This is a genomic window from Flavobacterium melibiosi, from assembly GCF_048158545.1.
GTDB classification, from domain to species: Bacteria; Bacteroidota; Bacteroidia; order Flavobacteriales; family Flavobacteriaceae; genus Flavobacterium; species Flavobacterium melibiosi.
In genome coordinates this window covers 1-115,343 of the sequence record NZ_JBLNKU010000001.1, presented here as the reverse complement: position 1 = coordinate 115,343, position 115,343 = coordinate 1, and the positions used below count along the sequence as shown (strand labels likewise).

The window sequence follows — 115,343 nt, the reverse complement described above, 5'->3', positions numbered from 1 at the left end:
TCAAATCTTTGATGACAAAGAAATCACTATGGAAGTTCCTGTAAAAATCATTGGTAACTCAAAAGGAGTTATGGCTGGTGGAGATTTACGTTTGAACACTCGTAAATTAAAAGTAAGAGCTTTACCTAAAAATCTTCCTGATTTTGTTGAAGCTGACATTACGCCACTAGACATGGGTAACAAATTATATGTTACTAAAGTGCCATCTGAAAACTTCAAAATCATGCACCCAGACAATACAGTAATTTGTCAAGTGAAGATTTCTCGTGCTGCTATGAAAGCGGCTCAAGAAGCAGCAAAAGCAGCGAAAGCTCCTGCAAAAGGAAAGAAAAAATAATATTTTTTCAATCATTCAAGAAAGCATCAGTTGTAAAACTGGTGCTTTTTTTTTGAATAGTAGCGAAAGATTAGGCTTTTTAGGAAATAGGTTTCCCGCTGTCATTCCAATCTTTTTTGAGTCGAAAAAAAATCGCCTCAAAAAAGGATTTTCCCTTCCATCGGGGCTAATTGGGTTTTATGGTTTTGTTCTTGGGATTATTACAAGATTGGCAAAAAAACCACCCCGCCTTGCAGGCACCCCTCCAGAGAAGGGGAAGTCGTGCGCATTCCACTCCTCTGGAGGGGTGCCCAACGGGCGGGGTGGCCTCTTCTTGCTACTCACAAAACATTTTCCAATACACAAGTTTCCTTAATTAACAGATTAAGTCTATTTTTGCAGCATGATAAAATGGATTTCAAATTTATTCTCATCAACAAAAACAGAAGACAATACGGATTGTATGAAACCGGAGGTTCACGAACACACAAAAAACAATATAAAAAGCGTGAGTAATAAATTTTTAATAGTTGGACTCGGCAACATTGGTGCCGAATATGTAAACACCCGACACAACATTGGTTTTAAAGCAGTTGATTTTTTAGCTCGAAAAGAAGGAATCAACTTCGAAACCGTAAAATTGGGTTCCCTAGCCGAATATAAATTCAAAGGAAGGACTTTTTTGCTTTTGAAACCCAACACCTACATGAATTTGAGCGGAAAAGCGGTACAATACTGGATGGAAAAAGAAAAAATTCCTTTGGAAAACATTTTGGTAATCACCGATGATTTGAATCTTTCCTTTGGAACCATTCGCATCAGACAAAAAGGAAGCGATGGCGGGCACAACGGATTAAAAAACATCAATCTTGTCCTGAATACGCAAAACTATGCCCGATTCCGTTTTGGGATTAGTGATGAATTCAAAAAAGGAAAACAAGTTGATTACGTCCTTGGTGATTGGGATGACACTGAAAAAGTAGCACTTCCGGAGCGATTAGAATTAGCTTCAGAGATTATAAAATCATTTGGAACTGCAGGATTAGAAAATACCATGACTGCATTTAATGGGAAATAAAAAAAGGGAAACGTCATAAGCCGTTTCCCTTTTTTAGTAATTCTATTTTGATTATTCAATCACAATTTTTCTTACCTCTTCTCTATCTCCATCAATTACCGTCAATAAATAAAGTCCAGGTTGAACATTTTTCAATTGGACGTTCTCATTGAAATTAGAGTTGCTTTCAAATTTATTTTCAAAAAGTTTTCTACCCAACAAATCGTGTACTAATACCTTCACCCCATTTGATGACACACTAGTAAATTGGATATTAAAATTCCCATTGTTTGGATTTGGATACAAGACAAAATCATTAATTTCAAAATCATTTGCCGCTAAAGTAAATGTTTGTGTACAAATAGTTATGGATGCCGAATTTAATGTTCCTGTATCATCAGGAAAAGCATCCCGAACCCTAAACGTCCAAACTCCCTGTGAATTTTGCCCATTAAAAGCCCCTAATGGCTCAAATGGCGATACAGTTTGGGTTGTAGTTACTCCACAAATAAGCGAGCCTCCCAAATCATCATAATTTAACAATAGAGTACTATTAGTAGTATTGCAACTTTTTTCAAATAATTTTACAATTGTACCTTGCGGGCTTATCACATCCATTTGAACATCTGACAAATACGAATGAGTTAAACCAACGGATAATTTCACATCTGCTACAGTTGCTCCCACTGGGACAGTAATCGTTTTGGAAGTATAAGCAACTTGTTCCGGTATAGGAAAAGGAGCTGCGAAAGTATACGTATTACAAGATGAAACAACCGAATATCCAATCGCAAATGACTTACTGTTTACTGCATAATAAATATTTGCCGTAGGCTCAATTAAAATCCTGCAATTTTTTGCTGTAATATTTGGAACTGTAATTGACTGAGAACCATCATTTGGAGTATTTAATGCCAATGTTGTCGGAAAAGTCAAACCGCCGTCAATAGAAAGCTTGATGTTTATATTGGCTGAACCTACTAAAGCATTTGAACCATTTACACTCCAAGTTATCGTTTGTGTTGTTCCTTGAGCCCAGCTTAAATCATCAGTATTTTGTGATGTAACCGCAAATGGACCAACTGTTCCGCTTACATTTACAATCATTTCATCGGTATTAGTTTGTGCTGTTCCAAGGGCTGCATTATCCCTACCTGTTAAGGTAAAATGGAGTGCTCTTTCAATAGTAGAAACAGACTCCCAAGTTGTAGTCAATTTATTAGACAATACCATACCGTAAGCAGGCATATAGCGCACTGGAGAACTGCTTGGATACATCGATCTAAAAAGCGGGCCATCTAATTTAGTTGAAAAAGCAACACTATTTGCTCCACTGGTACTGGTAGCCGTGTCATTTTGTTCCCAACAATAAGAAACAGTATCTCCATTAACATCTGAACCCGTTCCTATCAGCTTAAAAGCTGTTCCATTTGGAATCGTATAATCTAAACCGGCGCTAATTACTGGAGGACTATTACTAATTATCACACTCGTAGGACAAGTTTTAGACGAAAGATTATCTTGTATTTGTTTAATGCTTACATAAGTAAAGTAATCATCCGAATTAGCTTGAACATCATAATTCGTAGTAATTCCTGCATACCCCATAATCGTAGAACCACTTCCTGGCTCGACACTAACTCCAGAACCTTCAAGAACATATGAAAAGGTGTGTTCTGCACCCAGCTGATGCCCCATTTCGTGAGCTACAAAATCAATATCAAACAAATCCCCTTCTGGTTCTGCAGTACTTGGTGAAGTATAAGCACTCCCTTTTGCTAAAGGATCATCAATTGTAGGACTCTCACATACACAGCCTATACAACTGGCATTTCCGCCACCACCAGTAGCACCAAATAAATGCCCCACATCATAATTCCCATTTCCAATAACACTGGTCAAAGTAGTCTGTACTTCTTGGCTCCACGCTACAGGAGCTTCATCAACCACCGTCGAATATGGATCTGTAGCAGCATCAGTATAAATTACGAGATTATTGTTTGCAATAATGCTTAATTTTACGGCTAAATCTTTATTAAAAACGCCATTGACCCTTGTCATAGTCGCATTCATCCCTGCCAGAGCACCTGCTACAGTTCCTCCAAAATAAGTTGCATATTCACCTGTACAAGACAAAGCAAGCCTTAAAGTTTTAAAAACCTGGTTGCTCGCTGAAATTTTACTGGTCTTATTTAGTAATTGTTTGTTTAAAGCTACCTCTTCCGTTTTGCAAGTAAAAGGCAAACTTCCTCTGGTTCTGCTTTTAGCATTGAAAAGGACATAAACCGTTTTGTCTTTAGAATACCGTTCAATAAATTCTGATCCACTGTCACCTCTCAGTATCATGGTCTGAATTCCTTTGGGGGACATACTGAAATAAAGGGAAGCATTCCGATCTGTAATTCCAATACCAGTATAAGCTCTTATATCTGGATATTTAGCCTGCAATTCCGGTTCAAAATTAGAGTACTCCCAAACCAAAAATTTTTCCAAAACACCATTACTATTTGGAATAGCAATTTCGATTCTATTTCCCTTGGCTGTCTTATCATGAAGTGGCTCCAAAGATTGTTTTATAACAACTTCGTCTAATTTAAATAACAACTGATTATCAGCACTTGGCTTCGCACTGTTTCTATCTGAAACACCAACCATATCTTGATTAATTCTTTTCCAAGGAGAGCCATTTTGAGCATGGATAATTGAATTAGAAAGAACAATTATAAAGAATAGTATAATTCTTTTCATGATTTGAAAATATTTGAACTTCAAAATTAAAGCATTTATATTAATGTATGGATCCATTACCTACATATTTTAAATGAAATATTAGTTTCAAGTTGTCCTTTTATAGCTTTTAAGCCATTTTTTTAGAAGCCTACGTTAAATTCTAACGAAAATCAATTCCTCATATCGTTACTTTTAAAATAGATAGTATAAATTTGCACTATTATAAAATATTTGCTTTGAAGATTTTTCATTCTATAAACGATTTCAGTTCCACAAAAAAAACAATCCTAACTTTGGGCACCTTTGATGGAGTTCATATTGGCCACAAAAAAATTCTGGAAAAAGTAATACAAAAAACCGAACATGAGAATTACGAAAGTTTAGTTCTTACTTTTTTCCCTCATCCAAGAATGGTTTTACAGGAACATTCCGATATAAAACTACTCAATACCATAGACGAGAAAATAGATTTATTGGAACAAATAGGTATTGAAAATCTCGTCATCCATCCTTTTGATGAAACTTTTTCGAGATTAACTGCTGAAGATTTCGTTAAGACTGTTCTTGTAGATCGATTTCATATCCAAAAAATAATTATTGGTTATGACCACCGTTTTGGAAGAAATCGTACTGCGAACATTGACGATCTTATCGCTTTTGGGAAACAGTATGATTTTGAAGTAGAGCAAATATCCGTTCAGGAAATAAATGATATTTCCGTGAGTTCTACCAAAATCAGGAAAGCATTAGTTGAAGGAGACATGGCTTTGGCCAATAAATACTTAGGATATAATTATTTCCTGACTGGAATTATTGTCAAAGGAAAACAATTGGGAAGAACTATAAATTTCCCAACGGCTAACTTAAAAATTGAAGAAAACTACAAACTTATTCCGCAAAACGGGGTTTATATTGTAAAAAGCACCATCAATCAAAAAATAGTTTTTGGGATGATGAATATTGGATTCAATCCTACTGTTGACGGAGAAAGTCAATCTATAGAAATCCATTATTTTGATTTCAACGAAGATTTATACAATCAAAAAATCAGGGTCTCTATCTTACACAGAATTCGTTCAGAGCAAAAATTCGAATCAGTTACTCTTTTGAAAGAGCAACTTGAAAAAGACAAAAAAACTGCAATAGCCTACCTAAATAAAATTTAGCTTTTTATAAATTATTTTTTAACATATATCATAAAATATTGTCATATTTTCTGTAAATTTGATACATAATGTATTGTTTGTCATAGCGGTATAATTTTTAACTTTTTTAAAAACTAATCATATGAAACTGCCAAAAGAATTTTACAACGGATCTATTATTTTCATCGGAATTGGACTTTACTTTTTGTTAATGGAGTTTTTGGGTCTTGCCGATTTGCTCTACTTACGCCTATTTAACATCTTATTTGTGTTTTACGGAACCAACAGAACATTAAAAGCAAATTTTGCAGAAGGCAATACTATTCTTGTTTCTAATGCTGTTTCGGCATTAATCACCTCACTCACCGGGGTGTTTTTAAGCATCATTGGACTAATCATTTACAGTTTTTCAAAAGGCGGTGATTCCTATGTAGAATCATTGTCAAAAACTTTTTTATTCGGAGGGAATCCATCTGTGATGACTTATTCCATTTCTTTGCTTTTTGAAGGAATCGTATCAGCCGTAATTGTAACATTTATGCTCATGTTATATTGGGAAACTCGTTATACTTCCGATAAACACCAAAATTAAATCAGTAAAAAATCAAAATTTTAATGATTTGTATAGATTCCGAAAAAGACATACTTTTTTAATTCAAACATGTATTCTATTTTTTAAATTTTAAAAACTAATCGCATGAAATTACCAAAAGAATTATTAAATGGATGTATCATTTTCGTCGGAATTGGAGTTTATTTTTTGCTGATGAATGCATTGGGATTCGCCGATGTATTTTATTTGCGTCTCCTTAATGTATTTTTTGTTTTCTACGGCGTAAACAGGACTATAGAAATGAATCTTGCAGAAGGTAAAAAAAATTTTGTTGCCAATGCTATTTCAGCAATGCTCACTTCACTAATAGGAGTGTTTTTAAGCATCATTGGATTAGTTATTTACAGCTCCATGAACGGTGGTGATTCCTATGTAAAATCATTACCCAAAACCTTTTTGTTTGGCGGAAATCCATCCGTCAACACTTATTCCATTTGTTTACTTTTTGAAGGAATCGCATCTTCAGTAATTGTTACCATGTTATTAATGTTATATTGGAACAACCGCCATGCAACGGATTAACTTTAGCCAATAAATTGTTTCTAATTGTCTTTTCAAGGCCATTACATTGCTTCTTTAGAACAATTTGACTACTTTTGGCACATCAAAAAATCGTATCGATGAGCATTACAAAACATAACTGGACGAAAGACGAAATTATCGCAATATATAACAAGCCTATGATGGATTTGCTTTTTGAAGCAGCTTCTATTCATAGAGAACATCATGATCCTAACGTTGTTCAAGTTTCAACCTTATTGTCAATAAAAACTGGTGGATGCCCGGAAGACTGTGGCTATTGCCCACAAGCTGCCCGTTATCATACCGAAATTGAAGGCAATGATCTAATGTCAGTAAGCCAAGTAAAAGCACAAGCTTTGCGAGCAAAATCAAGCGGATCTTCTCGCGTTTGCATGGGAGCAGCTTGGAGAAATGTAAAAGATGGTCCTGAATTTGACCAAGTACTTGAAATGGTGCGTACCATAAATAAACTGGACATGGAAGTGTGTTGTACCCTTGGAATGATCACTGAAAACCAGGCACACCGATTGGCAGAAGCCGGTTTATACGCTTACAATCACAATTTAGACACCTCCGAAGAATATTATAAAGAGGTAATTTCAACCCGCGGATTTGAAGACCGTTTGCAAACCATAGAGAATGTTCGTAAAACAAATGTTACCGTTTGTAGTGGTGGAATAATTGGAATGGGAGAAAGCATTGAAGACAGAGCAGGAATGCTTGTAGCACTTTCTACATTAAATCCACAACCGGAATCAGTGCCAATAAATGCATTGGTAGCTGTTGAAGGAACCCCAATGGAAGAAGAAAAACCAGTAGAAATCTGGGAAATGATTCGAATGGTAGCCACTACGAGAATCATCATGCCTGAAACTCAAGTACGTTTATCCGCCGGTAGAATGAACATGAGCCGCGAAGGTCAAGCCATGTGTTTCTTTGCTGGCGCTAATTCAATTTTTGCAGGAGATAAATTACTTACTACACCAAATCCTGATGTAAATGAAGACATGAAAATGTTTGAAATGTTAGGCCTAAATCCTCAAAAACCATTTACAAAAGTTTCTCAACCTCAAACCGTTGAGGCTGCAGATTCTCAATTTGCTCCTCTAGGCGAAAAACCAAAATGGTCAAGACCAGGACATACAATAGACAGAAATCTTGAAGCATCCAGTAAAGAAAAATAACCTTTGTTTTTAACAAAAATCCCAACCATCTTGTTTAAACAAGATGGTTTTTTTATGTGTTTATTTCAATAAATAATTTTATTGGTAACTGGGTGACCGTTTTGCAATACGATTTTAACCAGTAAAACTTGTTGGTTTAAAACCAAATTAAGCGCATTGAGTTTGATGTTATCCACATTTTTTTTTGATACATTTTTCTTCCGAATAAATCATATATCAAAATTTTATCGATCACTGTCGTAGCTGAATTTATTTGTAGTTCTTTATTTTTAATGAATATCTGAACTGATTCTTTATTTATACCAAATTCATTCGTAGCTAAAGTTTTATCAGTATAGCGCAATACAAAACAATCATCGAAAGTCCCTATTTCTGTATGGCAAAGTCTTTCCCTGAATTACTAATTTCTTATTCTGACTAACACTATAAAAATCTATGTATTTATTTCCATTAAAACTTTCCCCATCAAAACTAGTATCATAATCATCAGTGGCTCCTGCTATATGGCCAATTAGAGTTTGCTTAAAAACACCCTGGCCATTGTATAGATTCAACCAAATTCAGTTTTTTTTCCATTTTTAACTCATTCTGCAAAAAACAGAATGGGATGTTACAAGTAGTAAATTGATTAAATATTTCTAATAAATGACTTTTTTAGAAATTATTTGACCATTCATTAAAGTTACCTTTACTATTACCGTTTGCTCATTCAAAGTAATATTTGATGTACGGAATTCATTGCTATCTATAGCTTCTTTATCAAAAACTTTTCTTCCCAGTAAATCAAAAACAGTAATTCGTTTTATATTTTCAAGGCCCGATTTTATTTTTAATTCATTTTTATCTTTGGAAATTAAAATATTATCCCCACTTAATTCAAAATCACCACTCCCTAAAGTTTTGTTAGTATAGCGTATTACAAAGCGATTATTGAAAATCCCTTTTTCAGTGGTAAAAGTATAAGGTGCTATTTTTAAATCATGAATAGTACTCAATAGCTTATCTTCTAGAAAAACATCCTGAGACTTTAGAAATCCATCAACTTCATCAATAGTTATTGAAAAAACACCTACTATAGTAGAGCTATACCCCAATGGTATTTCATCATTTTCATCAAAAGGCAAAGCTCTTCCTTGTATCGTTAAATTCTTATCTTCGTTGATACTATAAAAATCTACATAGTCGTTCCCATCAAAACTCTTCCCGTCAAAAGCTTTATCATACCCATTAGTGGCATCCGTAACATAACCAACTAAAGTTTGCTTAAACGCACCTTGATCATTGGTCAAATTAAGCCAAACACGATTTTTTTCAACTACACTTGTTTTTTTCAAGTTTTTCTTTATCTTAAAAAATTGGGAGTTATCCATTATATTACCATCAACATCTTCTCTCATATAATTTTTAAATGTAGCTAAACTCCCAGTTGCTATACTAACCGCAAAAAAAGACTGTCCCGAAGCAATCTTTCCCGATGGCTTAAGACCTCCACTAGCATGGTCAGGATCACTTAAGGCTGATGTCCCAACACCTCCAGTAAGATTATATGAGGCATAATCATCCGAAGAATAAGCATACACTCCAGATCCTGGATTAGAAACGTTTGTACCAATATCAGTATTGTGAGTCCAAAAATAAATAGTCCCATCTAATACTGTACTATTTTCAATTAAAAATAAAGTTGCGTCTAAAGCCGATGGATACGGATTACCAATCAAATTTAAACTTCCTGATTTTCCTATTGCAATAGTTTTAACTCCATTATTAGGAACTCCTATGAACGAAGCGGTATGATATCCCGATGGAGATGACCCAGAAAAAAATTCGGGACCACGAATGATGTACCCTTTTCCTATTCCCATGTTACCCGTCGGATTTTCTTGTTTCCACTTATTCCCATCCGCATTAAAGGAATAAAATTTACTCGATAACGTATTAGGAGAAACATCAATTAATCTCTGAGGAGAAACCGGTGAAGACCAGTAGGTATAATCAAATTTATCAATTAAGGTCGTACTTCTTTTATAGGTTATACTGCCTGTGTTTATTGCGTTATTGTTAACTTGGACTAAACTTGTGCCTTCTTCGAATGTTAGCACTCCTGTACCTAAAACGCTAACTCCATTAGTGATTTTTAAGGTATGTCCTGGATTAATTGTCACAGAGTTTCCAGAATTCACTTGGCAGGAACAGCCTTCAATATCAGAATTTGATGAATATAATCCATCGAAAATAATAGCATTATTAATTGTTGGTGCTAATCCTGTTGACCATGCAGAACCATTCCAAGTATTAGTAACCTGATTAATAGTTACACTAGATGATGTAACAGATGTACATCCTCCCACCGATACCGAAAAATTATACATACCTGCTGCAATTCCTGATATAGTCATTGATGACCCTGTAATTGCATAACTATTAGCCACTGTTCCTGTTTGATTTATAGTTCCAGAAGATGGCAAACCACTTAGAATTATACTCCCTGTCGATATTGTACAATCCGGTTGTGTAATATCATCTGTTGCAAATGTGGGTGCTGTAGGTATAGCGTTTACTGTTATAGTTCCCGTGGCATTGATATTACCACAACCTCCAGTTAATGGAATACTGTAGCTAAAAGTCCCTGATGCTGTTGGTGTACCGATAATCGTAATGCTATTCGATGCCCAAGCTGCAGTTAATCCAGCCGGTAGACCTGTTGCAGCTCCTATTCCTGTTGATCCTGTAGTGGTATGGGTAATATTCGTCATTGCAGTATTAATACATAATGTTGGCGTTGATGAAGGTGAGCCTACCGTGTTTACAGCTGTTACTGTTATAGTTCCCGTGGCATTGATATTACCACAACCTCCAGTTAATGGTATACTGTAGCTAAAAGTCCCTGATGCTGTTGGTGTACCACTAATTGTAATTGTATTGGATGTCCATGCTGCTGTAACTCCGGCCGGCAGACCTGTTGCAGCTCCAATTCCTGTTGTACCTGTTGCGACATGAGTAATATTCGTCAATGCAGTATTGACACACAATGTTGGCGTTGATGAAGGTGAACCTACCGTGTTTGCAGCTGTTACTGTTATCGTCCCTGTGGCATTTACAGTACCACAACCTCCTGTTAATGGAATACTGTAATTAAAAGTACCCGATACTGTTGGTGTTCCACTTATAGTTATCGTGTTCGATGCCCAGGCTGCTGTTAATCCAGTTGGCAAATTAATTGCCGTATCAATTCCTGTAGCTCCAGTCGTTGTGTAAGTAATATTCGCCAATGGAATATTGATACACAATGTTGGTGTTGATGAAGGTGAGCCTACCGTGTTTACAGCTGTTACTGTTATATTTACCGTATTTGATGTTGCTGGACTACCTGTCAAACATGGTGTTGCGTTTGAAGTCATTATTACCTTTATAGCATCTCCATTAGCCAATCCAGTTGTTGTGTAGGTTGCTGCTGTTGCTCCACTAATTGCAGTTACACCTTTATACCATTGATATGTAGGTGTGGTTCCGCCATTTGTAGGCAATGCCGTAAAAGTTACAGAAGTTCCAGTACATACTGAACTCGCCGATGCAGAAATACTCACGGATGCAGATAAATTTGGATTAACAGTTGCTGTTACCGGTTTTCTTACAGTAGTATATCCACTATATTCAGCCGCTACGTAATAAGTTGTTGTAGAAGAAATTGTTCCTGTAGTATATGGATTTCCTGTGTAAACAGAAGAACCTCCACTTGCCGAAGTGTACCATTTATATGTAGCTCCACTAGAAGGATTAGCAGACGCTGTAATTGTAAAACTTCCAGATCCACATACTGAAGCTGGACTTGCAGCAGCACTTATTGAACTATAGCCACCATTAGCAACTAAACCAGGAAAATCAGACAACACACCTCCTCCACTACCGTTGCACGATGCAACCTTTACAATTCCTATTTTAATTAAATCTGAAGCACTACAATTTGTTGCTGCTCCTAATTGCCCTCCTTGTTCTATTTCAATTGAAGATCCCTCAGCCAATTGCAAATCATAATTTCCTGACGAAAAATCTACCGCTGCGCCATTTCTAATAATAAATCGTATCGGACCTAAACAAGAAAGATTTAAATTAGCATTCATTGTTAAAGTCATAGCATTGGTTCCATCACCAATATATAAAATCCCACCACAACTATTACCAAGTGAAGAAATCCCACCTGAACAAGTTATAGAACTAGCATTCGTTGTTGATGTTATAGCACATTGTGCAAACATATTTCCAGAAAAAGCAAACAACAAAAATATAATAATATTAAATTTGGCCAAGAGTAATTTTTTGATCATATTTTTTAAGTGGTATTTAAAAATAAAGTCAATTTTTAACTTTTGCTATTGCAAAAGAAAAAACCTACAATATGCTGCAAAATAAAAAAAACAAATTTACATAACACAATAAAGTCGTTCACAGGCTTATTTACCTGCTATAATGCTATTTTAAAGAATATATAGATTAAATTTCTTGTTAAAAATACGAGTCCTTAACATAGCAAAATAATTTCATTTTACGAACAATTATTTTTCATGAAAATGCTATCTTTTTAAATCAACAATAAATACTTAAATTCACCATTTTAAAAACAAAAAATGAACCCAGTTTTTTCCATAAAAGAAGCCATACATAAAATTGAGCATTTTTGTGCCTATCAGGAACGCTGTCATGAAGAAGTAATACAAAAATTGCGAAGCATGAAGATGGAATCGGAAGAAATTGACACCATTATGGTTCATCTCATCAGTGCTAATTTTCTAAACGAAGAACGTTTTGCGTGCAGTTTTGCCAGGGGAAAACACCGCATCAAACATTGGGGAAAAATTAGAATTGTAAACGAATTAAAGTCAAAAAAAATAACACAGACTCTTATCAATAGTGCACTAAAGGAAATCTCTCCTGAGGAATATACAGCAACTTTTCATGCGTTGGCAGAAAGACAATGGGAATCCATCAGAGAAACTAATTTGCTAAAAAAACGCAAAAAATTCTGTGATTATATGTTACGCAAAGGATTTGAAAGCAATTTGATATATGAAAAAGCTCGAAGCTTTGAAAATTGGAACACAGATAAGACGGATTTAACGGATTAGCTCCCATTTTAAACTTTACAATTCATATGAATCTGTAAAATCTGCATAATCTGCGTGCTAAACATTTTGAGAATTTAAACACGGTTTTAAAGGACTAGCTTAAAATTTTCAATCCATATGAATCTGTAAAATCTTTCTCAATTCGTATGCTAGCTTTTTAACCAATTACAAACTCAACAATACGCTCACCGCATTTCCACCAAAACCAACGGCATTAATTAATACTTTCTTTATAGCCCTTTCAGGGTTTGAAACCCTGAAAGGGCTGTTTGGATAAGGAACTCCGATGAACCTATTGTGTTGCATCATCATAATAGCCAATTCCATACTGAGTATTCCTGAAGTGCCAAAAGTATGCCCAATTTTCCATTTATTGGTAGTCAACAAAGGAAGGTTTTCACCAAAGATCTTCTCAATAGCCCTGTATTCCGTCAAATCACCTTTTATGGTTCCCGGAGCATGCATCACAATGACATCAACTTCAGATAAATCGGTATTTTGTAACGCCATTTTCATTGATTTTTGGAAACAAGTCGCTTCCGCCGAAATGGAAATATTATGTTCCAAAATTTCTGTTGCATAACCAATTCCTTCTATATAAGCCAAGGCATTTTTCTTTTTCCCTATCTCGAGACAACAAACTCCGGCACCTTCGCCAAGAATCATGGTACTTTGTTTCTTTTCTAAATCGAGGGCACGATTCGGATATTCTTCTGTACTATTCGAATAAATTTTCAGCGCCCGCATTTGGGCAATTGTAAAATCAGTTAATGGTGCTTCACTTCCACCAACTAGAAACTTATCAGCCATTCCGGATCGCAACCAAGCTACACCATTCAGCAAAGCGTGTAAAGCAGTAGAACATGTAATAGAATGCGAAATTTCAGGGCCTGAACTTTGTAAATCATGAGCTACCCAAGAAGAGATATTACCCAAAGTTGTTGTAGGAGAAGCAAGTGTATGCGCTTTTCCGGTTTCTAAATATTCTTGATAATGCTTTTCGAATAAATCAGTGGCGCCGCGGGACGAACCAATATTGATTCCAAAAACATCATTTGGAGTCCAACCCGCATTTTGCATGGCTTTTCTTGAAGCCGCCATAGCATACAAAACTGATTTGTCTAATGATTTGTATTTATTATCCGATTCTCGTAACTCGTCAACAACTTGTTCTGAATTAGTGTCTAACGCAGCAACAAAAGTTTTTTTATAGTCTAAATCACGCTCCGTGAAACAATGATTTTCATTAAGATAATTTTCCCAAATCACTTCTGGTGTATTCCCTAAAGGTGAAATGGAAGCAATGGCAGTTATGGAGATTGTTTGAGACAAAATAGTGTTGTTATTTAAGTGCAAAGGTCGCAAAGTTTTTTACAAAGTTTACGAGGGTTTGAAAATTAATAGATTCAAAATGTCGCTTTATTGTTATAAATTTAAGCTATTTCTAAAGCCTTTTCGACCACTTGATATACTTTTTCCAATTGCTCATCGGTGATAATATAAGGAGGCAAAATATAAACTATGTTGCCAACTGGACGCAGAATTATTCCGTTTTCGATAAAGAAATCATAGAGTTTGTTACGCAAGGTTCCATAATAACTGGCAGCACTTTCGGTTTTTATTTCTAAAGCAAAAATGACGCCCAGCACTCGTGTTGTGACTACTTTTGGATGATTTTTAACGCGCTTCTGAAAATCCAAATGACTTTGATTTACACGAACTATATTCGTTTGCATTTCATTGGTTTGCAACAATTCTAAACTGGCCAAAGCCGCCGCACAACCCGTAGGATTTGCTGTAAATGTGTGCCCGTGAAACAACGCTTTATTAATATCATCATCATAAAAAGCGTCGAATAAATCCTGAGTAAAAGTAGTAATCGCCATAGGAATAGTTCCTCCAGTCAACGCTTTGGACAGACACATCATATCTGGTTTTTCAACCAAATAATCCGTTGCAAAAGTTTTTCCCGTTTTTCCAAAGCCAGTCATCACTTCATCAGCAATGGTAAGGACATTATTCTCCTGACAAATTCGCATCAGTACATCTAACGATTCCGGTTCGTACATTACCATTCCTGCCGCTCCTTGAACCAAAGGCTCAAAAATGAAACCCGCACAATGGTTGTTTTTTATAACGGATTGCAAAGCATCGTAACTTTCCTGCTCCAGTCCTTTAACCGGAACCGGAATCCGAACCACATCAATGAACATCCCCTCAAAAGCTTGCGTGTAAAATGAAATTCCGCTCGCCGCCATAGCTGCAAATGTATCACCGTGAAAAGCATTTTCGAAAGCAATTATGGTAGTTCTCTTTTCTCCTTTATTGAAAAAATACTGTAACGCAACTTTAATCGCAACTTCAACAGCCGTAGAACCATTGTCCGAAAAGAATATTTTTTGTTGGTTTTTCGGTAAAATTTCCATCAACTTCTCGGCAACCAAAATAGCGGGTTCGTGTGTAAATCCACCAAACAATACATGTTCTAATGTCGTGAGCTGTTTGTAAATCGCATCGGCAATAAATGTATTTGAATGCCCATAAGGGTTCACCCACCAGGAAGCGATTGCATCAATATATTCTTTATTATTTTCATCCCAGAGCAAAGCGCCTTTCCCTTTTTTAATGGCAATTGGTAACGCTGCCGTTTTGTGTTGTGTATAAGGATGCCAAAGATATTGGCAGTCTCTTTCTGTTAAATTCATTTGATTTTTGATTTCAGATTAACGATTTTTGACACGAGCGATAGCGAACTGGCGAAGCATTTCAGATTTTGCCATTGTCATTGAAGTTTTAGCAAATTCTCCCGAAATAAATCAGCATATTCTTTGACTACATTTTGATCAAAATACGGTTCTTGCACAATTCTTCCAATACATTTTATACCTGTTTTATTCAAAATTATTTCTTCAGTAGCTTTGTTTTCATCGCCAGAAAAAATAATTCCCGCGATTGCTATTTTTCTATTTTGTAAGGCTTCAATGGTCAATAAAGTATGATTGATACTTCCTAAATAATGTCTGGAAACAACAATCACTTTATAATCGGGTTGAATCAAATCGATAACAGAATCATTCTCATTTAATGGGACAAAAACACCTCCCGCACCTTCAATGACCAAATGATTTTCTGTTTTGGGTTCAATAATTTTCTTTAAATCAATAACAATTCCGTCTAATTCAGCAGCAAGATGTGGACTCGCCGGCGTATTCAAAGCATAACTATTGGGATGAATCACCGTTTTTTCATTAGACAGAAATGATTTGATTTTATGACTGTCGGAATTTTGTAAATCGCCGGCTTGTATGGGTTTCCAATAATCAGCTTCTAAAGCTTCTGTTATAATGGCTGACGCGATGGTTTTACCTACATCGGTTCCAATTCCTGTTATAAATAGTTTCATATAAATAGCACACGAATGACACAGATTTAACTGATTGTCACGGATTTTTAAAAATTTATTTTAGTTTTTTTCTGTCGTTGGTGTAAATAGACCTTTTGAATTCTGGCGTTGTTCCAAAGTTCAATAATAATCCAATTTCTACCTCAGTTGCCTTTAGATAATTTAAAAGTTAGGCTTTATGCTCGTCCATCAAACATTCACACGCTTTAAGCTCAAGAATAATAGAATCGTCAATCAATAAGTCAGCAAAATAGTCCCCCACCAATTGACTTTTATAATATACTTTAATTTGTTTTTGAGCTTCCACTTTATATCCTTGTGATTTCAACTCAAAATACATGGCATTTTGATATACTTTTTCAAGAAACCCATATCCAAGTTCATTATAAACTTCAAAATAAATTTTCAAAATAGTATCACTCAAATTTCTATGCAATAAATCACCCATGGTATATATTTTAATTAAAATCAGTGATAATCCGCTAAATCCGTGTTATCCGTGTCCCATAAAAACAAAAGTACTCAACAATCGCAACACTTCCGAGATTTCCTCTTGCGAATTATAACTGTGCAAACAAAAACGCAAGCGTTCCTGACCTTCTGGAACCGTTGGCGAAAGTATCGCTTTCACATCAAATCCTTTTTCCTGCAGTTGGTTGGCGATTGCTTTTACTTTTTCGTTTCCCGGAATAATGGCCGATTGTATAGCCGATTTGCTTCGGACAAAAAGCGGTTTTAAACTCAACAGATTTTTCTGCTGATTAAAAAAAGTAATGTTTTCTCTTAGTTTTAAAATTGGAGCCGAATCCTTTTTCAAATGCTGGTACGCAACCAGAATCGTGGCAACAGAATGTGGTGAAAGCCCAGTTGTATAAATAAAACTTCTGGCGAAATTCACTAAATAATCCCTCAATTCAACCGAACCTAAAATCGCTGCTCCATGACACCCTAATCCTTTCCCGAAAGTCATAATGCATGCAAAAACATGATCTTGCAAGCCCAGCATTTGAACGAATCCTTCGCCTGTTGAACCAAAAACTCCCAAAGCATGCGCTTCATCAACAACTAAATAACAATGGTGTTTATCTGAAAGCGAAACTAATTCTTCCAGATTGGGACAATCTCCATCCATCGAAAAAACAGATTCGGTAACGATATAAATAACGGCGTTCGGATTCCGTAAAATCAACTTTTCTAAATCTTCAAAATCATTGTGATTGAATTTATAGGCTTTGGCATTCGACAGTTGGATTCCATCACGAATAGAGGCATGGCACAATTCATCATATAAAATCAAATCTCCTTTTTGTGGAACTGCACTAAAAAAACCAACATTGGCATCGTAGCCCGAATTAAAAATCAATGCTGTTTCTGACTGATGGAAATTGGCAATAAAGTCTTCTGTTTCTTGATACAGTTTATGATTTCCAGATAATAATCGGGAACCGGTTGCTCCGTTTTGAATGATCTTATTATTAATTAAATACTGATGCGTTTCATTAAAAATAATTTCTGACTGAGAAAAACCTAAGTAATCATTGGAAGAAAAATCAATCCTTTTACTTGACAAAGGTAATTTTCGCAAAGCATTATTCTGCTTTCGAATTTCAAGTTTAGCGGATAGATTTTTTGGAAAATGTTTCATAGTCAGCAAAAATAAGCATCTTTTTCGGTTTATGGATTTTGCGCCATTTTTGTTTGCTGATTTCTTCCAATTAATGGATTTTGAAATAGTAATTCTAATTTAGAATCCCATTTCATTATTCATAAAAATATATTTTTTTAAAAATTAACAATTGAAAAAAACAATTAAAAAAAAAATACACAAATTTTTCCGAAAACGGTTTCGATTCATAACTTTCATAAAATTATGTTAAAAAAAACTTAAAATTAATATCTAAGATGTTAACTTATAAAATAGTTTTCTACTTTCGGCAAAGTATGAAACGAATTGCATCACTTTTTTTAATAGTAACGTTGTTCTACAACGTGATGGGATACTATCTGATGTTTGCTTATCAAGAAGAGCAAGCGTGGGTATCTTCTATGGAAAAAAGACATGATTCAGAGTTTCAAGTAATCAAATTAAATGCAACTTTATACTCTTTTATCGAAGACACTGATTTTGAGTACGTGAATGAAGATGTGGTTATCAATAATAAAAGTTATCATATTTTCAAGAAAAGAATTCAAAACAATATCCTAAGTCTATATTACCTGCGCAATTCACATCAAGATGCAATAAGTCAGGATTTAAAAGACATTGTTGACAATCAATTATTTAACGGATCCTCATCAAAAGAGTCTCCAGTCAAAAAACTACTAAAATCTTTAATGAAAGATTACGTAACAAATACCGCTGTTTGTTTCACTTTTTCTCCTGAAAAAGAAGCAGAAGTTATTGTATTTAATGAAAATCCCAAAGAGTCTTTACACTCAGGACACCTTACCTTATCGTACACACCACCCGATTTCGTTTAAATCTTCTTTCATTTTAGTGGAATCATTCCCTTTTATCTGGCATTTGTAAAGTCAAGGTAATTCAAGATTGTTTTAAGCTAAATCTGTACATTTATTACACCCGTTTTTATTAGAAATTATGCCTGTTATAAATACAAAACAGTCTTTTGTATTTTCAGAATTCACTTTTTATGAATGATTTCATAGGCCTATTTTATATTTCTATTCTGGTATATTTTGTACAACTAGCTTTCAGAATCATGTCTTAAATGGATTTACAAATTCAAAAAATGGATTTATAAAAGAGTTCTTTATTTCAAAGGCAACCTTTAATCTATCTATTTTGCCTTGTAAAATCAAACGAAACTTTTTGGGCGAAAGCCAAAAGTAAATCTTGTTTTACAACAATAATACTTATCAACTAACTTATATTTTTTTAATGCCAACCTTCTTTTTGGAAAGAAGTTGTTGTTGGCCTGTTTTATATCATTAACCATTCTAAAAACCAAAAACTTGAAAAATTTATCCGCTTTACAATCCGTTTGGATTTTTATCCTATTCGTTACAATTGTTTTTAACGCCCAAAATATGTCTGCACAGGGTTGCGTCGCTGTCCGCCAAATGGGAGGACAAAACATGAATTCTTCAAATTCTTATAATTTAAGCGAAGGCGAATTTCAAGTAGGTGCTAATTATCGCTATTTCCACTCTTGGAGACATTTTGTAGGCAAAGAAGAACAGCTACATCGCCAAACAACTGGAGGTGGATTTGATGCAAACGGTAAAGAACGTGGTAATGCAGTAAATATCTATTCCCATGCTGTAGATTTAAACATTTCATACGGATTGACAGACCGAATTCAGTTGAACGCAACATTACCTTATGTAAACAATGAGCGTTCTCAAATATTGAGACAAACAACCCCTGTAAAAAACACATACCGTTACAGTGTTTATGCTGATGGAATTGCTGATGCACGTTTGAGTGTTAACTATTGGTTTTTTGATCCTAAAACTGCTAAAAAAGGAAACCTTATGGTAGGATTAGGCGTGAAATTAAATAACGGAAGCCATGATGAAATGGATGAAGCACCGCAAGCCGATGGTACCACTAAGAGTGTTGTAATGGATCAAGCCATTCAACCGGGAGACGGAGGTGTTGGTTTTTCAGTAGAATTACAAGCCTTTAGACAATTAACAGGGCGTCTTTATGGTTTTGCAAATGGGTATTATTTATTTAATCCAAGTGAATCTAATGGTACTTTTAAATCAGCACCAAAAGCAGGTTTAGATGGATACAATATTTACGCCTCTCCTGATCAATATTTTGGACGCGCAGGTCTTATGGCTGCTGTGGACAAAAAAGAAAATTTCACTGTATCATTAGCCGGACGATTTGAGGGTATTCCTGCTTATGACGCTTTTGGTGGTCAAGTGGCATACCGTCGTCCTGGATATGTTATTGCGGTTGAATATGGTTTTTCATACCGTTTAGGCAACCATGGTTTCAGTCTATACATCCCTTACAATGTAGTAAAAAACCGTATTCAAAGTGCTGCTGATATAGCCGAGAATGAGCTAAATGTAAATACCGCAGATTACGTTCCTAAGCACGGTGATGCAGCTTTTGCTGATTACTCTATCAATGTTGGTTATTCATATCGTTTCAATTTAAACAAAAAAATGACAATGGCAATGAAGCATTAATTTCATTTAAAAAGGAAACTAAATTTTTAATTAATGAAAATGAAAACTATATCTATATTCGTACTATTATTTCTTTCTTTTTTAATACAATCATGTGATTATTTTAGAAACCCTAATGACAAAATGGTCGAGATTTTGACTGCAAAATACAAGCAGTTTAGCGTCAAAGACAATCCTTTTTGCCCAGAGGCAGAATTAGCTTTTTTTGATTCTTTATCAACTGCACCAGCCGAAACCAATAACCGGTTTATAGCTACTTTTTACAAAGGGAATAGCCTTTTGAAATTGGGAAAAGAAAACGAATCTGTAGCTACTTTTGAATCTATTATTCAAAGAATAGGACTGTCAAATGATAATAGTCCAGAAGTATTGCGAAGTATGGCCCTCTCTTATATGCGTTTAGGCGAAAGACAAAACTGCGTTACCAATCACTCGACTGAATCCTGTATCATGCCCATCAAAAATTCAGGAATACACCTGAAACAGTTAGGTTCTAAAAAAGCAATTGCAGTTTATGAACTTCTTTTAAATAACTTTCCTAATGATTATGAGTCAAGATGGTTGCTAAATATTGCCTATATGACACTGGGTGAGTACCCATCAAAAGTTCCTTCCAAATGGCTTATCCCAAACTTAGACAAAGACAATTCTAATCATACCATTAAACCTTTTGTAGATATAGCTCCTAATTTGGGTATTAATAACCGAAATATGGCGGGTGGAATTATTATAGATGATTTCAATAATGATGATTATTTGGATCTTATAACTTCTGATTGGAGTTTAAATGGTGCCATGCACTATTACCAAAACGATAAAAAAGGGGGATTTGTTGATTACTCCAAAAAATCTGAATTAGGGCGTTTCAAAGGTGGATTAAACATGATTCAAGCGGATTATGACAATGACGGCGATGTAGATATTTTTGTTTTAAGAGGCGCATGGATGGGAAATTATGGAAAGCAACCCAACTCTTTGTTAAGAAATAACGGCGATGATACCTTTACCGATGTAACGATCAAAAGTGGTTTATATTCTGAACATCCTACGCAAGCCGGGGTATGGAAAGATTTTAATAATGATGGCTGGCTGGATTTATTTATCGGCAATGAAAGCAGACCAGAATTAAATGAAATTAATCCTTGCGAATTGTACATCAGTAATCAAGATGGCACTTTTAAAGAAGTTTCGGTTAAAGCAAATTGTGCAGTTATAGATTTTGTAAAAGGAGTTACGGCTAGTGATTATAACAACGATGGTCTAGAAGATTTGTATGTATCGGGTAATAGAGAAAGAAAAACCTTGCTCAAAAACACGGGAATAAAAAATGGTATTCCTCAATTTGAAGATGTAACGCAAAAAGCTGGTTTAGCAGATATTAAAGTCGGAACTTTCCCAACCTGGTTTTGGGATTATGACAATGATGGATGGCAAGATCTTTTTGTATGCGGTTATAAATTTGATTTTAGCGTTGCTTATACTGCCGGAACAGAAGCATTAAACATTCCTAACAAAGCCAGTAAAATGTATTTATACCACAATAATCACGATGGTACATTTACCAATGTTTCTGAAAAAGCAGGTTTAAATAAATCTGTATTTGCAATGGGTTCTAACTTTGGTGATATTGACAATGATGGTTATTTAGATATGTATTTGGGAACTGGGAATCCCGATTATAAATCACTTGTGCCAAATCGTCTTTTTCGAAATATGGGAGATGGCAAGTTTGCTGATGTTACGGTTTCTGGTAGAGTTGGTAATTTACAAAAAGGACATGGAGTTGCCATTAATGATTTAGACAATGATGGTGATGCAGATATTTTCATAGAGGTGGGTGGTGCTTACATTGGAGATTCTTTCAACAACTCCTTATATTTAAACCCAGGCCAGAATACGAATCGTTGGGTAAATCTACAATTAGAAGGAACAAATACGAATCGCTCTGCAATTGGCACACGAATTAAGATTAGCTTCAGAGAAAATGGCATTAAAAGAGTTGTTTACAGAGAAGTAAACTCTGGCGGAAGTTTTGGAGCATCGGCATTGAGAAGAGAAATAGGCATTGGTCAAGCAAAAATGATAGATGAGATCGCTATTACATGGTCTAAAACCCGCAAAACACAAATCTTTAAAAACATAAAACCTAATCAATTTATTAAAATAAAAGAAGGAAACACTATTATTACTACAAAAAAACTTAGTAAGATAGTTTTTCCTGACAAAAGCCAGAATTCAGTTATATGCAAACCTGTTACTATGCAATAAACAAATGCATTTATACTAAAGCAACCCATAAATTAAACACCAATTATTAACAACTAACCTTTTTACTGAAAATGAAAAAATTTTACCTGAGTTGCCTACTGTTGGCACCTTTATTTATGAATGCTCAAACAGATATTGACGGTATCATGATGAGTAAAAACAATTTTTGCGTTGGAGCAATATATCAATACAGTAGCTGGGATCAATACTGGGAAGGGTCTCTTAAAAGAGAGAATCTAAATCTTGGTACCGTATCGACAAAATCCATTGGACTTATGGGAAATTATGGTATCTCAGATAAATTAAATGCTATTTTTAGTGTGCCGTATGTAGAAACTAATGCTTCTGCCGGAACCATGAAAGGTCAAAAGGGAATACAAGATCTTTCGCTTACGCTAAAATACATGCCTTTGGAAAAAACAGTTGGCCAGTCAACCTATTCCATTTATGCATTGGGAAGTTTTTCAACACCTCTATCCGATTATCCTGCTGATTATTTACCGTTGAGCCTTGGTTTACGAAGCAGAACAGCTTCATTGCGATTAATGGGAGATTATCAGAGAGGAAACTTCTTTACTACAATCTCTGGTGCTTATATAAAAAGAGCCAACATAACTATCGATAGAAATGCTTATCTCACTGACGAAATCCATTATACAAACGAAGTCGATATGCCTGATGCCATTTCAGTGAATTTTAGAGCTGGTTATCGTTCTAATAGATTAATAGCCGAATTTGTTATAGACAATTGGGTAACTCAGTCAGGAGGATTTGACATAACAAAAAACAATATGCCTTTTCCAAGTAACACTATGAATGCATTAAAATATGGCATTAGTTCTAAATATACATTTAAAAAAATACCCGAATTATCTCTTGTAGGTGGTTATAACTATGTTGTAGAAGGAAGAAACGTTGGGAAATCGGACACCTTCTATGGTGGTTTGTTTTATGTGATTAATTTTAAAAAATAGCAAATCAAGATGAAAAATAATATACAAAAAACAGCCTATACTACTCTTCTGGCTTTATTTCTTGCCTGTACTTATTCGTGTAGTGATGATATTACTGAAAAAAACGAACAATTTCACGCTTTAAATCCTACCAATACAGACGATTTAGCCGGAACTTGGAAAACTTTTTTATTGACAACTCCAAACGAATTCCCACTTGATGCACCCGTTGCCACAAATACGCCAGCCTTCACAAGAGAAATTAATGAAATAAAAAGCTACCAAGTCAATATATCAGAAGATCAAAAAAGAATAATAAAATATTGGAGCGCTGGTGGCGTTTTACGCTGGAATGAAATCATGCGAACTTTAGTAGCAAGACACAACCGTCCTCCTTATCAAAATGAAGACGGAACCTATCCTGCACCATCTGCGGCGAATCCGTTTGCGAATCCGCAATTTCCATTTTCAAATCCACCTTATGCAGCTAGAGCTTATGCCTATGTAAGTGCAGCGCAATATGATGCCATGATTGCCACTTGGTATTATAAAAAATTATACAACAGAGCAGCGCCTTTTACGGTAGACGCCAATTTACAAGTTTTAATCCCAAAAAGCACTATGCCTTCATACCCATCAGAAGATGGTGTTTTAGCGGGAGTTACTGTTGAATTATTAAAACTATTGTTCCCAACTGAAATCGCATACATTGACGGAAAAGCAGAGGAACAAAAACTATATCGTATTATTAGCGGTGCTAATGTTCGAAGTGATGTTGATGCAGGAATTATTCTAGGTAGAAAAATTGCCGCTAAATTTATTGCCCGAGCCTCTACTGATGGAACTGGAGCTGCTATAGGAAATCAAGTGCTTTGGACACAATTAGAAACGCAAACTGCGGCTACTGGAGAAACACCATGGTTGTCATTAGATTTACCTACAAGACCTCCAATGTTACCATTATTTGGAAAAGTAAAGTCATTTATAATGACTCCTGAAATGGTTGTTGCCAGTCGCCCGGTTCCGCCACCTTCTACAAAATCAGAACAATTTGCAAAAGAATTAGCTGAAATAAAAAGCTATAGTGAAAATCCATCTAGAAAGAACATGGAAATTGTTACTTTTTGGGCTGATGGTGTAGGAACTTATACACCACCTGGCCACTGGAATGCTATTGCATCAGAGTCATTTGTAGAACAAAATTATAGTGAAGTACGATGGGCAAGAAATATGGCATTATTAAATATTGCGATGATGGATGCTGCTATCAGCTGTTGGGATGCAAAGTATTTTTACTTTAATCCAAGACCATGTCAGATGGATCCATCAATAAAAACATTGACTGGAGTTCCTAATTTCCCTGCTTATGTATCAGGACACTCTACCTTTAGCGGAGCGGCCTGTGCGATTTTATCGCATATTGTTCCTGCAAAAGCAGAAAGCTTCAAAACTATGGCAAAACAAGCCTCTGATTCTAGAATGTTTGGCGCTATTCATTATAGAAGCGATTGTGAAAAAGGACTTGAATTAGGCGAAAAAATAGGTGGATTTGCCGTTGCAAGAGCCGCCACAGACGGAGCAGAATAATTACATCTATTTAAATTGATAGTTTTATTAAAATAATTTATTTCAGTGGTTTATTTTAAATAATGAATAATTAATTATCAACTACAGCCTAACAGACGTTGGAAATCTGTTAGGCTTTTTATTAAAAAACAGGAAACAACTTGTAATATTAATAAAAACCATTTGTAATAGATTATGATAAAATTAAATCATGGTTTCAATGATTAGTCCAATAAAAGTTTCACAACTTAAAAAAGCATAAAATGAAACAATACCCACTGATTGCAGTATCTTTATTTTTTACAATACCTCTTCTCGCTCAATCAACAACAGACACAACAAAAATTCATAATCTAAATACTGTAAAAGTTGAAGCAACAAGAATAAATCAAGATATTCTCCGCCTTGCCCCAATACAAGGAACTTACATCTATTCCGGTAAAAAGAATGAGGTGATTGACCTGACTCAAAAAAATATTGCACAGACTGAAAAATATGGACGGCAAATATTTGCCAAAATCCCAGGGGTTTTTGTGTATGATATGGATGGCACAGGTAATCAGATGAACATTTCCACTCGTGGCCTTGACCCGCACCGCGGTTGGGAATTTAACATCCGCAAAGATGGCATCATTACCAACTCTGACATGTATGGCTATCCTGCCAGCCACTACAACATTCCTATGGAAGCCGTAGAACGAATAGAATTAGTGAGAGGAACTGGTTCTTTGCAATACGGCGCACAGTTTGGCGGCATGCTTAATTATATTAGTAAACAACCAGACACAACCAAGGCCTTTACTTTTGAAACTATTAATACGATTGGTTCTTATGGATTGGTTAGTACTTATAATGGAGTATCCGGCAAAATTGACAAATTCAGGTACTCTACTTGGTTAAACAAAAAATGGATTTCAGGCTACCGGGATAATAGTGATTCGCAGTATGATGCGGAAGCAGTTTCTCTTTACTATGATGCGTCTAAAAATCTACATTTCAAGTTAGAGTGGACCCATTCCAATTATATTACTCATCTTGCGGGTCCTCTTACGGATGAAATGTTTAATAACAATCCAAAGATGTCCACTCGTTCACGAAATTATTACAATCCTAATATTCATATTCCTTCGATGACGGTAGATTGGAAAATCAATCCAAAAACGCAATTACAACTTACATCATCAGCTGTTATTGGAGCGAGAAACAGTGTAATGTTTGACAAACCCGTAACAATTGAAGATGCCATTTCAGCCACAACACTTCAATACACCAATCGTCAAGTTGATATCGATCATTTTAATAGCTACACAACAGAGTTAAGAGGACTTCACTCCTATAAATTTTTGGAACGCACCAACACGTTTACAACAGGGATTCAGCTCATGAATAACGATTTACATCGCCAACAACAAGGAAAAGGAACAACCGGGACTGACTTTGATTTATCATTAGTCACTCCTGGATGGGGAAGAGATCTTCATTACAAAACAAATAATATTGCTGTATTTGCTGAAAACCGTTGGCTACTCTCCAATAAATTTTCCGTTAGCACTGGAGCAAGAATAGAAATTGGCGAAACTAATATGACAGGCACTACTACTTACTATTCAGATGCCGAGTTACCAAACACCATCAAACATAAATTCCCGTTATTTGGTGTAAGTATGCAATATGATTTAACCGAAAATATAAATTTTTATGGAGGTGCATCACAAGCCTACCGCCCTGTAATTTTAAAAGATATTATTCCAGCTTCCATTTACGAAGTCTCAGATAAAAATCTAAAAGATGCTTACGGTTATAATACTGAAGCTGGTTTTAGAGGCAAATGGAAGTCTTTAAAATGGGATATAACTGGTTTTTATCTTCGATACAATAATCGATTAGGAACAATTGCACAAACCAATTCACAAGGAGACCTGATTATTTTCAAAACAAACATAGGGGATTCCAGAACCAAAGGAGTTGAATTATTCTTGCAAAAAGATTTCTATTTGGGAAACCAAGCTAGTTTATCCGTGTTTACTTCCACTTCCTATATGGATGCTAAATATCAAGATGCAATTATAAAATCTGGCAATACAAATACTAATGTTAGCGGAAATAAAGTAGAAAGTGTTCCTAATTGGATTAGTAGAAACGGATTTACCCTTAAGTACTCTGTCGTTAGTTTTTCGGCACTTTACAGTTACACTTCCAATAGTTTTGCTGACGCTTTAAATACCGTTGAACCGTCAATAAGTGGTGCAAGTGGCATAGTTCCTTCCTATCAATTACTCGATTTAAATCTGGCAATACAATTAACCGATAAAATTAAAGTTCAAATCAATGCTAATAATATCTTAGATGAACATTATTTCACTAAACGGCCTCAATTCTACCCAGGACCAGGAATTTGGCCATCAGATGGAAGAACATTTTCAGGCACCGTTTCAATAAAAATTTAAACAAAACTAAATAGCATGATACGTACATTCAACTCCTTTTATTTCCAATTTAGTAAAAAAATGGAAAAACACAGTGTCAATATGATGCGAATTTCTCTGGCAATAGTTTATGTCTGGTTTGGTGCTTTGAAAATTTTCGGTATGAGCCCTGCTGGTGAATTAGTAGAACAAACTGTTTATTGGTTTAAACCAGAAATATTTATTCCAATTCTTGGCATTTGCGAAATAATTATAGGTCTAGGTTTGCTCATAAAACGTTTCATTCCTTATACAATCATATTGTTATTGATGCATATGGCAGTTACATTTTTTCCCATTTTTATACTAAAAACAATATGTTTTGATGCTTTTCCCTACTGTCCTACTCTAGTTGGCCAATACATCATTAAAAATCTTATCTTGATTTCCGGAGCCCTTGTAATTGCAGCAAAATACAATGAAAAGTATTATGCCGAAATGAATTCGAAACTAATCATAAAATAAAAATTCAAATCCGTTTTACATAATCAAAAGATTATCTATTTTTATAATTACAGATAAAAACAAATAGTAATCAATAGAATTGGATGAAACCTATAATTTACAAAAGAGGATCAACACTAGACGAACTAGATCAAATTAGAACACTACAATTACAAAACAGTTCTGAAAACATAACCTCTGAAGAAAAACTTCAAGAAGGATTTGTTACCGTACAACACACCGTTGCCTTATTAGAACAAATGAATTTAGCCTGCGCACATATTATTGCAAAAGACAATGATGTTGTAGTAGGTTTTGCATTGGTAATGCTATCTAGCTTTAGAAACGAAATTGAGGTTCTTATACCCCTATTTGAAAGAATTGACAGATTAGTTCCCAAAGACAAAACATTCATTGTTATGGGTCAAATTTGCGTTGCTAAAAACTATAGAAAACAAGGAATATTTCGAGGGCTTTATCATTTTTACAGAGAGCAACTGCAACATGAATTTGATTATTTAATCACCGAAGTTGCCGCTATAAACCTTCGTTCCATGCAGGCTCACGAAGCCGTTGGTTTCAAAACAATCGATAATTATAAAGAAGATGAGATTATTTGGAATATCATGCTTTGGGATTGGACATAAAAAAAGCCTAACAGTTGCGTTAGGCTTTTACTTTTTATAATCGAAATTACTTTAGTCCGCTAAAATAATAACTTTATTATCTTTCATTTCAATTGTTCCTGAAGTGATTGCTAACGTATAATTTTGATCATCTAGCTTTATGAATTTACTGGCTACTTCTTTTGCGAAAGCAAAATTAGAAGCTGTAATTTTCACAACACCTTTTCCTAAAATAGAAACGATTGGCGCGTGATTATTCAAAATTTGAAAGCTTCCATCAACTCCTGGCAATGTAACCGAAGTCACTTCTGCTGAAAATAATTTTGCTTCTGGTGATACTATTTCTAAAATCATAATTTTTTCAATTATGAATTATGAATTATAAATTATAAATTATTTGAGGCTACCCAATTCATAATTTATAATTCATAATTTATAATTCTTTTTAAGCTTCCGCCAACATTTTTTCTCCAGCTTCGATCGCTTCTTCAATAGTACCTTTAAGGTTAAAAGCTGATTCTGGTAAGTGATCTAATTCACCGTCAATAATCATATTAAATCCTTTGATGGTATCTTTAATATCAACTAAAACTCCTTTTAATCCTGTAAATTGCTCAGCAACGTGGAAAGGTTGAGATAAGAAACGTTGCACACGACGCGCTCTTGAAACGGCTAATTTATCATCTTCTGATAATTCTTCCATACCAAGGATCGCGATGATATCTTGTAATTGTTTGTATTTTTGTAAAATTTCTTTTACTCTTTGTGCACAGTCATAATGCTCATCACCTAAAATTTGTGGTGTAAGGATTCTTGAAGTTGAATCCAATGGATCCACTGCAGGATAAATCCCTAACTCAGCAATTTTACGAGACAATACAGTAGTAGCATCAAGGTGAGCAAAAGTTGTAGCCGGAGCCGGGTCAGTTAAATCATCCGCAGGAACGTAAACCGCTTGTACAGATGTAATAGAACCTTTGTTTGTTGATGTAATACGCTCTTGCATCGCACCCATTTCAGTAGCAAGAGTCGGCTGATAGCCTACCGCAGATGGCATACGACCTAAAAGTGCTGAAACCTCAGAACCTGCTTGTGTAAAACGGAAGATATTATCCACGAAGAACAATACATCTTTACCTTGATCAGTTCCTGCCCCATCACGGAAATATTCAGCGATAGATAATCCAGAAAGTGCTACACGAGCACGAGCTCCTGGTGGCTCATTCATTTGACCGAAAACGAAAGTAGCTTTAGACTCTCTCATTCCTGGCATGTCAACTTTAGATAAATCCCATCCTCCATTTTCCATAGAGTGCATGAATTCATCACCGTATTTTATAATTCCTGACTCTAACATCTCACGAAGTAAGTCATTCCCTTCACGTGTTCTTTCTCCTACTCCTGCGAATACTGAAAGTCCACCGTGACCTTTTGCTATATTGTTAATCAACTCCTGAATCAATACTGTTTTACCAACACCAGCACCACCGAACAATCCAATTTTACCCCCTTTTGAGTAAGGCTCAATTAAATCAATTACTTTAATACCTGTGAATAAAACTTCAGAAGAAGTAGATAAATCTTCGAATTTTGGTGCTTGTCTGTGAATAGACATACCGTTTTCTCCTGTTTTTGGCAAATTACCTAAACCATCAATTGCATCTCCAATTACGTTGAATAAACGACCGTAAACATCGGCACCGATTGGCATTTGGATAGGATTCCCTGTTCCAACTACTTCATAACCTCTACTCAAACCATCTGTTGAGTCCATCGAAATGGTACGTACTGTGTTTTCACCAATGTGAGATTGTACTTCAAGCACTAATAAAGTACCATCTTTTTTTGTGATTTCTAACGAATCATAAATTTTTGGAAGTTCAACATCCTTACCGTTGAAAACAACGTCAACTACTGGGCCAATGATTTGGGCAACTTTTCCTATTACTTTTGACATTACTTATGTATTTATTAAATAGCTATTTAGGTTTATGAAATAATACCAACCGAAACTTATCGATTAGACACTTTTTTCAGTGCGCAAAGATAATTTTTTAAAATATAAAATCAATATTTTTTTTTATAAAAATCAGCATAATTTTACTGCTTTGTTTTTAATCGTGTTTTAAAACAAATAAAAACCTATTATTTGGATAAAAACAAAAAACCACCACGTCATAAACGGGTGGTTTTTAAGGTCTGGTTAAAATATGATTATTGAATTATGGCTGGATACAATATTGGATAAAGACTTAGATCAACTTGTTTTAATGTTGAAGAATATTTAGCATTAATTGCAGCCGTAAATGCATTCGCAATTAAAGCATAACCTCTTGGCCCAGGATGAACACCATCAAGCGAAAATGCTCCTCCCGTCACATAAGCAGAAGTAAGAGTAAAACTATTACCTACAATTCCTCCGTTTGACAATTGAGTCATAATCACTTTTGTATCGACAAAAGCCAATCCTTTAGCATCAGCAATTGTTTTTATAGAGACATTATAAGCATCTGTAGCAGCTTTAACATGCGCAACTTCAGTTGGTATTAATACATGTTTGTCTTGCAGTGGATAGGTAATTCCGAATTTATTTAAAGGTGATGGTGGCGCCATTCCAATGCCAGAATCACTGGAAGTAGGAGCTACTCCAATTGCAGATTGTGTTGGCAAAACAACTAAATCCGCAGCAGTAGCTTGTCGGGCTTGTCCAAAAACGCTTCCGTAAAAAGCAGCAGTAGCCGCACCCAAGCTTGGAGTAAAAGCTGCTGTTAATTGAGCAGACAAATTCACCAAAGACTCATCTTTAATCAACATTGGATTAGCAACCGTTGTAGAAAGAAGGTTAATTCTATCTCCTGCTCCAAATGCCGTTAATGCTTGTTTTAAAGGACCGTATAACTGAGCATTTAAAGCGGCAATCGTAGCTTGGCCTACCGCTTCACTACCACTACCAAGAACTTTAGCAGTCAATGGATTGTAAGGAACGGTCGTAAAATAAGGAAGTGTATTTACATAAGGAAGATTTGCAACTACTCCTTTTGCGCCGTTGGCTGTTAAATTGGTAACTAAGCTTGAATAAACACTTGCAAAAACATTAGGGTCTGTTATATCATTACCACCATAAGTAGCTGGATTTAAATTGCCCGTTTGATTTACTCCAATACCTCCAGAAGTTGCATAACCCAAAACATCATTCCCCCCAATCCATAAAGAAAAGAAAGTAGGCGCTTGAACCAAAGCATCTGCTAAAACTGTTGTCCCAGATGCAGTTGCAAATCGCGCAAAATAAGGATTTGCAGCACCTGTAGCAACATCGGCAACATTTCCATATCCTGGCGCTACAAGATGATAACTTTTTGCTCCAGGGACACCTAAATTATTAAAAGGACCTGTTACACGATTTGTAACTTCAGTAGTTGGAAGTCCAGTTACTGTAGCAGGAGAAGAAGTACTTACTTTAAAGTACATACGAGTGGCAGCGATTACATTTCCTCCCAACAACAGCCCTCCAATATTATCCGATGTAAAAGGAGTTTTAAACTCACCCCCATCAGCCGCAGCAAATTGTTGCGATATTATATTAACGTAAGAACCTTCTTGTCCTTTTTTGAAAAGAGCACCATCACTATATCCCGCCGCAAATGAATCCCCCAATGCTACATATTTTGTAAAACTTGCCGTACCAGATGTTACAGGAACCTCAACAGGCGCTGAATTTTCATCATCATTATTACATGCTACAAAGCTTAAAGAAACTAATAGTAGCCATTTGAAATTTTTTATCATGGTTATGTTTTTTAAATTATTGACTCAATTACGGGTTGATTGTCCAAGAAGCAAAAAACTGCTGTCCAATTAATCCCGCACCTAATACTTGAGTATATTCTTTTCCACCAATATTTGAAGCTCCTAGCTTAAGAGTTGATTTCAGCTTTGGCATATTATAATTAATCTGAGCATCAATTACTGTAGCAGCATCGATCATACCATCAGCCATTGTGGATTGCCATAAATATTCACTATTCCATCTTCCACTAACATTAAATCCGAAATTATCAAATAATTTTTCGTTTCCAAATGATGCTTTTACTCTATGTTTAGGTGTATTAAATCCTGCTTCAAAACTCGGATCTTTTGCTTGGTCAAACTTAAATTCTGCAAAATTATAGTTCACACCAACTTCAAAATTTCTATACACTTTTTTAGAAAGTCCAAGACCAAAACCAAGCGATTTAATTTCTATATTGGTATTAGTATATAATTGATACGCTCTATAATTACCGTTTTGAAGCGCATGTAATGATTGCACTCCAGCATCTGTAGGCCCTGCTAGAGGATTTGGCGCATCATTTGCCGTACCATAAAATGGCGCTACAACATTTAGATTCCCAATAAAATCATTGTAAATATTATAATACCCATTAACATCAATTGACACATCTTTTATCAATGAACGATATCCTAATTCAAATGCCTTAACCTGTTCTGGTTTCACATAATTTACGTTTGTTTTTCTTAGCAAAGCTGATCCTGCAATAGGGTCGCTAACGGCCAATGCTCCAAAAGCCTGTACTGATGATGCGGTATATGAATTGTTATAAGCATTCAATCCAGTCATTACAACAGATGATCCTCCAGCAAAAGCCTGACCAACAACAGTAGAAACTGGCAAGGTCTCAGTATATCTTGTTAAGTTATCTGGAGCAGATCCTAAAAGAATAGCGCTTCCTACATTAAATCCAATATATTGATCTTGTGTTGATGGATTTCTAAAACCGGTTTGAAAAGAAGCTCTAAAGTTATGTTTCTTACTTTCTCCTCCAGAATAAACTAGAGAAACTCTTGGCGACAAACTACCGTTGAAATTTTTTGATTTATCATAACGAATAGAACCCGTAAACTTCAATCGTTCTTCTAAAAATCTTTTTGTTAATTGTGTATAAGCCCCGTATTCATTATAATATATAGGTCCATTTGCATCAGTATAAATTCTTCCGTAAGAATTCAATTGATATTGTCTATAAGATCCCCCAACTTGAATTTCTGCAAATTTTATTAAATCTTTAAAATTATAATTAGCATCAGAATGGTATATTCTGGAATTATCTACCAATTTCGATCCTGAAAGCACACTTGGATCAGCAATCACTTGATTAAAAGCGGCTTTAAATTCTGGAGTACCAGGAAGAAATCTTCCGGTATCTGCAGTATTTCTTGCCATTATATGTGCATTTTCAGGTGTCATTCCCGCTAATGTTGATTGAATATAAGCTCCTGCATATTGCCCAAACCATGTTTTATCATCTTTCCATTTTCTATTTACATTAATCCCTGTAAAAAGCATATCATATGATTCTCCACCATCTTCAGTTGTAGTATAACCTCTTACAAAAAAGTTTTTCCCTTTAAACTCTAATTTATGCTGTTGCATGAAAAAATTATTTAGGTAATATCTATTGGCTCCTTGATACACTGCGTTTCCAAAACCAAATTTACTTTGCCAAATAACTTCTAAATTTTCATTTCCAAAAGGCCTGTAATGAAGCGAAAAATCAATTTTAGTATTACTAGCCCTGTTATCCGTTAAATCCACTTCATTGTATCCCGTTCTACTAACATTATAATTTGGAAGTAAGTTTACAGCCGCCGCCGATATTAAACCCAAAGAGGCTAATGATTGCCCAACTCCTTTTATATTAGTAGTAACTTCATCACCATATACATTTATACCATCATAATTTACATTACTTCTATCTCTACCTACAACCGTCTTGTCATCATAGTTTGTAGCATGCCAATCCGTACCGCGCATATAAGTAAAGTTAACCTTTCCAGCTAACTTCGGACTGAACGCATGAGCCATTCTTACTCCATAATCAACGAAATCATTTGATCCTGCAGCTTCTTGACTTGTCTGTCCAAATTTTGCATAAGCAGTAATTCCCTGACTAGTAAATGGACTTTTACTATTCATGAATAAAATACCATTAAAAGCATTTGCTCCATATAACGCAGATGACGCTCCCGGTAACAACTCTACACTTTGAACATCAATTTCCGAAACACCGATCATATTCCCTAATACGAAATTTAACAATGGCGAAGAATTATCCATTCCATCAACCAATTGCATAAAACGGGTATTGGCTACAGTAGCAAAACCACGTGTATTTATTGATTTAAAAGACAAACTACTTGTATTCATTTGAACTTCTTTCAAGTTTTCTAAACCATCATAAAAAGTTGCGGAAGCCGATTTTTTAATATCAGCAATACTCATTCTTTCAATTGTTACTGGAGATTCTAATACTCTTTCCGGGGTTCTTGAAGCCGAAACGACAATCTCATTAAGTTTAGTTTCTTCATCAGCAAGCTTAACCGTTACTTTTTGATTATTTGACGAAACTGACACTCTTTGAGAACCATATCCTACGCTTGTAACAATAATTACAAAAGGTGGTTTTTTTGATGAATTTAAAGTAAATTTTCCATCAATGTCGGTAATACTACCAGCGGTTTCTCCAACAATTTTGATGTTGGCTCCAGGAATAGGTTGATTGTTACTGTCTGTAACAATGCCTGAAATTGAATTTTGAGCAAAAGTTAGGCTACAAAAAAACAATGACAAAAAAAGTAAATACACTCTCATTGGGTTAAAGTTTGTTGGTTTATGGCGCCAAAATACAAATATTTTTCATATTAATAAAAAACCACCTAAAAAATTTCATAATTATCAGTGATTTTGATTCATTTATACTTATTCTACATTTTTAGTTTTTTGTTTTTTGTTAAAAATTAAGTAAAAAACTAAAAAAAACATTATGCATGCATATAATAAATACATTAATCTTAATAATTTTATTAATTTTTAACTATTTAATAAAAGTGAATAAAAGGGAAAAAAAATTCATTTTTATTATAATTTTTTAAATTAAAGACTAGAAGTAAAAAAAAGCCTCGAAAGAAAATCTTTCGAGGCTTTTTTATTAAAGTTAATCGGTACTGTTTATTATTCTACAGTAACTGATTTTGCTAAATTACGGGGTTGATCTACATTACATCCTCGCATGACAGCAATATGATAGGATAAAAGCTGTAAAGGAATCGTAGTTATTAAAGGAGACAAAGCATCCGATGTTTCTGGAATTTCGATTACATAGTCAGCCAAATCACGAACCTGAGTATCGCCTTTGGTCACCACTGCAATAATTTTTCCACTTCTGGATTTAATTTCCTGAATATTACTTACAATCTTATCATAATGCCCTTGTTTTGGAGCAATAACCACTACAGGCATATGTTCGTCAATTAATGCTATAGGACCGTGTTTCATTTCGGCAGCAGGATAACCCTCCGCATGAATATACGATATTTCTTTAAGTTTTAAAGCCCCTTCAAGAGCAACCGGAAAGTTATACCCTCTTCCTAAATACAAACAGTTAGGAGCATCTTTAAATGCAGCAGCAATTTCTTTTGCTCTTTCATTTGTTTCTAATGCCTCTTTTACTTTTTCAGGAATGATTTCTAATTCTTGCAAATACCTGTGAAAGTCCGTATTAGACATTGTCCCTTTGGCTTTCGCCAAACGCAACGCCATCATCGTTAACACCGTGATTTGCGTAGTAAATGCTTTTGTCGATGCTACACCTATTTCTGGTCCCGCATGCGTATAGGCACCTGCATTAGTTTCTCTCGAAATAGAAGAACCAACCACATTACAAACCCCAAATACAAAAGCTCCGTGCTCTTTGGCTAATTTAATGGCTGCCATAGTATCAGCCGTTTCACCTGATTGTGAAATTGCAATAACTACATCGCGACTGTTTATGATAGGATTTCTATATCTAAACTCAGAAGCATATTCCACTTCTACAGGAATTCGGGCAAACTCTTCAAATATATATTCTGCCACTAAACCTGCGTGCCATGAAGTACCACAGGCCACAATTATTATTCTGTCAGCATTTAGGAATTTTTCTAAATTATCCTCAACACCTGACATTTGGATAATCCCTTCATTCGCATGAAGTCTTCCACGGTACGTATCTTTTATAACATCTGGTTGCTCGTAAATCTCTTTCAACATAAAATGATCGTAACCTCCTTTTTCAATTTGCTCCAAATTCATTTGAAGTTCTTGAATATAAGGATCAACTAAAGAATCATCTTTGATTTTTCTTACTTTCATTGGTTTATGCAACCTGATATTTGCCATCTCCCCATCTTCTAAATAAATAGCGTTAGAGGTATATTCAATAAATGGTGATGCATCAGATGCGATAAAATATTCTCCTTCACCTACACCAATTGCTAACGGACTTCCTAAACGTGCCGCAACAATTTCATCTGGATTTTTTTTATCAAAAACTGCAATCGCATAAGCTCCTACCACTTGATTCAGCGCCACCTGAACGGCCTTACCTATTTTCAATTTTTCTTTTTTCTGAACTTCCTCTATAAGATTTACAAGAACTTCAGTATCGGTATCAGAATAAAATATATACCCTCTTTTTATTAACTCCTGTTTTAATGGCGCATAATTTTCAATAATTCCATTATGAATTATTGCCAAATCACCAGAATTAGAAAGATGAGGATGCGAATTAACATCGTTTGGAACACCATGTGTTGCCCAACGCGTATGCCCCATTCCTATCGTTCCATTTATTGAAATTTCTTTAGATGCTCTCTCTTCTAAATCTACAACCTTACCTTTAGTTTTAGAAATTTTCAAGTTCTCACCGTCATATAACATGACACCAGCACTATCATAACCTCTATATTCTAATCGTTTCAACCCTTTTATAACAATAGGGTAAGCTTCTCTATATCCGATATATCCAACAATTCCACACATAATTTTTACTTAATTAGGTTTTGTATAAAAAATTTCAAGTTTCAATCTTTTGTCCTCAGGAACTGTTGATTTTCCTCCGTAAAGAATTGTCCCTAACGGACTCATAACACTCGCTTTCGGCGCTTGAGAAATAAATGCATTTGGCGTTCTCATTTTGGAAGAAGCGCTTGTATTAATATCTTCTGTAACCACTAGTCCTAACTTAACATTTGTAGAATCGGCATTCATTATAAGATTGCGGATATGATTTGTAATTCTGATTTTATAAGTTAATCCTCTTCCATTGGCTACAACTTCTTTATTTATAATACCATCAAATATCCCTTTTGATTTTTTAGGATCACTATTCGTTGACGAATCATAATAATCAATAAGAGGCCTATTATTTGTCAAATCATACAAATAAATTCTATTAGGCTCATGGCTATTTGCCATAGCACTTGCATCAATATGAAAAACAAGGTTTGCTTCATTGATTAGCCAATCGTTACTTCTTATGTTTTCAAGTTCACCAGCAACACTAAAAAGATCCAAAATAGCCAAAGAACCTTCTCCTCCTTTAAGATATAATTTTTCGTCACCTGATGTAGCATCCGGAGCAACCAATGCATTAGTATAAGTAGTATTTGCATTACTCTGTTCCAATAAACTTACTGTATTACCGGACAAGTTAAGAACTATTGATTTTTCCACTCTTGTTGCAGAACCCCCAGTTGTCGAGGCCAAATCTTCCTTGTATTTTATAGTGATTTTTCCTGATTTAAAATTCAACATAGCCATGTTTCCATCACTTCCATCTGCGTTTTCCACTTTAAAATACAAGCCTCTAAAATATTCTTTAAACACATCATTTGTAATCAACTTACCGGCAGAAGCATTTATGATTTTATTCTTAAAAAAATTTACATCTAATTTTAGACGCATTGCAGGAACTGAACGTGTGGTAGTAACTTTACCAGCATCATCCTTTGTTGTTTCCACAATTTCTTCCGGGTCAAAAAAGAACCCATCATTCTGAGCTAAGTTGGCATCATTATTTAAACGACTTCCCACTTTAGCATTCTCGAAAGCCGCATTTTGATCCGTAAAATATTTTTGAGTTTCTTGAAACCCTCCAATAGGATCTAAATCTCTCATGAAGTATCCAGATTCAAAAACACTTAGTTTTATTTTCGCTTTACTTACACCATATATCGAATCCAACTCGTACTCACGACTTCCATCTGCATTTGTTGATTTTAAAGTGCTGTAATAAGGTACCGATAAGTAAACACTGTCTATAACAGGATTGACTCCTATTACTGGATTAGGGGTAGCCAAAACCAATTGTGTAGCGAAATTTGCGTTTGTTGTACCAAAAGCGGGATTTTTATATATACCCAAAGCATTAACCGCCAAATTATTAGACTGAATCGGTCCGACTTTTTGGTTGTATGCAATTACATTTGATGAATACTCGCTAAGATCAAAGTGGTTATCACCAATTAAATCACCACCAATCGCATTATAATCTTTATCACATGAATACAAAAGAATGATGCTTGCTAAAACAAGCATTTTCTTAAAAAAAGAAATATTGTACATATTTAATAATAAAAGTTTAATTTAAAGAACTTCGTTTTTATAGAAATTAGTATACGCTTCCGCGAATTTATCTTTCGGGGTGAAAGGTAAAAAAGGTTTACCCGAAGATTCTATAAATTTTGTTAAACTTGAAGACAGGTTTTCTGAAGCAATAATTACAGCATCTGAATGCATAACGGTTGCTTTTATAATGTTTTCATAATCAGGAATTGCCAAATCAGCTATCGCTTCGTCAGGAATACCATCAAACTTCACCTTATTAATCATTTCCACGTCTAATGTTCCTTCGAAAGACTGGCTGTAAACAGAAGTAACAATCTTTGTTTCTGAAAATAAAGCTTCATTTTTATAAAAATGTTTCATGTAGATAGGCAACATTGCTGCCATCCATCCATGAACATGAATAATATCTGGAACCCAATTCAATTTTTTTACGGTTTCCACAACTCCTTTTGCAAAGAAAATAGCCCGCTCATCATTGTCTGGATACATAACACCTTCTTCATCGGCAAATGTGGCTTTCCTTTTGAAATATTCATCATTGTCAATAAAGTAAACTTGTATCCTCTCTTTAGGAATTGAAGCTACTTTTATAATCAATGGCATATCTAAGTCATTTACTACCAAATTCATCCCCGAAAGTCTAATTACTTCGTGTAATTGGTGTCTTCTTTCATTTATATTTCCATATCTAGGCATGAAAATTCTTATTTGTCCTCCTTGATCATTAATCATTTTCGGTACGTCATAAGACATTAAAGAAACCTCATTTTCAGCGAGATAAGGCACCACTTCAGATGATACATATAATATCCTCTTATCTTTCATATTGTAATTTACTTAATTTATTGGTAATAAAAACCACGCAAAATTACAAAAATTTATGCAGTTATTAACTAAAATATTATGTTTGCATTTAATTTTAATAATACCACCATGCATATTTTCTATGGAAAAGCAGCTTTGAGAGACTATTTGAAATCTATCAAAACTTCGAATTCCACTATTGGATTTGTTCCAACTATGGGCGCGTTACATCAAGGACATTTGGCTTTAATGCAAAAATCGCTATTGGAAAATGAAAATACCGTAGTGAGTATTTTTGTAAATCCTACCCAATTTAACAATCCGGAGGATTTAGCAAAATATCCAAGAACATTAGAAGAAGATGTAAAAAAACTTACCGCGTTGAGTCCAGAAATTATCTTGTACGCTCCAACTGTTGAAGACATTTATGATGGTCAACCCTTATCTCAATCCTTTGATTTTGATGGATTAGAAAACCAAATGGAAGGAGAATTCAGACCTGGTCATTTTAATGGTGTGGGAACTATTGTAAAACGTCTTTTTGAAATTGTCGAACCTACAAACGCCTATTTTGGAGAGAAAGATTTTCAACAATTGCAAATCGTCAAAAAAATGGTCGCTAAAGCCAACTTAAAAGTAAACGTTATTGGATGTCCGATTTATAGGGAATCCAACCATCTCGCCATGAGTTCCAGAAACGAACGTTTATCAGCACTTGAAAGAGAAGAAGCTTCTGTAATCTACAAAACGCTAACTATTGCGAAAGAAAAATTTCAAACAGAAAGTCCCGAATCAGTAACGGCATGGGTAAAAAAAACATTTGAAAACAACACTCTTTTCTCATTAGAATATTTTGTAATCGCAGATGAGCAAACACTATTGCCTAGCGCAATAAAAGAACCGAATAAAAATTACCGTGCTTTTATAGCCGTTTTTGTCAACAATATTCGTTTGATTGACACCATTTCATTAAATTAATTTACTTTTGTAGCATGCAAATTCAAGTCGTAAAATCAAAAATACACCGAGTAAAAGTAACTGGAGCCGATTTAAATTATATCGGAAGCATTACCATAGACGAAGCTTTACTGGAAGCCTCCAATATCATTGAAGGAGAAAGAGTATTCATTGTAAACATCAACAATGGCGAACGCTTTGACACCTATGCCATCAAAGGTGAAAAAAATTCAGGCATTATAACCCTGAATGGTCCAGCTGCCAGAAAAGTACAAAGAGACGATATTATTATCATTATTTCTTATGCTCTCCTAGAATTTGAAGAAGCCAAAACCTTCAAGCCTTGGATTATTTTTCCTAATGAAAATGATAATTCTTTGACATAAATATTTTAGAAATTTAATTCTAAGAGTGCTTTATACTTCCTTTTTTTAAAGGCTATCTCTGCAATATTTCCAGAATAAACATAAAATATGTCGGTTTTAGAACGGTCGTGTTTTTTGCTATTTCTGTTTTAATAAAAGTATTATATTGCTACTGCATTTAGAATAAATTTAATTTCTAAAACACCCAAAATTATGAAACAGATTTTACTCTTATTACTCTTTTCTATTTCGGTATTTTCTCAAAAAACAACGCAACCATTCGATTCAAATACGCTAGGTGAAAGTCGAGAAATCACAATTGGATTACCCCCATCTTACGAAAAGAATCCAAACAAAAGATATCCAATACTCATTTTACTGGATGGAGATTACTTGTTTGATCCATTTTATGGCGCTTTAAATTACGGTGCGTATTGGGATGATCTACCGGAAACTATAATCGTTGGTATAACTCAAAATAAAAAAGACGAGCGAACAGAAGACAGTAATTATGATGCCGTTGATGGGACACCTTCGGAAAAAGGAGCCCGGTTTTTCGAATTTATCGGTGGTGAATTACTCCCGTATCTTGAAAAAAAATACCGTATCGCACCATTCCGAATTATTGCGGGTCACGATACTACCGCAGGCTATCTGAACTTTTTTCTGTACAAAGACGCACCATTATTTAACGCCTATATTTCTTTAAGTCCAGAACTTGCTCCAAACATGGAAAATCACATTCCAGAAAAACTTTCAAACACAAAACAACCCATTTTTTATTACCAATCCACAGGAGATGGCGATGTAAAAAAACTTCAGGAACCCATAAAAAGCCTCGACCAGAATATGAAATCAGTTACAAACCCTTTACTCAATTATAAATTTGATAATTTTAAAGGAGCGTCACATTATTCACTCGTACTTTATTCAATACCGAATGCTTTATATCAGTTTTTTGATTCTTATAAGCCTATTTCATCAACAGAATACACAGAAAAAATTGCAGTCTTACAAGCTGGTTATGTGGATTATTTGACCCACAAATATGATGTTATGTCTAAAAATTTAGGCTTAAAAATCCCCATTCGAATTAATGATTTCAAAGCAATTGAAGCCGCTATTCTAAAAAACAAGGCCTATCCCGAATTGGATAAATTGTCTGACATTGCTAAGAAAAACTACCCGAAATCAATGCTTGCCGATTATGAATTAGGGCTTATGCATGAAAAAATGGGTGACGTTAAAAAAGCGGCAAAATCATATCAAACCGCTTCACAATTAGAGGAAATTGGTAATTTAACCAAAGACATGATGTATCAAAAATATGATGATATGAAAAGTCTAACACCGAAAAAATAATGTCAAAAGTAAAAACTACTTTTTTTTGTCAGAACTGCGGAGCGCAATATGCCAAATGGCAAGGACAATGCAATTCCTGTAAAGAATGGAATACTATAGCGGAAGAAATCATTCAAAAACAAGAAAAAATAGCTTGGAAAAGCGAACCAACTTCCAGCAATAAAGCACCAAAACCATTAAAAATAAACGAAATTGATTCCACTCAGGAAATTCGCATGGATACTACTGACGGCGAACTCAATCGGGTACTTGGTGGCGGAATAGTTCCCGGCTCACTCATCCTTTTAGGCGGCGAACCCGGCATTGGAAAAAGTACGCTTTTACTTCAAATATCCTTAAAATTACCTTACAAAACCTTGTATGTTTCGGGCGAAGAAAGCCAGAAACAAATAAAAATGCGTGCCGAAAGAATCACGCCAAGCGGAGACAATTGTTATATTCTTACGGAAACCAAAACCCAAAATATCTTTAAACAAATTGAAGCCATTCAGCCTGAAATCGTGATTATCGACTCCATTCAAACGCTTCATACGGACTATATTGAATCAACACCAGGAAGCATTTCTCAAATACGGGAAACCACTGCCGAACTGATAAAATTTGCCAAAGAAACCAATATTCCTGTGATTCTTATTGGTCATATTACCAAAGACGGAAACATTGCCGGACCAAAAATCCTGGAACACATGGTTGACACCGTTTTGCAATTTGAAGGCGACAGAAATCACGTCTACCGTATTTTACGTTCATTAAAAAACCGTTTTGGTTCCACTGCTGAAATTGGTATTTATGAAATGTTAGGGAATGGTTTGCGAGAAGTTTCGAATCCTTCAGAAATATTAATCTCACATAAAGACGAAGAATTATCCGGAACTGCAATTGCATCAACATTGGAGGGTATGCGACCTTTGATGATTGAAATTCAGTCGCTGGTGAGCACTGCTGTTTATGGAACACCACAACGCAGCACTACAGGGTATAATGCCAAAAGACTAAATATGATTCTGGCAGTTTTAGAGAAAAGAGCCGGTTTTCGCTTGGGAGCCAAAGACGTTTTCCTAAATGTAACCGGAGGAATTTCTGTTGATGATCCTGCGATAGATTTAGCCGTTGTAGCGGCTATTTTATCATCAAATGAAGATATTCCAGTAAACAAAGATTTTTGCTTTGCCGGCGAAGTGGGACTTTCAGGCGAAATTCGTCCTGTAAACCGCGTAGACCAGCGCATTCAGGAAGCTGAGAAATTAGGATTTTCGACCATTTTTGTTTCGAAATACAATAAAATTGCGTTGAAAAATACTGGAATTAAAATTCGATTGGTCGCAAAGATTGAAGACATTGCAAGCGAATTATTTGGGTAGGATTGCATTTATCTCTTTAAAAAGACATTGACCAAAGCATTCCATAATCAACTTTATGACTATCCGTAATGCGGACTAAAATCATTTCGAATACAATTTTCGTTGTTTGTACATTTATAAAGCATAAATATTAGCCCACAGATTGTACAGATTATACCGATTTACACGGATTTTTTTACTCGGTGAATCAAACTGTTATTTAAATCTGTGCAAAATCCGTTCAATCCGTGTTATCTGTGTGCCATATTTTATCCTTTGGAACATATTGCGGACTGTCATAATCAACTTTATAATCCCGAATGAATTCTAGATTTATAACAGAATTCAGGAAATAAGTGAAATGAGTATGTTATTTGGTTTTTACTTGTAACAATTTATCCTTTATGAAAACAAATAACATTATACGATAAAATACATAAATTATGAATCTAAAAATAAAATGCATTGGACTTCTGCTACTGGCAATCCCTTTCTTTTCCAAAGCGCAACACGCCGAAAATCAAAATGCTTTTCCTGTTCAAATAACCACTACAAATGGAATTATTGAAGGTGAATTTGATATAAAAACGAATATTCAAAGCTTTAAAGGAATCCCCTTCGCACAACCACCAGTGGGTAATTTACGATGGAAAGCTCCTCAAGCTTTAACGAATTGGACAGGTGTAAAACAAACCAAAAAATTTGGACCAAGAGCAATCCAATCCAATGTATTTGGTGATATGGGTTTTAGAAGTGACGGTACAAGTGAAGATTGCTTATATCTTAATGTTTGGTCTCCTGCCAAATCTGCCAATGAAAAACTTCCGGTTTTAGTCTATTTCTACGGTGGTGGTTTTGCCGCAGGTGATGGTTCAGAAAATCGTTATGACGGCGAAAACATGGCAAAAAAAGGAATTGTAACGCTAACCGTAAACTATAGATTAGGGATTTGGGGATTTTTCTCCCACCCGGAACTGACCACAGAATCGCCTAATCATGCTTCAGGCAATTACGGATTATTGGATCAAAATGCTGCCTTAAAATGGGTTCAGGCTAATATCGCAAAATTTGGAGGCGATCCAAAACGTGTAACTATCGCAGGAGAATCAGCAGGTTCAATTGCGGTGAGTGCTCAAATGGCCTCTCCATTATCAAAAGGTATTATTGCAGGAGCTATTGGTGAAAGCGGCGGTTCTATCTTTCCTACTTTGTCTCCGGTACCATTGGCGGAAGCTGAAAAAACAGGTCTTGAATTTGCTGTAAAAATTGGCGCTCCATCATTAAAAGACCTTCGTGCAATGTCTACTTTTGAGTTGTATCAAAAATCTGCAGGAACAAGTTTGGGTGTTTTCAAAACAACCATTGATGGTTATTTTTTACCAAAATCTTTACCAGAAATTTTTGAAGCCAAACAACAGGCTATGGTTCCTTTATTAGTGGGATGGAATTCAGAGGAAATGACCTACCGCGCTTTAACAATGGGAAAAGACATAGACAATAAAAGTTATATCCAAAAAGTAAAAGAATTATATGGTAACAAAGCAGATGAAGTATTAAAATTATATCCTGCGGGAACTCCTGAAGTAACGGAGCAATCCGCCACAGATTTAGCAGGAGACCGTTTTATTGCATACAGCACTTGGAAATGGTTTGATTTGCATCGAAAAAACAGCACACAGCCTGTCTATCGTTATTATTATACACGCCCCAGACCAGAAATGCGCGACAATGAGCTTGAAGCAGGTCTTGCAGGCGGAGTCATTAAAAAAGACAAAAACATTCCAAAAGCACCAAAACCAAAAGGAGCTGTTCACTCTGCTGAAATAGAATATGCAATGGGAAATTTAGCAACCAATAAAGATTATGCTTGGACAGAAGATGATTATAAAGTTTCGGATACAATGATGAACTTTTTTGCCAACTTCATTAAAACAGGAAATCCAAACGGTGATAAACTTCCGGTTTGGCCAATGGCAAAAAACGAAGAAAATCCAGAGATTATGATTATTGATGTAAATTCAAAATCAATAAAAGCAGAAAATGATGCTCGTTATCTGTTTTTAGAAAAAGAATATTCGAAAAAATAATTTTTTCTGCTTTCGAAAAAAAGAGGATGTCATTAAAAAAGGCATCCTCTTTTTGGTTATAACTTCATCACTTATTAAGAAGTGTCTCGTTAAAAAACCACATAAAGCCATCTCAAGTTGAAAAATCATAAATTTGTTGTTTTTATTTGAAAATCAAACGGTTGTGTTTTATAAAATCAAAATTTCGTTTAATAAAAAATAAAAAATCAGGAATGGATTCATTATTTTGTTGTAAATTTATGTGTTATTTTTTTATCTAAAGATTGAAAAATGAAACCATCACACCAAACCATGACGCATCTCTATGAACACTTAGGAAAAGTGTTTTATTGTATTGCAGCCATAGATAAAACTATTCGTAAAGAGGAAATCGCGCAACTAAAAGAAATTGTAAAGACGGAATGGCTTCCGCTTGAAAATACTTTTAATGAATTTGGAGACGACACAGCCTATGAAATCGAAATTGTTTTTGACTGGCTTATAGCCAATAAATGGGATACTGAACAAGTGATTCCTGATTTTAAAATCTTCAGAAAAGAGCATGAACATTTGTTTTCTCCAGAAGTCATAACCTTAATTCTAAAAACGGCAAATGCCATTGCAAATTCTTTTTCAGAAAAAAACAAATCAGAACATGTTTTCATAAGTCAACTAAGTACTATTCTAATACAATAATATGCAATAAACCATTTTTTTAATCAAAATAACGCTGTTTTAAACAATCTACTTTAACTTAAAAAATCAAAGACATGAAAAAGCAAACTGGCATTTGGATAGACTCCTCAAAAGCAATAATTGTTGCTCTTGATGGTGATACAGAAAAAATTACCGAAATAGATTCTGATGTTGAAAACAGCGTTTATCACAACAAAGAAGGCAACAAAGGAACCTTTTCGGGAAGTCATCATGGCGACAGCGACAAAAAATTTGATGACCGAAAAAAACAAGAACTGGATTATTTTATAAAATCAGTGTTGTCTTATGTTAAAAAATCGGATGAACTCATTGTTTTTGGTCCGGCACAAACCAAAACAAAACTGGAACAAAAATTAATGGATGAAAACTTAATTGAACCCGGAAAACTGAAATCAGTGGAAACAGCCGATAAAATGACTTTAAATGAAATTGTGGAAAAAGTCAGACGATTCTATAATCCATTTGAATACAAGGAACCGGAGCCGAAAAGCTAATTTAAGTACCCTAAAACAAATTTAGAAACTACAATACTTTTAGGTTGTAGTTTTTTTATGCTTTTTAAAGAAAATAAAACATTTTTACACCTCAAAATTCTAAAGAAAACCATAAAAGATTTTCCTTTTGTATTATTTTCCTTTTCTTTATAAGCAAGATTCCAAGCCCGATTAATTCTTATATTTTTTATCGAATACAAAACTGTTTATGAAAACTGGAAAACAAAAAATAATTCTAGCGACAAAAATACTTAGTGTATTATTTGTATCTCTAATTGTTGCTTTTTACATCTTTCGTGATGCGGTTTTACAGCAGACTATTGCTAAGGTTTCTAATGAAATGGAAGTCGACTACAACAGTACTTTTTCAGTAAAAAAAGCTTCTTTTGACGGAATCTCAGGTGTAAATCTTTCTGATGTAGTATTAGTACCCAAAAACGCAGACACACTTTTTAAAATACAAAAATTGAAAACAAGTGTCAATTTATGGCAATTATTAGTAGGTGATCTTCAACTTGGGACTTTAGAAATCAAGAATGGATTTATACAATTAGTAAAGAAGGGAAAAGTGAGAAATTTTGATACTTTTCTAAAAAAAGACAAGCAAACAGAAATAAGTAACGAAAAAAGAGATTACGCTCAATTTGCCTACAGAATCATCTCGAAAGCGCTGAATTTAGTTCCAACTGATATGGTTTTAGATAATCTTTCGTTTCGGCTCGATGACAACGGAAAAAAAGCGACCATCAATTTCCAAAAACTGAGATTGGTCAATAAGCAACTCGAAACATCCATACAAGTCCAGACCAATACCTTTACACAACGCTGGAAAATCAAAGGATTTGCCGATCCAAGAAATAAAAAAGCCGATATTCGGTTCGTAAATATTGACACCGGTGCCATTAAAGTTCCTTATTTTGACGAACGTTTCAATCTGAAATCGAGCTTTGAATCCATCCGATTAAATATTGAAAACATTGATAAAGATGGTGACGAACTTCATATTGATGGTTTTATGGCTATTGCCAATTTAAAAGTAAATCATCCAAAAATTGCCAGTAAAGATGTTGTCATCAAGAATGCTAAATTTGATTACCGATTCTTATTGGGTTCTGATTTCATTTCAATTGACAGTACTTCAACAATTCAGTTCAATAAAATAAAATTTCATCCCTATCTGGCATACGACACCGAAAAAGACACCATTTACAAACTCAAAGTGGCGATTCCAAAAATGAAAGCGCAGGACTTCATCTCATCACTTCCTGACGGTTTATTCACCCATTTTCAAGGAATGGAAGCCAAAGGCAACTTTGATTACAAACTGGATTTTAGATTCAATAAAAACAAACCGAATCAACTGGTTTTTGACAGCAAATTGAATAAAGAAAATCTAAAAATCACAAAATATGGTGAAGCAAATCTAAATAAACTCAATGGTGAATTTGTTTATCGGGCACTTATAAAAAATGTTTTGCAGCGACCTGTTTTAGTCGGTTCAGCCAATCCAAACTATACGCCGTTAGACCAAATTTCACCTTATTTAAGAAAATCCGTTTTGACTACCGAGGATCCTTCTTTCTTTTCGCATCGTGGTTTCATCAACGAGGCATTCAAACAATCCATCGTAAAAAACATAAAAACCAAAAAGTTTTCACGTGGCGCCAGCACTATTAGTATGCAATTGGTGAAAAATGCTTTTCTGAGTCGGGAGAAAACTGTTTCTCGTAAACTGGAAGAAATTTTACTGGTCTATATTCTGGAAAACAACCGAATCGTGAGTAAGGAACGTATGCTCGAAGTCTATTTTAATATCATCGAATGGGGCCCAAATGTCTATGGAATTGGCGAAGCGAGTCAGTTTTATTTCCAAAAAACACCTTCGGAGTTATCGCTGAATGAATGCTTGTATCTCGCCCGAATTATTCCAAGTCCAAAAAAATTCATGTATCAGTTCAATGACCAAGGTATGTTGAAAGATTTTGCTGTAAAACAAGAATCTTTTTTAACGAATATAATGCTTCGAAGAGGGCTTTTAAGTCCTGACGACACTATTTACAAGTCGTTACCTATATTTATTTCAGGACCTGCAAAATCTTTTATCAAATTCAAAGTAAAAGATTCAACACAAATAAAAATGGATTCATTAGTCGTCGATGAGGAATTTGATCTTTAATGCTCCAACTTTAACCACAAAGTTCACGAAGGTTTAAATTTGCTATTATATTGTCATTCCGACAAAGGAGGAATCTCACGTAATGGGATTCCTCCTTTGTCAGACACGAGGGATTTTCCCGAACTGGCGAAGCAATGACAAAAAATGGTTTCTTAATTTATGGTGCCGGATCCGGAATTACAGCTTGAACTTCATCAATAGCCTTTAAGATTTCATCCGAAAGTGATACTTGAATCGTATCAATATTTTCTTTTAATTGTTCCAATGTTGTCGCGCCAATAATCGTGCTGGTTACAAACGGTTGTTGTTCTATGAATGCCAAAGACAGTTCCGTTAAAGTCAGTCCGTTTTTCTTAGCGATTTCCTGATACAAGCGAGTAGCTTCGGTACATTGTGCACTATTGTATCTTGAGAATTGTGGAAATAAATTGATTCTGGCGTTTGGAAGACTTTCGCCTGTTAGGAATTTACCCGACAGAACACCAAAAGCCATTGGTGAATACGCCAATAACCCCACATTTTCTCTCCTACAAATTTCAGCAGAACCCGCTTCAAAAAGTCTGTTTAGTAACGAATACGGATTTTGAATCGTTTTTATTTTTGGCAAATTATGGTATTTGCTTTCCTCCAAAAAACGCATAATTCCCCAAGGCGTTTCATTAGAAAGCCCGATGTGTTTGATTTTTCCTTCTTTGACAAAACCGTCTAAGGTTTCCAAAACGTTGTGAATGTTATCTTCCCATGCATCTTCCTGCACTTTGAAACCGCGTTGTCCAAAATAATTAGTTTTGCGTTCCGGCCAATGCAATTGGTACACATCAATATAATCCGTTTGTAAGCGCTGCAAACTTTGGTCTAATGCAAACTTGATACTTGCCGGCGAAAAATCATTGTTCTCGCGCATATAGGTAAAGTTAGGATTGGGTCCCGCAATTTTGGATGCCAAAACTATTTCTTCTCTTTTTCCTGTTTTTTTGAACCAAGTCCCAAGGATTCGCTCCGTACTACCGTAGGTTTCCTGACGTGCTGGAACCGAATACATTTCAGCAGTATCAAAGAAATTGACTCCGTTTTCTAATGCATAATCCATTTGGGCATGACCATCAACTTCTGTATTTTGTTGTCCAAAAGTCATGGTTCCAAGACAAATTTTGCTGACTTTTATATCAGTATTTGGTAAAGTAGTGTATTTCATATTAAGAAAATTGTATTTTAATTTTTCAAAAACAAAGATAAAATTAGTTTATTGTTTTGGTTTCCAGTTAACAGAAATTTTGGAAACGTTTATACGTTTTTATATTAAAAAAGGCCCAAAGTAAAAAACTCTGAACCTTTGTATTTTTGAACCTTTGCTTCTACTTAATTGATATCATTCAGCATTTCGGCAATTTCATCTAATCTTGGCGTTAGAATTATTTCGATTCTACGGTTTTTTGCTTTTCCGTCAGCAGTTGAATTGCTGGCTAATGGTGAAAATTCTCCTCTACCTGCAGCGGTTAGGTTTTCCTTATTGATTTTTTTGTTCTCACTCAAAATAGCAACTATCGCTGTGGCTCTTTTGGTCGATAAATCCCAGTTGTCCGCAATTGGTCCTGAAGCCGTGAAAGCATCATCATCCGTATGACCTTCGATAAGTACTGATATATCCGGGTTGTCACCCAAAACTTTACCTACTTCAATTACTGCTTTTTTCCCTTCGGAACCTACAGCCCAACTTCCAGAATTGAAAAGTAATTTGTTCTCCATAGAAACATACACTTTTCCATTTTTTTGTTCTACTGTCAATCCTTTTCCTTCAAAACTGTTCAAGGCTTTAGACAAGGTTTCTTTCAGTTTTTTCATGCTGGCTTCTTTGGCAGCTATCAAATCTTCTAATTCTTGCAAACGTTGTGCGCTTTTGCTCAATCGCTCTTGTTCTAATGCCAATGCTTTTCCTTTCTCGTCTAATTGATCCAGTAAATCCCGATTTTTCTTCATGTTGCTTTGCAAAGCATCTCCACTGTTTTTTTCTAAAGCGGCGTAAGAATCCTGTAAAACTTTGAATTTATTTTGTGCCGCTGCGTAATCTGCTTTCAATTTATCCAGCTCCGCTTTGGATTTGCTCAAATCAGTTTTTAAACCATCGCGATCTAATTCTAATTGGTTTTTATCTTTTAGCAGATCAGCATTTTCATCTGCTAAACTTCTGTTTTCTTTTTTTAAATCGGTGAACTTACTTTCTAAGTCGTTGTATATTTTCTTGGATACGCAGGAGGTTGAAAGCGCCAATACTAATAATCCGATGGAAACTCTTTTAATCATTTTGTTGGTATTTATGTTGTTTCTAATGTTGTTTTGAAAGCACAAATTCAAATTGTGTTCGAATGCCCTAGCCCCGATAAAAGTGAAAATCCTTTTCTCTTGTTTTTTAACGAGAGAAAAGATTACTTCACTATGTTACTATTTTATTTCGGTGTTCAGTGAATTTCATTTGCAACGGATAGCGGGACATCGCAGATTCAGCGAAGCTAAATAGCTCCAGATTACTTCATTCCTCGCAATGACTTTTACTCTATCTCTACCAAAATTGGGCAATGATCCGAATGCACGGCATCTGATAAAATAACGGCTCTTTTTAATTTATGTTTTAAGGAATCGCTGACTAAATTGTAATCGATGCGCCAACCCTTGTTGTTTCCTCTGGCTCCAGCGCGGTAACTCCACCACGAATATTGGTGCGGCTCACTGTTGAAATGGCGGAAACTATCGACAAATCCGGACTTCATAAATCCGTCGAGCCAAGCTCTTTCTTGCGGTAAAAACCCGGAAACATTTTTGTTTCGAATAGGATCATGAATGTCGATTGCTTCGTGGCAAATGTTGTAATCACCACATATAATCAGGTTTGGCGTTTCTTTTTTTAGTTCGTTGATATAAGTTTGAAAATCATCCATAAACGTGAATTTATGGTCCAATCGATCGATATTTGTCCCTGATGGCAAGTACAAACTCATCACTGAAAATCCATCAAAATCAGCCCGAAGGTTTCTTCCTTCGAAATCCATGTGGTGAATTCCGGTTCCATGAACGACATTATTGGGTTTGATTTTAGATAAAATGGCCACTCCGCTATATCCTTTTTTGGTTGCTGAATAATAATATTGGTATGGATAGCCCGCTTTTGCGATATCTTCGACTGGGATTTGGTCTTCGGTTGCCTTAATTTCCTGAAGACAAATAATATCCGGATTTGCGTGTTGCAACCAGTCAATAAATCCTTTTGAAATGGCGGCTCTGATTCCGTTGACGTTGTATGAAATAATTCTCATTAAATTTTTTTTTGAATTTCTTCCGAAAAATTATTTTTTTGCCTGCGGTTGTCAGGAACCCACTTTTTATTTTATCGGAAAAAATTATATTGTTTGTATGTGGGTTTCAAATGTAACAAAAAAGTAGAAGTTTGATTCAGAAAAATAGAGAAAATGGAGTTTTTTGCTATCTTTGTTTCTTGCTCTAAAAAACAAAATACATGGGTTTAGTAACCGCTAAAGAAGTTGCAAAAGCAATAAATGCTGATAAGTACGGAGTTCTAGGTACTTTTTCCGGCTGGATGCTGATGAAGGTGCTAAAAATCTCTACCTTAAACAAAGTATACAACAGAAACAAACATTTGAAAGATGTTTCGTTTTTGAATGGAATACTGGATGATTTACAAATAAAATTTGAAATCCCGGAAGAGGATTTAAAACGTTTGCCAAAAGAAGGTGCTTATATCACTATTTCAAACCATCCATTAGGAGGTATTGATGGTGTTTTATTATTGAAATTGATGCTCGAAAGAGAACCAAATTTCAAGATTATTGCCAATTTCCTTTTACATCGAATCAGACCACTCAAAAAATACATCATGCCGGTGAATCCTTTCGAAAATCATAAGGATGCTAAATCGAGTGTGGTAGGAATTAAAGAAACGTTACGCCATTTAAGTGATGGAAAGCCATTGGGAATGTTTCCTGCCGGAGAAGTTTCCACATATAAAGATGGTAAATTAATGGTCGACAAACCTTGGGAAGAAGGAGCTATTAAAGTCATTCGAAAAGCCCAAGTTCCTGTTGTTCCTATTTATTTTCATGCTAAAAACAGCCGATTATTTTATTTGCTTTCTAAAATCAGCGGCACTTTTAGAACGGCAAAACTACCTTCAGAAGTGTTTAGCCAAAAACATCGTGTGATAAAAGTGCGTATTGGTAAACCTATTTCGGTAAGTGAACAAAATGAGCATGCAACGATAGAAGAATATTCGGAATTTTTGAGAAAGAAAACGTACATGCTTGCGAATCCTTTCGAAAAAGAAAGTCCTTTTTTACCTACACCAACTTTAAAACTTCCTAAAAGTCCAAAGAAAATTGTTACTGCCGCAAGTCAGGACAAAATGATTAAGGAAGTAGACGCGTTGCGAAGTACTGATTGCCGACTTTTACAAAGTAAAAACTATGAAGTTTTCTTTGCTAAAGCATCTAAAATTCCAAATATTTTACATGAAATTGGACGCCTTCGAGAAATTACCTTTCGAGAAGTGGGTGAAGGAACAAATGAACCCATTGATTTAGACAAGCACGACCAATATTATCATCACCTCTTTTTATGGGATGCTGATGCCAATAAAATTGCCGGTGCTTACCGAATGGGATTGGGTTCAGAAATTTATCCGAAATACGGAATAAATGGTTTTTACCTCAACGATCTTTTTCGATTTGAACCCGAATTACATGATATGATGCACAAATCCATAGAAATGGGTCGCGCCTTCATCATCAAAGAATACCAACAGAAACCAATGCCGCTTTTCTTGCTTTGGAAAGGAATTATGCATACCACGTTGCGTTATCCGGAACATAAATTTTTACTGGGTGGCGTGAGTATCAGCAATCAATTTTCAGATTTCTCAAAATCGCTGATGATTGAATTCATGAAATCAAATTATTACGATCCGTATATTGCACAATACATTCACCCCAAGAAAGCGTATAAAGTAAAACTAAAAGATGCCGACAAAGATTTCATTTTTAACGAAACCGAATCGGATTTGAATAAGTTTGATAAAATTATCGATGAACTGGAACCTGGAAGTTTGCGTTTGCCGGTTTTGATTAAAAAATACATCAAACAAAATGCAAAAGTGGTTGCCTTCAATGTGGATCCGCTCTTTAACAATGCCGTTGACGGATTGATGTACATTCGAATTGCAGATATTCCGGAAAGCACCATGAAGCCCGTAATGGAAGAATTTCAGGCTGAATTGGAAAGAAAACTGAGCGAAAAAGAAGATTGATTTCAGATTTCAGATTTCAGATTTCAGATTTCAGATTTCAGATTTCAGATTTCAGATTTCAGATTTCAGATTTCAGATTTCAGATTTCAGATTATATAAAAAATCCCGTTCCAACGGGATTTTTTATGCTTTAAAACCAGCCTTTTTTACCTACCTGATAGGTCTGGTAAAACTCTTCATCTGATTTTGTTAAATATATAATTCCTTCAATTACTCCTAATATACCTGTTACTGTTCCACAAGTACACAAACTAATTACCAACCATATAATCCCCTCGGTAGTATAGCCTAAAAGGAATTTATGAATTCCCAAAGGTCCTAAAAGAATAGCAAGAAGCCCTGCTGCAAGTTTTTTATTGTCTTGTTGAACTGGCCTTGGATTATTCCATTCTTCATTCTTCGAATTTTCCATAATTAATTGTTATAAGGTTGTTTTTCAGTGATTAAAAATATAAAAAAATTATTGAAATACTTTATCAATTGGTTCCCAGAGTTCTATCTTATTTCCTTCGATATCTAAAATCCAACCAAATTTGCCATACTCATAAGACTCCATATCACCCACAATTGTTACACCTTCCTCCGATAATTTTTTTAACAAATTTTCTAAATCATCCACTCTGAAGTTTTGCATGAATTGTTTTTCGCTTGGTGCAAAATAAGCCGTGTCATCCGCAAATGGCGACCATTGGGTAGAACAATCATTCCCATCTTTATCTTTCCACCAAAAAGTGGAACCATATTGATCCGTTTTTAAACCCAAGTGTTTTCCGTACCAAGCCACCATTTCTTTAGGATTCTTTGATTTAAAAAAGAAACCGCCAATTCCCGTAACCCGTTTGTCAGGCTCCGCAACTTTGGCTTGACCAAAATACTTTGCTTTTATTTTATCAACTATTACTTGCGCCAAACGCTCGTGACTCTCGAATGTCCAACCAGCGATATGTGGACTAAGAATTACATTATTTGCTTTCAATAAATACTGAAAAGCTTCTGGCGTATTTTTATCTTGAAAAAGTGTTTCGAATGATAATTTTTCATATTCCAAAACATCCAAACCTGCTCCGAGAATTTTCCCGGATTGCATGGCAGCAACCAAATCGGCAGTGACAATATTCTTGCCGCGAGAAGTATTGATAATCCAAAAGGGTTTTGCAAATCCATTGATGAAATCACTGTCAACCATTTTATCGGTTTCGGGAGTCCACGGAATGTGCAAACTCACTACATCCGTTTTTTGTTGAAATTCTGCTAATGAAACCTGCTTCGCATTTACATCACCTACATTTTCCTGAATATCATAACACAACACTTCCACATCAAAACCACGCAGTTTTTTGGCGAATGATTTTCCCATGTTTCCGTAACCAATAATCCCCACTGTTTTTCCATCAAGTTCATAACCACGGTTACTTTCACGGTTCCAATGCCCTGATCGTATCTCGCTATCGGCTTGGTTCAATTTATTAAAAAGAGATAAAATCATCCCCAATGTATGTTCGGCCACTGCGTTTCTATTTCCTTCCGGAGCAGCGATAAGTGCAATGTTTTTGGACTCCGCATAATCGCAATCGATACTTTCTAATCCGGCTCCAACGCGTGCAATGAATTGTAAATTAGTGGCTTTGTCCAAAAATATTTTGTCAATTTTGAAACGGCTTCGAATAACAATTCCCTGATACTCTTGAATTTTGGCTTCAATTTCCTCTTTTGACGAGGTAAAATCGCTGTGATTTACAAATCCGGACTGTTGCAATTGATCCCAAAGTAAGGAATGATTGCTATCGATATGAAGGATTTTGATATCCATAAAAGTAGTGTTTTTTGATACTTCAAATTAACAAAAAAATTACGGTTTATTGTTTTATCAAAGGAAATTAGCTCATAAAATCGTAAATTAGCATTCTTAATTTTTATTACAAATCGAATGATTGTAATACATTAAAACTAAAAAATGAGGTTAACAAATACATTCAACGCTTTTTTTGAAAGTGAAAAAGCCGGTGGACTCTTATTACTTTTTGTAACCATACTCTCTCTTTTATTAGCCAATTCATCCATTCAAACGGAATATATTGCATTTTGGGAAACCAATATTGGAAGTCATTCCATAACGCATTGGATTAATGACGGTTTAATGGCTATTTTCTTTCTTTTAATTGGCTTAGAATTAGAACGTGAAATATATCAAGGAGAATTATCCAGTATTAAAAATGCGGCTTTACCCATTTTTGGGGCGCTAGGCGGAATGGTTGTTCCAGCGGGAATCTTTTTACTGTTGAATTTTGGAACTATCACACAAAATGGAGCCGGAATCCCTATGGCGACAGATATTGCTTTTGCTATTGGTATTCTTTCCCTTTTAGGAAATCGCGTACCTACATCACTCAAAGTATTCTTGACTGCGCTTGCCGTAATCGATGATTTAGGCGCTATTATGGTAATTGCCATATTTTACACGGACACTATTGCTTATGTGAATTTGTTTATTGCTTTTGCTATTATGGGCGGTTTGTTTATCCTAAACCGAAAAAAAATACACAGTCTTATTCCTTATTTGATTGGCGGTGCTGCGATGTGGTATTTTATGCTAAATTCAGGTGTGCACGCTACGATAACCGGAGTATTACTAGCCTTTGTAATTCCGTTTGGTAATGGAGGCAAAAAAACTTCTTCCTATCGATTACAACATTTTTTACACAAACCTGTGGCGTTTTTTATTCTTCCTTTGTTTGCCATAGCAAATACGTGCATTGCTATAAATTCAGATTGGCATGAGGGATTGAATCACCCCAACACGATTGGAATTATGCTGGGTCTTGTTGTGGGAAAACCATTGGGAATCTGGTTGTTTTCACTACTGGCGGTTAGTTTAGGGATTTGTACCCTACCAAGAGATCTAAAATGGAGCAGCATTCTAGGAGCAGGAATGCTGGGCGGAATAGGATTTACCATGTCTATTTTTATTACACTTCTTGCGTTTAAAAATGATGGAGAAGAAGTAATTACCTATTCTAAAATTGCAATTCTAATTGCTTCATTCATTGCCGGAACCATTGGTTTTTTATGGTTGAAATTTACTCTTAAAAAGAATTAACGCTTTTACCTTTGGTCAATTTTAAGGCAGATACTTAGATAAGAAGTCATAATCGTACACAATATAAAATCAATAAAGGCTGTGTAAAACAGCCTTTATTATTATTTCCTAAAAAGTATATCCAATTCCGATATTCAGATAAGGAATGTATTGATTTCTATTATATGCGCCATCTACATTTTGAACATTCCCATTAACCGAATTCTCTTTCAAATATACCACGCGATACCCAAATCCCACAGCAGTTTCATAGCTAAAATGACTCCCTATTTGGCGTTTTAAACCCCAAGTGGGAATAATCGCTAAATCGGCAGTTTTAGTCACGTTATCGGCTAAGTTTATCACAAACCAATCTGGATGGTAACTTGTTTTAATCGAAATATAGTTTCCGCTGTTATTGGCTGTTTTTTTACCTTTTGAATTCCTTTTTTCCAGATTGTAATAATATCTTGGCTCTACTGTTAGTACTGGTTGCAAAATAAAACCTGTGCCATCGTAATGATCTCCAACCGTAAAATCGTTTTCAAGACCAATTTCACTTCGTAAAGCGATGCTATTTGACAATTTGCTTTCATTGTTGAACCAAATTCCTGCGTGTACTCCAAATCCGGTTTGTATTCCAAAAATTGATTTTTCAACGGGTACTTCTTGAGCGTTTGCATTTAAATTTAATGCTAAAATCAGGACTGCTATTACTTTCCTCATTTATTATACTTGTTTTTTATTATGTATTATTCAAACCTTTAAGTAGATTTCAGTTTACTTATTAGTCCAATAATCAACCACAGTAATTTTATCTGGCGCTGGATTCAAAACAGCCACAAAAGCTTTGTGATCTGGATGAATCAAATACGCATCCCTATCAGCTTCACTTTTGAAAGTCAACACAAAACAATGTGTTAAACCATTATTCAAGTTTTCAGGGCTGTTATTGATTCCCCATTCATAAGCTTTGATTAATTTGATTTTATGCTCCAGATTCCCAAAAGCAGTTACCACTTTATCAATAGTTGTGGCATCTGTTCCCGGTTTCCAACCAAACATAACGACATGCCTAAGCACTTGTTTTTGTTTGTCTTGTTGTGCATTTACGGTATAGCTTGAAATTAAAATAAGGGTTAAAAGCAATAGTTTTTTCATGGTAGTTTTTTTTGAAATATACGAATTATTTGAGTGTGTTTATACGAAAATGAAATATCGATATTTGCCAGCTTAAGTAAAAAAATTTACGGAGGGGTGTTTTGCAATGCGCATTTAGTATACGCGTATGGCTTGTACCACATATAATTTATATTTTATTTTTGGCTGCTCTAGTTTGAAGGTACGTGCAAGGGCGCAGCGTAAAAAATGAAAACTTTACGGAGATGATTGTTTTTTATTTTGTGATAAATTCAGTTACCCTTTTTGCTGTCAATTGATTTGCCTGCTCTCTTTGAATAAAATTTACTTTTTTAACATTCATTCTTTTAAACCAATCTTCCCAATAAGCCTTTAATATTTCAAAGTCAAAACCTTTTCCTGCTTTGCGTTCATTTACTTCACAAACTAAAATCTCAGAATTTGATAAATCAATATCAACTTTTGGAATATTCAATCCTTTTGAAGTAATTACTTCCAATGTATTACCTATTGAAACGGCTTGATGAAGAGGCCTCTCAAAACCATATATTTTTGTATCCGCAGGCCTTCCTTCTGCTTCTAAATATCCATCGGTAATTATAATAACTTTATTAATGTAATTGTCAAAAAGTGTAGGTTTTTTTAAATGATTAATAAGATACCTACGTAAATAAAATCTATAATCTGCACCTAGTGGTTTTTCTTTAGCTAGGTTATACATTTCTGTAATACTTGTTTCAAACTGTTTATCCTTGTTGGCTGTAAAAAATAAACGATTACTTTTCCCTTTATGGTTAGATAAATCAAACTGTAAATTATTTGCAACTTCCCCAAATTGTCCTTTGGCTTGATCAATATCAGTAACATCAATAATTAATTTATCTTTAGAGTCCTGCTTTAATTTAGAAAAATCAACAAATGCTTTCCAAACTGTCTCCAAAACAAAGATATCGTTGCTAATTTGATTTGGATTATTTAAAGTATCAATAATTCTTCTTGACAAGTCGGGAATAATAATCAAATTAATACTAGTAGGAGCTATGGGTAGCCAGCCTCTACATTCTTTAATTTCTTCCTCTGATAGATTTAGACCTGATAATTTTTTTCTTGTCTCAAATAAAAATTCTTCGTCTTGGTATAAATCGGCCTTATATTTATACCAAACCATTTCTACATCTTTTTTATTGAAACTCGTTTCAAGTTCTTTTAGCGCTTTACTTTGATCAGATGGCCTAGTAATTAAATAAATAAAAACTCCAAAAAACATTAGAAAACCTGCTAAAATATATAATGGTTTTTTATCTTTTTTCTTCTTACCCCTATTTTGTGCTAGTTCCATATTTAGTTGTCTGAATTTAGGTTTTCAATTTTATTAGTTAACCATAAGCTTTGTGCTTTGATTGCATCATTATTTAAACGTAAAGCGTCTTCATTATAAAAATTACCATGGGTATAATTTTGCCAACCTCCCATAAATTCTCCAACTGATCCTTTTAAAGAAGAAATATTTATTGGAATTACTCCATTTTCGTAACCAATAATATCTTTCTCTTTCTCCTGTATTTTACTTTCGGAAGTGATAATTTCACTTTCAAATTTGTGTATTTTTGAAATTATATCAGATAGTTCTTTCCTTTTTTCCGTGATTTTATTATTTACATTCTCTATCATTAATTTCACTTTTTCATTTTCAGTTTTTAAGTAAGAATGGCTCAAAACAAAGTTCAATAGAAAACCCCATACTACATAAACCACAAAGCCAAGAACTAAAACTAAATAAAAATTCACATCAGAAAATATCATTTTAAACTTCCAAGTTTCATTAGTCAAACCTGCATTAAAGTTATTTGTATGCACTCCTTGCGATATTTTATATCCTATAAAAACATCTGCAATTAATGTAACTAAAAGTAATGAGCCAATAATTCCATATTCTGAACGTTTATTTTCTAAATTTAGCTTTTTATTATTCTCAATAGAAACGTGGATATAAAAACCCATTGCTAAAAATATAACTGGAAATAAAATAATTAGAGCAATTACACCACCTCCTTTATTCATCGCATCCGTAAATACATTTGGATTTATAAAACCCAGACTTCCTTGCTTAATCCCGTAAAAAGCAGAATAACCTGATGACGAATAAAAAACAAATAAATACATTGTTAGAAGTAGTGTTATAAATGCACCAATTATAAATGAAGAATTATCTCCAATTTCACCTTCTCCATTTTTGATATCAATTTTTTCGAGTTCTAATTCTTCAATTTGTTTTTCTTTATCATCTTTATTTCTTTTGTTTGAAGATATTTCAGCATTAGCATCATTCTTTTTTGTTTTTTCTTGTTGAAGTTCAGCTTTTAGTTTTGAAATTCTGTCTTTAAGTCCTTGTTCATCTAATTTCTGTTCTTCTAAAAACTTATCATAAACATTGTTTAAATAACCATCAATTCCTTCAGGGTTTGATTGTGATTTTTGTGCAGATCTAAATCCATATTGAGTATATGTAATTTTACCTTTTTCTTCTTTAGTTTTCTGTTGCCCATTTAAAGTTTCTATCGCCATTCCGTTGTAATTATTTATTATTATTTTTATATTTAGCATATCACGACAGACTTGCCACTAACTTTTTTATATGAATGACAAAGTCACCCAATTCTATATGATATAGGTTGTGATATCTGATAAACATTATTTAAATTTCAAAACAAGGTTTTGTTTATTAAATCAAATCTTCATTTATTCCAAATCAAAAGTATTTCAAAAGAAAGTTACTACTTTACGGTTTCCCTCATTTGGATGAAAAAAAAAATAAAATGCCAGACGCCAATAAAAAAAGGGTCTTCTCAACAGTTACGCTGAGAAGACCCTTTTTTTAATGGGGACACGCCCAAATGACGTTTATCCCTTGATTTGTTTCAAAGAAGTTTTGATTCCTCGTATCAAGGACGAACTGAATCCGTGCATTTCCATTTCGTTCAATCCCGCAATGGTGCAGCCTTGTGGTGTGGTGACACGGTCAATTAATTGTTCTGGGTGTACTTGTTCTTCCATGATCATTTCGGCAGCTCCTTTTACGGTTTGTGCTGAAATAGCTAATGCGGTTTGCCAGTCAAATCCTATTTCGATTCCGGCTTGCATTGAAGCACGAATATAACGCAACGCAAAAGCAGTTCCGCTAGCCGCAAGAACGGTTGCTGCATCCATCAATTTTTCGTCTATAATAGGAGCAGTTCCTAAATCTTGGAAAAGAGCTACTGTATTTTGTGCTTTCTCTTTGTTTTTTTCGTGAAACGCGATACAGGTCGCCGAAGCGCCAAATTGTGAAGCGATATTTGGCATAATGCGGACGGCGCTATTCCCATCACCTATCTTATTTTGTAAATTTTCTATTGACAATCCACTGACTGCCGAAGCGATTACTTTATTAGAAATCACAGGAAGAATTTCGGCTAAAACGGTATCTACCTGATACGGTTTTATCGTAAGAATGATAATATCTGCATCTTGAATTTGATGCTTGTTATCTGTAGAAACAGTTACTCCCAGTTGCTCTAAATAAAGAATACTCGCTGTATTTCTTCTGGTTACGGTAATTTGATTTCCTTGCGAAAATTTTGATAATCCTTTTGCGATAGCTACGCCTAAGTTTCCTCCGCCAATTATATGTACTTTCATGCTGGTTGTGGTTTTCCTCCCCCCAGCCCCCCCCAAGGAGGGGGAGCCGATATGGGAATGTGTTACTTCAATTTTTTTTAACTAATCAACTCTTAATCTGTAATTTGTTTTCGGTCGCAAAGTTCAAATTAAAAGCAATTTATAGGAACAAATTCTTAAGTTCTTTGAACTTATTTTTCTTTGTGACTTTGTGTCTTCGTGGCATTTAAAATCCTAAAATCATTTTTGCTATCGAAAAATAAATCAGAATTCCGCAAATATCATTACTGGTTGTGATAAACGGCCCAGTTGCCAGCGCGGGGTCAATCCCAAATTTATCCAATAATAAAGGAATAAACGTTCCGATGAGCGATGCGATAATAATTACTGAAACCAAGGCTATGGTCACAATAATCCCAATAATAAATTCGACATCCAAAAGAAAATGACTGCCCAAAAATAATATTACTGCCAGAATCACTCCGTTTAATAAACTCAATGATATTTCTTTTATCAAGCGGTTAAACAAGGATCCGCTCAATGTATTATTAGCCAAACCTTGAACAATAATCGCCGAAGATTGTACGCCTACATTTCCCGCCATCGCAGCAATAAGTGGCGTGAAAAAGAATAAATTCCCGTGTTCAAGCATTGCTCCTTCGAATAAACCCAAAACTCTTACGGTTATAAATCCACCCAAAAGTGCCAAAACCAACCAAGGCAAACGCGCTTTGGTCAATTCCATAATACTATCATCGGCTTCGACATCCTGTGAGATACCCGCCGCCAATTGGTAATCTTGATCGGCCTCGTCCTTGATTACATCTACAATGTCATCAATGGTGATTCTTCCCACTAAACGCCCCAATTCATCCACCACCGGAATGGCTTCTAAATCGTATTTTTGCATGATTCGGGCAACCTCAACGTCTTCGGTATCCACTTTTACAGAATTCAACTTACGAATGTAAACATCGCTGATAGCAGTTCTGGACGAAGTGGTTAATAAATCCTTAAGTGACAATCGTCCTTTCAATCGGTCTTCATCATCCACCACATAAATCGAATGGACTCTGGAGATATTTTCGGCTTGGATTCGCATTTCTTTTACACAGGTGAGTACCGTCCAATTTTCATTGACTTTAACCAATTCCTTGTGCATGATTCCACCTGCAGTATCTTCATCATAACGCAATAAGTCAACAATGTCTTTGGCGTGCTCAACGTCTTGCAATTCTGATATTACTTCCGCTTTTAAATCTTGTGAAAGTTCCGCAATAATATCAGCGGCATCATTGGTTTCCAGCTCGTCTAATTCCTCTGCAATCTCTTTTGCCGAAAGCCTGCTTAGAATATTTTCCCGCAAATCATCTTCTAATTCCAGAAGAATTTCTGCTGTTTTATCACTATCTAATACTCTAAAAATATAGGTTGCCTCTTCAAAATCGAGTTCATCGAGAATTTCGGCAATATCAGCGTGGTGCATATCATTCAATAAAACTTCCAATTGCTGGTCGTTTTTATTTTGAATGAGTTGCTCTAATTCCTGAATTAGTTCTTTGCTGATTTTAAACTCCATCGGCTTCTATTTTTTGGGTGAGTTCTATGAACTGTTCTACATTTAATTGTTCCGGACGAAGGTCAAAAATTTTGTCTTCTCTTAAACTATCGGACAAATTTAGGGTTTTTAAACTATTTCGCAAGGTCTTTCTGCGTTGCTGAAAAGCCGTTTTTACTACGGTAAAAAATAATTTTTCACCGCAAGGCAAACTGTAATCTTTCTTTCTGCGCAAACGTAAAACTCCCGATTTTACTTTTGGTGGTGGAATAAAAACATTTTCATCTACCGTAAATAAATATTCCGCATCATAAAAAGCCTGAACTAAAACCGATAGAATTCCGTAGGCTTTTGTTCCCTTTTTTTCACAAATACGTTGTGCCACTTCTTTCTGAAACATTCCTGCAAATTCCGGAATCTGATCGCGATATTCCAAAGCTCTAAATACAATTTGAGTCGAAATATTATACGGAAAATTCCCAATGATAGCGAATTGTTTCCCCTCGAAAATATCGTTGATGTTGTATTTCAAGAAATCTTTAGAAATAATTCTGTCTTTTAATTTTGGATAATTTTGGTCCAAATACGTTACTGATTCCGTATCGATTTCAATAACGTACGTGTTCACCGGTTTATCCAACAAATATTTTGTCAAAACTCCCATTCCCGGACCTATCTCTAATACATCATCATATCCTTCCAGATTCAACGTGTCGGCAATATCTTTTGCAATGCTTTCATCTTTCAAGAAGTGCTGTCCGAGGTGTTTTTTGGCTGTTACTTTTTCCATTTTTGTTTATTTTTTGCCACGAAGGCACAAAGGCGCAAAGTGTTTTTTATATTTTTGTTTTGCCACGAAGGCACAAAGTGTTTTTATATTTTATTAAATATCCGGATAAACTCTTGTAAACCGAAGATTGACAACTATTTCTTGTATCCTATTTTTTCTCGTTCTGGGGTGATTTCTTTCTTTTCCATAAGTTCATCTACATATTGAAAAACGAGTTCTATGTTTTTCCCCTGATTTTCAATTTTCTTTTTCATTATTTCAAAATCAATACGTAAATCCGAATTATCGGAAAGCAGTTGTCTCGTTTTTGTAAATATCCGCATTATCTAAATATTAGTTTGAATTGCTTTTTCACTATTCAAAATACTCGATAACATTAATACTCCGTGTTCTGTAAAAGCCATCGACGCATAACGCAAACCCATGTTTTCAGAATTGGAAGTCGCAAATTACGACTTCAGAATTCCCAGATTTCTAACTGAATACTGAACGCTTTTTAATAATCTGCAATCAATTCCAATTCTGTTCTAAACGCCAGCATTTTGTCTCCAAATAATTTCAATCCTTCCTCGCGAAAAGCCGGTGCATCTTCCTGGTAATATTTCTCCAAAGTTTCTTTGCTGTCCGTTGCGTATTGAACCGAATAGGTTACTCCACCCATTTCTTCTTCAATTAAAACCCTTACCATTCTTGCCGAAGAGAATTTTCCAGTAGCCAAAATTTCAGGAATGTGTTTGTATTGCATCCAAATCATCCATTGATCGTGAACGCTTTCATGTATGTTTGTGGTAACGTTGTATAGTATCATTTTTTTTGATTGTTGGATTATTAGATTGTTGGATTGTTAGATTTATTAGAAGTCTAAAAATCCGAAAATCTGTTTTTTATAAATTAGTATCTCCTCGCAATTGCCTGAATTTCTTTCTGGCTTCCACAAAATAAATACTGTCCTGATGATTGAACAATATCTTTTCATATAATGGTTTCGCTTTTTCAGGTAACAATTGCTTGCTATAAATTTCTGCCGAGAAATATAAGGCTTCATCAATATAAATTCCGTCGCTATGTTGGTCAATAATCGTTTGGTATTGGCTTAAAGCCAAAGCAAAATCGCCTTTCTTTTCATATATCCTCCCTAATCGCAACAAGGTCACCGCCTCTATTTCCTGTCCTTTATTGTTTTTTAATATCGTTTGAAACTGAGTTACCGCTTCCTGATTCCTGTTTTGATACAACAGATAATCTCCTTTTGCAAATTGTTTCAGTGCCGTTTGCGTCGAATCGGCAACAGTATTATCATTTATCAAAAGAAAATATTCCAAAGCATCATTTGCAATCAACTGTGTATTGGCTGATTTCAATTCCTTGAACTGTTTCAACGCCCAAGCAAAATCAGTTTTGAAATAACTCGTTTTGGCGGCTTTTAAACTTGCTTCATGAGCCACCACATCATTTTTCAAATCTAATTCTATCTGAGAATAATAGATTAAAGCCTGATTGAATTTCTCTTCGTAAAGCAGAATATCTGCCAATTCCATTTTGGCCTGAGCCACTTCATAATCGTCCAATTCTAACTCCAGTGCTTTCTTAACTATTGCTTTTCCTTCTTCCGGTTTTTTCAAATTAAAAGCTACAAAATGCGCTTGAATCAGCTGCAAAGATAAGGTAAAAGGACTTATTTCAAATTGTTTCAACAAACCGTCTAATTCTGTGCTGATGACTGCAAAGTTATTTTCGGATGTTTTTTCAATTTTCATTTTTATCAAATAGGAATTAGCCTGAATTAACAGTTCTAAATCTTTGGTGTTTTCCAATACAAAACCAAGAATCTCTTTAGCCGCCTCCTGATTCTCTTCTTCAATAGCCAATTGCCCTAGATTCACAATGTTGCCAAGCGATTCCGGATCACGTTTGTAAATGGCTTTTTCCTGAATAAATGCTTTTTCAAATTCTTTTTGTTGTACATAAAACCAACTCAAGTAATGATTCCAGAAAAGATCCTGATTTTTTTGTGTTCTTATAATTAATGCTTTGCGAAGCATTTCACTAAAGGCAGCATCACCCTCGTCAACCATAAAACGAACCAATTGATTTTGAATTAATATTGAATTTTGAGGATTCGCATACGCTTCGTTCAGAAAGGTATTAATCATCATTTCCTGATTGCCTAATTGCCCATAAAGCAACCCAATTTGATAATTGAAATTAAAATTCGGTTCTAGTCCTGTAGCAGTCTGATAGGATTTCAAGGCATATTCCAACAACACTTTTCTCTCAAAAGAATTGGAAATACCGTATACTTCATTTGGATTTTTTTTGATTCTGTCTAATGCTTGCTCGTAGTAAATTTTGGCTTTGGCATCATTTTTTTGCAACTGGTAATTGTATCCCAATTCGACCAGAAGATTTCCTTGTTTGTATTTGTCTAATCGGTCTAGTATCGCTTTTTCAGCAACAGAAAATTGCTGTAATTGCTGGTAACAGTCAATGGTTCTTAAAAAATATTGTGTGTTTTGTGGTAGGTTTTCCAGTAACTCTTCATAACTGATTTTGGCTTTTTCAAAATCGCCTTTGTCATAATAATACTGTGCCAATTGTTCGTTTTGAGAAAAACAAATCAATGAAAAAAACAGATTTATATATAGAAATATTTTTTTCATTTTTTAATTGCAATTTGTTTCGTCAAACATCAATTTTTATGAACCATATAAGGAATTTAAGATTAGTGTTTTATTCCTTGTGTTTAAAATCCAACGTTGTCCGTTGATTTTTTCACAGAACACTTCCGTGATCTTAAATTACTTATATGGTTCAAATTTTTTGATTTTAGTCAATAATATCAAATCCACAATACGGACGTAAAACCTCTGGAATTACGATTCCTTCCGGAGTTTGGTAGTTTTCTAAAATCCCTGCCAGAACTCTTGGCAAAGCCAATGAACTTCCGTTTAAAGTGTGTGCCAATTGATTTTTTCCGTCTTTGTCTTTGAAACGTAATTTCAAACGATTCGCTTGAAAAGTCTCAAAATTAGAAACTGAACTGATTTCTAACCAGCGATCTTGTGCCGTAGAAAAAACTTCAAAATCATAAGTCAAAGCCGATGTGAATCCCATATCGCCACCACAAAGACGCAATATTCTGTATGGTAATTTCAATTCTTGAAGTATATTTTTTACGTGTTCCACCATTCCGTCCAAAGCTTCGTATGATTTATCCGGATGTTCTACACGAACGATTTCCACTTTGTCAAATTGATGCAAACGGTTTAATCCACGTACATGCGCACCATAAGAACCTGCTTCTCTACGGAAACATGGCGTGTAAGCCGTAGTTAAAACTGGCAATTCATTTTCATTTAAGATTACATCACGGAACAAATTCGTTACCGGAACCTCTGCTGTTGGAATCAAGTACAAATCATCGGTTTTGTCATGGTACATTTGCCCTTCTTTATCCGGCAATTGTCCTGTTCCGTAAGCAGATGCTTCGTTTACCATATGCGGAACCTGAACTTCATTGTAACCGGCAGCTGTATTTTTATCCAAGAAATAATTGATCAAAGCGCGTTGTAACTTCGCCCCTTTTCCCTTATAAACCGGAAATCCTGCTCCAGTGATTTTTACACCCAATTCAAAATCGATGATGTCGTATTTTTTTACCAATTCCCAATGCGGTTGAGCACCTTCATGCAAAACTGGAACTTCACCTTCTTCAAAAACGTTTAAGTTTTCTTCTGGTGTTTTCCCAACAGGAACAATATCAGCCGGAAGATTGGGTAAGGTGTATAATTTCTCTAAAAGTTCTGCGGCAAGCGCATCAGCCGTTTCTGCTAGAGCTTTGCTTTTCTCTTTGTTTAAAACTGTTTTTTCTTTTAAGATTGCGGCTTTTGATTTCTCACCCGCTTTCATCAATTCGCCAATGTCTTTGGATAATTTATTAGATTCGGATAAAATTCCGTCCAACTCCACTTGCGTAGCGCGACGTTTTTCGTCCAGTTGTACCACTTCTTCAACAACACTTGTAGCATCGATGTTTCTCTTTGCCAAAGCGGTGATTACTTTTTCTTGATTCTCTCTAATAAATGCGATTTGTAACATAGCTTGATTTTTTTAACGCTAACTTATATAATAATGGAAGCAAATTTAAGGAAATGTTTGATAGAAACGGGACAAAGTTTTGATGAAAATTAGCTAAGCTCTTTTAATCTCATGACCCACAAATTCTTCCAAGGTGGCAAACATGTCGTCTACAGAAAGGACTTCAAAATCGGGGTGCGTTTTTAAGAAAGTAGCATTCAAAGTAACTAGGTTTTCTTCAATTTCGAAAAAAGTGTCGTTGTTGAGCAAATCTCTGATAGGATTTACGCCTTCCAATTTCCCTTTCAGGAATTTATTCAGCTTTACACTGCTCATTAATTTTACTTTTTTGGATTGTTGTTGGAACAATTCCAAATGTTTTTCGGCGCCAATCAAAGCCAAACCTTCTTCTATCAATTCATTCAGTTCTTTATCCCAACTTGAATTATAGACAAACTGAGCAAAATTTCCTTCGGTATATTGCAACGTATAATAATCTAAATAATAACTCATTAAAGCATCTTCGTGAATCAAATCGTCGTTTACTCCTTCCTCGCGCATTAAGTTGATTACCGAAATATTAGAGTGAATGACATCTTGAAGGTTCTCACTGTTCATCGCGGTTTCTGAAATAATTATTCTACCGAATTCCATAGGTTTTGTGTTTGAATATTTACTGCAAATTTCGGGTAAATAAAAACAGAAAAGAAATACAATGTGATTTAAATAACATCAGATTCGTCGCTATTCTTTTTCTGATTCATTTTTGTAACCAAAGCTTTCAAACGCAACGCTTTTTCTTTTTTCTCTTCCTGAAGTTTAGCCTTTTTTCGATTTAGCAATTTGGTGTGTAAAGCCTTATTTTTGGTGTTTTTTTCGGGTCCTTTGGGCATGGTTTAAGACGTCTTTAGTTTGGTTTGCAAAGATATAAAAACAGATTCTTTTATTTATTTCATTTCCGCGTTGCAAACGCCTTATTTAGTTCTCAGAAGTAAATAGGTACTCGTTGCAAACGAGCCAGATGGTTGCATATCTTCGCTATCGGGTTTTTAGAACTTGAAACCTTAGTTTAAATTGGTTCGATTTTACGAGGTAACTTCGTGAAGTTGCGCTAAGGTTTTCATAAAAAATTTCATAAATCTTTACATAAAAGCTATAACACCAAGGTTCGCAAAGGCTAAACAGAGATCCTTTATATAGTAATTATTTTATTCTATTTTTTGCTATTTCAATCAATATATTTGTAATATCTAACTCAGTAAAATGATTTCTTTTGATACTTTCTAAAATCATAGTATTGAAATCATGCCATGGAAGTTCACTTGATCCTCTAATATTAAATCCTCCATTTGAATTATTATCAAATCTATTTCTTATTGAAAAATCACTTCCATTATCCCAGCTTGATTCTCCCCATTCGATACTGTGATCTTTTGATAGGTTTATTTTGTCTTTTGGTTTCATTTTTTTATAATAAATTATGGAATACAATAATCATTCAGTTTTTGATTTAATGGATTACTTATATTCTTTAGATAATGGACTTACAGATTCTACCTTTACAATTAAATCATCATTTTCATTTTTTTGAGCTGTATATTTAATTGAACCCCTATAAATAATTGTATCTCCAATTTTAATATTTCCTTCACAGTTACAAATTTTCAAACTATTATCAATGGAAGTGGTCATTATATTATCTATTTTTGAGTCTTTGGCACTTACATTGTATATAAATGCTCTATTACCATTTTCATTAATTAAGATTTCATTATTTTCTTCTAAAATCTGAAAAACTGTATTTGTAATTTCTTCATCATTACAATTAGGTTGTTCTCCACAAGATGTTAAAAGCGTAAATAAAATAAATAAGCTAACAATTTTCTTCATTTTTTTAGTTTTTATTTATATGCAAATGTGCCATCGGGTTTTACAAATGATTTTGCAACTTTATCTGCTTCATTTTGTAATTCTAATTTACTAACTCACGTTACTCAAAAGCACTATGAAATTTCATAGTGCTTTTGAGTAACGTGAGTTATTTTACTGAAAAGGTTTTATTCATTCTCTTTTTTAAAAAATAATAATTCAGGAGATTTCAGAACAAAAGAAACGAAGTCATTATAAAATGAACCAGCACCTATAGCTATTGATTGTTTTTTTTGAATATTTTCTCTAAAATTCACTACATAGCTATAGGTCACATTTTCAATTAATTCATAATCTTTACCCTCATATCCAAAAATTTTACAGTTACAATATCTGTCTTTATTTGATAAATCAAAACTAATTATATTTTTATTTTTATTGTTTATAAAATTAATTATACTATCTCTATTTGGTGTATATTTTTCTAAAACTCTTCCGTCTTGTTCTTCTTTTTCAATATATTTGATGATGTGATTTTTGTAAAATTCAATTATAAAGCCTGTTCTGTCACCAGACCTACTTCGACCTTTAAAATTTATTAAGCCATTAAAATTCCCCAATGAATCTAATTCAATTTTAAAATCGTCAAGTACTATTTCACCTATTAATGTGTCATTTTTAAAAGTAAAAGATGACACATTATGTATTTTTTTATCAGGATTATTATATTTATATGTCCACAAACCATTTTTTTTACCTCCTATATATTTACCATTTATATAACTAAATTCTTTATTATAACCTATATTCTCTTTATAAACAAAAGTCCAATTATCATTAAATTTATTATCCTTAAAGTTTCCTTCAATGATAACTTTTCTATCTGTTGAATTATATAAAAAAGACCCTTGTTTAATTCTTTCATAATCATTGGTTTCAAAGTATTCATATTTTGCAAAACCACCTAAATATTTACCTTCATATATTAATTTAGTTTGTGAATTACAGAAGTTTGTTATTAATAAAAAAAATACATGAATAACCATGTATTTTCTTCCTTTTTTAGTTCTTTGTAAGTATTTAAGAATCATAACTTGAATTTTTAAATCTGGTATTTTATTTAAAATATTTATTGTGTTGTATTTTCTAATTCTGCTGACTTTATCTTCTTAAATCTCATTTCTTTCAATTCTTTCTATCTATTCATTTAAGTTATATAGCATTAAAAACCATAGAATTGTGGTTAATTACGTAAATACTTTTAAAGAAAAATCTGCCTTTTTACAAATATAGAATATTTACAGCTTTAAACAACCGACTATTTACAATCACTTATAAAAAATCGATTACAACTAAATTCATTGCATGAGTGTAGAGCGAAAAAAGAAATCCCACAAATTATTGTTCTAATTGGAAACAGAATAAAAGCAATCATTAAATATTTAAGAATATTAAACAACGTGATGTAGTATATGGTACAGGTTTAGATGTTGAAAACTTGAAAAAACATATCAAAGGAAAACAAGAAATAAAGATTAGCGCAATGATGAAAATAGTCAATTCCTTAAATATTAATGGAAGTGATTTATTTGAAGAATAACTACTAGATCGACAATAATCAACTTTTACCACACTAAAATCATACTCTGATCTAATAAACCAAATTGTTTTTTCAAGTTTTAGGAATTCTTTTTTGATTCCTCGTTCCTACCATTGACTTTTTTTGTAAAAGAATTAAACCTCGAAATGACAAACAAGACGAAAACGTTCTTATGAAAATGACTACCCTAGCCCCGATAGCAGTGAAAATCCTTTTTCTAAACGCTGTTAGTGTTCAAAACCCTGACAGCGTTTAGAAAAAGATTGCAACGGATAGCGGGAAATAGCTTCAAATAAAAATTCTATTGCTTATTTTTGCACTCAATAAAATTGAATCATGATACAGAATCCAAAAAGATATACGATTACAGCGGCATTGCCTTATACGAACGGACCGATTCACATTGGCCATTTGGCGGGTGTTTACGTACCTTCAGATATATATTCCAGATATTTAAGATTGCAGGGAAGAGACGTTTTGTTTGTTTGCGGAAGTGACGAGCACGGAGTGGCGATTTCGATGAAAGCCAAAAAAGAAGGCATTACGCCACAAGAAGTAATCGATAAATATGATGGAATTATCCGTAAATCATTCTCTGATTTTGGAATTTCATTTGATAATTACTCTAGAACTTCGGCTAAAATTCATCATGATACGGCTTCGGAATTTTTTAGAAAACTGTATGAGCAAGGTGATTTTATCGAAGAAATAACCGAGCAATTGTATGATGCAAAAGCAGACCAATTCTTGGCAGATCGTTTTGTGGTGGGAACCTGCCCAAAATGTGGCAACGAAGAAGCATATGGTGACCAATGCGAAAAATGCGGTTCTACGTTGAATGCTACGGATTTGATTAATCCAAAATCGACAATTACAGGAGAAACACCGATTTTGAAATCTACGAAACACTGGTTTTTGCCTTTGGACCGTTATGAAGATTTCTTGAAAGAATGGATTCTCGTTGGACATAAAAACGACTGGAAACCGAATGTTTACGGGCAAGTAAAATCGTGGATTGATGGTGGATTGGAACCTCGTGCGGTAACTCGTGACTTGGACTGGGGAATTGATGTTCCTGTTGAAGGCGCCGAAGGAAAAAAATTATACGTGTGGTTTGATGCGCCGATTGGCTACATTTCATCTACCAAAGAATGGGCTTTGCGCGAAGGAAAAGATTGGGAACCGTATTGGAAAGATCAAGACACGAAACTGGTTCACTTTATTGGGAAAGACAATATTGTTTTCCATTGCATCATTTTCCCGGCAATGTTGAAAGCCGAAGGAAGTTATATTTTGCCGGATAATGTTCCTGCCAATGAGTTCTTAAACTTGGAAGGAAATAAATTATCTACGTCTAAAAACTGGGCAGTTTGGTTGCACGAATATTTGGAAGAATTCCCGAATCAGCAAGATGTTTTGCGTTATGCTTTGACATCGAATGCGCCGGAAACTAAGGATAATGATTTTACCTGGAAAGATTTTCAGGCAAGAAATAACAATGAATTGGTTGCGATTTACGGGAATTTCATTAATCGTGTTGTGGTTTTAACCAATAAATATTACAACGGAATCATTCCTCAACCGAATGAACTTTCGGAAGTGGACGAAGCTACTTTAACAGAACTGAAAGCGTATCCGGCTGTGATTTCGAGTTCATTGGAACGTTACCGATTCCGTGAAGCGTTGAGTGAATTGATGAATGTGGCTCGTTTAGGAAATAAATATTTAGCCGACGAAGAGCCTTGGAAAGTTATCAAAGACAATCCAGAACGTGTGCAAACACAAATGTATGTGGCATTGCAAATTGCTGCGGCTTTAAGTTCACTTTGCGAACCTTTCCTGCCATTTACAGCTAAAAAATTATCAAGAATTCTAAAAATAGAAAGTCCGTTGAACTGGAATACTATTGCTCAAAATTCTGATTTGATTCCGGTGGGTCACCAAATTGGAGAAGCGGAATTATTGTTTGCTAAAATCGAAGACGAGGAAATCCAAAAACAAATAGACAAACTGGAAGCGACTAAAACTGCCAATACTGCCGAAAACAAAAAAGCAGAACCACAAAAAGAAGCCATTCAATTTGAGGATTTTGCCAAAATGGATATTCGTACAGGAACAATTCTGGAAGCCGAAAAAATGCCGAAAGCGAACAAGCTTTTGATTTTGAAAGTAGACACCGGAATTGATGTTCGCACCATTGTTTCTGGAATTGCCGAAAGTTTTAAGCCGGAAGATATAGTAGGGAAACGAGTAACTGTTTTAGTGAATTTGGCTCCAAGAAACCTTCGCGGCGTAGAAAGTCAAGGAATGATTTTAATGACCACAAATGCAGAAGGAAAATTGGTGTTTGTAAATCCTGACACGGATGGTGTTGCAAATGGAGAGACGATAAATTAAATATTCATATATCCACGATTACGTAGAGACGTTGCAGTGCAACGTCTCTATTTGTTTTAACCAAGAACCATTCAGAAATTATATAAAAATTATTATATTCGTTATCATCAACATACAGGAGACGTTGCAATGCAACGTCTCTACCGATAAATGCGAACGAAAATAATATGAATAACAAATTTCAAAATAAATACCGCATACCCTCTGCCCGATTGAAAAATTGGGATTATGGAAATAACGGCGCCTATTTTATTACGATTTGTACCCAAAATAGGGAACATTTTTTTGGTGAAATTATTTCTGTTGCAGACGAGAATGAAATGCAGTTGAATGAAATCGGAAAATTAGCTGAGCGATTTTGGGCTGAAATACCAAACCATTTCCCATTTGTTGAATTGGGAAATTATATCATTATGCCGAATCACATTCATGGAATATTGATAATTAATAAACAGATTATCGTTGATGACATTGTAGAGACGTTGCAATGTAAAGTCTCTACCGTGAATGCGACAGAAACCATCAATAAAAAGGAACTGATGGCGGAGATTTCACCTAAATCGGGTACAATTTCAACCATAATTCGTTCATACAAATCGGTATTAACCAAAAACGCACATTTTATGCATGCTGATTTTGAATGGCAAGCACGTTTTCATGATCATATTATTCGTGATTCCGAATCATTTGAGAGAATACAAAATTATATAGAAACCAATCCTGAACTGTGGAAAGAAGACAAATTTTACAACTAGACTAGTTGTAAGATTATATTCAGAAATAGCTTTTGTATTATACCAAAAAAACATACCATTTTATGAGCCTAAAAGTAATTGCTTTCGATGCCGATGATACCTTATGGATCAACGAAACGTATTTTGATGAAACCGAGAAGAAATTCTGTGGTTTGATGGAAGATTATTTGTCGCATCAAGGAATTTCCAAAGAACTCTTTAAGGTGGAGATTGATAATCTAAAATTATACGGATACGGAATAAAAGGCTATATTCTTTCGATGATTGAAGCAGCCATGAATATTTCAAACAATACTATTCCGATTGAAATCATCGAAAAAATAATTCAATATGGAAAAGAATTACTCGAAAAACCAATTGTTTTATTAGATGGTGTGGAAGAAACGTTGGAAACTTTACACGGAAAATACAAATTGGTCGTTGCCACAAAAGGGGATCTATTAGACCAACGCCGGAAATTACATAATTCCGGTTTAGGCCATTATTTTCATCATATCGAAGTGATGTCAGACAAGCAGGAAATTGATTATTCTGATTTAATCAAACGATTAGAAATACAACCTTCCGAATTTTTTATGATTGGAAATTCTTTGAAATCGGATGTTTTACCGGTTTTAGCCATTGGCGGACACGCCGTTCATATTCCGTTTCACACGACTTGGGCACACGAAAAAATTGACCATAAAGTAGAACATGAGAATTTCAGTGCTTTCGAAAATATAACGGAAGTTTTGAAAAGGTTGGAATAGTTCGACGCTTTTAGGTATAAATAGCGAAACTAGGTTAAAATTAAGCGATTAGACAATGGTGATAAAAAGACATTTTTAATCCAAATCACTTCGATAAATTGATTTAATAAGCGGTATCTACAGTATAAAATCTGTTTTTTTACTGTTTTTTATAATTTTTTAAAAAATTAATGTTTTCTTATTGTTGATTTCAAAATGTTGATTTTCAGATTATTAAATGAATAATACGTTTTTTATCATTACAGAATAATTATTAATCCTTATATAATTAACTGTTTGGGTTTTTTAATTAAATATTGTGATGTATTTTTGCACTAAATTAAAATTGAAACAATATGAAAAAAATCATACTTACTTTAGTATTTGCTTCTGTTATGACTACTATGAGTGCTCAAACAGAAACTGTAAAAAGCACGGAAGATGCCTTTAACAAATGGTCAGTTGAATTAGCTGGCGGTTTTAACAAACCTCAAAGACCTATGAGTGCAGGTTATTCAACTTCACTAATAAGTCCTTATGTTGTTGATTTAGGAGTTCGTTACATGTTTAACAACAAATTTGGTTTGAAAGCTGATTTTGGCTACAACAGTTTCACAGGAGAAAAAGAATCTATTGATTTCGACACTAAGTACTACAGAGTAGACTTACAAGGTGTTGCTAACTTAGGAAGAATAATGAGTTTTGAAACTTGGACTCAAACAATTGGCTTATTAGGTCATGCTGGTGTTGGTTTGTCATTATTAGAAAGAGAAGATCCTTCTTATAAAAAAGACAGAATTGGTAATTTTATGGCTGGTTTAACTGGTCAAATCAAATTGTCTGACAGAATCTCATTAACAGGAGATTTCACAACAATTCTTAATGCAAAACAAAACATGGCTTTTGATGGTGCTAGTTCATCAAATACTAGAGGTTTCGGTGGAATCCTTTTTAATGGTACTGCAGGGATAACAGTTTACTTAGGTAAAAATGTAAAACATGCTGACTGGGTTCTTGATAATGAAGATAGATTCAATGTTATAGACAACAGACTTACAGCAATCGAAACAAAAATGCTTGATGCTGACAATGACGGAGTAGCTGATTATTTGGATCAAGAACCAAATACTGCTGCAGGTGCAATGGTAGATACTAAAGGTAGATCAATTGACAAGAACAACAATAATGTTCCTGACGAAACAGAAGATTATATCATGAAAAATTACACTAGTAAAGCTGACTCTACTACTGTATACGATAATGAATTGATCAAAAGTTTAATTAATGGTGGTTATGTTGCTGCTTATTTTGATTTTGACAAATCTAAACCAACGAATGTTTCTTCTGAAGGTATTGATTTTATCTTAACTTACTTGAGAAACAATCCTTCTGCTTCAGTTGACATTATTGGTCATGCTGACGAATTAGGAAGATCTGCATACAATGATAAATTATCTAATGCAAGAGCTACTAATGTAAAAAACACTTTAGTGAAAGCTAATGTTGATGCAGCTAGATTAAATGTTATTGCAGCAGGTGAAGATACTTCAGTTGATAAAGATTCAGATGCAGCTAGAAAATTAGTTAGAAAAGTTACTTTTAGAGTAAAATAATCTAATTCTTTATATCAAAAAGCCCTAAAGGAAATTTCTTTTAGGGCTTTTTTTATGTCTAAAAATTTCACTTTTAAGAATTACATATCAATTTCATTAGATAAACGTTCTTGAAACTTGAAAACACTTTTAATCTTTTCGCTAAATGATTTCTGATGACAAATATATTTGTGATCAAATTAATGGCTTCACAACTATTGGTCCTGAAGATGGCAGCCTTGGATTTTATTTGATTGAAATATAATGCTGATTTTATTGTTTTGAAAACTATGCGAACAGAAATTGAACGCATTCAAAACACAACTCATCTTTTTACAAGAACTTTCGGAGATGACAATGTAATTCATTTTCAACCCGACTATTTCCTTCATAAAAATGATAGTTTCAGAGACCGCAAAAGAAACAACATCAGTATCTGTTTCTGTGCATCATGAACTAAGGAAAGGTTTATATTTAGAGTTATTTACAGATTATTTCAAGAGATTATGAATCAACAAATTAAGTATTTTTTGTAACTTTACTAAAAACTCACTACCATGCTATCAAAAAACATAGAACTCGCGTTGAATCATCAGATTCGTATTGAAGCGGAATCATCCCAAACTTATCTTTCTATGGCTTCTTGGTCAGAAACTCATGGTTTGGAAGGAATTTCAAAATTTATGTATGCCCAATCTGACGAAGAACGGGTACACATGCTTAAATTGGTTCGCTATATAAATGAACGTGGCGGCCATGCAAGAGTAAGCGAATTAAAAGCGCCAAAAATTAGTTATGAAACATTCAAGGAAATGTTTGAAGAACTTTATAAACACGAAATTTTTGTTTCTGAATCAATTAACGAACTGGTTCACATTTCGTTTTCAGAAAAAGATTATGCCACACATAATTTTTTGCAATGGTATGTAGCCGAGCAAATTGAAGAAGAAGCTCAGGCTAAGCTTATTTTAGATAAGATAAACCTAATTGGTGATGACAAAGGCGGTTTGTATTTGTTTGACAGAGATATCCAACAAATGGCTTTAAATAGCTCTACAAACAAAGACTCAAAATAGCCAAACAATTTTTGGAATCTATAGAATAATGTAACTTGATTTTAATGCTGCCGAAATTGAGTAAAAAGAAAAAAAATAAGGAAAAGAAAAAGGATAAAAAAGAGTCCCATAAAAAGGATGTTCCTAAGGGCAAACTCAAATCAAAATGTTGTGAAAGTTATAAAAAAGGGGAAGACAAGCGTTGCAAACGTTGCCCTAGATTTGATTTAGGAAAAAAATAAAAATAAAAAGTGTTCCGTCGCAGCTTACAGTCGCAGTCCACACATTTAGTTAAAAAAAACCACCGATAACTGTCGATGGTTTTTTTGTTTGGTTTTCAGTCACAGTTTACAACATTACAATAACTGAAAACTGGGTAGAGATTTATCCTTCTCCCAAGCTTCGGGAGAAAAGACAAAATGGTGTCGAAATGATAAACTGTAAACTGATGCCGAAAACTGGGACGGATCACTAAAAAACTATTTCCCTAAAAGAAGCACATCATTAACCACGACTTCCGTAATATAGCGTTTCTCTCCGTTTTTATCATCGTAACTTCTGTGGGTTAGTTTCCCTTCAATGGCAATTTCTTTTCCTTTAGTAACATATTTCTCAATGATTTCGGCAGTTTTTCCCCAAGCAACCAATTTATGCCATTGGGTTTCTTCTACTTTTTCTCCTTTGTCGTTTTTGTAGCTTTCATTTGTCGCTAAAGTGAAATTAGCTAATTTTTTTCCTCCGTCAAATGTTTTGATTTCCGGATCATTTCCTACGTGTCCAATTAACTGTACTTTGTTTCTTAATGCATTCATGGCGTGTAAAATTTAAATGTTAGTGTATATAGTTATTTGTTGAATCATTGTTTCAAATCAACATTGCAAAGATGCGGCGCGTTCCAAAATTTATTCGGTTACTAACTGTTTACTTTCGGTTGTAACTATTTGTAAACGTTTGTAAATGGGAAAATTTAGTTATATTTGGTCAAAATCAACTCCTTATGCTAGCCAAAATAAAAAAAGTAGAATTACGAAATCTGAAGATTGAAGATTATAAGGAATTGAAAAAATCAATGGTAAAGTCCTATCCAGAGCTTGTAGACTCGTATTGGAAAGAAAAAGATATTGAAAGATTACTGGACTTATTTTCTGAAGGGCAATTCGTAATTATTGCAGATAAAAAAGTGGTGGGCGCTGCATTATCGTTAATTGTGCCCGAAATTTTGGTTGATAAAAATCCGGATTACGCAAAAATAACCGGGAATTTCACTTTCTCGACACACAATCCAAAAGGGGAAATTTTATATGGAATAGATGTGTTTATCCATCCTGACTATAGGGGCTTACGGCTTGGCAGACGATTGTATGATGCTCGAAAAGAATTGTGTGAAAAATTGAACCTGAAAGCTATCGTTTTTGCAGGAAGAATCCCAAATTACAATAAATACGCCAAAGAACTGACCCCAAAAAAATATATTGACAAAGTAAAACTAAAAGAATTACATGATCCTGTCCTTTCCTTTCAGTTGAGTAATGATTTTCACGTGATGAGAATTATGAAAAACTATCTGGCAGGAGACATTGATTCCAAAGAATTTGCTGTATTGTTAGAATGGAATAATATTTATTATGATGAAAGTCCACAATTAATAAATACTCAAAAAAGCATCATACGACTTGGGTTAATTCAGTGGCAAATGCGTCCACTGATAAACTTAGAAGCCTTATTTGAGCAGGCTGAATTTTTTATTGACGCCGTATCCGGTTATAAAAGTGATTTTGCCCTATTTCCGGAGTTGTTTATTGCCCCTCTTATGGCAGATTACAATCATTTATCTGAACCTGATGCCATCAGAGAGCTTGCAAAATATGCAGATCCTATTCGCAAAAAATTTCAGGAACTTGCCATATCTTATAACATTAATATCATTTCAGGAAGCATGCCTTATTTAGAAAATGGCACTTTGTACAATGTTGGGTTTCTTTGTAAAAGAGACGGAACCTCTGAAATGTATTACAAGATTCACATCACTCCGAATGAAGTGCTGCATTGGGGAATGAAAGGCGGCTCACAAATTAAAACTTTTGATACCGATTGCGGAAAAATAGGCATCATGATTTGTTATGATGTTGAATTTCCGGAAATGGCGAGATTGATGGCCGATGAAGAAATGAATATTTTATTTGTACCATTTTTAACCGATACTCAAAGTGGTTACACTAGAGTAAAGCACTGTGCACAAGCCAGAGCCATCGAAAACGAATGTTATGTAGCCATTGCAGGATGTGTTGGAAATCTTCCAAAAGTAAACAACATGGACATTCAATATGCACAAACCGCTGTTTTTACACCTTCGGACTTTGCATTTCCCAGCACCGGAATAAAAGCGGAAACGACTCCTAATACTGAAATGACTTTGATTGTAGATGTCGATTTGAATTTACTTAAAGAACTTCACGAACATGGAAGCGCCAGAATCCTAAAAGACCGTAGAACTGATTTATACGAAATTAGAAAAATCAATCCATGAATAAAACCTGCTTAGAATGTGGAGAAAAGATTGTAGGCCGCGAAGACAAAAAGTTTTGCAGCGACGGTTGCCGCAATGCCTACAACAACAAAATAAATAAAGACAGCACTAATTTCATGCGCAACATCAACAATAAGTTGCGCAAGAATTACCGCATTCTATCCGAACTCAATACTGAAGGGAAATCAAAATCCACTCGAGCAAAACTTCTGAGTAAAGGTTTTGATTTTGAATTTTTTACTAATATTCTACAAACCAAAACAGGAAATACCTACTATTTTCTGTACGACCAAGGTTACCTACCCTTGGAGAATGATTTTTATATGTTAGTCAAAAAAGATATTTAATACCACAACCCCAAACCTATCTAACCAACAATGAAAAAAGATTACTCCTCCATTTTTGCTAGTTTATTTATCTTAGTAATTCTAGGATTGATTTACTTTACCATGATGCCACATTGGACTTCGGATGATGAAGGCCCACTTTCTGAATTTTCGACCAAAAGAGCTTTGAAGCAAGTGGAAGCCATTTCAAAACAACCTCATTATGTAGGTTCTAATAATCATGAAATAGTTGCTAATTATCTCGTAAAAGAGCTGAACAAGTTAGGACTGGAAACTTCCGTTCAGGAAGGGTATACCTTGAGCGATTGGGGAAATCTGGTACAGTCAAAAAATATATTGGCTCGAATAAAAGGAACTTCTAACTCTAAAGCATTGCTATTACTTACACATTATGACAGTGCCCCGCATTCCTATTCTCTTGGGGCAAGTGACGCCGGTTCCGGTGTTGCAACAATCTTAGAAAGTGTTCGTGCCTTTTTGTACAACAAAACCCCTCATAAAAATGACATTATCATTCTGTTTTCGGATGCAGAAGAATTAGGATTAAATGGCGCTGCACTTTTTGTAACCCAACATCAATGGGCAAAGGAAGTGGGCTTGGTTCTTAATTTTGAAGCACGAGGTTCTTCAGGCCCCAGTTATATGTTGATGGAAACCAACAAGGGAAATGCAGGATTGGTGAAAGAATTTGCTGCTGCAAATGCGACTTTTCCAGTATCAAATTCCTTGATGTACAGCATTTATAAAATGTTACCCAATGACACTGATTTAACGGTTTTCAGGGAACAAGGCAATATTCAAGGGTATAATTTTGCCTTTATTGATGAACATTTTAACTATCATACCGCTCAGGATAACATTAACCATTTGAAAAAAAACACTTTAGCACATCAAGGCGCATACTTAATGCCTTTGTTAAATTATTTTTCGAATGCTGATTTAAGTACCACACAAGCTACAGATGACGATGTTTATTTTAGCATTCCATATACTTTTATAAGTTATCCTTTCAGTTGGGTTTTACCAATGGTAGTGCTTGCACTCGCGCTGTTTATTTTCCTGTTATTTTTAGGAAGAGCTAAACGCATTTTATCATTCAGGGAAATTCTTCGAGGATTTATTCCGTTTTTAAGTTCCCTAATCGTTACTGGATTAATTACTTTTTTTGGATGGAAAGTACTATTGAAAGTCTATCCGCAATACAATGATTTACTCAACGGATTTACGTATAACGGACACGCTTATATCGCTGCATTTGTACTTTTGGCTCTAGCGATAAGTTTAGTTTTTTACAACCGATTTTCTGCTAAAAAAGTAACGATGAATCATTATGTCGCACCATTATTTTTATGGATTATCATCAATGGAGGTCTTACTTTTGCTTTACAAGGCGCCGGATTCTTGATTATTCCGGTTTACTTTGGGCTATTTATATTTAGTGTTTTTATTGCTACTCAAAGATCCAATAAAACACTAAATCTTGTTTGCAGCATTCCTGCTTTGATTATCATAGCGCCATTTATACAAATGTTCCCTATTGGTTTGGGATTAAAAGTGTTGTTTGGGAGTGCGATTCTTACCGTATTGACTTTCGGTTTATTGTTGCCTGTTTTTGGGGCTTTCGCCAAAAAGGGAATCTGGTCCTTAGTGTTTTTTCTACTCTCCATTGGCTTTTTTGCGAAAGCACATTTCGAGTCGGGATACGAATTTGGAAAAGCCAAATCAAACAGTTTGTTGTATGTCTATAATGCTGACACAAACAGGGCAAATTGGCTAACGTATGACACCAATCTTGATTCCTGGACCAAAAGTTATTTAGGTGAAAACCCGAAAGAAGCAACAGCAATGGGAGATACGCCATTGTTCAGCAAATACAATTCCAAGTTTACTTATCAAGCTGATGCTCCCATAAAAGTCCTCGAAAAACCAAGTATAGAATTTCTTGAAGACCGAATCATTGGCAATCAAAGGTATTTGAAAATAAAAATATCACCAAACCGAAAAGTAAATCGCTATGATATTTTTGCAAATGAAAAAATGGCTATTCATAATTTTAGAGCAAATGGCGTGACCACATTAGGTCAGAAAAATTCACTTTATCAACGAAAAGGAAAGAAAATATTGAGTTATTATGTGGTTGGAAACGCACCTTTGGAAATGCACTTCAGTGTGAATGCCTCAACGGTTTTAGATATGGAACTGATGGAAAGCTCTTTTGATTTACTGACGAACCCTTTATTTGAAATAACAAAAAGAGAAGACTGGATGATGCCAACTCCTTTTGTACTGAATGATGCAGTAGTCATTAAACAAAAAATAAAGCCAAGTCCGGTATCTGTTGCAAATACTTTGGATACTGCTATTGTAAATCCTATTGTAAAAGATAGTTTAGCCATTGCAAAAGACAGTTTGATGTAGTGCAACACTAAACAACCAAATTTTTCATTTCGTCTCGTTTCTTTGGAATGAGACAAAAAAACATTTAATTCTTTCAAAGAACAAACAATGAATCGATTTTTGACATTACTTATTGCATCGCTATTTCCCGTTCTTCTTTTTGGGCAAAATAATTTTGATTCGCTGTTGGATGAATTGGATCAAACAGTAGCTGATTACCAATTGTATTCGAATAAAAAAGAGAATGAAATAAACAAACTCAAAGGACTACTGCAATACACTTCGGCTGATCTTCAAAAACATGCCATTTACGGGAAATTGTATTCGGAATATAAATTGTATCAGTCGGACTCCGCATTGATTTATGCCCGAAAGAGTTTTCAAATAGCCGAAAAATTAAAGGATGACAGAAAGTTAAATGATGCCCGATTAAATCTGGCTTCCATCATGGGAACATTAGGAATGTATAAGGAAGCAACCGACATCCTTAATACCATCAACATCAATACAACTCCCGACCTAAAAGGATATTATTTTACCGTGAACAGCGTAGTTTATGGATATATGTCTGATTATGCGGCTTCACTTCAGGAAAAAGAAAAGTATGTTTTACTGACAAAAAAATACCGTGATTCCTCCTTAAATTTCTATCCAACGCAATCAAGTGCTTATATTATGGCGAAGTCCAGTACGCTTCTTGATGCTGGAAAACACAATGAAACACTTGCTTTATTGCTGAACTATTTCCCAAATATTGCTCACAAAAGTCACGATCGAGCGGTTATTGCCTATATTATTTCGCAGGCGTATCGTGAAAAAAAAGATGCTAATCAGGAGAAAAAATGGTTGACAATTTCTGCCATATCCGATTTGCAGTTGGCCAAGAAAGAATATATTTCGTTGCGCTCGTTGGCTTTTCTAATGTATGAGAACGGAGATATAGACCGCGCTTATAAATACATAAAACGCTCGCTTGAAGATGCCCTTTTTTGTAATGCACGCTTACGGACCTATGAAATATCTAAGATGTTGCCCATTATCAACGAGGCGTATCAAAAACAAAATGAAACCAACCGGCTCCAATTAATTCTGTTTTTGATAAGTGCGAGTATCTTATCGGTGTTCTTGTTGGCGGTGCTTTTTTTACTTTTTAAGCAAATGAAAAAATTGTCCAAAGCGAAGCAGGATTTAGGTTTAGCTAACAGCAAACTTTCGGAACTGAATAAAGAATTACACACCTTCAATGAGAAGTTAAACGAGACCAATTATACGCTGACCGAAGCCAACCTTTTGAAGGAAATATACATCGGCCGTTACATGGACCAGTGTTCAGATTACATCGGAAAGTTAGACGAATACCGCCGAAAATTGAATGTCATGGCAACAACCGGAAAAATGAACGACCTGATCAGTGCCGTAAAATCGAAACAGTTTGTCGAAAAGGAGCTCAAGGAGTTTTATACCAATTTCGACAAAACGTTCTTGCAACTTTTTCCTAATTTCATACCAGAATTCAGCGCTTTATTGATTGATGACGAAGTAACACAATTGAAGGAAGGCGAACTCCTGAATACGGAATTAAGAATCTTTGCACTCATCCGTTTGGGCATTAAGGACAGCGCAAAAATTTCGACATTTCTTCGGTATTCCGTATCCACTATTTACAATTACCGTTCGCAACTCAAAAACAAAGCAGCAGGTCCACGGGAAGATTTTGAAGCTAAAGTAATGCGAATCGGAACCAATTTAAAATAGAAAAATTCTATTTTTTAAGGAGGTCTTTGGGATTAAAACAATCTTGAAGACTTCTTTTTTATTATAAATCTACCACTTTTTTCAGGCACAAAATTTACATAATAAACAGTTATTCAATATCTTGCATGTTAAAAACAAAAATTTAATCTACTTTTTTAGAATGATAAAAATATGTAGCGTGTAAAGCGTTTACTTTTACTTTCTCGAAATCTGGAAAACGTTGCGTTTTTCTATAAATCGATTTCGTGAAATTCATCAACTATTAGCAAACCTGAAAAAATTAATTTATTAAATTCTATTTAAAAAATGAAGCAATTTCTTTTCACAGCCCTAGTGTGGCTCGCTTTTTTTAGCCCTGCAAAATCGCAGCAGTTAAAATCACCCAATGGAAAATTTGTAATGGAGTTCTCCTTGCAAAATGACGGAACTCCAAGTTACAGTTTAAACTACAAAAGTAAAGCGGTTGTAAAACCAAGTAAATTGGGTCTTGAGTTAAAAAATGACAAAAAATCGTTATTAAATGATTTCACTGTTGTTGAAACTAAAACTACAACTTTTGATGAAAGCTGGAAACCAGTTTGGGGAGAAGTAGCCTCAATTCGCAATCATTATAACGAATTGGCAGTAACATTAAATCAAAAAGAAACCGACAGACAAATTGTTATTCGTTTTCGTTTGTTTGACGATGGTTTAGGATTCCGTTATGAGTTTCCTTCGCAAAAAAATCTTACTTATTTTGTAATCAAGGAAGAAAGAACCCAGTTTGCCATGGCAGGCGATCATACCGCATTTTGGATTCCGGGTGATTATGATACTCAAGAATATGATTATACTACCTCAAAATTGTCTGAAATTAGAGGACTTACTGAAAAAGCAACTACTGCAAATGTTTCTCAAAAGTCATTTTCTACAACAGGAGTTCAGACTTCGCTAATGCTAAAAACAGGTGACGGATTGTATATCAATTTGCACGAAGCGGCATTAATCAATTATTCTTGCATGCACTTGAATCTGGATGATAAAAATATGGTCTTTGAATCTTGGTTGACACCAGATGCCAAAGGTGACAAAGGATATATGCAGGCCCCAAACCATTCGCCATGGCGTACCATAATTGTTAGTGATGACGCGAGAGAAATTTTGGCTTCAAAAATGACGTTGAATTTGAATGACCCTTGTAAAATTGAAGACACTTCGTGGATAAAACCCGTTAAATATGTGGGTGTTTGGTGGGAAATGATCACCGGAAAAAGTTCTTGGGCGTATACGGATGAATTCCCTACGATACAACTTGGCGTGACTGATTTTTCAAAATCTAAACCCAATGGGAAACATGGTGCTAATAACACTAATGTGAAGAAATATATTGATTTTGCAGCCAAAAACGGTTTTGATGCCGTTTTGGTCGAAGGCTGGAATGAAGGTTGGGAAGACTGGTTTGGTCACTCCAAAGATTATGTTTTTGATTTTTTAACTCCATATCCAGATTTTGATGTCAAAGGATTGCATGAATATGCTAAATCAAAAGGCGTAAAAATGATTATGCATCATGAAACTTCGGGTTCTGTGCGTAATTACGAGCGTCACATGGATAAAGCATATCAATTTATGAATGACAATGGATATGATGCCGTAAAAAGTGGTTATGTAGGTGATATTTTGCCAAGAGGCGAAAACCATTACAGCCAATGGATTGTCAATCATTATCAGTATGCTGTCGAAAAAGCAGCCGAATATAAAATTATGTTGAATGCACACGAGGCTATTCGTCCAACGGGTATTTGTAGAACGTATCCAAATTTAATTGGTAACGAAGCGGCAAGAGGAACCGAATATCAAGCTTTTGGAGGTTCTAAACCAAATCACGTAACGGTATTGCCTTTTACACGTTTAGTAGGTGGACCGATGGATTATACTCCGGGAATTTTTGAAATGGATATAAGCAAAATTAATCCTGGTAACAATTCCCATGTTAACAGTACGATTGCCAATCAATTGGCTTTGTATGTAACGATGTACAGCCCGTTGCAGATGGCAGCTGATTTAATTGAAAATTACGATCGCTTTCCAGATGCTTTCCAGTTTATCAAAGATGTAGCGGTAGATTGGACTGACAGCAAATACCTTGAAGCAGAACCAGGTCAATATGTTACCGTTGCGCGTAAAGCAAAAGTGACTAATAATTGGTTTATCGGTAATGTAAATGGCGATACTTCTCGTACCTCAACAATCAAATTTGATTTCTTGGAAAAAGGAAAAAAATATATGGCCACGATTTATGCTGATGCAAAAGATGCACATTATAAAACCAATCCGCAAGCCTATACGATTCGTAAAATGACAGTGACCAACAAATCAAAACTGGCACAGCTTAGTGCTCCGGGTGGAGGTTATGCCATAAGCATCGTTGAAATCAAAAAATAATTAACTACAAAAGGCTGTCCGAAATAGACAGCCTTTTTATTTTAGTATTATTGTGAAAGAAAACAAGTTTCTAATTCACGGAAATAAGTTTAACCTCAAAAATAAGTACAGAACCTCCGGGAATACTACTGTAATCATTATTTCCATAACCAAGATGAGCAGGAACTAAAAGAATTCCGCTTCCGCCTTCTTTAAAATAAGGGATACCTTCCGTCCAGCCTTTTATTACTTGATTCAATCCAAATGAAATTCCTTCTGCTTTACTTTCATCAAATACAGATCCATTGGTGAAATAACCTTTGTAAGCGACTGTCACATTCGAGGTTGCGGTAGGTTGTTCTCCATCACCTGCTTCATTAATCACATAATACAATCCTGAATCGCTTCTTTGGGCTGTTAAATTATTTTTTGCAATATATGCAATAATATCTTGTTCATTTTGGGCAACATAGTCCACTTCTTTGTCTTTTGAACAAGACATACAAAGAATTAAAGCTAGTGCAAAAAGGATTTTTTTCATAGTAAAATTTATTTAAAGAAGGCAAATATAATAAAAATGCGACTGTGGCTACAGCGAAAAATCATATCCGCTCTTTTCTTTTAAACAAAAATCATTTATCACCAAAAACCTGAACATCATCTACTTGAAAAGCACCATCCAAAGCAAGATTTTTCCCTGAACCGGTATATTTAAAAGCAATGTTGATTTTACCTTTGTACGAGGACAAATCTACTGCGCCACTTCCTATAAATTGATACCAAGGCGTGGCTTGTTTTGGTAATTTCGCCAAAACCTGAATCCAAGTCGCGGTAGTAACATTCAACCCGTCAAAATTACTGGAAACATAAACTTCCAGAGAATTTAACTGGGAATCAACGTCTAAATGGTGTTGAGCAGCTCTGAAAGTCAAGATTTCAGTAGTGTGGACATCCATATCAATTTTTGGCGAAATCAACCAAGCCACATTCGAAACGACTTTGGTTCCTATGATATTAAATTCGGCATAACCGTTTCCGGAATAGACTGTGCCTTTCCAGAAAAGCGTTCCTTTTTGGACAATATTCGCCCAGCCGGGAAGATTTAATTTAACATTGTTTTCAACCGTTTCAAAATCTTCTGAGAAAAAAGGAACTGCTCTGGTTCCGGTCATCACAACATCTTTTTCAGAGCGCGGTAATAGTTGGTAATCGGTTCCGTATTTCGTCAAAATCCCTCTTACTTTACCGCTTCCATTAGGAACCAAATTACTTGAAAAATCAGCGAAACTACTGGTTCTAAAATAGACTTGATTTCCCAATTTATCCATCAAACCCCAATTCGTCGCACCACCCACATTATTAGTTTCTTCAAAATAATGACGTCCTATTGCAGCGGCTGTAAACTGAACATCAGACAACTCAACCAACGTATTCAAATTAGAATCGTTCAGCAATTCTGACATTGACAGAGACCGAACCAAAACATCCTCGCCAACATTCGTACACGAAGCGTTCAACACTTTTTTATACTCATTTTGCGAAAGTCGCCCCACTCCACCTTCATTATAAGAATTCACAAAAATGTTACCTATACGCATGCCACCAAATAAAACATCCGTGTATTGGTCTTTCAACTTTATATATACTTTATTACCCAGTCTGTAATCAATGTACGAATTTGTCGCATCCACGGGAACACTAAATCCTATTGCTGGTGCTGTGGCTGTTGCCAAAGTCTGAAAAGAAATCGACTTGAAAAAATTTCCCGATTCATCACTGGAAACTACATAAGCTTCTATGATGTCGTCATAAGAATATTGTGTCACGATTGCATTGGCATTTTCCCTAACTTCTGCAACGGTTCGGCTTACCGTTAAATCAGGTTGCGTACAAGTTAATTTAGGAATAGCAACGTCATCATTTACGCAGCTTGTAAAAAAGAAAGCGATTGTAATAGAAAAAAACAGGGAATTGAAAATTGGTTTCATAGATGACTATTTATTGTTAAAAATGATTTCTCCAAAATCTGCTACTTACATGACCTTATATTTCTTATATGGTTCAAACATTTCAGTAGCTTTTTGAGATCCTATAAATTTTGGAATATATTAATTGTTTTACGTTCATTGCGTGATACGTTTTTATTTATAAATTGATGGCAATATTTACGAAATAAGTTCTTCCATAACCGTAAAAATATTTGTTGCCAAAAGATGGTGTGCCGCTGGAAACATCCTGATTACGTTGCCTGAAATTAGCATTTCTGGCTTGCTCATAACCACCCGTTTTGTAAGTCACATCGAGCACATTATTGATGCTGGCAAAAAGCCCAACATTCTTCCCGTAGATTCTCCAAGATTTTCCGCCCGTAAGATTTAACAAGGTCGTGGGATCAAATTTTTTCTGTTGCAATAGTTCCCTGGCTCTTTCCTCCGTTGCTTCCGGAAAGGAAAATCCGCTGGCAGGATTAATAAAAAACTGATCCGTTCTGGCTATGGGAGAGACATCAATATAACTGTTTGCCAAATAATTAATATTAACACCAATCCACCAAAACTTAGGATCTCGATATTCAATCCCCAACGAATAGGCTTGTTGTGGCGAGCCCGGTTGTTTGTAGTTTTTCAATGCTGCAGTTCCAAAATCAAAAACGGGATTTGTGTTTTCTACCGAAGCTTCGGCATCATTGGTCACCATTACATTTGGATTACTATCAAATGTATATTCCCCAAAAGCTGCCGAAAAAGTGGTTTTCAAGGTTGAATTCATCTGATATTCCAGACTTAATTCAGCACCTAAATTTTTCTTGTTCAAATGCGTTAGCGTCTGACTCACAAATGCGCTGGTGTTGTTATACCCCGCACCATCGTCAAAAATTCCTTCAGCGTAAAAGAATGACGTTTGTGTCGCATTTTTTATCAATGTATAAAAAGCGGTAAGTCTCGCTTTGAATTTTGGAGAACGATAACTATAACTCGCATCCAAACTACTGATATTTTCACTTTCCAGTTCATCAACAATCCTATTATTCAGTCGAAAATTGGGAAATGTATTCCTGATTGTTGGCGCTTTTGTCAAATGTGCTCCGTTAAAAATCAACAATTGTCTTCCAGATATTTTGTAGGTCAATCCTCCTTTGAAACCAAAATTTTCAAATGTTGCTTTCTCACTTTTTCCATAGGAATTGGTTTCGTAAATCCCGTTTTTATACAAGCCTTCCCTTTGATAATTGACACTTGAAAAACTTTGAGCCAGATAAAAATCTACTTTATTGTACGAAAATTTGAATTGTGTAAAGGCATCCAGCGTGTTGGCAACATAATTATAATTGTATCCGTATGCATCGCCAACGACTACTTGCCTATTGGGATTATTCAAGTCAGATTGGGATTGGTTTCCATTATAAAACCCATCAATGTCTTCAAAATAAGCACCGCCTAACAAGTCTAAAAGCTTTTGATAATTATGTGATTTTAGGTTTTTGAAAGAACCACCAGCATTCAAAATAACACTTTCGGTGAGTTGTGTATTGAATGTAGAAGTCGCCACGATTGTTTTATCATCGGTTCGGTCTTCATACAAAACATACTTGCTTTTGGCCGGTTCATAACCTGAAATCGTTCCATTTGCATCTACAATCGGGTTTTGATTGGCTTGGTACATCGCTTTCCAATCGATTTGCTGATTGGCTAAAAACTGTTCTTTGCTTTTCTCCGCATTCTCTAAATCCGGTGTGAATTCCCCTGAAAATTCCCCGTTATCTGAATCGAAATGCGAACTGTAATAACTTGGCAGTTTTCTATAATAGGTAGGATCTGGACTATTCGCATTTTGATAATCGATGTTGCTGTTACCAATTTTTCCAAATTGATACATCAAGCTGGTAGTTAGATTTGTCTTGTCATTGAGTTTAAAATAATGATTCAGCATCAAAATAGGTTCTTCGATGGTTTTCATTCTTGAATTTCTCTTATTTCCATCTTGAAAACCCCAATAAGAATTGTAATTTCCGTTGGTCAATTGGGTAACTTCGGTGGTATTTGGAGAATTCTTCCCTCTTGAATTTGGTGTGTAAAAAGCTGTGAAATTGAGCGAATGATTCTCGTTTAGTTTTTTTTCGACACTTATAAATGCTGAATTGGCATCATAATTTGTTCCTTCAAAATACCCTTCTTGTGTCCAGCGTTTTCCTGCCGAAACTACAAATGCCCAACCTTTATTATTCATTCCTGAAGCATAGATTCCCATCATGCGCCAACTGTAATTGGTATTAGTTCCAGAAAATGAAATTCTGGAACCTACTCTGTAGATAGATGCTCTTGTATTGATTTCCTGAGTACCTAATATTCCGCCAAAAGTATAATCCGAAGGAGCGGTTCCTATGGAAAATTCCTGATTTCGGAGTGCATCGTTCAGTCCGCCCCAATCACCCCATTGTGGTCTGCCATCGTACAATTTATTCATGGAAACGCCATTAATCATCATCGTGGAATGTTCGCTATCCAATCCCCGAATCCTAAAACGGGCTTGTCCCCAATTGAACGCCGCCGCTTGCTGAAAAGCATCTTTGGAGGATTGTAAAAGTCCGGACGTGCTTTCGGAGCCGCTGTTGTCATCACTCAAATCACTTTCGGAAAGTGCTATTAAACTGGTTTGCTGTTCTGAAGTTTGATCTTCTTCTAATAGTATTGTATCTAAATCAAGGATTTGTCCCGCTATGATTTCAACTGGAAATAAGGCGTCTTTGTAACCCTGACTGTGAAACAAAATATATTGATCGCCTGATAAAGCGTTTTCAAATCTAAACTTTCCGTCAGCTGTTGTCAACTGCATTAAATTTGTATTTTGAATCGTAACTACGACAGATGCTACCGGTTGTTGTGTTTTGGAATCGATAACTTTTCCGGAAATACCTGTTTCTTGCTGTGCAAAAGCAAAAGGTATTGAAACAAAAAAGAAGACAATTAGGGTAATTTTTTTCATAAGCGTATTGAGGTATTTTTGAGCGAATTAGGATATGCCAATGAATAAAAATTCTTTATTCTATTTCGACTTAATCAAATACAGTTCTTTAACAATCAACATTACGGATAATTATGATTTTTTTGAACACAGCACAGATTATCTTTAAATAGAATAAAGAATCAGAAAAAACGAAAAAAATGTTTTTGGAAAGTGGTATTTTGAGACCGAATAAGATTCTGCTGAAAAGCGTGGTATTAGAATTTTAAACTAAATTTAAATAGCTTTCTATTTTTAATTCTAATGTTAAAAATAGGAAAAAAACTATTAACTTATAATTTTTTTATAAAAAAAATCTTATGATTTTTAAAACTCATGCAGTCTGAAAATATCCTAAGAAATTAAAAATGGAATCAATAGCCCCGATGGCAGCAAGTATCCTTTTATTCCGTCCCGAAACTTCGGGATGGAATAAAAGATACTGCGTACAGCGGGTGTAGGTATTCTTATAAAACGGGGATGTTGTGCTTCTAAAAAAACTAATCTTGAATTGCCTTGATTCTGGAAACCATTAGTGCAATGAAGAATCCAAAAATACCAATGAAGGCGAATGAAAATCGCAAACTAAATGCCTCGGCTATGTAACCAATTATGGGTGGGCCCATTAAAAACCCAAGGAAACTTACGCTGGAAACAGCTGTTAAGGCTTCGCCTGTTGGGATAGTTGGATGTTTCCCTGCGATGCTATAAAGGGTTGGTATAATAGTTGAAACTCCTAATCCCACAAACATAAAAGCAATGGTTGACGGAATTATGAACGGGAAAAATACAGCGGTAAATAACCCTACCGAAATCATACAACCGCTAATTTGCATCACTTTTTTTCGTCCAAATTTATGACTCAAGCCATCTCCAAAAAATCGACCACTTGCCATCATAATCATAAAAGAAGTATATCCCAAAATCACCAATGGTCCGGGCGCTTTGACAACATCTTTGAAATAAACGCCGCTCCAGTCAAACATGACTCCTTCGCTGGCCATGCAACAAAAACCAATTACTCCTAACCAAATCAGTGTGGTATCTGGTTTTGTAAATAATTTTTTCTTTTCGGTTTTGACGATTTCTTTGGCTTTTATCAGGAATTTGAAATTAAGAGCAACCAACAAAAGTACGATTGCCGCAACAATTAAAAAATGTTGGTATGGCGTAAGCTCTAATGCTAACATTGCCAATCCTACCAAAGCACCAGTAAATCCTGCTAAACTCCACATGCCATGAAAAGAGGACATGATAGTTCTTTTGAAAAGTCCCTCAGTATAAACCCCTTGAGTGTTAACAGATATATTTGAAAAATTACCGAATATTCCAAACACAAATAAACCTAAAGACAGTTGCCATGTCTGAACAGCTAAACCGAGATTTATCAGACTAAATACATACCCTAATAATCCAATTATTAGCGTACGATGACTTCCGAAACGGGTTACTAATTTACCTGAAAAGGGCATTGCTGCCAGTTGTCCTAATGGTAATGCAAATAAAATACTGCCTAAATCGCCTTCACTTAAATGCAATGCCGTTTTAATATCTGGAATTCGGCTCGCCCAAGAAGCAAAACACAAACCCAAGCCAAAATAAAACAGCGATACAGCCCATCGAATTCTGTTCAAATAAGAAATCTTTGCGTCTTTATACGTTTTCTTGTATTTTCCCTTCGCTTTGAATCTGCCTAAAAAGTTTAAATCTATCAAAAGAATTAGTTTTAGAATTTCATAGTGTCAAAAGTACAAAAAGCAATCGTTCATCATGTCTAAACAATGCATTACGTCAAAAATATATCGTTATTGTTTATAAAAAAGAAGGGGATTTACTACAACTTAAAAAGTGATAACCGCAAATTTACCTATTCATCTGCAGGTTTTAAATTGGTGAATTTGCGGTTAGTTTTCACATTCATTGGTGAAACCTACAAATCAATTACTCGCTTTTGGACGCTACTTTGTATTGCCGCTTCAATAATTTGCATGACATGAACTCCATCTTGGGCTGTTACCGGCTCAGGTGTATCATTTGATATGGAATTGTAAACGCCATCAAAATAATCGTAATAATTACCTTGAAGTGTTTCCACTTTGACGTTAAAGATGTCGTTATCAATTTCAGTATGCAAAGTGCCTTCTTTGCTCTTAGGTTCTTTCCCCCAAGTGTCGAGATTCGGTTTTTTTCCAAGTTTTAAATCGTCTTCCTGCACATCGCCGCGCGGTTTCAGGAAAGAACCTTTTTTTCCGTGAATCATAAAAGACGGAACGGCTTCTCTGACAAAAAAACTCGCTTTTAATCGGACACGGAAATCAGGGTAATACAACAAGATATCTATATAATCATCTACTAAAGAATGTTCTCTAGTAATTCTGATATCAGCAAAAACAGATTCAGGCAAACCAAATAAACACAAGGCCTGATCAATTAAATGCGGCCCTAAGTCCTTTAGAATTCCTGCTCCGGAATTGGCAGTTTCTTTATGCGATTTTGGACTCAGAAGAGGATTGTAGCGATCAAAATGGAATTCGGCTTCCACGATTTTTCCCAATTTTTTCTCTAAAATAATTTTCTGTACGGTTTTGAAATCGCTGTCCCATCTTCTGTTTTGAAAAACGGCCAGCTTTACTCCTCTTTCTTTTGCCAAAGCAGCTAATTCCTGTGCTTGGGCAACGGTAGTGGTAAATGCTTTTTCAACAATGGCATGTTTTCCGGCAAGCAATACTTTTTTGGCATATTCATAATGCGTATCCACAGGCGTATTTACTATCACCAAATCGACATCGTCTTCGAGCAAAGCTTCCATTGTGGCATAACTTTTAACCGATGGGTAATCTTCCCGTATTAATTTTTTACTTCTTTCCCATGAACCAATCAGTTCAAATCCTGGGTGAAATGATATAAACGGAGCGTGGAATACTTTTCCAGACATTCCGTAGGAAAGTAAAGCTGTTCTTATTTTTTGCATGTGCTGTTTTTTTTTAGTCGAACACGAATTTATAACTTTTAATTTAAAACTCACACGAACTTACATTCCTTAGGTGGTTAAATTTTGAACCATATTAAGGAATGTAAGTTCATTGAAGAAATAGCAGAATAATTGCTAATTAATTTTTGCTTTAAAATTTGGTAAAAAATAATTCGTGTTAATTTGTGAAATTCTATCTAACTCTTTTCAAATGTTTGGTTAAGAATTCGAAATAGTATTATGGTTTATAAAATCTGCTGAATCTGCAAAATCTGCGTGCTAAAAATTTTCATGCAGATTTTGCAGATTCAGCAGATTAGTGTAATAGAAAATTTATTTTTTATTGTCCTCTTTGATAAACACATTTCATCACTGCGTATTTTCAGAGTTCGCAACTCTTTATCAAAGTCCAACCACTTTCTTTAAATTTCGTGTTTGCATTTTATTTAATTTTTGCTCTTTCATATTGTTTTGGCCATTGAATATCTACCTGAAGTTCCTGGGCGAATGTCAATCCTAAATTAGGGTTTCTAAGTGATTCTCTTGCAAACAAAACCAAATCTGCTTTTCCGGTTGCAATTATTTCTTCCGCTTGACCGGATGCTGTGATTAAACCTACGGCACCTGTCATTATTGCAGTTTCTTTTTTTATTCTTTCCGCAAAAGGAACTTGGTAACTAGGCCCTAACGGAATTTGTTGGTGTGACACCAATCCACCCGAAGAAACATCAATTAAATCTACTCCTTTTTCTTTTAGTATTTTCGAAAGCTGTACTGATTCTTCGATGTTCCAACCGCCTTCCGCCCAATCCGTAGCAGAAATTCTAACAAACAAGGGCAAGTTTTCTGGCCATTCCGATTGCACTGCTTCCACAATATCTAACGTAAAACGGATTCGGTTTTCGAAACTTCCGCCGTATTCGTCCGTTCTAAAATTTGACAAAGGCGAAAGAAACTGATCCAACAAATATCCGTGAGCTGCATGAATTTCCAGTACTTGAAAACCCGCTTGAACGGCTCTTTTAGCAGTCGCTTTAAAATCGGAAATTACTTTTTGAATTCCTAATTTGTCTAACGCGATTGGTGCTTTTTCATTATCATGATACGCGACAGCACTTGGCGCTACAGTATCCCAACCGCCTTGGCTTTCATCTAATTTTCTGCCCCCTTCCCAAGGTGCAGCTGCACTTGCTTTTCTTCCGGCATGCGCCAATTGGATTCCGGGAATTGAATTTTGACTCACAATAAAACGATTAATCGCTTGCATTTTTTCAATTTGTTCGTCTTTCCAAAGTCCCAAATCACCAGGAGAAATTCTACCTTCGGGAGAAACCGCAGTCGCTTCCTGAATAATTAATCCTGCACCTCCACTAGCACGACTTCCCAGATGTACGAGATGCCAGTCATTGGCAAAACCATCAGTTGCCGAATATTGGCACATGGGTGAAATAACAATTCTGTTTTTAAGGGTGGTGTTTTTTATTTGAAGTGGTGAAAATAACTGTGCTGCCATTTGTATGAAGTTTAATTTAAAAATGATTTTCTAAGAAAGTAGTCCGACAGGATTTGTTTGAAAAAAGCATATACTCCTTATTTTTAAACCTATAAGAAATGGAAGTTCATTTAAGTTTTAGTTTCCATTATGGCTTATGTGAACTTCCATTTCTTATATGGTTTAAATTATACTTTACTGTTTCACAACATTTCCTGAAAAAGTAAAGTTACGGGACATAACCGAAAGGAAAAATTGAAATTTAATTAATTAACAAACATTTAAAACGGTATGGAACAATTATTGTAAATTAAACAAATAGAAAACCTTACTTTTGTAAGTTGTAAAAGAACTAAAATTAAAAAATGGACATAGTTATCAAGCTTTCTCAATTTTTATTGAGCTTATCATTACTTATTATACTTCACGAATTAGGACATTTTATTCCTGCAAAATTATTTAAAACCAGAGTCGAAAAATTTTATTTGTTTTTTGATGTTAAATATTCCCTTCTAAAAAAGAAAATTGGCGAAACTGAATACGGTATCGGTTGGTTGCCTTTGGGTGGTTATGTGAAAATTTCCGGAATGATTGACGAGAGCATGGACAAGGAACAAATGGCTTTACCACCTCAACCATGGGAATTTCGTTCTAAACCGGCTTGGCAACGTTTGATTATTATGCTTGGCGGTGTTACTGTGAATTTCATTTTGGCATTCATTATTTACATCGGAATGGCATTTGCTTATGGCGATACCTATATTGCTAACTCCGATTTGAAAGACGGTCTTTTGATCGAAAATAAAGCCATGCAAAATGCAGGTTTCAAAACGGGCGACAGAATCCTATCGATAGATGGCGAAAAAGTAGAACGTTTTGACAATGACATCAATGCCAAGGTGGTGATGGGAAAACAAGTTCTTATTGAAAGAAATGGAACTGAGCAGTCTATAACAATTCCAAATGATTTTGTGGATCAATTATCAAAACAAGAAAAAGCACCATTAGTGTCTATCAGAATGCCATTTGTTATTGGAGCCGTAGCTGCAGATTCTAAAAATACTGCGTTACAACCCAAAGATATTGTTATTGCACTTAATGGTCAAACAACGAAATACTTTGACCAGGCCAAAACAGTTTTGGAAAACAATAAAAACAAAACCATTAACGCTACTGTTTTAAGAAATCAAAAAGAAGTACAAGTGCCCGTTACCGTTTCCAAAGATGGAAAACTAGGGGTACAAATTGGAGGTTTAGGAATGGCTTCACTTGAAAAATTAGGATACTATAAAGTAAGCAAACAAGAGTTTGGACTTTTAGAATCAATCCCTGTAGGATTAACAAAAGGAAAAGACCAATTAGTAGGGTACGGAAAACAACTGAAAATGATTTTCAGTCCAAGTACCGGTGCTTACAAACAAGTAGGTGGATTTAAAGCTATATTTGACATTTTTCCTAATACTTGGAGCTGGGAAGTTTTCTGGACGATTACCGCTTTGTTATCAATTATGCTTGGTGTAATGAACTTATTGCCTATTCCAGCACTTGATGGTGGCCATGTGATGTTTTTATTATATGAAATTGTTAGTGGTAAAAAACCAAGTGATAAATTCTTAGAGAATGCACAAATGGTTGGTTTCGTATTACTTATAACACTGTTACTATTTGCTAATGGAAACGACATTTACAAGGCAATTCTTGGGAAGTAAAAAAAAATAAAAAAAATTTTATTTTTGCTTGCAGAAATCAAATTAAGCCCTATCTTTGCACCGCTTTACAAGTGAAACAAACCTCACTAATAAGCACACAAAAACGTTCATTCCTTACCAGAATAAAAATATACAGTTTCCTTCTTAGCTCAGTTGGTTAGAGCATCTGACTGTTAATCAGAGGGTCCTTGGTTCGAGCCCAAGAGAGGGAGCTTTTTAAAAAGACTTTACAGTGATGTAAGGTCTTTTTTGTTTTAAGGCTATAATGAAATCAGCACTTCACGTTGTTTTATTGAAAAATGGATATTTTGTCATTTGACAACTTTGACAGGTTTTTTGATAAAAAAAGGTACCCATTGCGGTACCCATCGAAAATCTCGAGGTACCCATTTTAAAATTCCAAATTGTTATGCCAATTGTTTAACTCAAAATCAATTGGAAACATGCACCAAGAAAAAATCACAATTCTGTTTGTAATTAGCGCAAACAAAACTAATCAAAAGGGATTATGCCCTCTTAATTGTAGAATCACTCTCAACAAAGAACGCAAACAATTTACTACAGGACTTTTTGTAAACCCAAACTACTGGGAAAATAAACTTCAAAAAGTAAACGCTCAAGATGCCAACTACAAATTTATTAACGCTCAAATTGAGCAAATTCAAATCAAGATAAACAACATCGCATTAGTTTTTCAACTACAAGGCGCAGATTGCACTCTTGATAACATCTATAATAAATATATTGGTGTAGAAATCAAAAAGAAGGAGTATGTCCTCTCCTATTACAAAAAGTATCTTTCCAAAATTAAAAAACTCGTAGGTTTAGAAATTAAAGACAACACCTATAATAAATTCGTTTATGTGGGAAACCATTTGGAAGCATTCCTGAAATGGAAATTTAAAAAAGTGGATTACCCTCTAGAAGAATTGAGCCTACAGTTTCTGGATGATTTTGACTACTATTTAAAGACCGAGAAGAAACAAGAGCAAATCACTATCAACAAAACCATTCAAAGGCTTAGAAAGCCTATTAAACAAGCCATTTCAGAAGGCTATTTAGATAGAGATCCATTTATACTTCACAAGTCCAAAACAGTCCGTAAAACCGTTATATTTCTTACTACAGAAGAACTTAAAACCCTTGAAGAAGCCGTAGTGCAACAAAAAAGATTAAGCACTATTCAAGACTTATTCATTTTCTGTTGTTACACAGGATTAGCATATAATGAAATGTCAAATCTTGAGAAACAGAATATCCAAATAGGTTTTGACGATGTTAATTGGATTCAGATGAAACGTGAAAAAACACAGCGTCAAATCTCCATTCCAATTCTGCCTAAAGCACAAGAAATCATTGATAAATATTCAAATGCCAATAATCTCGTGTTCCCATCTATAAGTAATCAGAAATTCAACTCTTATCTCAAAGAGATTGCAGATATAACAGGAATTGAAAAACGGCTTACTCACCACATTGCAAGGAAAACGTTTGCGTCTACTGTTCTGCTTTTTAACGATGTTCCAATGGAAATTGTATCAGAACTACTGGGTCATTCCAATATGGTGATTACACAAGAAAGTTACGGGAAGGTAGTGCAGAAGAAAGTTAGTGAAGCAATGAAAAATCTTAAAGATAAATTGAAATAATATAAATGAGTCTAAGAATAAGTTTTAGGCTCATTTTTCATCTAAAATATTTATTCCTTCAAAAATTTCATTTACATCTTTTCCTAAAGCAAAACAAAATCTCAATAATAAATTAACAGTCATTCTTTGTTCATTCCTAAATACTCTTCTCACAGTAGTTTCTGAACATAGTGCAATTCTGGCAAACTCAGATTTATTCCCATTGAATTTTACAAGGAACTCTTTGTATATTCTTTTGACTAATTCAAGTTCTATCTGTTCTAGATGCTTCTGCATTGAACAAAGAAAACAAATGACTAAATCAAAATTACTTTCACTACTCGACTTATAAGTCGAAAATTATTTTAGATTTGCAAAACAACAGTCTTATAAAAACTAACAAACCCATAAAATATGAAAAAAACAATACTTCTTGCACTGGTACTTTTAATATGTTTTTCTTGCCAGACAAACAGAACGATTATCCCAACAATACAAGGAAGCTTAAGACAAGATTTTAGGTTACGTAAACCGATAATAATTTCCTTCAGGGATTCTCGAAAAACAACAGAAAACAGTCAACAAGTAATTGAATCTTTACAAAATGGACTGAAAGCAATATATGGCAACAACATTACTTTCAAATCATACTTTGACAAAACAGATGATAATAGTGTAGCTATTAAAATTAACATCAAAGAAATTGGTGCGAAATTTGGAATAAGGAGTATTCAATACCAAACCTATACCAATCAAATTACTGCAGTTAGCAGTAGCGTTTCAACATATTGGGGGAGTGCTGTGTCAACTGCGATGGTTTCGCAACCATTAATTCAAAATAATACTACTGCTCAAGGTTACTGGATTGGAACCAGTTATTTAGACATTTCTCTGGTTGATAACTTGCATTCGGAAAAGAAAATTTATGAATTTCCGTTTGTTGGCGAGGATATGAAGAATAATACTTTGGGATATAAATCTGCAAGTATTGCAGCACAAAATTCGTGGGACAAAGTATCTTCACGTTTTTTAGATTTAATAGACTCTATTGCAATGAAAATTATCGAGAGTGAGTAAAAAATTGTTTCCCTGACAAAAGATGAATTGGTAGTGGTAAATCAATACAATGATGACGAATTAAAATATTTTAAACGATTGTAAATAAAAAATATTTGATTACGGTAAACCGTAAAACAAATCAAATTCAATAAATTAAATTTGACTAGAATTCACAATAGTTAGTTTGCATCAAAAACAAAGAATTCAGAAACATCAATTTCTAAGGCTTTGGAAATAGCATATAAAGTTGTAATAGAGGTATTAATAACACCTCTTTCAATTCTGCTGATTTGAGAAATTTCAACACCAAGTTCATTTGCAAGCTGTTCTTGGGTTAATCCTTTTGCTAAACGAAGTTGTCGAAGATTTCCACCAAAACTAATTAATATGCTTTTTTTATCTTGATTATCCACGAAATAAAATTCGTTGAATAAACTAATTATGAAGTAGGCATATTTGCTTATATTTGAAAAACTTTTAAAAAATAAATATTTAAAACGATATGATAAAACAATATGCACAGGCTTTTTTTATTCTTTTCACAACAGTTGTTTTCTCTCAACAGAAACCCGACTATGAACTTATTGAAAAAAATATTAAAGATGAAAATTCTGAATATTATTACACTTCCTTATTGGAAAGATATAGAAAAGGTGATAAATCAATGACATTAAAACAATGTGAACACTTATATTATGGTTTTGCTTTTCAAGATAATTTTAAAAATTTTCGGTATAAGTCATTGACAGATAGTATAGCAAAGTATGAAAAAAATGAAGATAAATTAGACTCTAAAAATATTTTAAAACAATTAGAGTTTAGAAATCAAATATTAGAAAAAAGTCCATTTGATGTTAATCATATATGGGGAAAAATAAACAACCTCGATTTACTAAAAAGACAAAATGAGATTAATATTTGTTTTAATCAATTAGATATAATGCATAATGTGGTCAGGAATTCTGGTGATGGATTAACAAAAGAAACGGCATATTACATTAATAATGTACAATTTGAGTGGTTCTTAATTAATTTATTGGACCTAAAAGCCACTAAAAATCCGGAGACAATTGATGAAATTTACGAGTATATTTTATTGGAAAAAAACGATAAAAACATTAATGGTCTATATTTTAATGTTGAAAAGGTACAATATACAATTGAATATCAAAATTAAAAAATACAGTTAATCAGCCATTTAACTAAATTATTATGAAATTATTCTTCCTCTTGTTTCTATTTATTCCATTAGACGAAATTAAAAAATCGCCATCTGACTTTGAAAATGAGCTAAATTACATTGTTAAAGATTTCAGAGAAGATATAATGGACGAATATAAGTGTAAAAAATTAATGAACAATGCAGGTTCTATTTCTGATGAAATTGAAGAAGAATTAAAGGAAACAAATAAGTACACTTCCTATGAAATTAGCCAACTAAGAGAGCTAAAAACTAAAGCTGATGCTTTACAATCTTATATTGGAGGTGTTGGAAGTTGTGCAAGTGCTATGTTTCCATCTTTTAAGGAATTTGAAATAGCAAATCAAATGGTACTTGGATCCGTTACCTATGTTAATCAAGGAAAATTTTGTGTGGATTTTATTTCTGTCGCAATAGGAAATTATGTCGTTTATGTGGCTAAAAACGACACTTCAACAAATTATATGGTAAAATACAATTGGAAAAATAATACTGGAACTTCAAAAGGAAATGGAACTATGGGACTTCCTGAAAAAACAGTCAGGAGCATTTACAACAATAGAAGTAATCAAACACAAAATAGAATTACGATTCTGGGAGTTACTTGTACTTCAATTTGAATATTGTAAAATTTTAATTTAAGAAAACATAAAAACAGAGAGGCTGAAAACTGAATATAGTAAGCAAAAACAAAAATACATACAAAATGAAAAAAATAATTTTTACCCTAACATTTTTATTGGCAACAATTGCAAGTTTTAGCCAAAATTTGACTCAAAAATACAATAGCTATTTAGAGCGAACTGAATTTTATGATTCATCTGGGAAAATGGTTGCATATGCTAAAGAAAACGCTTATCTAAACAGAACAGAATATTATGATTCTTATGGCAAACTTATTAAATATGAAACAAACAATCAATATTTAAACAGAACAGAAACTTACGATTCCTCTGGCAAACAACAAGGATATGAAAAGAATAACTCTTACTTAAATCAAAACGAAACATACAATCAATCTGGTCAACAACAGTTAACAAAAAAATGGAATGAATATTTAAAACGATATGAGGTTTATGATTCTTTTGGTAAAATGAGAGGCTATTATACATACAATAGTTATTTAAAACAATGGGATTACACAAGCGCTTCATACTAAATAAAATAAACCTTAAAAATAATTATATGAAAATCATCATCAACATACTTGCTTTATCACTAAGCATTTATTCATTAAGTGCTCAAAATTTTAAAACAGATTACACAAAAAGTTATATTTCCAAAAATTGTGGTGAAGAGAAATTTGCATTCACCTTTTATAATAATACCTTATTCCGGACCGATTCATATTATAACACTTCAATTAAAGTCCCCTCAAAAAGACAACTTACAGATTTTGATAATAGTGGTTTTTATTATGAAATGTGGTTACCTACTTTTTATTTAGAATTGTACGGCATAAATGAGTATAATAAAGTGCCGCAATTTAATTATAAAGTATGCTTTGATAAAAAAGGAGGTGATTTATTATACATCTTTGAATCAGGGGCAAATTCAGGAATAGATTCAGGTAAATTTTACTTTACTTTAAAAGGTCGTAATATATTTTGTACTGATTAGAAATCAGAATCTATATAATGAAAAGGCTATTTATGAAACTGTTATTATACATTGGTGCACTTAGCTGAATTTAACTATGGTCTTATATTTGAAAATTAGTGGTTGATGCGAAAACTCGAATTTTTAATCCCAAAACCTATTGTGATCAAACCGTTAGAGATAATATTAAAAAATAACAGGAAACTAATATGAATTTTACATCTAATCAGAAAAAATTTATTGATTCCCTTTTAGCCCAATTAAATTTTAATCAAATTGTAAAGTTTGATACTGATAAATTTAAAACACAATATTTTAATCAATTTCTATCGGCTTACAAAACATTTAAAAATTTAGCGAATTGTGAATACTCAATGATACTGTATAACAATGTGGAAAGAATATTTCAGTCTAAATTAATTTTATAATAGAAACTAATGAGTGAAAATAATAATAGTAAGAATGCTTTAGGATGTATTTTAATAATTGTATGTATGGTTGTATCAATACTAATTTGCCAGCCAGTGATTAGCATACTTGGAGATGGAGCTTATCCGATAATTGTAATTGTTGGTGTATTATTAGGTAAATTTTTATCGAAAGTGTTTTTTAAAGAAAATGATGAATAAAGCTAAATACCAGCCACTAACCGCTTGGCAATATTGCGTGATTAGGCTTAATTTAAAGATGGTTTTATACTTGAAAAATTTAAATTTAATAGAACTAAAAAATCAAAAAAAATCAATACTATGGCAGAGGTTTTAAAAGCAAACTGTAGAATTTGCAATTACCAAACAAGTTTTAGATATGGAGGAGGGAGATTCGATTTTCAAACTTTTAATCCAGTACCAGCGTATGACAAAACTACTGAAGAATTGGAAAGTGTAAATTACAAGTTAGAAAAAGATAATCCAGATTACATTTTTTACACAGATGAACAACTCAAAGGAGACAATGAAGGAAAATACATTTTTCAAAATTTTGATTTGAAGTTGAATCAGGTGAATAACTACTGTCCTAAATGTAAGAATTACAGCTTGGATTTTAGGAGTTATATGTTTTGTTAACGCTCAAATCAACTTCACTAAAAGACAAAGTATTTTACCTCCTTATTAAGGCAAAACTGTTTAATAAATTATGTGTCATAATGAAAAGTTGTTCAGTTATTTTAATAATTATTCTAACAATATTTATGATAAAAAGCTTGATTTAAAAACAATTACACCTTTTCCTAAAAAACAAAATTCTACCCTTTAAACACATATATTAGTTCACGAAATAATATGGACTTACCAATGGAAGTGTACACCAAAGAAATCATACTAAACAAACTCATTGAATCTTGCTTAAGTTTTGATGCAAAGCTTTTTAAACCCTATTTACAATCTGAAATAGTTATTACGGATGCTCCAGATAAAAAAAAATTCTATTGGTTTTTTAAAAAAATGCTGATAACCGCTAAGTCTAATTCAGTTGATCCAATGAGTTTTAAGATTGAAACGCCAAATTGGGAGGATGAAGAAAATATGAAACATTATAACTTATATGATAGTGTTCATAAGCATTCAAGGCTATGCATAAGGGTTAAAGAAACTGAAAATCAAGTTTACTTAGATACGATGCCATTTTAAAAAATCCAATTATGACTCCAGAACAAAAAATTCTCATCGAACAACTTTTAGAAATGGGTGATGTTACCTACATCAAAAGTGATTCAAGTCGTAACGAACTAATCGTGAAAGCCATTTCTGAAATGGATCTGGAACAGCTTGAAATCTTGACTGAAAATTATTTAAGTGAGGATAAAAGAGAAGAATTCTTAGAAGATATTAATTCAAAATTTAACAAATTCAAAGAAAACAACGACACTCATTTAATAGCCCATAGTGGAAGTTGTAATGCTTATCATTGTAATATAGGTGCTAGTGGTTATACATTTATAGGTAACAATTCCAATACCTATTGCGATATTATTTTTGAAAATGAAAATGGAGTTTGTACAGATATTTGTTTATGTCTAAAGTTTAAAGTTGATGACATATTCATCAATAAAGTTCGAGAAAAAGAATTAGACTCCTGCCGTTTTACAGATGAAGAACTAGATGATTTGCCATTTTAAATTTTACTATAATAACAATTACTACAAGGTTCTACACTATAAAGTTGAGCCTTTTTTAATTTTTTTTAATTTTTTTTTGGTCGAATAAATGAACTAACAGAAAAGGCATCCCCACTTGATTCAAATTTTGGGATATACCCGCCCAGTGACATTTGGATATTTAAAAATACGACATCCAAATTATTGCTGATTTTAATTCATTTGTTTAATCCTATAAATTACTAAAAACTATGGTTACAATTACAGATTACAAGGCATTCCAAAAAGAAAATGGAGAAAAATTTTATTCACTTGTTGTTCAAGGTGGAGTTGAAGCTGTTAAAAGTAAAGAAAGTGGAAGAACTTATCTTACTGCAAAAACCACAAATCTTGCGTGTACATTTAACGAAATTACGTGTAAGTCATTAATTGGCACTCAACTTCCTGGACAGATTAGAAAAGTTGAAGTTGACCCTTACGACTATACTGATCGAACAACAGGAGAAATTGTAGAAATGACTCATCGTTATGAATATTTATCCGATGAAGACGCTATCATTAATGATAACGTTGTTAAACCAGAAGAGGTGTACTAAAACAGCTCAAAACTAGACAACATAATTAAGGAACTTCAGCAATGGGGTTCCTTTTTTTATTTTAAAAATGTATGTCATATAACTTTTTAATTAATACTTAATAATAAAAAATTATGAAATTACAAATTGCTCAAAGACATCAAGTAAAATTAAGAATTGGATTATCTGGTCCTAGTGGGTTTGGTAAAACCTATTCAGCCTTATTAATGGCGTATGGAATGACCAACGACTGGAAGAAGATTGCATTGATAGATACAGAGAACAACTCTGCAAGTCTTTACTCTCATTTGGGAAATTTCAATGTATTGTCATTAGGGGAACCTTTTATGCCTGAACGCTATATTAAAGCCATCCAAGTATGTGAAGAAGCAGACATTTCTGTAATAATCATTGACAGTATCAGCCACGAATGGCAATCAAAAGGAGGATGTTTAGAAATACACGAACAATTAGGCGGAAGATTCCAAGACTGGGCTAAAGTTACTCCTAGACATAACGCTTTTATAGATGCCATTATTCTATCTAAATGCCACATCATTACTACCAGCAGAAGAAAGGTAGATTATAGCATCGATAAAGGTTCTGATGGTAAAACCAAAGTGAGTAAACTAGGAATGAAAGAGATTACAAGAGAAGGATTCGAGTATGAACTTACAGTAAACTTTGAATTCCTGAATGATAATCATCTTGTGCAATCATCTAAAGACAGAACTGGATTATTTTCTGGAAAACCAGAATTTATCATCAACTCTAGTACTGGGAAACGTTTAATAGAATGGAGCAATGACGGCATTTCTATAGATGAAATTAAAAACGAAATCAATTCCTGTACAACCGACGAGAGTTTAAAAATAATTTATGCTCAATATCCGCATTTAAGTAAGGAACTATATCCAATAATCGTAGCACGTAAAGAAGCATTAGAAGGTCTTAACAATCAGATTATCTCAAACGAACAAATTATTCAACAACCTAATCCACAAGAAAATGAATTTAGTATTAAATAATCCAATCCATCAAGTAATAGATGAGGAAGAAATCATAGTATTTCCAAAAAGAAACTTTATTGAAGCAAATACTGTACAAGTAGATTTAGAGCATCTCAAATCGGAATGCATTATTCCTGTATTTGCTAAAGACAACGAATCAACTATTAGCCATTTTGAATTTATCAAAAGTACTAAAGAAGTTGTCGAAGAAATTTTAGACTATAAAGGTGTTTTAAAGCCTGAAATAAGGGTAAGTCATCAAATTAAAGGTAGAATTCCTTCTGCTGTTGCAAAGCCTGCAAAAGAATTGTTAGAGCACGAAAAGACATTGTATTACGAACGTATGGCTTTTGTAATTGAAATACCTGAAATTAGTGAAATTATCAATGGAAACAGACTCAATTTAACCATTGGAGGAGTGAGAAGTTACAACCAAGAAAACCTTTTCAGTAAAAAATCGCTTGAACGTTTCAAAATTTTCGTAGGCTTTCAAAATACCGTATGCACTAATCTTTGTATAAGTACTGATGGACTCAAAGAAGATCTACGTGTCAGTTCTATTTTGGAATTAAAAGCCAAGATTTTCGAGCTGATTAACAACTATAAAAAGAAGGAGCATTTAATAAATTTGGAAAAAATGTTTCAATATTCATTAACAGAAATCCAGTTTGCTCATTTGATTGGCAAGATGAAATTGTTTCCTTACTTAAGTAAAGAAGAAAAACAGACGTTATTTCCATTAGCGATAAATGATACCCAGTTGAATATTATCATAAGGGATTACCATACTGATGCTCATTTTTCTAAATCTAAAGATGGGACTATCAACTTCTGGAACATTTACAATTTGGCAACTGAAAGTTGTAAGTCAAATTATATCGACAGTAATTTAGAACGGAACGTCAATGCATATGGGTTTATACAAAACCTCCTGAATTCCATTGAAAATCAAATTCCGAACTACTTCCTCCATTAATATATCATAGCTTTTAGTAGCATTTATTACACCAAATAACGTCTAAAAAATAGAGTTAATTACATTAAAAAATGACAAAAAAAGAGCTGGCAGAGCTGTTAAAATACAGTTCTCCAAAAGAAATCTATGTTATTACGTGGAAAAACACCTTAATAAAACTGTATTGTCCATTTGAAGTACAGGTTTTACAAGACATCGGTACACTCAAAACAGGACAATTTGTGTTTGTAGATGAAATTAAAGTCACAATTGAGTTGAAAACGGTGTTTATAATTGACACTAAAGCGTATTACTATTATCATTTTGAGATACTGGTATAGTTAAACAAGCAGTTATGCTGTATTTTGTATAATCAAACTTTTGAGACGGTTCTGCTTTAACAAAAAACCACTGAAAAAGTATTTAGCTAAGTTAAAATGGGTAGCTTAAAATCATTAGATTGCGTTACCCTTTTTTTAATAAATAACTTGTCAAAGTTGACGTCAACTTTTTTCTATGATTTTTATCCCTTCCATACTAGATTTTAAGAATGAAGATACTTTTTTAGATCTAAAAAACAGATTTTTAAATTACGATGAAAGATCACCAAGTCTAACACCAGAATTATTATTGTCAAGTATAAAGCAAACGGATTTTGAAATAATATATAAACGAATGACCAGTTATGAGGATCAGACATATCATACTATTTATTTCTACAAAGATTTTTTACCCAAAAAAATTCCATTTATAGCTGACCAAGAAATTAGAAATATTAATTTAGAAATAGAAAAATCATTTAAATATAAATCATCAGAATGTAAATTATATTTGGACGAAAAACTAAAAGTGTTAAAGGAACTAAATTTAATTCTTTCTAAAACTGAATTTGTAAAAGAAGATTTAAAGGTGCTTCTTCTGAATGAAAATGAGAAAATAATTGAATTTATTTACAGTCACGAAATATGGAATAACGTTATTAATCATTCTAATAAAATTAAACTAAGATTATCTAGATCAGAAATTATTTGTCTGTTTTTTTTATTAAAACAAAAGGGATTAACCGAAAGTAAGTATGATAATGAATTAGGAAAACTTATCGAAAATTCATTTGAATATTATAGTGAAAATGATGATTCTTACAAAGAAATTAAATTGGCAAATAAACTGTTAGCCAGTTTTAAAAATGGAGACAAATCAATAACTACTGCTGCTGAAAGTCTTAAAAACCTATTATCTGACGAAGATCTCTACACATTAAAACAATAACTCATTGATTTACAGTTGGTACAAAATAATTGCCCCTGTTAAAACTTTTTGTTGCTTTTACCTTTACACCGTTGTTAGAGCAAATGTACTCCAAACAACTGTGGCGAGTTCTTCTCCACTATTTTAAGAAGAGCAGGTTTAAAAAACAAATATGAATAAAAAAGAAGAAAAAAAAGAAATCTTTTGGACAGAAAACGAAGCTCCAAAGATACTACAAGTGGGATTATTAGACTTCCTAGCTTCAAGAGGCTATGTTAGGGTCGAAATCGAAGAAAACAACTATGTCTTAGCTAAAATGACTAACAATAGGTTAAGTCTAGCAACTGAAGGGCAAATGGCAAATGAAGTTAAAAACTACCTTTTAGAAAATAAAAAACTTGAGGTTTTAGAAGTATTCGTTAAGGGGGTTGGAAGTTATATTACATCTAAAAAAATGGATTTGCTTCCCTCAATTGAAAACATAAATGATCGAGACGATATGAAAAGTTCGAGATTTTATTTTAAAAATTGTTATTGCGAAATAAATAAAGATGGAATATTCTATTGTGATTATTCAATTCTAGAAAATCCGATTTGGGAAGATAGAATTAAACAAAAATCATTTACTTACCCTTCGGAGAAGGGACAGTTTGAGATATTCTGTGAGAATATCACAGGAAAAAACACCGAAAGGTTATTAGCCTTAAAAAGCATTTTAGGGTATTTATTGCATCGTAACAAAGAAGTTGGGGAACCTAAAGCAATTATCCTTTACGATGAGAAAATGGGACAAAATAACCAAGCTCACGGCGGTACTGGAAAAACACTTTTGTCAACGGCATTGAAAGAATGTCGAGAAGTAGTAATTTTTGATGCAAAGGATATAAAACAGGGTAGTTGGTTTAAAAATCAAAGAGTAGAGCTAACCACAGATCTGATAGTCTATGACGATTTAAAACGGGATTATAGTTTCGAAAACTTCTTTCCAATGATTACATCTGATATTGAAGTGGAGCGTAAACGAGAAAAAGCTTTCCATATTGATTCCAAAAACTCCCCTAAATTATTAATCACCGCAAATTACTACGTTTCAGGTCCTGGAGGTCCTTCTGATGAAAGACGTAGACATGAATTTGAAGTTAATAATTATTATAATCAAAATTTCACTCCTGAAATGGAATTTGGAAATCGATTTTTTGGTTCTCAATGGGACGAAGATGAATGGAGTAAATTTTACCATTTTATGATGAGTTGTTGCCAATCATATTTGCAATACGGGTTATACAAAGTACCACACATTAATTTAGCCAACAACAAATTCTTAGATGGATTGAATGAGCAGTTTGTAACCTATGCCGATGCCTATGTGCAAAATGACACGTCAATAGACAAAAGACAATTTGAAAGCGATTTCAAGGTTTTATATCCTGAAATGGAAGAAACATCTCCACACAAAATCAACAAATGGCTAAGTATATATGCCAGTAAAAAAGGAGTTGATTTTTCAACAAATTCTTCAGGCGGAAAATATACTTTTATTTTAAACTCCAATACCATTCAAAATGAAATATAGTATAATCTACAAAGCAGTAAACACAATTACTGACGAGGTTTATATTGGTGCAACTACCAAAAGTATTGAGGAACGTAAAGAAGACCACATACAAAAAGCTAATAAAAAAGTTGGCAGTTATTTTCAAGAAGCAATCGGGACTTATGGTCCCGAAGCTTTCACTTGGGAAGCTATTGATACCGCTTGTAATAATGATGAATTAGCAGCCAAGGAAATTAAATATATTTTGGAGAACAATGCTGTTGAGGATGGTTACAATTCCGATCACGGCGGAGGATTCAGAAAAACAGTTTATCAATATAATTTAGATGGCACTCCAATTAATTCATTTAAAGATTTAACTTCCGCAGCAACATCAGTAAATGCAACAAAAAAGTCTATAAGCAAAGCTTGTTGGAATGTAAACCATACTTTAAAAGGATACTTATGGAGTTATGAATATAAAGAAAAATTTATTCCAGACTCTGATAATAGAAAAAAAGAGGTTTTACAATATAATCTAAATGGTAATTTATTAGCTCAATACATTTCCGTAGCAGAGGCTAGTAGAAAATCAGGATTAAGCAAAACCTGCATCTCTAGATGTTGTCGTAAAGAAAGAGATCAAAGCGGCGGATTTATTTGGAAATATTCCTAAAATTAAAGGCGGTGTAAAAACCGTCTTTTTTTATTTAATATCACTAAAACTGGGTATTGCAATCAAAGTAATTTACTTGTTCCTTTACAATTGTAGTATTCAATTAATAACTTGTATTGTTATAATTACGCTTTACGGGAAACCGTAAAGTAATACTAATTCCTTCAAATATATTTGTAAGTATTATTTTAATCGTTTAAAACCAAAATCAAACTATTATGAAAAAAATCAACACACTGTTATTACTACTTATTTCTGTCTTTTGTTTTGCACAAAATGAAGAATCTTCTACAAGAAAATTCATAGACAAGGCACAATTCACCCAAATCAGCAAAGACTGGAGTACCATCGCAGAATTCAACTCAGGTATTGGTGAGTATGTAAAGTTTTATCCTATTGAAGTGATTAACTTGAAAACGAAGGAAAAAGAAAACGCTTTGCAATTAGACATGTATATTAAAAAACCAGAAGTTTTTAAGACAGCTTGGGTAGGATTAGACGAAATAGATGAGTTTATAAGTTTTATTGAAACCAATGTAATACCTAATTTAGACTTGAAATTTAAAAAGAAATCAACGGAGTACATTTTTAAAGCGAAAGAAATGACCTTTTCATATCTGGTTGATGAAAAAGAAAAGAAAATCTCCATTAGCTTGAATAATTATGAAAAAGAAGGACAGTTGAACTATTATTTCTGGACAGAAACTCAAGTCAGCAAAATTCCAGATTTATTAGAGGTTCTAAAGAAAATAAAATAACAGTCCCTAATTAAAATCACACCACATGAAAAGAATATTTATCTTTTTACTCTTTTGTTTTTCATTAACAAACTATTCTCAAAATCTCAGCTTAGAGGAACTGATAAGTCTTAGAAAAAATGACATTGCTAATGTAGAAGAATATCTCTCGCTAAAAGGCTGGACATTTTTATCAAGTGAAGAGGGAGATAATGAGAGCCTAAGTGGTGTTGCCTTCGCCTATAAAAAAGAGGAATATAGCGACGATGCAGAATCATTCTTCCACTATTACCGTTCGGATTCTACTGATGTAAGAAGGATAAATTTACAAATATTCAATACTTCAAAATATAATTCCTATTTAACGAGAATTAAATCATTTGGTTGTAAATTAATCGACAGTGGCGTTTTTGATGGCGAAATCAAAAAAACATATCAAGGAGCTACCACAACATTTATGATTACAATTAAAAATCGCAAAGATGAAGATAGCGAATCAACTGAGACAATATACCATATAGCAATTATAGATAATTCAGATTATTTCTTAAGTTTTTCAGAATCAGAATAAGATCTTAATCTGCTTTTAATAAGCACTACTATACTGCTATGGCATAAAAAAAAATAAACTAATTAAATAAAAAAAAATGAAATTATATATACTTATTTCAGCATTTTTAATGCTCTCATTTTCAAAAGAAAATAAAAATTCAAATGACTATGATTCTCAACTTACTCAAATTGTATATGAGTTTAAAACGAATATTATGGATAAAAATAAATGTGAAGATCTGAAAAGAAAAGCATATTATTTGTCTGATGAAATTCAAAAAACAATTGATGATGATCAAAACTCAGAGTATGAAGAAAAAAAATTAGTACAATTAAAGAAGGAAGTAAAAGCTGTAGAAGAATTTATAGGAACCGTTGGTAATAGTGGAAACAATATGTTTGTAAAAATGGATTTGATTTATTTAGCCAATAGTAGAATAAACAGTTCTATAGCAACCGTTGTAAAAGATAAATTTTGCGCTGAGATAATAACAATTTCATTAAATGGATACGTAGCTACACTTGCTTCAAATGATTCATCTAATAATTATACCGTTTCTTATAAATGGAAATTATCAAATGCTACAAATACAGGAAATGGCACTATGGGTTTGCCTAGTAAATCTATTAGACATATCTATGATAACAGAAGTAACCCAGCATCAAAAAGAATAACTATTATTAGTGTATCTTGTAAGAGTCTTTAAATAGGAATAATAAAAAAGGCATACAATTCGGTAACATAAAAAAGTAAAACAACGTAAAGTCTTGGTTTTACTGCTTGTCACACTCCTTGGTTCGAGCCCAAGAGAGGGAGCTTTTTAAAAAGACTTTACAGTGATGGAGGCCACTGAAAAACTTCGCTTATTTTGATTAGAGTCGTTTTTTAGACAATAAAAAAACGCTTGTAACAGGATTTTTAAACATCCGTTATAAGCGTTTTTCTTTTTGTAACTGTTT

Annotated in this window: 100 protein-coding genes, 1 tRNA gene and 2 pseudogenes (1 of these 103 running past the window's edge); 59 read left to right on the top strand and 44 right to left on the bottom strand. The window is 34.2% G+C overall.

Going from position 1 to position 115,343, the window contains the following annotated elements:
* On the top strand, nt 1-337 hold the 3' portion of the coding sequence (locus ACM55F_RS00515; RefSeq protein ID WP_416851721.1) for a 50S ribosomal protein L25/general stress protein Ctc. Its footprint begins 275 nt before the window's first position; only the last 337 of its 612 coding nucleotides appear in the window; the start codon falls outside the window, past its left edge; it ends in the stop codon at nt 335-337.
* Between the two features lie 382 nt (nt 338-719).
* Nucleotides 720-1,394, top strand: a complete 675-nt coding sequence (gene pth / locus ACM55F_RS00510) for an aminoacyl-tRNA hydrolase (protein ID WP_416851720.1) — start codon at nt 720-722, stop codon at nt 1,392-1,394.
* Between the two features lie 51 nt (nt 1,395-1,445).
* Here the strand turns inward: pth and ACM55F_RS00505 are convergent, their stop codons facing one another.
* Nucleotides 1,446-4,121 carry a zinc-dependent metalloprotease gene (locus tag ACM55F_RS00505; protein ID WP_416851719.1) on the bottom strand — a complete coding sequence of 892 codons (2,676 nt, stop codon included), beginning with the start codon at nt 4,119-4,121 and terminating at the stop codon, nt 1,446-1,448.
* A 218-nt stretch (nt 4,122-4,339) separates the two neighbouring features.
* Between ACM55F_RS00505 and ACM55F_RS00500 the strand changes: the two genes are divergently transcribed.
* The 4 genes from ACM55F_RS00500 (at nt 4,340) to bioB (ending at nt 7,567) form a co-directional block, all read left to right on the top strand.
* Nucleotides 4,340-5,269, top strand: coding sequence for a bifunctional riboflavin kinase/FAD synthetase (locus ACM55F_RS00500; protein ID WP_416851718.1), 930 nt, complete (start codon nt 4,340-4,342; stop codon nt 5,267-5,269).
* A 121-nt stretch (nt 5,270-5,390) separates the two neighbouring features.
* A complete protein-coding gene (locus ACM55F_RS00495; protein ID WP_416851717.1) occupies nt 5,391-5,840 on the top strand; it encodes a hypothetical protein in 450 nt (149 codons plus the stop codon).
* Nucleotides 5,841-5,945: 105 nt separating this feature from the next.
* A complete protein-coding gene (locus tag ACM55F_RS00490) occupies nt 5,946-6,383 on the top strand; it encodes a hypothetical protein (RefSeq protein WP_416851716.1) in 438 nt (145 codons plus the stop codon).
* A gap of 98 nt (nt 6,384-6,481) precedes the next feature.
* Entirely contained in the window at nt 6,482-7,567 is a 1,086-nt protein-coding gene (gene bioB / locus ACM55F_RS00485; RefSeq protein ID WP_416851715.1) for a biotin synthase BioB, read from the top strand.
* A gap of 638 nt (nt 7,568-8,205) precedes the next feature.
* On the opposite strand, the gene ACM55F_RS00480 is transcribed toward bioB, so the two are convergent.
* Entirely contained in the window at nt 8,206-11,889 is a 3,684-nt protein-coding gene (locus ACM55F_RS00480) for a T9SS sorting signal type C domain-containing protein (protein WP_416851714.1), read from the bottom strand.
* Nucleotides 11,890-12,189: 300 nt separating this feature from the next.
* Between ACM55F_RS00480 and ACM55F_RS00475 the strand changes: the two genes are divergently transcribed.
* Nucleotides 12,190-12,687 carry a regulatory protein RecX gene (locus ACM55F_RS00475; RefSeq protein WP_416851713.1) on the top strand — a complete coding sequence of 166 codons (498 nt, stop codon included), beginning with the start codon at nt 12,190-12,192 and terminating at the stop codon, nt 12,685-12,687.
* 165 nt (nt 12,688-12,852) lie between these two features.
* Here the strand turns inward: ACM55F_RS00475 and ACM55F_RS00470 are convergent, their stop codons facing one another.
* From ACM55F_RS00470 to ACM55F_RS00450, 5 genes and pseudogenes are all read right to left on the bottom strand, one after another.
* Entirely contained in the window at nt 12,853-14,019 is a 1,167-nt protein-coding gene (locus ACM55F_RS00470; protein ID WP_416851712.1) for a beta-ketoacyl synthase N-terminal-like domain-containing protein, read from the bottom strand.
* A gap of 101 nt (nt 14,020-14,120) precedes the next feature.
* On the bottom strand, nt 14,121-15,392 hold the full coding sequence (gene bioA / locus ACM55F_RS00465) for an adenosylmethionine--8-amino-7-oxononanoate transaminase (protein WP_416851711.1): 1,272 nt from the start codon (nt 15,390-15,392) through the stop codon (nt 14,121-14,123).
* A gap of 77 nt (nt 15,393-15,469) precedes the next feature.
* Complete coding sequence (gene bioD / locus ACM55F_RS00460; protein WP_416851710.1) at nt 15,470-16,090, bottom strand: dethiobiotin synthase; 621 nt, start codon at nt 16,088-16,090, stop codon at nt 15,470-15,472.
* A gap of 55 nt (nt 16,091-16,145) precedes the next feature.
* A pseudogene (locus ACM55F_RS00455) lies at nt 16,146-16,538 on the bottom strand (GxxExxY protein).
* Nucleotides 16,539-16,583: 45 nt separating this feature from the next.
* Entirely contained in the window at nt 16,584-17,735 is a 1,152-nt protein-coding gene (locus ACM55F_RS00450; RefSeq protein WP_416851709.1) for an aminotransferase class I/II-fold pyridoxal phosphate-dependent enzyme, read from the bottom strand.
* Nucleotides 17,736-18,031: 296 nt separating this feature from the next.
* On the opposite strand from ACM55F_RS00450, the gene ACM55F_RS00445 reads away from it, so the two are divergent.
* From ACM55F_RS00445 to ACM55F_RS00410, 8 genes are all read left to right on the top strand, one after another.
* The gene (locus tag ACM55F_RS00445) at nt 18,032-18,571 is read left to right on the top strand and encodes a hypothetical protein (protein ID WP_416851708.1); all 540 of its coding nucleotides are present in this window, start codon (nt 18,032-18,034) and stop codon (nt 18,569-18,571) included.
* Between the two features lie 492 nt (nt 18,572-19,063).
* On the top strand, nt 19,064-20,257 hold the full coding sequence (locus tag ACM55F_RS00440) for a hypothetical protein (RefSeq protein ID WP_416851707.1): 1,194 nt from the start codon (nt 19,064-19,066) through the stop codon (nt 20,255-20,257).
* Between the two features lie 39 nt (nt 20,258-20,296).
* Nucleotides 20,297-22,525, top strand: a complete 2,229-nt coding sequence (locus ACM55F_RS00435; RefSeq protein WP_416851706.1) for an FG-GAP-like repeat-containing protein — start codon at nt 20,297-20,299, stop codon at nt 22,523-22,525.
* 71 nt (nt 22,526-22,596) lie between these two features.
* Entirely contained in the window at nt 22,597-23,499 is a 903-nt protein-coding gene (locus ACM55F_RS00430; RefSeq protein ID WP_416851705.1) for a hypothetical protein, read from the top strand.
* Between the two features lie 9 nt (nt 23,500-23,508).
* Nucleotides 23,509-25,065: a vanadium-dependent haloperoxidase gene (locus ACM55F_RS00425; protein ID WP_416851704.1), complete on the top strand. Its 1,557-nt coding sequence runs from the start codon at nt 23,509-23,511 to the stop codon at nt 25,063-25,065.
* Nucleotides 25,066-25,307: 242 nt separating this feature from the next.
* Entirely contained in the window at nt 25,308-27,491 is a 2,184-nt protein-coding gene (locus ACM55F_RS00420) for a TonB-dependent receptor family protein (protein ID WP_416851703.1), read from the top strand.
* Between the two features lie 60 nt (nt 27,492-27,551).
* Nucleotides 27,552-27,974 (top strand): DoxX family membrane protein, encoded by a 423-nt coding sequence (locus ACM55F_RS00415; RefSeq protein ID WP_416851702.1) that lies wholly within the window; start codon nt 27,552-27,554, stop codon nt 27,972-27,974.
* Nucleotides 27,975-28,057: 83 nt separating this feature from the next.
* Nucleotides 28,058-28,600, top strand: coding sequence for a GNAT family N-acetyltransferase (locus ACM55F_RS00410; RefSeq protein ID WP_416851701.1), 543 nt, complete (start codon nt 28,058-28,060; stop codon nt 28,598-28,600).
* A gap of 51 nt (nt 28,601-28,651) precedes the next feature.
* On the opposite strand, the gene ACM55F_RS00405 is transcribed toward ACM55F_RS00410, so the two are convergent.
* From ACM55F_RS00405 to ACM55F_RS00375, 7 genes are all read right to left on the bottom strand, one after another.
* Nucleotides 28,652-28,933 (bottom strand): FoF1 ATP synthase subunit delta/epsilon, encoded by a 282-nt coding sequence (locus ACM55F_RS00405; protein WP_416834936.1) that lies wholly within the window; start codon nt 28,931-28,933, stop codon nt 28,652-28,654.
* Nucleotides 28,934-29,024: 91 nt separating this feature from the next.
* Nucleotides 29,025-30,536, bottom strand: coding sequence for a F0F1 ATP synthase subunit beta (gene atpD / locus ACM55F_RS00400; RefSeq protein WP_035668832.1), 1,512 nt, complete (start codon nt 30,534-30,536; stop codon nt 29,025-29,027).
* Nucleotides 30,537-30,793: 257 nt separating this feature from the next.
* On the bottom strand, nt 30,794-32,365 hold the full coding sequence (locus ACM55F_RS00395) for a G-D-S-L family lipolytic protein (RefSeq protein ID WP_416851700.1): 1,572 nt from the start codon (nt 32,363-32,365) through the stop codon (nt 30,794-30,796).
* Nucleotides 32,366-32,393: 28 nt separating this feature from the next.
* Complete coding sequence (locus ACM55F_RS00390; protein WP_416851699.1) at nt 32,394-35,228, bottom strand: TonB-dependent receptor domain-containing protein; 2,835 nt, start codon at nt 35,226-35,228, stop codon at nt 32,394-32,396.
* Between the two features lie 360 nt (nt 35,229-35,588).
* Nucleotides 35,589-37,436 (bottom strand): glutamine--fructose-6-phosphate transaminase (isomerizing), encoded by a 1,848-nt coding sequence (glmS, locus tag ACM55F_RS00385; RefSeq protein ID WP_416851698.1) that lies wholly within the window; start codon nt 37,434-37,436, stop codon nt 35,589-35,591.
* 9 nt (nt 37,437-37,445) lie between these two features.
* Nucleotides 37,446-39,020, bottom strand: coding sequence for a DUF4270 domain-containing protein (locus ACM55F_RS00380; protein WP_416851697.1), 1,575 nt, complete (start codon nt 39,018-39,020; stop codon nt 37,446-37,448).
* Nucleotides 39,021-39,041: 21 nt separating this feature from the next.
* Entirely contained in the window at nt 39,042-39,848 is an 807-nt protein-coding gene (locus ACM55F_RS00375; protein WP_416851696.1) for a glycogen/starch synthase, read from the bottom strand.
* 78 nt (nt 39,849-39,926) lie between these two features.
* Between ACM55F_RS00375 and panC the strand changes: the two genes are divergently transcribed.
* The 8 genes from panC to ACM55F_RS00335 all read left to right on the top strand — a co-directional run bounded on the left by panC (nt 39,927) and on the right by ACM55F_RS00335 (nt 49,304).
* Nucleotides 39,927-40,805 carry a pantoate--beta-alanine ligase gene (gene panC / locus ACM55F_RS00370; protein ID WP_416851695.1) on the top strand — a complete coding sequence of 293 codons (879 nt, stop codon included), beginning with the start codon at nt 39,927-39,929 and terminating at the stop codon, nt 40,803-40,805.
* Nucleotides 40,806-40,819: 14 nt separating this feature from the next.
* On the top strand, nt 40,820-41,170 hold the full coding sequence (gene panD, locus ACM55F_RS00365; RefSeq protein ID WP_143387146.1) for an aspartate 1-decarboxylase: 351 nt from the start codon (nt 40,820-40,822) through the stop codon (nt 41,168-41,170).
* Between the two features lie 192 nt (nt 41,171-41,362).
* Nucleotides 41,363-42,511 carry an alpha/beta hydrolase gene (locus ACM55F_RS00360; RefSeq protein WP_416851694.1) on the top strand — a complete coding sequence of 383 codons (1,149 nt, stop codon included), beginning with the start codon at nt 41,363-41,365 and terminating at the stop codon, nt 42,509-42,511.
* Nucleotides 42,511-43,872: a DNA repair protein RadA gene (gene radA, locus ACM55F_RS00355; RefSeq protein WP_416851693.1), complete on the top strand. Its 1,362-nt coding sequence runs from the start codon at nt 42,511-42,513 to the stop codon at nt 43,870-43,872. Before ACM55F_RS00360 ends, radA begins: the two co-directional genes overlap by 1 nt.
* A gap of 422 nt (nt 43,873-44,294) precedes the next feature.
* Nucleotides 44,295-45,938: a carboxylesterase/lipase family protein gene (locus ACM55F_RS00350; RefSeq protein WP_416851692.1), complete on the top strand. Its 1,644-nt coding sequence runs from the start codon at nt 44,295-44,297 to the stop codon at nt 45,936-45,938.
* A gap of 270 nt (nt 45,939-46,208) precedes the next feature.
* Nucleotides 46,209-46,613 carry a hypothetical protein gene (locus ACM55F_RS00345; RefSeq protein WP_416851691.1) on the top strand — a complete coding sequence of 135 codons (405 nt, stop codon included), beginning with the start codon at nt 46,209-46,211 and terminating at the stop codon, nt 46,611-46,613.
* A 74-nt stretch (nt 46,614-46,687) separates the two neighbouring features.
* Nucleotides 46,688-47,128, top strand: coding sequence for a hypothetical protein (locus ACM55F_RS00340; RefSeq protein WP_416851690.1), 441 nt, complete (start codon nt 46,688-46,690; stop codon nt 47,126-47,128).
* A 208-nt stretch (nt 47,129-47,336) separates the two neighbouring features.
* Entirely contained in the window at nt 47,337-49,304 is a 1,968-nt protein-coding gene (locus ACM55F_RS00335; protein ID WP_416851689.1) for a transglycosylase domain-containing protein, read from the top strand.
* Between the two features lie 157 nt (nt 49,305-49,461).
* Here ACM55F_RS00335 and ACM55F_RS00330 read toward each other — a convergent pair whose 3' ends face one another.
* The 3 genes from ACM55F_RS00330 to ACM55F_RS00320 all read right to left on the bottom strand — a co-directional run bounded on the left by ACM55F_RS00330 (nt 49,462) and on the right by ACM55F_RS00320 (nt 52,612).
* Nucleotides 49,462-50,499, bottom strand: a complete 1,038-nt coding sequence (locus ACM55F_RS00330; protein WP_416851688.1) for an aldo/keto reductase — start codon at nt 50,497-50,499, stop codon at nt 49,462-49,464.
* Between the two features lie 164 nt (nt 50,500-50,663).
* Nucleotides 50,664-51,605, bottom strand: coding sequence for an OmpA/MotB family protein (locus ACM55F_RS00325; protein ID WP_416851687.1), 942 nt, complete (start codon nt 51,603-51,605; stop codon nt 50,664-50,666).
* Between the two features lie 245 nt (nt 51,606-51,850).
* Entirely contained in the window at nt 51,851-52,612 is a 762-nt protein-coding gene (locus ACM55F_RS00320; protein ID WP_416851686.1) for an exodeoxyribonuclease III, read from the bottom strand.
* A gap of 200 nt (nt 52,613-52,812) precedes the next feature.
* Between ACM55F_RS00320 and ACM55F_RS00315 the strand changes: the two genes are divergently transcribed.
* On the top strand, nt 52,813-54,615 hold the full coding sequence (locus ACM55F_RS00315; RefSeq protein WP_416851685.1) for a GNAT family N-acyltransferase: 1,803 nt from the start codon (nt 52,813-52,815) through the stop codon (nt 54,613-54,615).
* Nucleotides 54,616-54,745: 130 nt separating this feature from the next.
* On the opposite strand, the gene ACM55F_RS00310 is transcribed toward ACM55F_RS00315, so the two are convergent.
* The 3 genes and pseudogenes from ACM55F_RS00310 to ACM55F_RS00300 all read right to left on the bottom strand — a co-directional run.
* On the bottom strand, nt 54,746-55,027 hold the full coding sequence (locus ACM55F_RS00310) for a TM2 domain-containing protein (protein WP_416851684.1): 282 nt from the start codon (nt 55,025-55,027) through the stop codon (nt 54,746-54,748).
* Nucleotides 55,028-55,075: 48 nt separating this feature from the next.
* Nucleotides 55,076-55,441, bottom strand: a complete 366-nt coding sequence (locus tag ACM55F_RS00305) for a VOC family protein (protein WP_416852040.1) — start codon at nt 55,439-55,441, stop codon at nt 55,076-55,078.
* A 45-nt stretch (nt 55,442-55,486) separates the two neighbouring features.
* Nucleotides 55,487-56,425 (bottom strand): annotated as a pseudogene (locus ACM55F_RS00300) (2-hydroxyacid dehydrogenase); the annotation flags it as partial.
* Between the two features lie 144 nt (nt 56,426-56,569).
* Between ACM55F_RS00300 and nhaA the strand changes: the two are divergent.
* Nucleotides 56,570-57,712 (top strand): Na+/H+ antiporter NhaA, encoded by a 1,143-nt coding sequence (gene nhaA / locus ACM55F_RS00295; protein ID WP_416851683.1) that lies wholly within the window; start codon nt 56,570-56,572, stop codon nt 57,710-57,712.
* A gap of 108 nt (nt 57,713-57,820) precedes the next feature.
* On the opposite strand, the gene ACM55F_RS00290 is transcribed toward nhaA, so the two are convergent.
* The 16 genes from ACM55F_RS00290 to ACM55F_RS00215 all read right to left on the bottom strand — a co-directional run bounded on the left by ACM55F_RS00290 (nt 57,821) and on the right by ACM55F_RS00215 (nt 71,873).
* Nucleotides 57,821-58,417 carry a hypothetical protein gene (locus tag ACM55F_RS00290; RefSeq protein WP_416851682.1) on the bottom strand — a complete coding sequence of 199 codons (597 nt, stop codon included), beginning with the start codon at nt 58,415-58,417 and terminating at the stop codon, nt 57,821-57,823.
* 54 nt (nt 58,418-58,471) lie between these two features.
* Nucleotides 58,472-58,852, bottom strand: coding sequence for a Dabb family protein (locus ACM55F_RS00285; protein WP_416851681.1), 381 nt, complete (start codon nt 58,850-58,852; stop codon nt 58,472-58,474).
* Between the two features lie 235 nt (nt 58,853-59,087).
* Nucleotides 59,088-60,170: a hypothetical protein gene (locus ACM55F_RS00280; protein WP_416851680.1), complete on the bottom strand. Its 1,083-nt coding sequence runs from the start codon at nt 60,168-60,170 to the stop codon at nt 59,088-59,090.
* 2 nt (nt 60,171-60,172) lie between these two features.
* The gene (locus ACM55F_RS00275; protein WP_416851679.1) at nt 60,173-61,435 is read right to left on the bottom strand and encodes a coiled-coil domain-containing protein; all 1,263 of its coding nucleotides are present in this window, start codon (nt 61,433-61,435) and stop codon (nt 60,173-60,175) included.
* A 297-nt stretch (nt 61,436-61,732) separates the two neighbouring features.
* A complete protein-coding gene (proC, locus tag ACM55F_RS00270; protein ID WP_416851678.1) occupies nt 61,733-62,509 on the bottom strand; it encodes a pyrroline-5-carboxylate reductase in 777 nt (258 codons plus the stop codon).
* Nucleotides 62,510-62,714: 205 nt separating this feature from the next.
* The gene (mgtE, locus tag ACM55F_RS00265; RefSeq protein WP_416851677.1) at nt 62,715-64,067 is read right to left on the bottom strand and encodes a magnesium transporter; all 1,353 of its coding nucleotides are present in this window, start codon (nt 64,065-64,067) and stop codon (nt 62,715-62,717) included.
* Nucleotides 64,057-64,836 (bottom strand): 16S rRNA (adenine(1518)-N(6)/adenine(1519)-N(6))-dimethyltransferase RsmA, encoded by a 780-nt coding sequence (gene rsmA / locus ACM55F_RS00260; protein ID WP_416851676.1) that lies wholly within the window; start codon nt 64,834-64,836, stop codon nt 64,057-64,059. Before rsmA ends, mgtE begins: the two co-directional genes overlap by 11 nt.
* A 134-nt stretch (nt 64,837-64,970) precedes the next feature.
* On the bottom strand, nt 64,971-65,159 hold the full coding sequence (locus ACM55F_RS00255) for a hypothetical protein (RefSeq protein WP_416851675.1): 189 nt from the start codon (nt 65,157-65,159) through the stop codon (nt 64,971-64,973).
* Between the two features lie 173 nt (nt 65,160-65,332).
* The gene (locus ACM55F_RS00250) at nt 65,333-65,644 is read right to left on the bottom strand and encodes a DUF4286 family protein (protein WP_131914481.1); all 312 of its coding nucleotides are present in this window, start codon (nt 65,642-65,644) and stop codon (nt 65,333-65,335) included.
* A gap of 76 nt (nt 65,645-65,720) precedes the next feature.
* Nucleotides 65,721-67,496: a tetratricopeptide repeat protein gene (locus tag ACM55F_RS00245; protein WP_416851674.1), complete on the bottom strand. Its 1,776-nt coding sequence runs from the start codon at nt 67,494-67,496 to the stop codon at nt 65,721-65,723.
* Between the two features lie 166 nt (nt 67,497-67,662).
* Nucleotides 67,663-68,934 carry a serine--tRNA ligase gene (serS, locus tag ACM55F_RS00240; RefSeq protein WP_416851673.1) on the bottom strand — a complete coding sequence of 424 codons (1,272 nt, stop codon included), beginning with the start codon at nt 68,932-68,934 and terminating at the stop codon, nt 67,663-67,665.
* Nucleotides 68,935-69,027: 93 nt separating this feature from the next.
* Complete coding sequence (locus tag ACM55F_RS00235) at nt 69,028-69,567, bottom strand: DMP19 family protein (RefSeq protein ID WP_416851672.1); 540 nt, start codon at nt 69,565-69,567, stop codon at nt 69,028-69,030.
* Between the two features lie 68 nt (nt 69,568-69,635).
* Complete coding sequence (locus tag ACM55F_RS00230) at nt 69,636-69,806, bottom strand: hypothetical protein (RefSeq protein WP_416851671.1); 171 nt, start codon at nt 69,804-69,806, stop codon at nt 69,636-69,638.
* A 310-nt stretch (nt 69,807-70,116) separates the two neighbouring features.
* Entirely contained in the window at nt 70,117-70,377 is a 261-nt protein-coding gene (locus ACM55F_RS00225; protein WP_131914485.1) for a hypothetical protein, read from the bottom strand.
* Nucleotides 70,378-70,431: 54 nt separating this feature from the next.
* Nucleotides 70,432-70,803 carry a hypothetical protein gene (locus ACM55F_RS00220; RefSeq protein WP_416851670.1) on the bottom strand — a complete coding sequence of 124 codons (372 nt, stop codon included), beginning with the start codon at nt 70,801-70,803 and terminating at the stop codon, nt 70,432-70,434.
* 167 nt (nt 70,804-70,970) lie between these two features.
* Nucleotides 70,971-71,873, bottom strand: coding sequence for a hypothetical protein (locus ACM55F_RS00215; protein WP_416851669.1), 903 nt, complete (start codon nt 71,871-71,873; stop codon nt 70,971-70,973).
* A 347-nt stretch (nt 71,874-72,220) separates the two neighbouring features.
* On the opposite strand from ACM55F_RS00215, the gene ACM55F_RS00210 reads away from it, so the two are divergent.
* From ACM55F_RS00210 to ACM55F_RS00180, 7 genes are all read left to right on the top strand, one after another.
* Nucleotides 72,221-72,382: a helix-turn-helix domain-containing protein gene (locus tag ACM55F_RS00210; protein WP_416852039.1), complete on the top strand. Its 162-nt coding sequence runs from the start codon at nt 72,221-72,223 to the stop codon at nt 72,380-72,382.
* Between the two features lie 336 nt (nt 72,383-72,718).
* Nucleotides 72,719-74,779 carry a methionine--tRNA ligase gene (gene metG / locus ACM55F_RS00205; RefSeq protein ID WP_416851668.1) on the top strand — a complete coding sequence of 687 codons (2,061 nt, stop codon included), beginning with the start codon at nt 72,719-72,721 and terminating at the stop codon, nt 74,777-74,779.
* 167 nt (nt 74,780-74,946) lie between these two features.
* Entirely contained in the window at nt 74,947-75,534 is a 588-nt protein-coding gene (locus ACM55F_RS00200) for a transposase (protein WP_416851667.1), read from the top strand.
* Nucleotides 75,535-75,596: 62 nt separating this feature from the next.
* Nucleotides 75,597-76,283 carry an HAD family hydrolase gene (locus ACM55F_RS00195; RefSeq protein ID WP_416851666.1) on the top strand — a complete coding sequence of 229 codons (687 nt, stop codon included), beginning with the start codon at nt 75,597-75,599 and terminating at the stop codon, nt 76,281-76,283.
* A gap of 335 nt (nt 76,284-76,618) precedes the next feature.
* A complete protein-coding gene (locus tag ACM55F_RS00190; RefSeq protein WP_416851665.1) occupies nt 76,619-77,875 on the top strand; it encodes an OmpA family protein in 1,257 nt (418 codons plus the stop codon).
* A 536-nt stretch (nt 77,876-78,411) separates the two neighbouring features.
* Nucleotides 78,412-78,930 carry a ferritin gene (locus ACM55F_RS00185; protein WP_416851664.1) on the top strand — a complete coding sequence of 173 codons (519 nt, stop codon included), beginning with the start codon at nt 78,412-78,414 and terminating at the stop codon, nt 78,928-78,930.
* Nucleotides 78,931-78,986: 56 nt separating this feature from the next.
* Nucleotides 78,987-79,151 carry a hypothetical protein gene (locus ACM55F_RS00180; RefSeq protein WP_416851663.1) on the top strand — a complete coding sequence of 55 codons (165 nt, stop codon included), beginning with the start codon at nt 78,987-78,989 and terminating at the stop codon, nt 79,149-79,151.
* Between the two features lie 237 nt (nt 79,152-79,388).
* Here ACM55F_RS00180 and ACM55F_RS00175 read toward each other — a convergent pair whose 3' ends face one another.
* Nucleotides 79,389-79,721, bottom strand: a complete 333-nt coding sequence (locus ACM55F_RS00175; RefSeq protein ID WP_039108265.1) for a single-stranded DNA-binding protein — start codon at nt 79,719-79,721, stop codon at nt 79,389-79,391.
* Nucleotides 79,722-79,906: 185 nt separating this feature from the next.
* On the opposite strand from ACM55F_RS00175, the gene ACM55F_RS00170 reads away from it, so the two are divergent.
* The 5 genes from ACM55F_RS00170 to ACM55F_RS00150 all read left to right on the top strand — a co-directional run bounded on the left by ACM55F_RS00170 (nt 79,907) and on the right by ACM55F_RS00150 (nt 88,359).
* Complete coding sequence (locus ACM55F_RS00170; RefSeq protein ID WP_416851662.1) at nt 79,907-81,436, top strand: GNAT family N-acetyltransferase; 1,530 nt, start codon at nt 79,907-79,909, stop codon at nt 81,434-81,436.
* The gene (locus ACM55F_RS00165; RefSeq protein ID WP_416851661.1) at nt 81,433-81,783 is read left to right on the top strand and encodes a hypothetical protein; all 351 of its coding nucleotides are present in this window, start codon (nt 81,433-81,435) and stop codon (nt 81,781-81,783) included. Before ACM55F_RS00170 ends, ACM55F_RS00165 begins: the two co-directional genes overlap by 4 nt.
* A gap of 30 nt (nt 81,784-81,813) precedes the next feature.
* Nucleotides 81,814-84,201: a M28 family peptidase gene (locus tag ACM55F_RS00160; protein WP_416851660.1), complete on the top strand. Its 2,388-nt coding sequence runs from the start codon at nt 81,814-81,816 to the stop codon at nt 84,199-84,201.
* Nucleotides 84,202-84,288: 87 nt separating this feature from the next.
* A complete protein-coding gene (locus ACM55F_RS00155; protein ID WP_416851659.1) occupies nt 84,289-85,935 on the top strand; it encodes a DUF6377 domain-containing protein in 1,647 nt (548 codons plus the stop codon).
* A 306-nt stretch (nt 85,936-86,241) separates the two neighbouring features.
* Nucleotides 86,242-88,359: a glycoside hydrolase family 97 protein gene (locus ACM55F_RS00150; RefSeq protein ID WP_416851658.1), complete on the top strand. Its 2,118-nt coding sequence runs from the start codon at nt 86,242-86,244 to the stop codon at nt 88,357-88,359.
* Between the two features lie 70 nt (nt 88,360-88,429).
* Here the strand turns inward: ACM55F_RS00150 and ACM55F_RS00145 are convergent, their stop codons facing one another.
* The 6 genes from ACM55F_RS00145 to ACM55F_RS00120 form a co-directional block, all read right to left on the bottom strand.
* Nucleotides 88,430-88,879: an FKBP-type peptidyl-prolyl cis-trans isomerase gene (locus tag ACM55F_RS00145; protein ID WP_416851657.1), complete on the bottom strand. Its 450-nt coding sequence runs from the start codon at nt 88,877-88,879 to the stop codon at nt 88,430-88,432.
* 91 nt (nt 88,880-88,970) lie between these two features.
* Nucleotides 88,971-90,326, bottom strand: a complete 1,356-nt coding sequence (locus ACM55F_RS00140) for a DUF5689 domain-containing protein (protein WP_416851656.1) — start codon at nt 90,324-90,326, stop codon at nt 88,971-88,973.
* Nucleotides 90,327-90,483: 157 nt separating this feature from the next.
* Complete coding sequence (locus ACM55F_RS00135; RefSeq protein WP_416851655.1) at nt 90,484-93,321, bottom strand: carboxypeptidase-like regulatory domain-containing protein; 2,838 nt, start codon at nt 93,319-93,321, stop codon at nt 90,484-90,486.
* Nucleotides 93,322-93,839: 518 nt separating this feature from the next.
* Nucleotides 93,840-95,054, bottom strand: coding sequence for an MFS transporter (locus ACM55F_RS00130; RefSeq protein ID WP_416851654.1), 1,215 nt, complete (start codon nt 95,052-95,054; stop codon nt 93,840-93,842).
* 215 nt (nt 95,055-95,269) lie between these two features.
* Complete coding sequence (locus ACM55F_RS00125) at nt 95,270-96,310, bottom strand: Gfo/Idh/MocA family oxidoreductase (RefSeq protein ID WP_416851653.1); 1,041 nt, start codon at nt 96,308-96,310, stop codon at nt 95,270-95,272.
* Nucleotides 96,311-96,752: 442 nt separating this feature from the next.
* Nucleotides 96,753-97,823, bottom strand: coding sequence for an NADH:flavin oxidoreductase/NADH oxidase (locus ACM55F_RS00120; RefSeq protein ID WP_416851652.1), 1,071 nt, complete (start codon nt 97,821-97,823; stop codon nt 96,753-96,755).
* Nucleotides 97,824-98,167: 344 nt separating this feature from the next.
* Between ACM55F_RS00120 and rseP the strand changes: the two genes are divergently transcribed.
* The 4 genes from rseP (at nt 98,168) to ACM55F_RS00100 (ending at nt 102,216) form a co-directional block, all read left to right on the top strand.
* Nucleotides 98,168-99,511 (top strand): RIP metalloprotease RseP, encoded by a 1,344-nt coding sequence (rseP, locus tag ACM55F_RS00115; RefSeq protein ID WP_416851651.1) that lies wholly within the window; start codon nt 98,168-98,170, stop codon nt 99,509-99,511.
* Nucleotides 99,512-99,649: 138 nt separating this feature from the next.
* A tRNA-Asn gene (locus ACM55F_RS00110) sits at nt 99,650-99,723 on the top strand.
* A 231-nt stretch (nt 99,724-99,954) separates the two neighbouring features.
* Entirely contained in the window at nt 99,955-101,160 is a 1,206-nt protein-coding gene (locus ACM55F_RS00105; protein ID WP_416851650.1) for a tyrosine-type recombinase/integrase, read from the top strand.
* 393 nt (nt 101,161-101,553) lie between these two features.
* Nucleotides 101,554-102,216, top strand: coding sequence for a hypothetical protein (locus ACM55F_RS00100; RefSeq protein WP_416851649.1), 663 nt, complete (start codon nt 101,554-101,556; stop codon nt 102,214-102,216).
* Nucleotides 102,217-102,377: 161 nt separating this feature from the next.
* On the opposite strand, the gene ACM55F_RS00095 is transcribed toward ACM55F_RS00100, so the two are convergent.
* Nucleotides 102,378-102,611, bottom strand: coding sequence for a helix-turn-helix domain-containing protein (locus ACM55F_RS00095; RefSeq protein ID WP_416851648.1), 234 nt, complete (start codon nt 102,609-102,611; stop codon nt 102,378-102,380).
* Between the two features lie 89 nt (nt 102,612-102,700).
* Here ACM55F_RS00095 and ACM55F_RS00090 point away from each other — a divergent pair, with 89 nt between their 5' ends.
* From ACM55F_RS00090 to ACM55F_RS00005, 18 genes are all read left to right on the top strand, one after another.
* A complete protein-coding gene (locus ACM55F_RS00090) occupies nt 102,701-103,375 on the top strand; it encodes a DUF4919 domain-containing protein (RefSeq protein ID WP_144064488.1) in 675 nt (224 codons plus the stop codon).
* 35 nt (nt 103,376-103,410) lie between these two features.
* Entirely contained in the window at nt 103,411-104,019 is a 609-nt protein-coding gene (locus tag ACM55F_RS00085) for a hypothetical protein (protein WP_416851647.1), read from the top strand.
* 86 nt (nt 104,020-104,105) lie between these two features.
* Nucleotides 104,106-104,558: a hypothetical protein gene (locus tag ACM55F_RS00080; RefSeq protein ID WP_416851646.1), complete on the top strand. Its 453-nt coding sequence runs from the start codon at nt 104,106-104,108 to the stop codon at nt 104,556-104,558.
* A gap of 26 nt (nt 104,559-104,584) precedes the next feature.
* Nucleotides 104,585-105,019, top strand: coding sequence for a hypothetical protein (locus ACM55F_RS00075; RefSeq protein WP_416851645.1), 435 nt, complete (start codon nt 104,585-104,587; stop codon nt 105,017-105,019).
* A gap of 416 nt (nt 105,020-105,435) precedes the next feature.
* A complete protein-coding gene (locus tag ACM55F_RS00070; RefSeq protein WP_416851644.1) occupies nt 105,436-105,627 on the top strand; it encodes a hypothetical protein in 192 nt (63 codons plus the stop codon).
* A 120-nt stretch (nt 105,628-105,747) separates the two neighbouring features.
* Nucleotides 105,748-106,065: a hypothetical protein gene (locus tag ACM55F_RS00065; protein ID WP_416851643.1), complete on the top strand. Its 318-nt coding sequence runs from the start codon at nt 105,748-105,750 to the stop codon at nt 106,063-106,065.
* Nucleotides 106,066-106,281: 216 nt separating this feature from the next.
* The gene (locus ACM55F_RS00060) at nt 106,282-106,629 is read left to right on the top strand and encodes a hypothetical protein (protein ID WP_416851642.1); all 348 of its coding nucleotides are present in this window, start codon (nt 106,282-106,284) and stop codon (nt 106,627-106,629) included.
* An 11-nt stretch (nt 106,630-106,640) separates the two neighbouring features.
* Nucleotides 106,641-107,117 carry a hypothetical protein gene (locus ACM55F_RS00055; RefSeq protein ID WP_416851641.1) on the top strand — a complete coding sequence of 159 codons (477 nt, stop codon included), beginning with the start codon at nt 106,641-106,643 and terminating at the stop codon, nt 107,115-107,117.
* A gap of 230 nt (nt 107,118-107,347) precedes the next feature.
* Entirely contained in the window at nt 107,348-107,692 is a 345-nt protein-coding gene (locus ACM55F_RS00050) for a hypothetical protein (protein WP_416851640.1), read from the top strand.
* A gap of 113 nt (nt 107,693-107,805) precedes the next feature.
* A complete protein-coding gene (locus tag ACM55F_RS00045) occupies nt 107,806-108,699 on the top strand; it encodes an AAA family ATPase (RefSeq protein ID WP_144064496.1) in 894 nt (297 codons plus the stop codon).
* Complete coding sequence (locus ACM55F_RS00040) at nt 108,680-109,657, top strand: DUF3871 family protein (RefSeq protein ID WP_144064497.1); 978 nt, start codon at nt 108,680-108,682, stop codon at nt 109,655-109,657. Before ACM55F_RS00045 ends, ACM55F_RS00040 begins: the two co-directional genes overlap by 20 nt.
* Before the next feature lie 71 nt (nt 109,658-109,728).
* Entirely contained in the window at nt 109,729-109,977 is a 249-nt protein-coding gene (locus ACM55F_RS00035) for a hypothetical protein (RefSeq protein WP_185963077.1), read from the top strand.
* A gap of 175 nt (nt 109,978-110,152) precedes the next feature.
* A complete protein-coding gene (locus tag ACM55F_RS00030; RefSeq protein ID WP_144064498.1) occupies nt 110,153-110,905 on the top strand; it encodes a hypothetical protein in 753 nt (250 codons plus the stop codon).
* 151 nt (nt 110,906-111,056) lie between these two features.
* On the top strand, nt 111,057-112,457 hold the full coding sequence (locus ACM55F_RS00025) for a primase-helicase family protein (RefSeq protein ID WP_144064499.1): 1,401 nt from the start codon (nt 111,057-111,059) through the stop codon (nt 112,455-112,457).
* Nucleotides 112,447-113,094: an NUMOD1 domain-containing DNA-binding protein gene (locus tag ACM55F_RS00020; protein WP_144064500.1), complete on the top strand. Its 648-nt coding sequence runs from the start codon at nt 112,447-112,449 to the stop codon at nt 113,092-113,094. The genes ACM55F_RS00025 and ACM55F_RS00020 overlap by 11 nt, the downstream gene beginning before the upstream one ends.
* Nucleotides 113,095-113,312: 218 nt before the next feature.
* Nucleotides 113,313-113,852, top strand: a complete 540-nt coding sequence (locus tag ACM55F_RS00015) for a hypothetical protein (RefSeq protein WP_143387080.1) — start codon at nt 113,313-113,315, stop codon at nt 113,850-113,852.
* A gap of 25 nt (nt 113,853-113,877) precedes the next feature.
* The gene (locus tag ACM55F_RS00010) at nt 113,878-114,402 is read left to right on the top strand and encodes a hypothetical protein (RefSeq protein WP_143387079.1); all 525 of its coding nucleotides are present in this window, start codon (nt 113,878-113,880) and stop codon (nt 114,400-114,402) included.
* Between the two features lie 76 nt (nt 114,403-114,478).
* Nucleotides 114,479-115,090, top strand: coding sequence for a hypothetical protein (locus ACM55F_RS00005; RefSeq protein ID WP_143387078.1), 612 nt, complete (start codon nt 114,479-114,481; stop codon nt 115,088-115,090).
* The last annotated feature ends 253 nt before the right edge of the window (nt 115,091-115,343 follow it).

What these genes read in the sequence shown, in the direction of transcription:
- ACM55F_RS00160 (WP_416851660.1), top strand. Translation starts at nt 81,814, where the DNA reads ATGAAAAAAGATTACTCCTCCATTTTTGCTAGTTTATTTATCTTAGTA.
- serS (WP_416851673.1), bottom strand. Translation starts at nt 68,934, where the DNA reads ATGTTACAAATCGCATTTATTAGAGAGAATCAAGAAAAAGTAATCACC.
- ACM55F_RS00195 (WP_416851666.1), top strand. Translation starts at nt 75,597, where the DNA reads ATGAGCCTAAAAGTAATTGCTTTCGATGCCGATGATACCTTATGGATC.
- panC (WP_416851695.1), top strand. Translation starts at nt 39,927, where the DNA reads ATGTTTGCATTTAATTTTAATAATACCACCATGCATATTTTCTATGGA.
- ACM55F_RS00490 (WP_416851716.1), top strand. Translation starts at nt 5,946, where the DNA reads ATGAAATTACCAAAAGAATTATTAAATGGATGTATCATTTTCGTCGGA.
- ACM55F_RS00145 (WP_416851657.1), bottom strand. Translation starts at nt 88,879, where the DNA reads ATGAAAAAAATCCTTTTTGCACTAGCTTTAATTCTTTGTATGTCTTGT.
- ACM55F_RS00350 (WP_416851692.1), top strand. Translation starts at nt 44,295, where the DNA reads ATGAATCTAAAAATAAAATGCATTGGACTTCTGCTACTGGCAATCCCT.
- ACM55F_RS00220 (WP_416851670.1), bottom strand. Translation starts at nt 70,803, where the DNA reads ATGAAGAAAATTGTTAGCTTATTTATTTTATTTACGCTTTTAACATCT.
- ACM55F_RS00430 (WP_416851705.1), top strand. Translation starts at nt 22,597, where the DNA reads ATGAAAAAATTTTACCTGAGTTGCCTACTGTTGGCACCTTTATTTATG.
- ACM55F_RS00070 (WP_416851644.1), top strand. Translation starts at nt 105,436, where the DNA reads ATGAGTGAAAATAATAATAGTAAGAATGCTTTAGGATGTATTTTAATA.
- ACM55F_RS00045 (WP_144064496.1), top strand. Translation starts at nt 107,806, where the DNA reads ATGAAATTACAAATTGCTCAAAGACATCAAGTAAAATTAAGAATTGGA.
- ACM55F_RS00315 (WP_416851685.1), top strand. Translation starts at nt 52,813, where the DNA reads ATGGGTTTAGTAACCGCTAAAGAAGTTGCAAAAGCAATAAATGCTGAT.
- ACM55F_RS00230 (WP_416851671.1), bottom strand. Translation starts at nt 69,806, where the DNA reads ATGCCCAAAGGACCCGAAAAAAACACCAAAAATAAGGCTTTACACACC.
- ACM55F_RS00135 (WP_416851655.1), bottom strand. Translation starts at nt 93,321, where the DNA reads ATGAAAAAAATTACCCTAATTGTCTTCTTTTTTGTTTCAATACCTTTT.
- ACM55F_RS00475 (WP_416851713.1), top strand. Translation starts at nt 12,190, where the DNA reads ATGAACCCAGTTTTTTCCATAAAAGAAGCCATACATAAAATTGAGCAT.
- ACM55F_RS00250 (WP_131914481.1), bottom strand. Translation starts at nt 65,644, where the DNA reads ATGATACTATACAACGTTACCACAAACATACATGAAAGCGTTCACGAT.
- ACM55F_RS00010 (WP_143387079.1), top strand. Translation starts at nt 113,878, where the DNA reads ATGAAAAGAATATTTATCTTTTTACTCTTTTGTTTTTCATTAACAAAC.
- atpD (WP_035668832.1), bottom strand. Translation starts at nt 30,536, where the DNA reads ATGTCAAAAGTAATAGGAAAAGTTGCCCAAATCATTGGCCCAGTAGTT.
- glmS (WP_416851698.1), bottom strand. Translation starts at nt 37,436, where the DNA reads ATGTGTGGAATTGTTGGATATATCGGATATAGAGAAGCTTACCCTATT.
- rsmA (WP_416851676.1), bottom strand. Translation starts at nt 64,836, where the DNA reads ATGGAAAAAGTAACAGCCAAAAAACACCTCGGACAGCACTTCTTGAAA.
- ACM55F_RS00100 (WP_416851649.1), top strand. Translation starts at nt 101,554, where the DNA reads ATGAAAAAAACAATACTTCTTGCACTGGTACTTTTAATATGTTTTTCT.
- ACM55F_RS00125 (WP_416851653.1), bottom strand. Translation starts at nt 96,310, where the DNA reads ATGCAAAAAATAAGAACAGCTTTACTTTCCTACGGAATGTCTGGAAAA.
- ACM55F_RS00215 (WP_416851669.1), bottom strand. Translation starts at nt 71,873, where the DNA reads ATGATTCTTAAATACTTACAAAGAACTAAAAAAGGAAGAAAATACATG.
- metG (WP_416851668.1), top strand. Translation starts at nt 72,719, where the DNA reads ATGATACAGAATCCAAAAAGATATACGATTACAGCGGCATTGCCTTAT.
- ACM55F_RS00395 (WP_416851700.1), bottom strand. Translation starts at nt 32,365, where the DNA reads ATGATAAAAAATTTCAAATGGCTACTATTAGTTTCTTTAAGCTTTGTA.
- ACM55F_RS00200 (WP_416851667.1), top strand. Translation starts at nt 74,947, where the DNA reads ATGAATAACAAATTTCAAAATAAATACCGCATACCCTCTGCCCGATTG.
- ACM55F_RS00335 (WP_416851689.1), top strand. Translation starts at nt 47,337, where the DNA reads ATGAAAACTGGAAAACAAAAAATAATTCTAGCGACAAAAATACTTAGT.
- ACM55F_RS00020 (WP_144064500.1), top strand. Translation starts at nt 112,447, where the DNA reads ATGAAATATAGTATAATCTACAAAGCAGTAAACACAATTACTGACGAG.
- ACM55F_RS00030 (WP_144064498.1), top strand. Translation starts at nt 110,153, where the DNA reads ATGATTTTTATCCCTTCCATACTAGATTTTAAGAATGAAGATACTTTT.
- ACM55F_RS00015 (WP_143387080.1), top strand. Translation starts at nt 113,313, where the DNA reads ATGAAAAAAATCAACACACTGTTATTACTACTTATTTCTGTCTTTTGT.
- ACM55F_RS00075 (WP_416851645.1), top strand. Translation starts at nt 104,585, where the DNA reads ATGAAAATCATCATCAACATACTTGCTTTATCACTAAGCATTTATTCA.
- ACM55F_RS00035 (WP_185963077.1), top strand. Translation starts at nt 109,729, where the DNA reads ATGACAAAAAAAGAGCTGGCAGAGCTGTTAAAATACAGTTCTCCAAAA.
- ACM55F_RS00085 (WP_416851647.1), top strand. Translation starts at nt 103,411, where the DNA reads ATGAAATTATTCTTCCTCTTGTTTCTATTTATTCCATTAGACGAAATT.
- bioB (WP_416851715.1), top strand. Translation starts at nt 6,482, where the DNA reads ATGAGCATTACAAAACATAACTGGACGAAAGACGAAATTATCGCAATA.
- ACM55F_RS00285 (WP_416851681.1), bottom strand. Translation starts at nt 58,852, where the DNA reads ATGAAAAAACTATTGCTTTTAACCCTTATTTTAATTTCAAGCTATACC.
- ACM55F_RS00380 (WP_416851697.1), bottom strand. Translation starts at nt 39,020, where the DNA reads ATGTACAATATTTCTTTTTTTAAGAAAATGCTTGTTTTAGCAAGCATC.
- ACM55F_RS00505 (WP_416851719.1), bottom strand. Translation starts at nt 4,121, where the DNA reads ATGAAAAGAATTATACTATTCTTTATAATTGTTCTTTCTAATTCAATT.
- bioD (WP_416851710.1), bottom strand. Translation starts at nt 16,090, where the DNA reads ATGAAACTATTTATAACAGGAATTGGAACCGATGTAGGTAAAACCATC.
- ACM55F_RS00255 (WP_416851675.1), bottom strand. Translation starts at nt 65,159, where the DNA reads ATGCGGATATTTACAAAAACGAGACAACTGCTTTCCGATAATTCGGAT.
- nhaA (WP_416851683.1), top strand. Translation starts at nt 56,570, where the DNA reads ATGAGGTTAACAAATACATTCAACGCTTTTTTTGAAAGTGAAAAAGCC.
- rseP (WP_416851651.1), top strand. Translation starts at nt 98,168, where the DNA reads ATGGACATAGTTATCAAGCTTTCTCAATTTTTATTGAGCTTATCATTA.
- ACM55F_RS00005 (WP_143387078.1), top strand. Translation starts at nt 114,479, where the DNA reads ATGAAATTATATATACTTATTTCAGCATTTTTAATGCTCTCATTTTCA.
- ACM55F_RS00225 (WP_131914485.1), bottom strand. Translation starts at nt 70,377, where the DNA reads ATGAAACCAAAAGACAAAATAAACCTATCAAAAGATCACAGTATCGAA.
- ACM55F_RS00040 (WP_144064497.1), top strand. Translation starts at nt 108,680, where the DNA reads ATGAATTTAGTATTAAATAATCCAATCCATCAAGTAATAGATGAGGAA.
- panD (WP_143387146.1), top strand. Translation starts at nt 40,820, where the DNA reads ATGCAAATTCAAGTCGTAAAATCAAAAATACACCGAGTAAAAGTAACT.
- ACM55F_RS00390 (WP_416851699.1), bottom strand. Translation starts at nt 35,228, where the DNA reads ATGAGAGTGTATTTACTTTTTTTGTCATTGTTTTTTTGTAGCCTAACT.
- ACM55F_RS00065 (WP_416851643.1), top strand. Translation starts at nt 105,748, where the DNA reads ATGGCAGAGGTTTTAAAAGCAAACTGTAGAATTTGCAATTACCAAACA.
- mgtE (WP_416851677.1), bottom strand. Translation starts at nt 64,067, where the DNA reads ATGGAGTTTAAAATCAGCAAAGAACTAATTCAGGAATTAGAGCAACTC.
- ACM55F_RS00170 (WP_416851662.1), top strand. Translation starts at nt 79,907, where the DNA reads ATGCTAGCCAAAATAAAAAAAGTAGAATTACGAAATCTGAAGATTGAA.
- ACM55F_RS00330 (WP_416851688.1), bottom strand. Translation starts at nt 50,499, where the DNA reads ATGAAATACACTACTTTACCAAATACTGATATAAAAGTCAGCAAAATT.
- ACM55F_RS00150 (WP_416851658.1), top strand. Translation starts at nt 86,242, where the DNA reads ATGAAGCAATTTCTTTTCACAGCCCTAGTGTGGCTCGCTTTTTTTAGC.
- ACM55F_RS00290 (WP_416851682.1), bottom strand. Translation starts at nt 58,417, where the DNA reads ATGAGGAAAGTAATAGCAGTCCTGATTTTAGCATTAAATTTAAATGCA.
- ACM55F_RS00235 (WP_416851672.1), bottom strand. Translation starts at nt 69,567, where the DNA reads ATGGAATTCGGTAGAATAATTATTTCAGAAACCGCGATGAACAGTGAG.
- ACM55F_RS00435 (WP_416851706.1), top strand. Translation starts at nt 20,297, where the DNA reads ATGAAAACTATATCTATATTCGTACTATTATTTCTTTCTTTTTTAATA.
- ACM55F_RS00405 (WP_416834936.1), bottom strand. Translation starts at nt 28,933, where the DNA reads ATGATTTTAGAAATAGTATCACCAGAAGCAAAATTATTTTCAGCAGAA.
- ACM55F_RS00375 (WP_416851696.1), bottom strand. Translation starts at nt 39,848, where the DNA reads ATGAAAGATAAGAGGATATTATATGTATCATCTGAAGTGGTGCCTTAT.
- ACM55F_RS00425 (WP_416851704.1), top strand. Translation starts at nt 23,509, where the DNA reads ATGAAAAATAATATACAAAAAACAGCCTATACTACTCTTCTGGCTTTA.
- ACM55F_RS00495 (WP_416851717.1), top strand. Translation starts at nt 5,391, where the DNA reads ATGAAACTGCCAAAAGAATTTTACAACGGATCTATTATTTTCATCGGA.
- ACM55F_RS00190 (WP_416851665.1), top strand. Translation starts at nt 76,619, where the DNA reads ATGAAAAAAATCATACTTACTTTAGTATTTGCTTCTGTTATGACTACT.
- ACM55F_RS00050 (WP_416851640.1), top strand. Translation starts at nt 107,348, where the DNA reads ATGGTTACAATTACAGATTACAAGGCATTCCAAAAAGAAAATGGAGAA.
- ACM55F_RS00120 (WP_416851652.1), bottom strand. Translation starts at nt 97,823, where the DNA reads ATGGCAGCACAGTTATTTTCACCACTTCAAATAAAAAACACCACCCTT.
- ACM55F_RS00340 (WP_416851690.1), top strand. Translation starts at nt 46,688, where the DNA reads ATGAAAAAGCAAACTGGCATTTGGATAGACTCCTCAAAAGCAATAATT.
- ACM55F_RS00165 (WP_416851661.1), top strand. Translation starts at nt 81,433, where the DNA reads ATGAATAAAACCTGCTTAGAATGTGGAGAAAAGATTGTAGGCCGCGAA.
- ACM55F_RS00410 (WP_416851701.1), top strand. Translation starts at nt 28,058, where the DNA reads ATGAAACCTATAATTTACAAAAGAGGATCAACACTAGACGAACTAGAT.
- ACM55F_RS00060 (WP_416851642.1), top strand. Translation starts at nt 106,282, where the DNA reads ATGGACTTACCAATGGAAGTGTACACCAAAGAAATCATACTAAACAAA.
- ACM55F_RS00360 (WP_416851694.1), top strand. Translation starts at nt 41,363, where the DNA reads ATGAAACAGATTTTACTCTTATTACTCTTTTCTATTTCGGTATTTTCT.
- ACM55F_RS00105 (WP_416851650.1), top strand. Translation starts at nt 99,955, where the DNA reads ATGCACCAAGAAAAAATCACAATTCTGTTTGTAATTAGCGCAAACAAA.
- ACM55F_RS00280 (WP_416851680.1), bottom strand. Translation starts at nt 60,170, where the DNA reads ATGGAACTAGCACAAAATAGGGGTAAGAAGAAAAAAGATAAAAAACCA.
- ACM55F_RS00415 (WP_416851702.1), top strand. Translation starts at nt 27,552, where the DNA reads ATGGAAAAACACAGTGTCAATATGATGCGAATTTCTCTGGCAATAGTT.
- ACM55F_RS00275 (WP_416851679.1), bottom strand. Translation starts at nt 61,435, where the DNA reads ATGCTAAATATAAAAATAATAATAAATAATTACAACGGAATGGCGATA.
- bioA (WP_416851711.1), bottom strand. Translation starts at nt 15,392, where the DNA reads ATGAATTTAACAGAAAGAGACTGCCAATATCTTTGGCATCCTTATACA.
- proC (WP_416851678.1), bottom strand. Translation starts at nt 62,509, where the DNA reads ATGAAAGTACATATAATTGGCGGAGGAAACTTAGGCGTAGCTATCGCA.
- ACM55F_RS00480 (WP_416851714.1), bottom strand. Translation starts at nt 11,889, where the DNA reads ATGATCAAAAAATTACTCTTGGCCAAATTTAATATTATTATATTTTTG.
- ACM55F_RS00155 (WP_416851659.1), top strand. Translation starts at nt 84,289, where the DNA reads ATGAATCGATTTTTGACATTACTTATTGCATCGCTATTTCCCGTTCTT.
- ACM55F_RS00245 (WP_416851674.1), bottom strand. Translation starts at nt 67,496, where the DNA reads ATGAAAAAAATATTTCTATATATAAATCTGTTTTTTTCATTGATTTGT.
- pth (WP_416851720.1), top strand. Translation starts at nt 720, where the DNA reads ATGATAAAATGGATTTCAAATTTATTCTCATCAACAAAAACAGAAGAC.
- ACM55F_RS00420 (WP_416851703.1), top strand. Translation starts at nt 25,308, where the DNA reads ATGAAACAATACCCACTGATTGCAGTATCTTTATTTTTTACAATACCT.
- ACM55F_RS00325 (WP_416851687.1), bottom strand. Translation starts at nt 51,605, where the DNA reads ATGATTAAAAGAGTTTCCATCGGATTATTAGTATTGGCGCTTTCAACC.
- ACM55F_RS00320 (WP_416851686.1), bottom strand. Translation starts at nt 52,612, where the DNA reads ATGAGAATTATTTCATACAACGTCAACGGAATCAGAGCCGCCATTTCA.
- ACM55F_RS00185 (WP_416851664.1), top strand. Translation starts at nt 78,412, where the DNA reads ATGCTATCAAAAAACATAGAACTCGCGTTGAATCATCAGATTCGTATT.
- ACM55F_RS00310 (WP_416851684.1), bottom strand. Translation starts at nt 55,027, where the DNA reads ATGGAAAATTCGAAGAATGAAGAATGGAATAATCCAAGGCCAGTTCAA.
- ACM55F_RS00140 (WP_416851656.1), bottom strand. Translation starts at nt 90,326, where the DNA reads ATGAAACCAATTTTCAATTCCCTGTTTTTTTCTATTACAATCGCTTTC.
- ACM55F_RS00080 (WP_416851646.1), top strand. Translation starts at nt 104,106, where the DNA reads ATGAAAAAAATAATTTTTACCCTAACATTTTTATTGGCAACAATTGCA.
- ACM55F_RS00055 (WP_416851641.1), top strand. Translation starts at nt 106,641, where the DNA reads ATGACTCCAGAACAAAAAATTCTCATCGAACAACTTTTAGAAATGGGT.
- ACM55F_RS00090 (WP_144064488.1), top strand. Translation starts at nt 102,701, where the DNA reads ATGATAAAACAATATGCACAGGCTTTTTTTATTCTTTTCACAACAGTT.
- ACM55F_RS00445 (WP_416851708.1), top strand. Translation starts at nt 18,032, where the DNA reads ATGAAACGAATTGCATCACTTTTTTTAATAGTAACGTTGTTCTACAAC.
- ACM55F_RS00450 (WP_416851709.1), bottom strand. Translation starts at nt 17,735, where the DNA reads ATGAAACATTTTCCAAAAAATCTATCCGCTAAACTTGAAATTCGAAAG.
- ACM55F_RS00345 (WP_416851691.1), top strand. Translation starts at nt 46,209, where the DNA reads ATGAAACCATCACACCAAACCATGACGCATCTCTATGAACACTTAGGA.
- radA (WP_416851693.1), top strand. Translation starts at nt 42,511, where the DNA reads ATGTCAAAAGTAAAAACTACTTTTTTTTGTCAGAACTGCGGAGCGCAA.
- ACM55F_RS00175 (WP_039108265.1), bottom strand. Translation starts at nt 79,721, where the DNA reads ATGAATGCATTAAGAAACAAAGTACAGTTAATTGGACACGTAGGAAAT.
- ACM55F_RS00025 (WP_144064499.1), top strand. Translation starts at nt 111,057, where the DNA reads ATGAATAAAAAAGAAGAAAAAAAAGAAATCTTTTGGACAGAAAACGAA.